General features: G+C 69.0%; 101 protein-coding genes, 4 tRNA genes and 1 other RNA gene (2 of these 106 only partly in view). 61 read left to right on the top strand and 45 right to left on the bottom strand.

Annotated features, from left to right (window positions below; all coding sequences use genetic code 11):
• Nucleotides 1-781, bottom strand: the 5' portion of a protein-coding gene (gene tsf / locus BLU08_RS01620; RefSeq protein WP_090194420.1) for a translation elongation factor Ts. The gene continues 155 nt to the left of window position 1, outside the view; 781 of the gene's 936 nt are visible here — the first part of the coding sequence; it begins with the start codon at nt 779-781; its stop codon lies off the left edge, out of view.
• A 129-nt stretch (nt 782-910) separates the two neighbouring features.
• Nucleotides 911-1,684 carry a 30S ribosomal protein S2 gene (gene rpsB / locus BLU08_RS01615; protein ID WP_090194418.1) on the bottom strand — a complete coding sequence of 258 codons (774 nt, stop codon included), beginning with the start codon at nt 1,682-1,684 and terminating at the stop codon, nt 911-913.
• Between the two features lie 307 nt (nt 1,685-1,991).
• On the opposite strand from rpsB, the gene BLU08_RS01610 reads away from it, so the two are divergent.
• A complete protein-coding gene (locus BLU08_RS01610; protein WP_090194416.1) occupies nt 1,992-2,249 on the top strand; it encodes a hypothetical protein in 258 nt (85 codons plus the stop codon).
• Here BLU08_RS01610 and pssA read toward each other — a convergent pair.
• From pssA to BLU08_RS01595, 3 genes are all read right to left on the bottom strand, one after another.
• On the bottom strand, nt 2,191-3,057 hold the full coding sequence (gene pssA / locus BLU08_RS01605; protein ID WP_233996044.1) for a CDP-diacylglycerol--serine O-phosphatidyltransferase: 867 nt from the start codon (nt 3,055-3,057) through the stop codon (nt 2,191-2,193). The two genes, BLU08_RS01610 and pssA, sit on opposite strands and share 59 nt — an antisense overlap.
• A gap of 46 nt (nt 3,058-3,103) precedes the next feature.
• Entirely contained in the window at nt 3,104-3,859 is a 756-nt protein-coding gene (locus tag BLU08_RS01600; protein ID WP_090194413.1) for a phosphatidylserine decarboxylase, read from the bottom strand.
• A gap of 71 nt (nt 3,860-3,930) precedes the next feature.
• Nucleotides 3,931-5,076, bottom strand: coding sequence for a beta-ketoacyl-ACP synthase III (locus tag BLU08_RS01595; RefSeq protein ID WP_090194411.1), 1,146 nt, complete (start codon nt 5,074-5,076; stop codon nt 3,931-3,933).
• 157 nt (nt 5,077-5,233) lie between these two features.
• Here BLU08_RS01595 and BLU08_RS01590 point away from each other — a divergent pair, with 157 nt between their 5' ends.
• A complete protein-coding gene (locus tag BLU08_RS01590; RefSeq protein ID WP_090194409.1) occupies nt 5,234-6,421 on the top strand; it encodes a hypothetical protein in 1,188 nt (395 codons plus the stop codon).
• Nucleotides 6,422-6,425: 4 nt separating this feature from the next.
• On the opposite strand, the gene BLU08_RS01585 is transcribed toward BLU08_RS01590, so the two are convergent.
• Nucleotides 6,426-7,307, bottom strand: a complete 882-nt coding sequence (locus BLU08_RS01585; RefSeq protein ID WP_090194407.1) for a LysR family transcriptional regulator — start codon at nt 7,305-7,307, stop codon at nt 6,426-6,428.
• A 101-nt stretch (nt 7,308-7,408) separates the two neighbouring features.
• On the opposite strand from BLU08_RS01585, the gene BLU08_RS01580 reads away from it, so the two are divergent.
• The 8 genes from BLU08_RS01580 (at nt 7,409) to BLU08_RS01545 (ending at nt 16,843) form a co-directional block, all read left to right on the top strand.
• Entirely contained in the window at nt 7,409-8,974 is a 1,566-nt protein-coding gene (locus BLU08_RS01580) for a proton-conducting transporter membrane subunit (protein WP_090194405.1), read from the top strand.
• Between the two features lie 35 nt (nt 8,975-9,009).
• On the top strand, nt 9,010-11,394 hold the full coding sequence (locus BLU08_RS01575) for a YbcC family protein (RefSeq protein ID WP_090194403.1): 2,385 nt from the start codon (nt 9,010-9,012) through the stop codon (nt 11,392-11,394).
• Nucleotides 11,395-11,579: 185 nt separating this feature from the next.
• Nucleotides 11,580-12,356 carry a MotA/TolQ/ExbB proton channel family protein gene (locus BLU08_RS01570; protein WP_090194401.1) on the top strand — a complete coding sequence of 259 codons (777 nt, stop codon included), beginning with the start codon at nt 11,580-11,582 and terminating at the stop codon, nt 12,354-12,356.
• Nucleotides 12,353-12,763: a biopolymer transporter ExbD gene (locus tag BLU08_RS01565; protein ID WP_090194399.1), complete on the top strand. Its 411-nt coding sequence runs from the start codon at nt 12,353-12,355 to the stop codon at nt 12,761-12,763. Before BLU08_RS01570 ends, BLU08_RS01565 begins: the two co-directional genes overlap by 4 nt.
• Nucleotides 12,760-13,173, top strand: a complete 414-nt coding sequence (locus BLU08_RS01560; protein ID WP_090194396.1) for a biopolymer transporter ExbD — start codon at nt 12,760-12,762, stop codon at nt 13,171-13,173. Before BLU08_RS01565 ends, BLU08_RS01560 begins: the two co-directional genes overlap by 4 nt.
• Nucleotides 13,170-13,904, top strand: coding sequence for an energy transducer TonB (locus BLU08_RS01555; protein WP_090194394.1), 735 nt, complete (start codon nt 13,170-13,172; stop codon nt 13,902-13,904). The genes BLU08_RS01560 and BLU08_RS01555 overlap by 4 nt, the downstream gene beginning before the upstream one ends.
• 15 nt (nt 13,905-13,919) lie before the next feature.
• Entirely contained in the window at nt 13,920-16,112 is a 2,193-nt protein-coding gene (locus BLU08_RS01550; RefSeq protein WP_090194392.1) for an ABC transporter ATP-binding protein, read from the top strand.
• Entirely contained in the window at nt 16,109-16,843 is a 735-nt protein-coding gene (locus BLU08_RS01545; protein ID WP_090194390.1) for an energy-coupling factor transporter transmembrane protein EcfT, read from the top strand. Before BLU08_RS01550 ends, BLU08_RS01545 begins: the two co-directional genes overlap by 4 nt.
• Before the next feature lie 21 nt (nt 16,844-16,864).
• Here BLU08_RS01545 and BLU08_RS01540 read toward each other — a convergent pair.
• A tRNA-Tyr gene (locus BLU08_RS01540) sits at nt 16,865-16,950 on the bottom strand.
• A gap of 153 nt (nt 16,951-17,103) precedes the next feature.
• Between BLU08_RS01540 and BLU08_RS01535 the strand changes: the two genes are divergently transcribed.
• Together BLU08_RS01535 and BLU08_RS01530 are read left to right on the top strand one after the other, a co-directional pair.
• Complete coding sequence (locus tag BLU08_RS01535; RefSeq protein ID WP_090194389.1) at nt 17,104-17,895, top strand: RNA methyltransferase; 792 nt, start codon at nt 17,104-17,106, stop codon at nt 17,893-17,895.
• A 49-nt stretch (nt 17,896-17,944) separates the two neighbouring features.
• Nucleotides 17,945-18,838, top strand: a complete 894-nt coding sequence (locus BLU08_RS01530) for a hypothetical protein (RefSeq protein ID WP_090194387.1) — start codon at nt 17,945-17,947, stop codon at nt 18,836-18,838.
• 125 nt (nt 18,839-18,963) lie between these two features.
• Here the strand turns inward: BLU08_RS01530 and BLU08_RS01525 are convergent, their stop codons facing one another.
• The 7 genes from BLU08_RS01525 to hrpB all read right to left on the bottom strand — a co-directional run bounded on the left by BLU08_RS01525 (nt 18,964) and on the right by hrpB (nt 27,403).
• On the bottom strand, nt 18,964-19,236 hold the full coding sequence (locus BLU08_RS01525) for an HU family DNA-binding protein (RefSeq protein ID WP_034900822.1): 273 nt from the start codon (nt 19,234-19,236) through the stop codon (nt 18,964-18,966).
• Between the two features lie 248 nt (nt 19,237-19,484).
• Nucleotides 19,485-21,893, bottom strand: coding sequence for an endopeptidase La (lon, locus tag BLU08_RS01520; protein WP_090194384.1), 2,409 nt, complete (start codon nt 21,891-21,893; stop codon nt 19,485-19,487).
• 275 nt (nt 21,894-22,168) lie between these two features.
• Nucleotides 22,169-22,510: a YbaB/EbfC family nucleoid-associated protein gene (locus BLU08_RS01515; RefSeq protein ID WP_090194381.1), complete on the bottom strand. Its 342-nt coding sequence runs from the start codon at nt 22,508-22,510 to the stop codon at nt 22,169-22,171.
• 19 nt (nt 22,511-22,529) lie between these two features.
• Nucleotides 22,530-24,314 carry a DNA polymerase III subunit gamma/tau gene (locus BLU08_RS01510; RefSeq protein WP_233996043.1) on the bottom strand — a complete coding sequence of 595 codons (1,785 nt, stop codon included), beginning with the start codon at nt 24,312-24,314 and terminating at the stop codon, nt 22,530-22,532.
• A gap of 70 nt (nt 24,315-24,384) precedes the next feature.
• An RNA gene (gene ffs / locus BLU08_RS01505) (signal recognition particle sRNA small type) lies at nt 24,385-24,479 on the bottom strand.
• 80 nt (nt 24,480-24,559) lie between these two features.
• On the bottom strand, nt 24,560-24,838 hold the full coding sequence (locus BLU08_RS01500; RefSeq protein WP_090194378.1) for an ETC complex I subunit: 279 nt from the start codon (nt 24,836-24,838) through the stop codon (nt 24,560-24,562).
• 126 nt (nt 24,839-24,964) lie between these two features.
• The gene (gene hrpB / locus BLU08_RS01495; RefSeq protein WP_090194377.1) at nt 24,965-27,403 is read right to left on the bottom strand and encodes an ATP-dependent helicase HrpB; all 2,439 of its coding nucleotides are present in this window, start codon (nt 27,401-27,403) and stop codon (nt 24,965-24,967) included.
• Between the two features lie 64 nt (nt 27,404-27,467).
• On the opposite strand from hrpB, the gene BLU08_RS01490 reads away from it, so the two are divergent.
• Nucleotides 27,468-28,004, top strand: coding sequence for a T4SS efffector SepA family protein (locus BLU08_RS01490; protein ID WP_157674418.1), 537 nt, complete (start codon nt 27,468-27,470; stop codon nt 28,002-28,004).
• A gap of 1 nt (nt 28,005) precedes the next feature.
• Here the strand turns inward: BLU08_RS01490 and BLU08_RS01485 are convergent, their stop codons facing one another.
• Nucleotides 28,006-29,016, bottom strand: coding sequence for a polyprenyl synthetase family protein (locus tag BLU08_RS01485; RefSeq protein ID WP_090200865.1), 1,011 nt, complete (start codon nt 29,014-29,016; stop codon nt 28,006-28,008).
• Nucleotides 29,017-29,083: 67 nt separating this feature from the next.
• Between BLU08_RS01485 and BLU08_RS01480 the strand changes: the two genes are divergently transcribed.
• Nucleotides 29,084-29,428, top strand: a complete 345-nt coding sequence (locus tag BLU08_RS01480) for a chorismate mutase (protein ID WP_233996042.1) — start codon at nt 29,084-29,086, stop codon at nt 29,426-29,428.
• Between the two features lie 240 nt (nt 29,429-29,668).
• Here the strand turns inward: BLU08_RS01480 and BLU08_RS01475 are convergent, their stop codons facing one another.
• The 7 genes from BLU08_RS01475 to BLU08_RS01445 all read right to left on the bottom strand — a co-directional run bounded on the left by BLU08_RS01475 (nt 29,669) and on the right by BLU08_RS01445 (nt 35,492).
• Nucleotides 29,669-30,355 (bottom strand): hypothetical protein, encoded by a 687-nt coding sequence (locus tag BLU08_RS01475; protein ID WP_090194373.1) that lies wholly within the window; start codon nt 30,353-30,355, stop codon nt 29,669-29,671.
• Nucleotides 30,356-30,417: 62 nt separating this feature from the next.
• Entirely contained in the window at nt 30,418-31,347 is a 930-nt protein-coding gene (locus BLU08_RS01470; protein ID WP_090194371.1) for a hypothetical protein, read from the bottom strand.
• Nucleotides 31,344-31,913: a sigma-70 family RNA polymerase sigma factor gene (locus BLU08_RS01465; protein ID WP_172800956.1), complete on the bottom strand. Its 570-nt coding sequence runs from the start codon at nt 31,911-31,913 to the stop codon at nt 31,344-31,346. The genes BLU08_RS01470 and BLU08_RS01465 overlap by 4 nt, the downstream gene beginning before the upstream one ends.
• 137 nt (nt 31,914-32,050) lie before the next feature.
• Nucleotides 32,051-33,562 carry a sensor histidine kinase gene (locus BLU08_RS01460; protein WP_369816810.1) on the bottom strand — a complete coding sequence of 504 codons (1,512 nt, stop codon included), beginning with the start codon at nt 33,560-33,562 and terminating at the stop codon, nt 32,051-32,053.
• Complete coding sequence (locus BLU08_RS01455; protein ID WP_090194368.1) at nt 33,513-34,190, bottom strand: response regulator transcription factor; 678 nt, start codon at nt 34,188-34,190, stop codon at nt 33,513-33,515. Before BLU08_RS01455 ends, BLU08_RS01460 begins: the two co-directional genes overlap by 50 nt.
• 143 nt (nt 34,191-34,333) lie before the next feature.
• The gene (locus BLU08_RS01450) at nt 34,334-34,669 is read right to left on the bottom strand and encodes a hypothetical protein (protein WP_090194366.1); all 336 of its coding nucleotides are present in this window, start codon (nt 34,667-34,669) and stop codon (nt 34,334-34,336) included.
• Nucleotides 34,670-34,760: 91 nt separating this feature from the next.
• Nucleotides 34,761-35,492 carry an SIMPL domain-containing protein gene (locus BLU08_RS01445; protein ID WP_090200859.1) on the bottom strand — a complete coding sequence of 244 codons (732 nt, stop codon included), beginning with the start codon at nt 35,490-35,492 and terminating at the stop codon, nt 34,761-34,763.
• A 113-nt stretch (nt 35,493-35,605) separates the two neighbouring features.
• On the opposite strand from BLU08_RS01445, the gene BLU08_RS01440 reads away from it, so the two are divergent.
• On the top strand, nt 35,606-37,426 hold the full coding sequence (locus BLU08_RS01440; protein ID WP_090194364.1) for an ABC-F family ATP-binding cassette domain-containing protein: 1,821 nt from the start codon (nt 35,606-35,608) through the stop codon (nt 37,424-37,426).
• Nucleotides 37,423-38,004, top strand: coding sequence for a uracil-DNA glycosylase family protein (locus tag BLU08_RS01435; RefSeq protein WP_090194362.1), 582 nt, complete (start codon nt 37,423-37,425; stop codon nt 38,002-38,004). Before BLU08_RS01440 ends, BLU08_RS01435 begins: the two co-directional genes overlap by 4 nt.
• Before the next feature lie 3 nt (nt 38,005-38,007).
• Here BLU08_RS01435 and BLU08_RS01430 read toward each other — a convergent pair whose 3' ends face one another.
• Complete coding sequence (locus tag BLU08_RS01430) at nt 38,008-38,481, bottom strand: DUF6456 domain-containing protein (protein ID WP_090194360.1); 474 nt, start codon at nt 38,479-38,481, stop codon at nt 38,008-38,010.
• A 106-nt stretch (nt 38,482-38,587) separates the two neighbouring features.
• Between BLU08_RS01430 and BLU08_RS01425 the strand changes: the two genes are divergently transcribed.
• Nucleotides 38,588-39,169: a helix-turn-helix domain-containing protein gene (locus BLU08_RS01425; RefSeq protein ID WP_090194357.1), complete on the top strand. Its 582-nt coding sequence runs from the start codon at nt 38,588-38,590 to the stop codon at nt 39,167-39,169.
• Between the two features lie 10 nt (nt 39,170-39,179).
• Nucleotides 39,180-40,361, top strand: a complete 1,182-nt coding sequence (locus BLU08_RS01420) for a glycosyltransferase (RefSeq protein WP_090194354.1) — start codon at nt 39,180-39,182, stop codon at nt 40,359-40,361.
• A 7-nt stretch (nt 40,362-40,368) separates the two neighbouring features.
• Here BLU08_RS01420 and secF read toward each other — a convergent pair whose 3' ends face one another.
• Genes secF through yajC form a run of 3 tightly spaced genes read right to left on the bottom strand, consistent with a single transcriptional unit; the run spans nt 40,369 to nt 43,348 of the window.
• Complete coding sequence (gene secF, locus BLU08_RS01415; protein WP_090194352.1) at nt 40,369-41,349, bottom strand: protein translocase subunit SecF; 981 nt, start codon at nt 41,347-41,349, stop codon at nt 40,369-40,371.
• 16 nt (nt 41,350-41,365) lie between these two features.
• Complete coding sequence (gene secD, locus BLU08_RS01410) at nt 41,366-42,964, bottom strand: protein translocase subunit SecD (protein ID WP_090194349.1); 1,599 nt, start codon at nt 42,962-42,964, stop codon at nt 41,366-41,368.
• 60 nt (nt 42,965-43,024) lie between these two features.
• The gene (yajC, locus tag BLU08_RS01405; RefSeq protein ID WP_090200857.1) at nt 43,025-43,348 is read right to left on the bottom strand and encodes a preprotein translocase subunit YajC; all 324 of its coding nucleotides are present in this window, start codon (nt 43,346-43,348) and stop codon (nt 43,025-43,027) included.
• A gap of 270 nt (nt 43,349-43,618) precedes the next feature.
• Here yajC and BLU08_RS01400 point away from each other — a divergent pair.
• From BLU08_RS01400 to BLU08_RS01385, 4 genes are all read left to right on the top strand, one after another.
• Nucleotides 43,619-43,695, top strand: a tRNA-Pro gene (locus tag BLU08_RS01400).
• Nucleotides 43,696-43,753: 58 nt separating this feature from the next.
• The gene (locus BLU08_RS01395; protein WP_090194347.1) at nt 43,754-45,901 is read left to right on the top strand and encodes a TonB-dependent siderophore receptor; all 2,148 of its coding nucleotides are present in this window, start codon (nt 43,754-43,756) and stop codon (nt 45,899-45,901) included.
• Between the two features lie 118 nt (nt 45,902-46,019).
• The gene (locus BLU08_RS01390; protein ID WP_090194345.1) at nt 46,020-46,892 is read left to right on the top strand and encodes a CoA ester lyase; all 873 of its coding nucleotides are present in this window, start codon (nt 46,020-46,022) and stop codon (nt 46,890-46,892) included.
• Nucleotides 46,893-46,968: 76 nt separating this feature from the next.
• Entirely contained in the window at nt 46,969-47,382 is a 414-nt protein-coding gene (locus tag BLU08_RS01385) for a holin family protein (RefSeq protein ID WP_090194343.1), read from the top strand.
• A 70-nt stretch (nt 47,383-47,452) separates the two neighbouring features.
• Here BLU08_RS01385 and BLU08_RS01380 read toward each other — a convergent pair whose 3' ends face one another.
• A complete protein-coding gene (locus BLU08_RS01380; protein ID WP_090194341.1) occupies nt 47,453-49,030 on the bottom strand; it encodes a phospholipase D-like domain-containing protein in 1,578 nt (525 codons plus the stop codon).
• Nucleotides 49,031-49,154: 124 nt separating this feature from the next.
• On the opposite strand from BLU08_RS01380, the gene BLU08_RS01375 reads away from it, so the two are divergent.
• The 4 genes from BLU08_RS01375 (at nt 49,155) to BLU08_RS01360 (ending at nt 53,114) form a co-directional block, all read left to right on the top strand.
• Complete coding sequence (locus tag BLU08_RS01375; RefSeq protein ID WP_090194339.1) at nt 49,155-49,595, top strand: type II 3-dehydroquinate dehydratase; 441 nt, start codon at nt 49,155-49,157, stop codon at nt 49,593-49,595.
• A 100-nt stretch (nt 49,596-49,695) separates the two neighbouring features.
• Nucleotides 49,696-50,193 (top strand): acetyl-CoA carboxylase biotin carboxyl carrier protein, encoded by a 498-nt coding sequence (gene accB / locus BLU08_RS01370; RefSeq protein ID WP_233996041.1) that lies wholly within the window; start codon nt 49,696-49,698, stop codon nt 50,191-50,193.
• A gap of 6 nt (nt 50,194-50,199) precedes the next feature.
• Nucleotides 50,200-51,549, top strand: coding sequence for an acetyl-CoA carboxylase biotin carboxylase subunit (gene accC, locus BLU08_RS01365; RefSeq protein WP_090194334.1), 1,350 nt, complete (start codon nt 50,200-50,202; stop codon nt 51,547-51,549).
• Nucleotides 51,550-51,680: 131 nt separating this feature from the next.
• Nucleotides 51,681-53,114 (top strand): NAD(P)/FAD-dependent oxidoreductase, encoded by a 1,434-nt coding sequence (locus tag BLU08_RS01360; protein ID WP_233996040.1) that lies wholly within the window; start codon nt 51,681-51,683, stop codon nt 53,112-53,114.
• 56 nt (nt 53,115-53,170) lie between these two features.
• Here the strand turns inward: BLU08_RS01360 and BLU08_RS01355 are convergent, their stop codons facing one another.
• Together BLU08_RS01355 and BLU08_RS01350 are read right to left on the bottom strand one after the other, a co-directional pair.
• Nucleotides 53,171-53,617 (bottom strand): GFA family protein, encoded by a 447-nt coding sequence (locus tag BLU08_RS01355; protein WP_090194332.1) that lies wholly within the window; start codon nt 53,615-53,617, stop codon nt 53,171-53,173.
• 4 nt (nt 53,618-53,621) lie between these two features.
• Nucleotides 53,622-54,083 carry an Lrp/AsnC family transcriptional regulator gene (locus BLU08_RS01350; protein ID WP_090194330.1) on the bottom strand — a complete coding sequence of 154 codons (462 nt, stop codon included), beginning with the start codon at nt 54,081-54,083 and terminating at the stop codon, nt 53,622-53,624.
• 280 nt (nt 54,084-54,363) lie between these two features.
• Here BLU08_RS01350 and BLU08_RS01345 point away from each other — a divergent pair, with 280 nt between their 5' ends.
• From BLU08_RS01345 to BLU08_RS01335, 3 genes are all read left to right on the top strand, one after another.
• The gene (locus BLU08_RS01345) at nt 54,364-56,166 is read left to right on the top strand and encodes a histidine kinase dimerization/phospho-acceptor domain-containing protein (RefSeq protein ID WP_090194327.1); all 1,803 of its coding nucleotides are present in this window, start codon (nt 54,364-54,366) and stop codon (nt 56,164-56,166) included.
• A 26-nt stretch (nt 56,167-56,192) separates the two neighbouring features.
• On the top strand, nt 56,193-57,224 hold the full coding sequence (locus BLU08_RS01340) for a polysaccharide deacetylase family protein (protein ID WP_090194325.1): 1,032 nt from the start codon (nt 56,193-56,195) through the stop codon (nt 57,222-57,224).
• 82 nt (nt 57,225-57,306) lie between these two features.
• Nucleotides 57,307-57,379, top strand: a tRNA-Ile gene (locus BLU08_RS01335).
• 68 nt (nt 57,380-57,447) lie between these two features.
• Here the strand turns inward: BLU08_RS01335 and BLU08_RS01330 are convergent.
• Nucleotides 57,448-59,328, bottom strand: coding sequence for a PAS domain-containing protein (locus tag BLU08_RS01330; RefSeq protein WP_172800955.1), 1,881 nt, complete (start codon nt 59,326-59,328; stop codon nt 57,448-57,450).
• 263 nt (nt 59,329-59,591) lie between these two features.
• Between BLU08_RS01330 and BLU08_RS01325 the strand changes: the two genes are divergently transcribed.
• From BLU08_RS01325 to BLU08_RS01315, 3 genes are all read left to right on the top strand, one after another.
• Nucleotides 59,592-59,668 (top strand) — tRNA-Pro (locus BLU08_RS01325).
• 383 nt (nt 59,669-60,051) lie between these two features.
• The gene (locus BLU08_RS01320) at nt 60,052-61,134 is read left to right on the top strand and encodes a hypothetical protein (RefSeq protein WP_090194320.1); all 1,083 of its coding nucleotides are present in this window, start codon (nt 60,052-60,054) and stop codon (nt 61,132-61,134) included.
• A gap of 21 nt (nt 61,135-61,155) precedes the next feature.
• The gene (locus BLU08_RS01315) at nt 61,156-61,521 is read left to right on the top strand and encodes a helix-turn-helix transcriptional regulator (RefSeq protein WP_090194318.1); all 366 of its coding nucleotides are present in this window, start codon (nt 61,156-61,158) and stop codon (nt 61,519-61,521) included.
• A 10-nt stretch (nt 61,522-61,531) separates the two neighbouring features.
• Here BLU08_RS01315 and BLU08_RS01310 read toward each other — a convergent pair whose 3' ends face one another.
• The 4 genes from BLU08_RS01310 to BLU08_RS15030 form a co-directional block, all read right to left on the bottom strand.
• Nucleotides 61,532-63,100, bottom strand: coding sequence for a SulP family inorganic anion transporter (locus BLU08_RS01310; protein WP_090194316.1), 1,569 nt, complete (start codon nt 63,098-63,100; stop codon nt 61,532-61,534).
• Nucleotides 63,101-63,167: 67 nt separating this feature from the next.
• Nucleotides 63,168-63,833 carry a carbonic anhydrase gene (locus BLU08_RS01305; protein WP_090194315.1) on the bottom strand — a complete coding sequence of 222 codons (666 nt, stop codon included), beginning with the start codon at nt 63,831-63,833 and terminating at the stop codon, nt 63,168-63,170.
• 12 nt (nt 63,834-63,845) lie between these two features.
• Nucleotides 63,846-64,211, bottom strand: a complete 366-nt coding sequence (locus tag BLU08_RS01300) for a helix-turn-helix transcriptional regulator (RefSeq protein WP_090194312.1) — start codon at nt 64,209-64,211, stop codon at nt 63,846-63,848.
• A gap of 500 nt (nt 64,212-64,711) precedes the next feature.
• The gene (locus BLU08_RS15030; protein ID WP_157674416.1) at nt 64,712-65,380 is read right to left on the bottom strand and encodes a hypothetical protein; all 669 of its coding nucleotides are present in this window, start codon (nt 65,378-65,380) and stop codon (nt 64,712-64,714) included.
• A gap of 153 nt (nt 65,381-65,533) precedes the next feature.
• Here BLU08_RS15030 and BLU08_RS01295 point away from each other — a divergent pair, with 153 nt between their 5' ends.
• The 3 genes from BLU08_RS01295 to BLU08_RS01285 are packed head-to-tail and all read left to right on the top strand — an operon-like array spanning nt 65,534 to nt 68,527.
• Nucleotides 65,534-67,069, top strand: a complete 1,536-nt coding sequence (locus BLU08_RS01295; RefSeq protein WP_157674415.1) for an aldehyde dehydrogenase family protein — start codon at nt 65,534-65,536, stop codon at nt 67,067-67,069.
• Between the two features lie 4 nt (nt 67,070-67,073).
• A complete protein-coding gene (locus tag BLU08_RS01290) occupies nt 67,074-68,216 on the top strand; it encodes a class I SAM-dependent methyltransferase (protein ID WP_090194305.1) in 1,143 nt (380 codons plus the stop codon).
• A complete protein-coding gene (locus BLU08_RS01285) occupies nt 68,213-68,527 on the top strand; it encodes a hypothetical protein (RefSeq protein WP_090194303.1) in 315 nt (104 codons plus the stop codon). Before BLU08_RS01290 ends, BLU08_RS01285 begins: the two co-directional genes overlap by 4 nt.
• A gap of 10 nt (nt 68,528-68,537) precedes the next feature.
• Here BLU08_RS01285 and BLU08_RS01280 read toward each other — a convergent pair whose 3' ends face one another.
• A complete protein-coding gene (locus BLU08_RS01280) occupies nt 68,538-69,431 on the bottom strand; it encodes an oxaloacetate decarboxylase (protein ID WP_090194298.1) in 894 nt (297 codons plus the stop codon).
• A 173-nt stretch (nt 69,432-69,604) separates the two neighbouring features.
• Here BLU08_RS01280 and BLU08_RS01275 point away from each other — a divergent pair, with 173 nt between their 5' ends.
• Together BLU08_RS01275 and BLU08_RS01270 are read left to right on the top strand one after the other, a co-directional pair.
• Entirely contained in the window at nt 69,605-70,840 is a 1,236-nt protein-coding gene (locus BLU08_RS01275; protein WP_090194294.1) for a methylaspartate ammonia-lyase, read from the top strand.
• Between the two features lie 122 nt (nt 70,841-70,962).
• Nucleotides 70,963-71,781, top strand: coding sequence for an IclR family transcriptional regulator C-terminal domain-containing protein (locus BLU08_RS01270; protein ID WP_090194292.1), 819 nt, complete (start codon nt 70,963-70,965; stop codon nt 71,779-71,781).
• A gap of 3 nt (nt 71,782-71,784) precedes the next feature.
• Here BLU08_RS01270 and BLU08_RS01265 read toward each other — a convergent pair whose 3' ends face one another.
• From BLU08_RS01265 to BLU08_RS01255, 3 genes are read right to left on the bottom strand one after another with little or no spacing between them, the layout of a single operon-like run.
• Nucleotides 71,785-73,200 carry an FAD-dependent oxidoreductase gene (locus BLU08_RS01265; RefSeq protein ID WP_197676885.1) on the bottom strand — a complete coding sequence of 472 codons (1,416 nt, stop codon included), beginning with the start codon at nt 73,198-73,200 and terminating at the stop codon, nt 71,785-71,787.
• Complete coding sequence (locus BLU08_RS01260) at nt 73,193-74,302, bottom strand: zinc-binding dehydrogenase (RefSeq protein WP_172800954.1); 1,110 nt, start codon at nt 74,300-74,302, stop codon at nt 73,193-73,195. The genes BLU08_RS01265 and BLU08_RS01260 overlap by 8 nt, the downstream gene beginning before the upstream one ends.
• A 16-nt stretch (nt 74,303-74,318) precedes the next feature.
• Entirely contained in the window at nt 74,319-76,199 is a 1,881-nt protein-coding gene (locus tag BLU08_RS01255) for an AMP-binding protein (RefSeq protein WP_090194285.1), read from the bottom strand.
• 145 nt (nt 76,200-76,344) lie between these two features.
• On the opposite strand from BLU08_RS01255, the gene BLU08_RS01250 reads away from it, so the two are divergent.
• Both BLU08_RS01250 and BLU08_RS01245 read left to right on the top strand, forming a co-directional pair.
• Complete coding sequence (locus BLU08_RS01250) at nt 76,345-76,704, top strand: hypothetical protein (protein ID WP_090194283.1); 360 nt, start codon at nt 76,345-76,347, stop codon at nt 76,702-76,704.
• Nucleotides 76,701-77,786: a class I SAM-dependent methyltransferase gene (locus tag BLU08_RS01245; RefSeq protein ID WP_090194280.1), complete on the top strand. Its 1,086-nt coding sequence runs from the start codon at nt 76,701-76,703 to the stop codon at nt 77,784-77,786. Before BLU08_RS01250 ends, BLU08_RS01245 begins: the two co-directional genes overlap by 4 nt.
• Here BLU08_RS01245 and BLU08_RS01240 read toward each other — a convergent pair.
• Entirely contained in the window at nt 77,783-78,928 is a 1,146-nt protein-coding gene (locus tag BLU08_RS01240) for an FAD-dependent monooxygenase (RefSeq protein ID WP_172800953.1), read from the bottom strand. The two genes, BLU08_RS01245 and BLU08_RS01240, sit on opposite strands and share 4 nt — an antisense overlap.
• A 30-nt stretch (nt 78,929-78,958) precedes the next feature.
• Complete coding sequence (locus tag BLU08_RS01235; RefSeq protein WP_090194274.1) at nt 78,959-80,557, bottom strand: FAD-binding oxidoreductase; 1,599 nt, start codon at nt 80,555-80,557, stop codon at nt 78,959-78,961.
• Between the two features lie 180 nt (nt 80,558-80,737).
• Here BLU08_RS01235 and BLU08_RS01230 point away from each other — a divergent pair, with 180 nt between their 5' ends.
• The 9 genes from BLU08_RS01230 to BLU08_RS01190 all read left to right on the top strand — a co-directional run bounded on the left by BLU08_RS01230 (nt 80,738) and on the right by BLU08_RS01190 (nt 90,207).
• Nucleotides 80,738-82,099 (top strand): MFS transporter, encoded by a 1,362-nt coding sequence (locus BLU08_RS01230; protein WP_157674413.1) that lies wholly within the window; start codon nt 80,738-80,740, stop codon nt 82,097-82,099.
• 3 nt (nt 82,100-82,102) lie between these two features.
• Nucleotides 82,103-83,593 (top strand): aldehyde dehydrogenase, encoded by a 1,491-nt coding sequence (locus BLU08_RS01225; RefSeq protein ID WP_090194269.1) that lies wholly within the window; start codon nt 82,103-82,105, stop codon nt 83,591-83,593.
• Complete coding sequence (locus BLU08_RS01220) at nt 83,590-84,396, top strand: alpha/beta fold hydrolase (protein ID WP_157674412.1); 807 nt, start codon at nt 83,590-83,592, stop codon at nt 84,394-84,396. The genes BLU08_RS01225 and BLU08_RS01220 overlap by 4 nt, the downstream gene beginning before the upstream one ends.
• A 14-nt stretch (nt 84,397-84,410) precedes the next feature.
• Nucleotides 84,411-84,938, top strand: a complete 528-nt coding sequence (locus BLU08_RS01215; protein ID WP_090194265.1) for a cupin domain-containing protein — start codon at nt 84,411-84,413, stop codon at nt 84,936-84,938.
• A 3-nt stretch (nt 84,939-84,941) separates the two neighbouring features.
• Nucleotides 84,942-85,940: an ornithine cyclodeaminase family protein gene (locus BLU08_RS01210; RefSeq protein ID WP_090194262.1), complete on the top strand. Its 999-nt coding sequence runs from the start codon at nt 84,942-84,944 to the stop codon at nt 85,938-85,940.
• Nucleotides 85,941-86,097: 157 nt separating this feature from the next.
• Nucleotides 86,098-87,483, top strand: coding sequence for a serine hydrolase (locus BLU08_RS01205; protein WP_090194260.1), 1,386 nt, complete (start codon nt 86,098-86,100; stop codon nt 87,481-87,483).
• Nucleotides 87,483-88,886 (top strand): MFS transporter, encoded by a 1,404-nt coding sequence (locus BLU08_RS01200; protein WP_090194258.1) that lies wholly within the window; start codon nt 87,483-87,485, stop codon nt 88,884-88,886. The genes BLU08_RS01205 and BLU08_RS01200 overlap by 1 nt, the downstream gene beginning before the upstream one ends.
• Entirely contained in the window at nt 88,883-89,929 is a 1,047-nt protein-coding gene (locus tag BLU08_RS01195; protein WP_090194256.1) for a class I SAM-dependent methyltransferase, read from the top strand. The genes BLU08_RS01200 and BLU08_RS01195 overlap by 4 nt, the downstream gene beginning before the upstream one ends.
• A complete protein-coding gene (locus BLU08_RS01190) occupies nt 89,926-90,207 on the top strand; it encodes a hypothetical protein (protein ID WP_090194254.1) in 282 nt (93 codons plus the stop codon). The genes BLU08_RS01195 and BLU08_RS01190 overlap by 4 nt, the downstream gene beginning before the upstream one ends.
• 6 nt (nt 90,208-90,213) lie before the next feature.
• On the opposite strand, the gene BLU08_RS01185 is transcribed toward BLU08_RS01190, so the two are convergent.
• Nucleotides 90,214-91,650, bottom strand: a complete 1,437-nt coding sequence (locus BLU08_RS01185; RefSeq protein ID WP_172800952.1) for an NAD(P)/FAD-dependent oxidoreductase — start codon at nt 91,648-91,650, stop codon at nt 90,214-90,216.
• A 118-nt stretch (nt 91,651-91,768) separates the two neighbouring features.
• Here BLU08_RS01185 and BLU08_RS01180 point away from each other — a divergent pair, with 118 nt between their 5' ends.
• Both BLU08_RS01180 and BLU08_RS01175 read left to right on the top strand, forming a co-directional pair.
• The gene (locus tag BLU08_RS01180) at nt 91,769-92,731 is read left to right on the top strand and encodes a hypothetical protein (RefSeq protein WP_157674411.1); all 963 of its coding nucleotides are present in this window, start codon (nt 91,769-91,771) and stop codon (nt 92,729-92,731) included.
• A complete protein-coding gene (locus tag BLU08_RS01175; RefSeq protein WP_157674410.1) occupies nt 92,728-93,903 on the top strand; it encodes a serine hydrolase in 1,176 nt (391 codons plus the stop codon). Before BLU08_RS01180 ends, BLU08_RS01175 begins: the two co-directional genes overlap by 4 nt.
• On the opposite strand, the gene BLU08_RS01170 is transcribed toward BLU08_RS01175, so the two are convergent.
• Nucleotides 93,900-94,862 carry a phytanoyl-CoA dioxygenase family protein gene (locus tag BLU08_RS01170; RefSeq protein WP_090194249.1) on the bottom strand — a complete coding sequence of 321 codons (963 nt, stop codon included), beginning with the start codon at nt 94,860-94,862 and terminating at the stop codon, nt 93,900-93,902. The genes BLU08_RS01175 and BLU08_RS01170 overlap by 4 nt on opposite strands.
• A 281-nt stretch (nt 94,863-95,143) precedes the next feature.
• Between BLU08_RS01170 and BLU08_RS01165 the strand changes: the two genes are divergently transcribed.
• Genes BLU08_RS01165 through BLU08_RS01150 form a run of 4 tightly spaced genes read left to right on the top strand, consistent with a single transcriptional unit; the run spans nt 95,144 to nt 99,319 of the window.
• Nucleotides 95,144-96,349 carry an NAD(P)/FAD-dependent oxidoreductase gene (locus BLU08_RS01165; protein ID WP_090194247.1) on the top strand — a complete coding sequence of 402 codons (1,206 nt, stop codon included), beginning with the start codon at nt 95,144-95,146 and terminating at the stop codon, nt 96,347-96,349.
• Nucleotides 96,349-97,116, top strand: coding sequence for an arylmalonate decarboxylase (locus BLU08_RS01160; protein ID WP_090194244.1), 768 nt, complete (start codon nt 96,349-96,351; stop codon nt 97,114-97,116). Before BLU08_RS01165 ends, BLU08_RS01160 begins: the two co-directional genes overlap by 1 nt.
• 17 nt (nt 97,117-97,133) lie before the next feature.
• Nucleotides 97,134-98,054 (top strand): polysaccharide deacetylase, encoded by a 921-nt coding sequence (locus tag BLU08_RS01155; protein WP_090194242.1) that lies wholly within the window; start codon nt 97,134-97,136, stop codon nt 98,052-98,054.
• The gene (locus BLU08_RS01150) at nt 98,051-99,319 is read left to right on the top strand and encodes a hypothetical protein (RefSeq protein WP_090194240.1); all 1,269 of its coding nucleotides are present in this window, start codon (nt 98,051-98,053) and stop codon (nt 99,317-99,319) included. The genes BLU08_RS01155 and BLU08_RS01150 overlap by 4 nt, the downstream gene beginning before the upstream one ends.
• A gap of 4 nt (nt 99,320-99,323) precedes the next feature.
• On the opposite strand, the gene BLU08_RS15025 is transcribed toward BLU08_RS01150, so the two are convergent.
• Nucleotides 99,324-99,950 (bottom strand): NAD(P)-dependent oxidoreductase, encoded by a 627-nt coding sequence (locus BLU08_RS15025; protein WP_157674409.1) that lies wholly within the window; start codon nt 99,948-99,950, stop codon nt 99,324-99,326.
• 163 nt (nt 99,951-100,113) lie between these two features.
• Here BLU08_RS15025 and BLU08_RS01140 point away from each other — a divergent pair, with 163 nt between their 5' ends.
• Entirely contained in the window at nt 100,114-101,190 is a 1,077-nt protein-coding gene (locus tag BLU08_RS01140; RefSeq protein ID WP_157674408.1) for a DUF1838 family protein, read from the top strand.
• 195 nt (nt 101,191-101,385) lie between these two features.
• Nucleotides 101,386-103,923: a TonB-dependent receptor gene (locus BLU08_RS01135; protein WP_090194235.1), complete on the top strand. Its 2,538-nt coding sequence runs from the start codon at nt 101,386-101,388 to the stop codon at nt 103,921-103,923.
• 48 nt (nt 103,924-103,971) lie between these two features.
• Here the strand turns inward: BLU08_RS01135 and BLU08_RS01130 are convergent, their stop codons facing one another.
• Nucleotides 103,972-105,480: an aldehyde dehydrogenase gene (locus BLU08_RS01130; protein ID WP_090194233.1), complete on the bottom strand. Its 1,509-nt coding sequence runs from the start codon at nt 105,478-105,480 to the stop codon at nt 103,972-103,974.
• Between the two features lie 176 nt (nt 105,481-105,656).
• Between BLU08_RS01130 and BLU08_RS01125 the strand changes: the two genes are divergently transcribed.
• Together BLU08_RS01125 and BLU08_RS01120 are read left to right on the top strand one after the other, a co-directional pair.
• Nucleotides 105,657-106,391: a hypothetical protein gene (locus BLU08_RS01125; RefSeq protein WP_090200846.1), complete on the top strand. Its 735-nt coding sequence runs from the start codon at nt 105,657-105,659 to the stop codon at nt 106,389-106,391.
• A 105-nt stretch (nt 106,392-106,496) separates the two neighbouring features.
• A complete protein-coding gene (locus BLU08_RS01120) occupies nt 106,497-108,707 on the top strand; it encodes a bifunctional diguanylate cyclase/phosphodiesterase (protein WP_090194231.1) in 2,211 nt (736 codons plus the stop codon).
• Nucleotides 108,708-108,908: 201 nt separating this feature from the next.
• On the opposite strand, the gene BLU08_RS01115 is transcribed toward BLU08_RS01120, so the two are convergent.
• Complete coding sequence (locus tag BLU08_RS01115; protein ID WP_172800951.1) at nt 108,909-109,946, bottom strand: chemotaxis protein CheB; 1,038 nt, start codon at nt 109,944-109,946, stop codon at nt 108,909-108,911.
• A gap of 288 nt (nt 109,947-110,234) precedes the next feature.
• On the opposite strand from BLU08_RS01115, the gene BLU08_RS01110 reads away from it, so the two are divergent.
• From BLU08_RS01110 to BLU08_RS01100, 3 genes are all read left to right on the top strand, one after another.
• Nucleotides 110,235-112,103: a methyl-accepting chemotaxis protein gene (locus tag BLU08_RS01110; protein WP_090194227.1), complete on the top strand. Its 1,869-nt coding sequence runs from the start codon at nt 110,235-110,237 to the stop codon at nt 112,101-112,103.
• Nucleotides 112,104-112,174: 71 nt separating this feature from the next.
• Nucleotides 112,175-112,438: an STAS domain-containing protein gene (locus tag BLU08_RS01105; protein WP_157674407.1), complete on the top strand. Its 264-nt coding sequence runs from the start codon at nt 112,175-112,177 to the stop codon at nt 112,436-112,438.
• Nucleotides 112,435-112,569: the 5' end (the start) of a chemotaxis protein CheA gene (locus tag BLU08_RS01100; protein ID WP_090194225.1), read on the top strand. It continues 2,001 nt past the right edge of the window; the window shows 135 of its 2,136 coding nt (coding positions 1-135); it begins with the start codon at nt 112,435-112,437; its stop codon lies off the right edge, out of view. The genes BLU08_RS01105 and BLU08_RS01100 overlap by 4 nt, the downstream gene beginning before the upstream one ends.

The following is a 112,569-nucleotide window of genomic DNA, read 5'->3' as shown; positions in this document are numbered from 1 at the left end:
CGTCCTTGACGAAGATCTGGCTCAGCAGCGCGTTTTCCTTGGCATATTTCTTGACCGCGCCCTCGACCATCTTTTCCTGGACGTTTTCGGGCTTGCCGCTTTCGGCCGCCTTTTCACGGGCGATCGCGCGCTCGCGCTCGAGCACGTCGGCGTCGAGCCCGTCGGCGTCGAGCGCCTGCGGGAACATCGCGGCGGCGTGCTGGGCGATGTCGCGGCCGAGCCTTTCGAGCACCTCGGCGCTCGCATCGCCTTCAAGCGCCACGAGCACGCCGATCTTGCCGAGATCCTGTGCCTCGGGCGAAACGGCGTTGTGGACATAGGGCACGATCGCGCCCTGCCCGACCGAGATCGTGCGGATGCGGCGAATCTGCTGGTTCTCGCCGATGGTCGCGACATTGTCGGTCAGCTTTTCGCCCACGGTCCCGCCATCGGGATAGGCCGCGGCCTTGAGCGCATCGACATCGTCGGCGCCGAGTTCGAGCGCGACCGCGGTGGTCTTGCGCACGAAGTCCTGGAACCGGTCGTTTTTGGCGACGAAATCGGTTTCCGAGTTGACTTCGACCGCGACACCCTTGGTGCCTTCGACAGACACGCCGACGAGGCCTTCGGCGGCGGTGCGGCTGGACTTCTTCTGGGCGGTGGCAAGACCCTTGGCGCGCAGGGCGTCGACGGCCGCCTCGATGTCGCCGCCCGCTTCGGCGAGCGCCTTCTTGGCGTCCATCATGCCTGCGCCGGTCTTCTCGCGCAGCTTCTTCACATCGGCGACGGTGAAATCGGCCATGTTCGGTATTCCTTTGCTTGGGTTCGGCGCCCGGACATCGAATGGTCGATCGGGCGGATCGTCCGCTGGATGATGCCCGGCGCGCTAGTCGTTGATTGTGACGCGCGATTGACGCGCGGCCGATCCGTTTCAGGCGTTTTCGGTCGGGGCTTCCTCGATCGCGGTTTCGGCCGGCGGTTCGGCCATCGCGCCGAAATCCTCGCCCGAATCGTGGGCCGCGCCGCCCTTGCCCGCGCGCGCCGCGTCGCCGATCGCCTGGCAGTAGAGGCGCACCGCGCGGCTCGCATCGTCATTGCCGGGCACGGGGAAGGCGATGCCGGTCGGATCGACATTGGTATCGAGCACCGCGATCACCGGGATGCCGAGCACGGCCGCTTCCTTGATCGCGAGGTCTTCCTTGTTCGCGTCGATCACGAACATCACGTCCGGGATGCCGCCCATGTCGCGGATGCCGCCGAGCGAAAGCTCGAGCTTGTCGCGTTCGCGGGTGAGCTGGAGGATTTCCTTCTTGGTGAGGCCGTGGGTGTCGCCCGAAAGCTGTTCCTCGAGGCTCTTGAGGCGGCGGATCGACTGGCTGATCGTCTTCCAGTTGGTGAGCATCCCGCCCAGCCAGCGGTGGTTGACGAAGTGCTGGCCCGAGGCGCGCGCGGCTTCGGCGATCGGTTCCTGCGCCTGGCGCTTGGTCCCGACGAACAGCACCTTGCCGCCCGCGCGAACGGTCTGCTCGACGAAATCGAGCGCGCGCGCGAACAGCGGCACGGTCTGCGACAGGTCGATGATGTGAACACCGTTGCGGGCGCCGAAGATGTACGGCTTCATCCGCGGGTTCCAGCGGTGGGTCTGGTGGCCGAAATGTGCGCCGGCCTCGATCAATTGCTGCATGGTGACGGTGGTGGCCGCCATAATCGTTTCCTTTCCGGTTGTTCCTCTGGAAAGCTGGAACCGCCGCGGATCGCCCGCCTGCGGCACCGGTATGTGCGCCTTCCATGTGAATTTCGCCCGCGAAGAACAGCCCCCTGCAGGGCCATAGTCGAGCGAGTGCGGCGGCCCTTACCGGTTCACGCGGGAAAAGGCCACCAAAATGTTCCACGAGAAACATTCAGGGAACAAATCGCTTGACCCGGAGGAACACGTATAGAACAAGAGGGCTGGAACAAACGTCGAACGCCGAATCGCGCCGGCGCCGCCGGCCAACCTTGGGGAACCCGCCATGATCGCACTCGTCATCGCCGCTCTCGTCACCGTCACCACGATCGCGACCGGCCTCACGCTCGTCGACAGCTGGCTGCGGGCACGCCATGCGCTGGCCGGGCTGCGGCGGGAACGCGCCCTGCTCGCGGCGGGATTCGTGCCGGCGGTCGAACACCGCGAGATGCGCCTGCGCCGCGGCGGGACGCCCGCTCCCCGCCCTAGGCTTGCGGCGTCGCGGCGGCCCGGTCCCGGGCTTCGGCTGCGCGGCGCCGCTTGATCCGGCCATAGCGCAAGAGACCATAGGGCATGAGGGCGAGATAGGCCGCGCTCATCGCGGCGAGCGACCACCACGGTTCGAGCAGCAGCGCGGCGAAGAACAGCGCAGCGAGCGCGATCAGGAAGAGGCGGATGCTGCGGCGCGGGCGAACCACCGACCAGCTCAGCGTCGCCATGTTCGAAATCATCAGCACCGCGATCAGCGCGAGCCAGGCCGATAGCACGAGCGGATCGCGGAACGGCGCGAAACCGGTCTCCTCCCAGAGATAGAACGGCGCGAAGGCGAGCCCCGCCGCGACCGGGGCGGGCACGCCGGTGAGGAAGCCGGCCGACTTGTGCGGCTGGTCGTCCGTGTCGATCCGGGCGTTGAACCGCGCAAGGCGCAGCGCGCAGCAGATCGCGAAGGCGAGCGCGGCGAACCAGCCGAAGCGCGCGAAATCCTGCAGCGACCAGAGATAGATGATGATCGCGGGCGCGACGCCGAAGGAGAGCGAATCGGCAAGGCTGTCGAGTTCCGCCCCGAAGCGCGACTGCGCGTTCAGGAGGCGGGCGATGCGCCCGTCGATCCCGTCGAGCACGCCCGCAAGGATCACCGCGAGCACGGCATAGGCCCATTCGCCCTCGATCGCGAAGCGGATCCCGGTCAGCCCCGAACACAGCGCCGCCGCGGTGATCGCATTGGGCAGCATCGCCCGCAGCGTGAGGCCGGTCCCGTCGGGCGCGGCCTTGCCGTCCTCGTCCTCGGCCGCCTTGGGGCCGACGCGGGCGGGGACGATCGGAGCGGCCGTGCGCCGCGGCGGCCGGCTCACCGGCCCCTCGCTGCCAGGCGGTGTCCCGCCGCGGCGTGCGCGGCGATCAATGGGCGATGCCCTCGATCAGGCCCTGCGAGCCGATTTCCGCCAGCACGGTCTCGCCCGCGATGACGCTCTGCCCGATCAGCACCCTGGGGTCCGTGCCGGCCGGGAGATAGACATCGACCCGGCTGCCGAAACGGATCAGACCGACGCGCTGGCCCTTCGCGACCGTGTCGCCCGGCTTGATGAAGGGCACGATCCGCCGCGCCACCAGTCCGGCGATCTGGGTGAAGGCGAGCGCGACCCCGTCGCCGCGCTCGATCAGGATGTGCTGGCGCTCGTTCTCCTCGCTCGCCTTGTCGAGATCGGCGTTCACGAACTTGCCGGGGATGTAGACCACCCGCCGGATCGTGCCGCCGATGGGCGCGCGGTTGATGTGGACGTCGAACACGCTCATGAAGATCGAGATGCGCGTGACCGGCCCCGGCGAAAGCCCGGGATGGCCCGATCCGTCGTCCGCGATCATTTCTTCCGGCGGCTCGACCTGCGTGATCAGCGAGACCAGCCCGTCGGCCGGTGCCACGATCGCGTTCTCGGATTGCGGCACGACCCGTTCGGGATCGCGGAAGAACGCGAACACGCCGAGCGAGAGGAACAGAAGCGGCCAGCCGAGGATCTCGATATCGATCCAGGGGGAAAGGAAGAACAGGCTGACCGCGAGCGCGATCAGCCCGAATTTGCGCCCCTCGGGGTGGATCGGGGGCCAGGACCAGGCGGCATCGCCGCGGCCCTGGTTGTCGTATATTTCGCCTGCCATCTGTGGCATCTAGGGTGTGCCGGCGCGGCCCGCAAGCGATCGCGCTCCCCTCCGCCCGGCGCGCGGGGCTCCTATGCGGCCTTGCGGACGAACACGGCCCCCGCGGAATAGCCCGCACCGAAACTGCAGACTAGCCCGGTGTCGCCCGGCGCCATGTCCTCGCGGTGAAGGTGGAAAGCGATGATCGAGCCCGCGCTCGACGTGTTGCCGTAGGTGTCGAGCACGGTCGGGCTTTCGTCCTCGCTCGCCTCGTGGCCGAGCACCTTGTGCGCGATCAGCCGGTTCATCCCCGCATTGGCCTGATGCAGCCACAAGCGCCTGAGCGAGTGCGGGTCGATGCCGAGCCGTTCCGCCTCCTCGAGGATCATGCTCGCGACCATCGGCACGACCTCCTTGAACACCTTTCGCCCTTCCTGGACGAAAAGCTTGTCGGGCGCCTCGGCGGTGTCGGGATGGGCCCGGTTCAGGAAACCGAAATTGTTGCGGATGTTGTTCGAGAACACTGTCCTGAGCTTCGTGCCGAGGATGTCCCAGTGCCCTGCGGGGGCGAGCGCCGCATCCTCCACCAGCACCGCGGTCGCGACGTCGCCGAAGATGAAATGGCTGTCCCGGTCGCGCCAGTTGAGATGGCCCGAGGTGATTTCGGGGCTCACCACCAGCACGCTCTTCGCATTGCCCGACCGCACGTAATCGGCCGCGGTCTGGATGCCGAAGGTGGCCGATGAACACGCGACGTTCATGTCGAAACCGAAGCCCTCGATCCCCAGCGCCTGCTGGATCTCGATCGCCATCGCCGGATAGGGCCGCTGCATGTTCGAGGCGGCGCACAGCACCGCATCCACGTCCTTCGCCGCGCGCCCCGCCCGCTCGAGCGCCTCGCGCGCGGCGGCGACGCCGATCTCGGCCATGATCGAGAGCTCGTCGTCGGGCCGCTCGGCCCAGCGCGGGGCCATGATATCGGGATCGAGGATCGGCGCCTTCGCCATGACGTGGCGCGCCTTGATCCCGCTCGCCTTCTCGATGAAGGCGACCGAGGAATGGGCGAGCGGCTCGACCTCGCCTGCGGCGATGGCGGCGGCGTGCGCCTCGTTGTGGCGGTCGACGAAGCGGTTGAAGCTCTCGACAAGTTCCTCGTTGGTGATCGATTCGGCCGGGGTGAACAGGCCGGTGGAGGAGATGACGGGGCGCCCGGTGAGCGCGGGGGAAGGGTCGTTCATGAATGCCTCTGAGCTGGAGGCCGCGGGGCTTACTGCCGGCGCGGAAGGGCCGCAAGCCCGGGCGGGGGGAACGCGGCGCGCAAAAAACCCCGCCGCGCCGGCGAAATGACGGGCGGGCGTCACAAACGCTGCATAACGGTCAGGCAAGCGCGCGTTCATGCGCGCGGCCGGTCATACGCTCGAAAGCTCCCCTGTCGGGCCGCCGCCGTGCGATGGCCCGTGCGGCCCGGTGCTGGTCGAGGACCCTGCCGCCCTCGCCGCCGCAGACAGCCCTGCCGCCCGTCATGTCGCCGCCTTCGCCCGCGCGGGCACGCCGGCGATGATCCGCAACGCGGCCTCGCGCGTCATGCTGCTGCGCCACGGCGCGATCGACCTGCCGGTGACGGTGGACGAGGGCAGCCACGGTGGGAGCTATGTCGCGAGCCCGCACAGCGCCTATGTCCTCTACGCCCGCGACGAGATCGACATCATCGGCATGACCCGGGGCCGCCGGGGCGCGATCGGCGTGCTCGGCGTGATGGACGGCCTCCTGCGCGCGATGCGGATCAACCGGGCGGTGCATCTCGACAACTGGCTGCTGTCGACCAATCTCCACGGCGGCTGGGACGGCAGCGGGCTCGGCGCGATGCGCGCGGTCCTGGCGGAGCGCTTCGCCGATCATTTCCTGATCCTGCGCTCGCTCGATCCGTGGTCGTGCCCCGACCTCCTCGAAGCGGCGCGGGCGGACGGGTGGGAACTGCTGCCGGCGCGCCAGATCTGGGTGACCGACGATCTCGCGCGCGACTGGCGCCCGCGCAACAACTGCGCGAACGATCGCCGCGCGCTGCGCCGTTCGGGCCTCTTGGTGGAGGAGCCGGAGACGCTGGGCGAGGCGGACTGCGCGCGGATCGCGGAACTCTACCGGGGACTCTACGTCGAACGCTATTCCTCGATCAATCCGGTCTTCACCCCTTCCTTCATTGCCGAAAGCGCGCACAGCGGCCTGCTTTCCTGGCGCCTCGCGCGCGACGCGGAGGGCACGATCCTGATCGCCGCCGGGATCCGCGCGGTGGGCGGGATCGCGACGGTCCCGCTGCTCGGCTACGACACCGCGCGCCCGCAGTCGGAAGGGCTCTATCGCATCGCAAGCTACCTGTTCAGCGAATGGGCGATGGAGCGCGGGCTCAGGCTCCACGGCTCGGCCGGGGCGGGCACGTTCAAGCGCAATCGCGGGGCGCGCGGGGTGATCGAATACATGGCGGTCGATGCGCGCCACCTCGCCCCCGCGCGCCGCGCCGCGCTCGGCTTCTTCGCGCGCAGCCTGCGCGCGCTGATGGTCCCGCTCCTGCGCCGGCAGGGCTGGTAGGCGATCACCCCGCGAGCTTGCCCCCGCGCCGGTCGATCACCTCCCCCAGCAGCGGGTTGGGAAAGCGCCGCCGGATCGTCACTGCAAAGAACACCTCCGTGATCTCGGGCAGGCGCAAGAGTTCGACCAGCGTGCCGTTCGCGAGTTCGTCCTGCACCACGATCGGCGGGATCACCGCCACCCCCGCGCCGCTGCGCGCCAGCAGGCGGAGCATCGCCATGTCGTCGGCCTCGGCGGCGATCCGCGGGACGACGCCGATCCGGTCGAGCAGCGCGTCGAACCCGGCCCGGAGCGCGGTTTCCGGCGTCGGCAGGATCAGCGCCTCCTGCGCGAGCACCTCCGCCAGATCGCCGCGCGGCGAGGATCCGGCCGGGCCAACGAGGCTCACCTCCTGTTCGGCGAGGCGGGTGACGAGATAGGGGCTCGCCGCGTCGCGCGCGGGCTGGAGATTGGTCAGCACCACGTCGATCGCGAGCGCCTCCAGCGCGCGCAGCAGGCTGCCCTGCGTACCCGAACGCAGCACCACCTCGACATCGTCGCGGCCCAGCAGCGGGGCGAGGAACTGCAGCTGGAAATTGCGGCTGAGCGTCGCCAGCGCGCCGACCCGCAGCACCCGGCGCTGGCCTTCGGCGCGTTTCAGCGTGGCGGTGAGATGATCGGCCGCGCGGAAGATCTCGTCGGCATGGTCGAGCGCAATCCGCCCCGCCTCGGTCAGGGCCAGGTTGCGCCCGCGCCGTTCGAACAGGTCGTGGCCGAGCGAGGCCTCGAGCGCCTTGATCTGGGTCGAAACCGCCGATTGCGAGATGTTGAGCGCCCGGGCCGCGCCGGTCAGCGTGCCCTCGCGCGCGACCGCGCGGAAAAGGCGGAGGTGATGGAGATTGAGCATTGCCCACTTCCATAAAACAGAACGTTTACCGTGAAAATATGAAATTTTATCAATGAAGGAGCCTCGCTATCCCGGCCCGGACGTTTGAACGGAGACCTCCCATGCCGATCGACCTTCCGCTGTCCTTCCTTGCCCCGCTGGTCCTGCTGCTGGCTGCGCTGCCCGCGCTCGTCAATGGCGGGATGCGCCCGGGTGCCGTGCCGCGCCTGTCCGAAACCGCCGCGCTTTTCGCCTTCGTGCTGACGGTCGGAGGACTGGTGCAGGTGATCATCGCCGCGCCCGCCGCGCTGACGCTGGGCGAAGGGGCGTTCGCCTTCGGCCTGCGGGCCGATCCGGTGTCCGCGACGATGGCTTGCCTCGTCGGCTTCATCGGCTGGATCGTGATGCGCTACAGCCGCACCTATCTCGACGGAGAGGCGCGCGAGGGGGCGTTCCACGGCCTGATGCTGGCGACGCTCGCGGCGGTGCTGGTGTTCGCGCAGGCCGCGAGCCTCGCGACGCTTGCGACCGCGACCTTCCTCGTCGGGCTTACCCTTCGCAGGTTGCTGCTGTTCTATCCCGAGCGGCGCGAGGCGCACCGCGCGGCGACCAAGTTCGCGATCGTCTGGCACGTCGGCGACGTCATGCTTGTCGCGGCCGCAGCGATCCTGGGCGCGACCCACGGCACGACCGAATTCGCCGCGCTCGGCGCGCTGGCCGGGGCAGGAGAGATAGACCTTGCCACGACCGCCGCGATCGCCTGCATCGTCATCGCCGCGGCCCTCAAGACCGCCGCCTTCCCGCTGCATGGCTGGCTGACCGAGGTGATGGAAGCGCCGACCCCCGTCTCCGCGCTGCTCCATGCGGGCATCATCAATTCGGGCGGCGTGCTGCTGATCGCCAATGCCGAACTGATGCAGTCGAGCTCGGGCGCGATGGCCGCGCTCGTCATGCTCGGCGGGTTCACCGCCCTGTTCGGGGCAGCGGTCATGCTGACCCAGAGCGCGGTCAAGACCGCGCTTGCCTGGTCGACCGTCTCGCAGATGGGCTTCATGCTGCTTCAGTGCGGGCTCGGCCTGTGGACGCTCGCCCTGCTGCACATCGTCGCGCACTCGCTCTACAAGGCCCATGCCTTCCTCGCATCGGGCGGAGCGGTCGAGGAGGTCGCGAAGATCCGCCGCCCCGGCCCGGTCGCCCCGGCCGATCTCGGCGCGGTGCTGAAGAGCTTCGGCCTTGCCATCCTGCTCTATGTCGGCATCGCCGGGCTCTTCACGGCGACCTTCGGCCCCAAGAGCACGCAGGCCCTCGCGCTCGGCACGATACTGATCTTCGGGGTGGCCTATCTCGTCGCCCAGGGTCTGGCCGACCGTGCCCCGATGGAACTGACCAAGCGCACGGCGATGGCCTCGCTCGCCACCGCGATCGCCTATTTCGCCTTCCACGTCCTTTCGGAAGCGGCATGGGGTTCGCTGCTTCCCGACGCGCCGGTTCCGGGCGATCTCGAATGGGCGCTGATCGTGGTCGCGGTCGTCTCCTTCGGCGTGGTGGCCTTCGCGCAGGCGCTGTTTCCGCAATGGGCGCACCACCCCTCGACCGCCGGCCTGCGCGTCCACCTTGCGAACGGGCTCTACATGAACGCGCTGCTCGACCGGGCGATCGGCGGCTTCCGCATCGCCCGGTCGAACTGACCGCCCGCACACCCTGATTTCACCGGAGACACGCCATGTTCCTGAACCAGTCCCAGATCACCCCGGTCCGGCTTTCCAAGGTGCTCGAAGCCGCCGAAGCCGCGGCGCGGGCGATCCCCCCGGCCTTCCCGCTGGATGCGACGGTCGCGGTCAATCCCTTCCTCGGCCAGACCGGGGAGGATCTCGCCACGGCCGCCGCCCGGCTCGCCCGGGTGGGCGGGTGCCGCGCGACGCAGGCCGCGGGCGAGTACACCGCCGCGATCCGCGCCGGGCGCATTACCGAGGCCGACCTCGAAGCCGCGCTGGCGGCCTCGACCTCGCCCCTCAAGCCCAACAGCACCTCCGCGCTGAAGGTCGCCGCGGGCAATGCCGAGACTTCCCCGGAACCGCGCGCCCTGCCGACTGTCGCCGACCTTGCGGCCGAGGCGACCGGGACGGACTGGCCTTCGGTGATCGACAAGACCTTCGGCCTGTGGGCGGCGGGCCATTTCGACCGCGGTCAGGCGCTGTGGACGCCGACCCCGGGCACCGATGCCTTCGCCGCCTGGCGCGCCTGGGCGATGCATGACCTGATCCCGGAGATCGCGGGGCTCAAGGGCTTCTGCGCCCATGTCGCCGAAGCGCCCGACACCGCCGACCGCGCGATCCTGTTCGCCGCCGAAGCGCTCGGCATCACCGACGCGGCCGCGGAAACCGCCTTCCACCGCCTGTTCATGAGCCTCGGCGGGTGGTCGCAGCACGCCCGCTGGATGCTGTGGCAAGCCGAGCTCAAGGAAGACACCGACCGGACCATGGCCGACCTGCTCGCGATCAGGCTGATCTGGGAGGAGGCGCTGCTCGCCCATGTTCCCGGCATCGCCGAGCGCTGGGCCGAGACAATCGCCGCCCATGCCCAGCCGGTCGAGCCGTCGGCCGAACAGGTCGTGCTCGCCATCCTGCAGGACGCCGCAGACCGCGCGCACCAGCGTCAGCTCGCCGGCGCGCTCGACGGCGCGGCCGAGGCGCCCGGGCGGCCCTTCCTCCAGGCCGCCTTCTGCATCGACGTGCGCTCCGAGGTGTTTCGCCGCGCGCTCGAGAGCGTCGACGGCCGGATCGAAACGATCGGCTTCGCGGGCTTCTTCGGCCTGCCGCTGGCGCACCGCTCCCACGCCTCGGATACGCTCGAGGCGCGGCTTCCGGTGCTGCTCAACCCGGCGATCGAGACGACCAGCCGGGGCGACCCCGAACAGGACCGCGCGGACCGCATCTCGGCCCGCGCGAGCCGCGCCTGGGGCCGGTTCCGGCAGGCGGCGGTGTCCTCCTTCGCCTTCGTCGAGGCGATGGGGCCGCTCTATTCGGTCAAGCTCGTCCGCTCGGCGCTCGGCCTCAAGGCCGGAAACGGCAAGCCCGAACCGACCCCGGAAGTGATCGGCGGGCTCGACGCGCAGACCAAGGGCGATACCGGGGCCGCGGTGCTGCGCGCGATGAGCCTCACGAAAGCGCACGGCAAGATCGTGCTCCTGCTCGGCCACGGCGGCAACGTCACCAACAACCCGCATGAAAGCGCCTATCACTGCGGCGCCTGCGGCGGCTACACGGGCGAGGTTTCGGCCCGCCTGCTCGCGGTCCTGCTGAACGATCCCGAAACCCGCGCCGGGCTGAAGGAGCGCGGGATCGAGGTCCCCGAGGACACGCTGTTCGTCGCCGGGCTGCACGACACGACGACCGACGCGATCACGATCTACGAGGACGGCCAGACCGCCGGACGCGAGAGCGACCTTGCCGAAGTGCGCCGCTGGCTCGCCCAGGCGGGCGAGATCACCCGGGCCGAACGCGCGTTGCGGATGCCGGGCGCCAGGGCCGGCACCGTTCCGCAGCGCGCCGCCAACTGGGCCGAGATCCGCCCGGAATGGGGCCTTGCCGGGTGCGCCGCCTTCATCGCCGCCCCGCGCGAGGCGACCACGGGCCGCGACCTCGGCGGGCGGGCCTTCCTCCACAGCTACGACTGGCAGGCCGACGAAGGCTTCGCGACGCTCGAACTGATCATCACCGCGCCCGTGGTGGTGGCGAGCTGGATCAGCCTCCAGTATTACGGCTCCTCGGTCGCCCCCGACGTGTTCGGCGGCGGGAACAAGCTGATCCACAACGTCGTCGGCGGGATCGGCGTGATCGAGGGCAACAGCGGGCGCCTGCGCCCGGGCCTGCCGTGGCAGGGCGTCCACGACGGCGAAAGGCTCGCCCACGAGCCGCTGCGCCTGTCGGTGCTGATCGAGGCCCCGCGCGAGGCGATCATCGACATCCTCGAACGCCACCCCGACGTCGCCGCCCTGTTCGACAATGGCTGGCTCCACCTCTTCACGCTCAAGGACGGGCGGATCGACGCGCGGTACCTGCCGGGCCTTTCGTGGGAAGAGCAGGCCGCCGAAGCCATCGCGGCCTGACCTGGCCCCTGCCGGCGCGCGCGCGGAACGATCCCCCGCGCCGGCAGGGCCGCGGCATCCCCGACGCAATCGGGCGCGCCTTTGCGGGCGGTTTCCAGACCGGATGCGTCGCAAATCGCGGCGCGGGTGTCACAAATCTATCGCGAAGGCACCCTAGACTGGCCCAAGGGCAAGGAGGGGTGTCGATGATAATCAAGCTGTCCAGGCGTTTCCCGGCGAAGCGAGCCGCCATCGCAGCGGGCGCCATCGCGGCGAGCCCCGCCCATGCGACCCCCGCATCGCCACTGGCCGAATTCTTCGACGCGGGCGGCCCGATCATCATCATCCTCGCCGCGCTCGCCGTGATCGCCCTTGGCGTCGCGATCGTGAAGCTGGTGCAGTTCGCCCGCATCGGCGTCGGGCGCCACGGCTTCGTCGCCGGGGTCGTCCAACAATTGCGGGCCGATCACTGGAAGAAGGCGCTCGACGGGCTCGAGCCGCGCCCGAGCCCCGTCGCCAAGGTCATGGCCGCCGCCGTGCGCGGCAAGGCCGACCCGCTGATGGACGACATCGTCGTGCGCGAGGAGGTCACGCGCGTCGCGCAGGCCCAGCTCGACGCGATGGAGCGCGGCCTTGCCCTTCTCAGCCTGATCGCCACGATCGCCCCGCTGCTCGGCCTGCTCGGCACGGTGCTCGGCATGATCGAGGCGTTCCAGCAGATGGAAACGGTCGGCGACCGGATCGAACCCGCCGTCCTCGCCGGGGGCATCTGGGAAGCGCTGCTGACCACCGCCGCCGGGCTTTCGGTCGCGATCCCGGCGGCCGTCTTCTTCACCTGGCTGCAACGTTCCGTCGATGTCGAGGCGCAGCGGATGGAGGACGCGGCGACGCAGGTCTTCACCATCCCGCTCTACGATGCCGCCGCGCCGGTCGACGCGCCGAGCGAACGGCCGGAAGCGCAGCTCGCGGCCCAGCCGGCATGATCTTCCGCCGCAAGCGCCCCGACATCGCGCTGCTCAACGTCACGCCGCTGATCGACGTGGTGTTCATCCTGCTCGTCTTCTTCATGCTGACCACCAATTTCGCGCGCTTCCGGCTGATCGGGATCGACACGCCGCAGGAACGCGAGGTGCTGCAGGACGCGACTGCCGCGATCGTCATCAAGGTGAACGAGGACGGCACGCTCGCCTATGACGGAAAGCCCGCCAGTGCCGGGGACGTCGCGCGCGAGGTGGAGGCGCTGGTCGCGGTCGATCCGGGGCGCACCTTCCTCGTCCGGCCCGAGGACGGCGTGACCATCCAGGAAGCGGTCGACGCCTTCCAGCTCGCCCGCGATGCCGGGGCCTATGCGGTCTCCTTCGCCACCACCGGGGAAGAGGCAGGCCGGTGAGGCTCCCCCGGGAAAAGGCGAAGCGCGAGCTCATCAACATCACGCCGCTGATCGATGTCGTCTTCATCCTGCTCGTCTTCTTCATGCTGGCAGGCTCGATCGAGCCCAAGGACGCCTTCGCGGTCACGCCTACCGCCTCGACCAGCGACATGCGCGGCGACGTGCAGGATCTCGTCATCCTGGTGGGGGAGGAAGACGAGATCGCGATCAACGACCGCGCTGTCCCGCGCGAGGCGCTCGAAGGCGAGGTGCGCGAGATCCTCACCACCCGGCCCGAGGTCCTGATTCAGCTCAAGCCCGACGGCGGAGCCGAGGCGAAGGACGTGATCGACATCATGGAGGACATCCGGGCGGGCGGCGCGTCCTATATCGTGCTGCTGACGGTCGGCGCGGGGCGGGTCGCCGAATGAGCGCGGCGGCCTGGTCGAGCGCGATCGCGCCCAGCCCGCCGCCGATCCCGCGGCGCTGGCATTGGGCCGCGGGGATCGCCTGCGCCGCGCTCGCCCTTGCACTCTATTCACTGCGCTACGGGGCGAGCGAGGAGATCGTGCTCGCCGCGGCGGAGGAAAGCGTGGTCGTCTCGCTCGGCGGGCCGGCGCGCCGGCTCGAGGCGCCGCCCGAGGAAGTCGAGGTCGCGGACGAGGCACCGGTCGTCGCCGAGCGCGCCGAGGACGCACCCCCGCCCGCCCCGCCGAAGGAAGCGCGCGTCGTGGCCGGCGCGACGAGCGGCGACGGCCGCGCGAGTTCGGGCGCGGGCGGGATCGGCACCGGCCCGCCCCTTCCGCTTCCCCCGCCCCCGCCCGCGCCGCCCCCGCCGCCCCCGCCGCGGGTGACCGAGGTGACCAGCCGCTTCATCGAGATCTCGATCCGCGCCTATACCAGCAAGATCATCTACCCCGGCGCCTCGCTCGACCGCGGCGAGGAAGGGCGCGGCGTGCTGCGGGTGACGATCGCGCGCGACGGCAAGGTCAAAAGCTGGGACATCGTGCGTTCGACCGGCCACGCCCGGCTCGACCGCGAGATCGAACGCGTCGCCAGGCTCGTCCCGCGGCTCGACCCGCTGCCGGCGAATTTCGGCCGCGACGAGGCCAAGGTCGACATCCCCATCACCTTCGCGATCGAATATTTCGATCCCCAATAGGAAGGGAGACAGGGGATGACAGCCAGCGCCGCCGCCCCCGCCCCTCCGGCAGGCGCTCCCCCGGGCCGGGCCGACGCGGAGAGCGAGACGCTCGCGCCCTCGCGCTTCGTCATGATGATCGGGGTGACGACCGTGCTGTTCTTCCTCGGCCTGATCCCGCTCGAGGCGATCCCCGAAATCCCGGTCGACATCGACAGCAAGCCGTTCTTCATCCCGATCGTCCTCGTCGCGCTGCTGCCCGGCGGGCGGGTCGGCATCGCGATCGGACTCGGCGTCGCGCTCGGGGAATTCCTGCGCGACATGATGGAAGGCTACGAACTCGACGACCCGATCGGCTTCGTCGGCTATTTCGTCGGCTTCGCGCTGACCAGCACGCTGTTCGGCAAGGCCCCGCCGACGCGGCTCGCGGTGCTTGTCGCCTCGATCCTGTGCGCGTTCATCCAGGCCGCGATCGAGGCGTCCTCCTTCCTGCTGTTCGGAGGGGAAAGCATGGGCATCTTCATCCAGTCGACGCTCGGCAACACGCTGCTGCACGGCGTCGTCTGGGGCGCGATACCGGCCCATTTCCTCGTGCCGCGCCTGCATGGCCGGTTCGAGCATTACCTCGGCTTCCCGGCCAAGGGCGACCGGCGCGCGGTCGAACCCTTCGCCCGGCACGAAAGCGGCTTCACCCCCTCTCCCGATGCGCGCGCCTGGGCCGCGGATCTCGAATTCCGCTACCCTTCGAGCGCGGCGCCGGTCCTGCGCGGCGTTTCGTTCGACCTGCGCGCGGGCGAGGTGCTTGGCCTGATGGGCGCTTCGCAGGCGGGCAAGTCGACGCTGTGCCGGGTGATGGCGGGCGTCGCCCCGCTCGCGACCGGGGGCGCGATGGCGGGGCGCGTCGGGCTTGGCGGGGAAGCGGTCGATATCGGCTATGTCTCGGACAGCCCGGCGGCGATGATGACGCGCACCCGGGCGATCGGCGAGGTCGAGGCCTCGCTCGAACATCTCGGCCTGCCCCGCGCCGAGGCGACGCGGCGCGCGCTCGATGCGCTCGCGGCGCTCGGCATCGCGCAGGACGAGGCGCAGCGCTACATCTGGGAACTGCCGGACCACAAGCAGATGCTGGTCGCGCTCGCCGCGGCGGTCGCCGAACGGCCCGATGTCCTCATCCTCGACGAGATCGCCGGCGGGCTCGATGCGAGCGGGCTCGCGCGGGTGCGCGAGACGATCGGGCGGGTGACCGAAGCCGGCGGGGCGGTGCTGCTGGTCGACAACCGGGCCGGGCGCCTGCGCGAATGGGCCGACCGGGTGATGGTGCTGGCCGAGGGCCGGATCGCCGCGCTCGGGCCGGCGGCCGACATCGCGGGCGACGGGGCGCTGCTCGCCGCCCACGGCCTCGCCCCGCCGCCGCCCCGGCGCGCGCCGTCTCCGCGCACCGGCGACATCCTGCTGGAGATGCGGGGGATCGAATTCGCGCATGAGGACGGCACGCCGGTCTGGCGCGGGGCCGACCTCGCCTGCGCCGCGGGCGAGGTGCTGGCCATCGCCGGCCACAACGGGGCGGGCAAGACCACGCTGGCGAAACTCGTCGGCGGGCTGATCCAGCCGCAGGCGGGGTCGATCCGCCTCCCCCGCGCCGCGGCCGGGCACAGCGGCGGGGTCGCGGTCGTGCTGCACGCGCCGAGCGCCTTCTTCAGCGAACCGAACCTGCGCGCCGAGATCGAACGCGGCCTCGCGCGGGCGGGCGTTGCGCCGGGCGAGGCACCCCGGCGCATCGCCGAGCTCGCCGGCCAGCTCGGCCTCGAGAACGTGCTCGACACCGATCCCGGCCTGCTGCCCCCCGGCACGGCCCGCATCGCCCAGGCCGCCGCCATGCTCGCGAACGGCGCGCCGGTGCTCGTGCTCGACGAGATCGCTTCCGGGCTCGACCCGCGCGAGCGCACGCGCTTCGCCGGGGTCATCGCGGAGTTCGCCGCGCGCGGCGGCGGGGCGATCGTGCTCGACCACGATCTCGATTTCCTCGCCGCGATCGCGACGCGGGTCCTGTTCATCGAGGAGGGCCGCCTGCACGACGCCGGGCCGCCCGAACAGGCCTTCGCATCCGGACAGGAGGCGCGGCTGCGGGCGCTCGACCTCGATCCCCCGGAACCGGCAGCGGCCCCCGCACCGACGCAGGCAGAGGCACACGCCGCCGCCCGGTCACGCCCGGAAGGCGCGGCGGGATGAAGGTGCCGGTCCTCAACACCGGCCGCCCCAGCTTCTGGCGGGACCGCGATCCGCGGGTCAAGTGGCTGCTCTTCCTGCTGTTCCTCGCGCTGATCTACATCGCGCCCGACTGGCGCTGGATGGCAGGCGCTGTCGTGGTCGGGGGCGCGATCGCCGTGACGGCGCGCGCGCCGGTCGGCTGGCTTGCCCTGATGCTCCTGATCCATTCGCCGACCATCATCGCGCTCGTCGTCATACCGATGCTGGGCAAGGATTTCGCCTTCAACGCCGAATTCGAGTTCGGCCTGCGGCTCTCGCTCGGCTGGATCGCGGCGATCCTGATCGGGGTCGCCCTGTTCTCGACCATGGAGATCGACGAATTGGTCGATGGCCTGCGCGGCCTCGGCCTGCCGCACGGGGCGGCCTTCGTGGTCGGCTATGCCTTCGTGCTGATCTATCTCAGCCTCAGCGACCTGGCGCAGGTGATGGATTCGATGCGGCTGAAGGGCATGACGCTCTCGGCGCGGCGTCCGGTCTCGTTCCTTCGCAACGTGCCGCGCCTGTTCATCCCGGCGCTGTTGACGATCATGCGGCGTGGCGGAGCAATGACCGCCGCGCTCGAAACGCGCGGGTTCGGCAAGGCGATCGCCCCGCCCGACCGCATCGCGCTCGATTTCTGGGACCGGGCGGCGGTCGCCGCCGCCCTGCTCGCCAACGCCGCGGCGCTGGCCGCTCGGCTGGGCTGGCCGTAAGGGGAAACGGGCCGGGGAAGGTGGTGGACAGGGCTGGATTCGAACCAGCGTACGCTTGCGCGGGCAGATTTACAGTCTGCTGCCTTTAACCACTCGGCCACCTGTCCACACCGGCCGGAAATCGCCGCCCCGTGTGGCGGCGCGACGCGGAGCAAGGGCTTCCGCGCTGCCGAGAGGCGCCCCAATGGCGAAGCGAGCCTTGCCTGTCAATGGCCCTGCTGGCAGGGGAGCGCATTGCGCTTTGATCGACGGGACAGCGGATGGCGAAACAGGAAAAGAAGCGCGCGCTGAGGGGCCGCGCGGGTCGCATGAAGGGCGGGCGCGGCTCGGGCCGGGCAAGCGCGGGCCACGTCCGCCTGTGGGGCCGCCACCCGGTCGAGGCGGCGCTCAGGAACCCCGTGCGCGACCACCGCAAGCTGTGGGCAACGCGCGAGGGGATCGAGAGCCTCGACGGCGAACTGCCGCCCGACTTCCCGGTCGAATACGCCGATGCGGCCGATCTTGCGCGGCTGGTCGCCAAGGATGCGCCGCACCAGGGACTGGTGCTCGAATGCCTGCCGCTGGACGACGTCTTTCTCGCCGATGTCGCGAACGGCGATGCGGCGCGCCCGATCGTCGTGCTCGACCAGGTGACGGACCCGCACAATGTCGGCGCGATCCTGCGCTCGGCCGCGGCCTTCGATGCCGCCGCGATCGTCACGCAGGACCGCCACGCCCCGCCCGAAAGCGGAGTGGTCGCGAAATCGGCCTCGGGCGCGCTCGAGACCGTGCCCTGGGTGCGGGTGGTCAACCTCTCCCGCGCGCTCGACGACCTGGCCGAGGCGGGATACTGGCGCATCGGCATGACGGGGCAGGCCGAGGCAACGCTCGCCGAGGCCCTGCCCGCGGGCGCGCTCGCCATCGTGCTTGGGGCGGAGGGCGAGGGTCTGCGCGCGAATGTCGCCGCCCATTGCGACGCGCTCGCCCGGCTGCCGATTTCCTCCGCGATCGAAAGCCTCAACGTCTCGAACGCCGCCGCGATCGCGCTCTATGCGGCGGCGGCACGAAGCTGAAGGACGGGCGGTCTAACCTGGTGCCGCCGCTTTGGGGGAGAATCGGACCATGACACGCCATTCGCCGATCCGTTTCGCCGCCGCGCTCGTCGCGGCGCTTGCGCTGGTCCTGTCGGGCTGTTTCGTCGCGCCCGGCAGGTTCGACAGCACGCTGGTGCTGAACGGCGACGACACGTTTACCTTCACCTATGACGGCGAGATCTTCTTCCTCGGCCTGTCGAGCCTTTCGCAGATGGGTGCCGCGGCCGAGAGCTTCGAGCCGAAATGCACGGTGGAAGGCAGCTTCGAGGAGCGCGAATGCACCCCTGCGGAGGTGGCCGGGCAGCGCGCCGAATGGGATGCCGGTGCCGACCGGCGCGCCGCCGAGGCGAAGGAGAAGGCGCAGCAGATGGCCGCGGTCATGGGCGGGATCGACCCCTCGGACCCGGAGGCCGCGCAGGAGCTCGCCGCCCTGCTCATGCGCCACGAAGGCTGGGAACGGGTCGTGCCGAAAGGCGACGGCGTGTTCGAGGTGGGGTACAGGATCGACGGCTCGCTCGGCCACGATTTCCTGTTCCCGGTGATCGAGGATTTCCCGCCGTCCGGCCCGTTCGTCCAGGTGATCCTGCGCAAGGACGACGTGGTGCGGATCAACGCGCCCGCCTTCGCCGCGCAGAACGACAATCCATTGGGCGGCATGATGGGCGGCATGATGGGCAACATGGGCGCGCTGGCCGGGCTCGCGGCGCTGGGAGACGAGGAGAATGGCGGCGAAGGCCAGCAGATGCCGGACATCCCCCAGGTCGAGGGCACGTTCACGCTCGTGCTGAAAGGCGGGATGCGGATCCTTGCGAACAACACCGACGAAGGCCCGGACGCGACCCCCACCGGCGAGGTGCTGTCATGGGAGATTTCCCCGCGGACCAGGGCGGCGCCGACCGCGCTAATCGATCTTGCGCCCTGACCGCCCCGCGCCGGGCAGCGTTGCGGCCGGCGGCAAGCCATAAAAAAACCCCGCCGGCCGCATGGCCAGCGGGGTCTTTCGGCCCGGACAGCGAGGCGAGGCGCCCTGCCCGGCTTGGCCGGTCGTCAGTTGACCGCGTCCTTGAGGCCCTTGCCGGCCTTGAACTTGGGCTGGTTCGACGCCGGAATCTTCATTTCTTCGCCGGTGCGCGGATTGCGTCCGGTCGAGGCCTTGCGCTTCGCGACCGAGAACGTGCCGAAGCCGACCAGCCGGACTTCGTCCCCGCTCGAAAGCGCCTTGGTGATCGCCTCGAACACGCCTTCGACGGCATTGGAGGCGTCGTTTTTGGAAAGGCCACTCGTTTCGGCGACGGCGCTGATCAGATCGTTCTTGTTCATGTTGGGAACCCCCTCACTTTTGAGATTGTGTGTGGAATCGGTGAATCGCCTCCCTCGAAAGCCTACAGAATGAGACTTTTTGCGAGAGGCTGTCAAAGGCAAATCGCCCGGAAAACCGCGCCTGCGGGATGAAGCCACGGCTTTTGCGACGAACCGAGGTTCGCCTCCCGATCGGATCATCCGGCGTCATTCCCGTGCAGTTTGCGACCCTTACCGCGATTCGCGGCAAGCCGGGCTTCCCTAGCCGCTCAATGCGCGGTTGGCACGTCCGAAGCGACAGGATTTTCGCTCCCTGCGGCGGCGTGCGGCTGAGAGGCGAGATCGTCCTTCTCGGTCCATTCGATCGGATCGGGCAGGTCGATGATCGCGCGATCGAGCACCTCGTCGACGTGGCTGACCGCGACGATCTCGAGGCCTTCCTTCACGCGATCGGGAATCTCGGCGAGGTCCTTGACGTTCTCCTCGGGGATGAGGACGGTCTTGATCCCGCCGCGCAGCGCCGCAAGCAGTTTCTCCTTCAGTCCGCCGATCGCCAGCACCCGCCCGCGCAGGGTGACTTCGCCGGTCATGGCGATGTCGGGCCGGACATGCGCGCCGGTGAGGGTCGAGACGATCGAGGTGACCATGCCGATCCCGGCGCTCGGCCCGTCCTTTGGGACGGCGCCTTCGGGCAGGTGGATGTGGACGTTCTTGCGCTGGAAGATCGAAGGCTTGATCCCGTAGGCCGGAGCGCGCGCCTTGACGAAGCTGAAGGCGGCCGCGACGCTTTCGTTCATCACCTCGCCGAGCTTGCCGGTGGTCTTGATCTCGCCCTTGCCCGGCGTGGTCACGCTTTCGATGGTGAGCAGCTCGCCGCCGACCTGCGTCCAGGCGAGACCCGTCACCGCGCCGACCTGCGCCTCTTCCTCGCTCATGCCGTGCTTGAATTTCCGCACGCCCGCGAAATCGCCGAGGTTTTCGGGCGTCACGGTCACGCTGTCCACCTCGCCTTCGAGGATCTTGCGCAGCGATTTCCGCGCCAGCCGCGCGATCTCGCGCTCCAGCGTGCGGACGCCCGCCTCGCGGGTGTAGTAGCGGATGAGATCGCGCAGACCCTCTTCGGTGAGATGGAACTCGCCCTCCTTGAGGCCGTGCTCGTCGATCTGCTTGGGCAGCAGGTGGCGCTTGGCGATCTCGACCTTTTCGTCCTCGGTGTAGCCTTCCAGCCGGATGATCTCCATCCGGTCGAGCAGCGGCTGCGGCAGGTCGAGGCTGTTCGCGGTGGTCACGAACATGATCCCCGACAGATCGAGGTCGAGTTCGAGATAGTGGTCCTGGAACTTGTTGTTCTGTTCCGGGTCGAGCACCTCGAGCAGGGCCGAGGCGGGATCGCCGCGGAAATCCTGGCCGAGCTTGTCGATCTCGTCGAGCAGGAACAGCGGGTTGATCGTGCCTGCCTTCTTGAGGTTGCTGACGATCTTGCCCGGCATCGATCCGATATAGGTGCGCCGGTGGCCGCGGATTTCCGCCTCGTCGCGCACGCCGCCCAGCGACTGGCGCACGAATTCACGGCCCGTCGCCTTGGCGATCGACTTGCCGAGGCTGGTCTTGCCCACCCCGGGCGGGCCGACAAGGCACAGGATCGGGCCTTTCAGCTTGTTGGTGCGCGCCTGCACCGCGAGGTATTCGATGATCCGGTCCTTGACCTTTTCAAGGCCGTAATGGTCCGCATCGAGCACGTCCTGCGCAGCGGCTATGTCCTTCTTGATCTTCGATTTCTTGCCCCAGGGCAGGCCCAGCAGCACGTCGAGATAATTGCGGATCACGGTCGCCTCCGCGCTCATCGGCTGCATCGCCTTCAGCTTCTTGAGCTCGGCCTGCGCCTTGGCTTTCGCTTCCTTCGACAGCTTGGTCTTCTCGATCTTCTCGGTCAGCTCGGCGATCTCGTCGCCGTCCTCGCCGTCGCCGCCGCCCAGTTCGCTCTGGATCGCCTTCAACTGTTCGTTGAGGTAATATTCGCGCTGCGTCTTCTCCATCTGGCGCTTCACGCGCCCGCGGATCTTGCGCTCGACCTGGAGGACGGACAGCTCGCCTTCCATGAAGGCCATGACGAGTTCGAGCCGCTTGAGGGGATTGCTCTCGGCCAGCAGCGATTGCTTGTCGGATACCTTCGCGCTGATCGCGGCGGCGATCATGTCGGCAAGCTGGCCGGCATCGTCGACCTCGCCCAGCTCGATGTCGGTTTCCTCGCCCAGCTTCTTGTTGAGCTTGGCATATTCGCCGAACTGTTCGGACACCTGACGCATCAGCGCGGTGACTTCGCTGCCCGCGACCGTCTCCGGCTCGAGCAGGTCGACCTTGGCGAGGACGTGGCCATCCGCCGCGGAAAGCTCTGCCAGCCGAGCACGATGGGTCCCCTCTACCAGCACGCGCACGGTCCCGTCGGGCAGTTTCAGCAGCTGGAGCACCTGCGCGACCACGCCGACCTCGTAGAGGTCTTCGGCCTCCGGATCGTCGGTGCCCGGATCGAGCTGGGCGAGGAGGAATATGTCCTTCGAAGCTTCCATCGCCGCCTCTAGCGCGGCAACCGATTTCTCGCGCCCGACGAACAGGGGCACGACCATGCCGGGAAAGACGACGATGTCGCGAAGGGGGAGGAGGGGAAAGGTCTGGGTCATGTCATCGGGTCCGTGAAGAACTTGTCGCTGGCGGCAGAAGTGCCTGCCTTTGCCCGCGAATATGGGTAGCGCGGGCCGCGCTCGCAATGGCGCGCAGGATTACGCTGTGGACGCCGTCGGCAATGCCTCCGCCCCGGCGCGCGCCTGCCGCGACCCTGCGGCAAGCGAAGGCCGTTCATGCTGCGGCCTTGCGACAAGCGAAGGCCGCTCATGCTGCGGCCTTGCGACAAGCGAAGGACCGGCGCCTCGTGTCGCGGGCTCGGAACCGGCCGTCCTCACCCCATGCCCGGCAGGTTGAACCCCGGCGGCAGGCCCATCGAGCCCTGCATTTCCTTCATCTGTTCGGCCGAAACCCGGTCGGCCTTGTCGCGCGCGTCGTTGAAGGCGGCGGTGACGAGGTCCTCGAGCACCTGCTTTTCCTCCGGCTTCATCAGGCTGTCGTCGATCGCGACACCGAGGATGCGACCCTTGGCGGTCGCGCGGACCGTGACAAGGCCCCCGCCCGAACGGCCCTCGACCTCGAGGCTGTCGAGCTTGGCCTGCATTTCGCCCATCTGCTTCTGGATCTGCTCGGCCGCCTGCTGGGCCGCCTGCATCATTTCTTCCATCGATTTCATCGCGTCGTCTCCATGTCGTTCACGTCGCGCGGCTCATGCGCGCGACCTTGCCTTGCTGCCCCTCGTCCTCGAGCCATTCGGCCTCGGGAAAATTCGCAAGCGCGGCCTTGACCAGCGGGTCGGCCGCGATCCGATCGCGCGCGGCCCTTGCCTCGGCCTCGGCGGTTTCCCGCAGGGAAGGCTGCGCGGGGCCGTCACCTTCTTCAAGATGCCAGCGCCGTCCGGTCAGCTTGAGCAGCGCGTCGCGGATTTCGGGCGCGGGATCGTCGGGAAAACTGTCCGCCCGCTGGAACACGAGACGTTCATCGCCCAGTTCGATCACCCGCACCCGGTCGCGCATCATCTGGGCGACGCGCAGGTGCCCTGCCGCCTCGACCCGCTCGACGAGTTCGGCCCAGTCCGCGTGATCCTGCGCCGTTTCCGCGCCGCCGCCAGCACCGCCCTCGCCCGGCGGCGCAGCGGGCGCGGGGGTCGGGCCGTTCTTCGCAATTTCCTCGATCCGCCGCGCCAGCCGGCCCGGATCGGGCATCTCGGCCGCGTGCAGCACCCGCAGCAGCGCCATCTCCAGCGCGACCAGCGGATCAGGCGCGGAGCGGACCTCCTCGTGCCCCTTCAGCAGCAATTGCCACAGGCGGTGGAGTTCCCCCGCCCCCAGCCGCGCGGCGAAATCGGCGAGCGCGCGGCGCTCCTCCTCGCCGGGCGCATCGGGCTCCGCCGCGGCAACCTGCGCCACGGTGATGCGGTGGACGAGGTCCATCAGCGCCCGCATCAGCGCGAGCGGCTCGACCCCCAGCGCGTATTGCTCGCCCACCGCCGCCAACAGCGCCTGCGCGTCGCCATCGAGCACGTGGCCGAGCAGGCGGCGCCGCGCGCTCTTGTCGGCAAGGCCGAGCATGTCGCGCACCCGCTGCGCGGTCACTCTGCCGCCCTCGTCGAGATCCGCATGGGCGATCGCCTGGTCGAGGATCGAAAGCCCGTCGCGCACCGATCCTTCGGCGGCCGCGGCGATGATGGCGAGCGCCTCGTCCTCCGCCTCGACCCCTTCCTCGGCGCAGACCCAGGCGAAATGCCGCGCAAGCAGGTCCGCCGGAATGCGCCTGAGGTCGAAACGCTGCGTCCGGCTGAGCACGGTGACGGGCAGCTTTTCCACTTCGGTCGTGGCGAACAGGAATTTGACGTGCGCCGGGGGTTCCTCCAGCGTCTTGAGCAATGCGTTGAACGCATTGCGCGTGAGCATGTGGACCTCGTCGATGATGTAGATCTTGTAGCGCGCCGAAACGGCCGAATACTGCACCGCGTCGATGATCTCGCGCACGTCGTCGACCCCGGTGTTGGAGGCCGCGTCCATCTCGATCACGTCGATGTGCCGCCCCTCGGCGATGGCGCGACAGGGTTCGCACTGGCCGCAGGGATCGATCGTCGGCCCGCCGGTCCCGTCCGGCCCGACGCAATTGAGCGCCTTTGCAATCAGCCGCGCGGTCGAGGTCTTGCCGACCCCCCTCACCCCGGTCATCAGGAAGGCATGGGCCAGCCGGTCGCGCTCGATCGCATTGGCGAGCGTGCGGACCATGGGCTCCTGCCCGATCAGCTGGCTGAAGGTCTGCGGGCGGTATTTCCGCGCGAGGACGCGGTAGGGCTGCGCCTGGTCGGGCGGAGCGGGAGCGGCAGAGGGTGCCGGCGCGGGTTCGGGCGCAGGTGCGGGCGCCTTCCCGAACATGGAATCCTGGCCCGCAGCCTCGAGCTCGGCCGCGCTTGGGCGGTCGTCTTCCTCGGTCTCGGGCAGGTTGGAATCGGAATCGTTCACGCGCGCAAGCTAGGCGCTCGGCGAGCCTTTGTCATGGCAAGCCGTCGCGAAAAATGTGCGCTGCGAGGGGAATGAAGGAGCCGAGCGACCCGCCGCAATTCACCTGGGCTGCTTCCTTCCGGACCTGACCCGGTGAGCGAACGCAAACGTCCACCCGACTCCCGGACGCGCATATGGCGCGAAACTCGCGCGAATTCAACACCGGGATTCAAGCCCCACGAGCGCAGCTCGCATGAGCGAGGATACTACTTGAAATTATCCGCGTAGGCCTGGAGCTTGAGCCGCTTGGGCGGCGTCGCATGGACCCGCGCGGGAATGCCGTGTTTCTCGGCATAGGCCCTGGCCGCTTCCTTGGTCGGGAAGTTCAGTCGCACCTGCGCCTGCGTGTCGCCGCTCCCGGCCCAACCCATCAGCGGGTCGGGCCGCAGCGCCTGCGACCGCTCGAATTCGAGCACCCAGGTATCGGTCTGGGCCTTGCCGGACTGCATCGCGCTCTTGGGCTGCTGGTAGATCACTGCGGGCATTTTGTCTGCGTTTCCTCGCTCATGCGGCCTGATGGCCGCGTCGCTGCGGGCGGCCGGTCGGCCTTGCGGCGCGTTTCGCGCGCCGACGGACCCGCTCAAACCATGGCGTTTTCCGATAATCCAGAATCAGCCGCGATTGAAGGCATTCTTTGTCTTGAGGCTCGGCTTTTCTTCCCACGGCCGCTCGGGCCAGCGGTGCTTGGGATAGCGGCCCTTCATGTCCTTCGCCACGTCCAACCAGCTGCCGCGCCAGAAGCCGGGCAGGTCGCGCGTCGCCTGCACCGGGCGGCCGGCGGGACTGGTGAGCTTGAGCAGCAGCGGCACCCCGCCGATCATCGGATGCGCGTCGAGCCCGAACAGCGCCTGCACCCGCACCTCTACGCTCGGCGCGTCCTCGCCCGCATAGTCGATCGCGTGCCGCGTGCCCGCGGGCGAGGTGAAATGGATCGGGGCCTCGCGCCCCAATCGCTGGCGCTCGTCCCAACCGGCCAGCCCGAGCGCCGCCTCCGCCACCTTCGCCGGGGCAAGCTCGAGATCGCGCCGACCCTCGAGCAGGGGGGCGAGCCACAGGGCGGCGCTCTCTCGCAGCGCTTCGGGCGAAAGCGCCTCGATCCCGGCGAAGCGGGCGCGGGCAAGGAAACCCGCGGGCAGCAGGCCGTTCCCGGTCCCCAGCTTTTCCAGAGCCTTGTCCACGAGGATATCCACAACCGCCTGCGGGTCGGGCGAAGGCTCCGGCACGCTCGTCAGCGTGATCGCGCCGAGCCGCCGATGCCGCACCGCGCGCACCCGGTTCTTGCCGTCATCCCAATCGGTTGCGAGCGTTTCCTCGATTCGATCCGCAAAGATCGCCGCGACCCGTTCGGGTGCCAGGGCCGCGCCCGCGGTAATCCGCGCGCCCGATGCCTGTCCCTGCGCGTCGCCGATCACGATCCATTCCGCACGCGCCAGCGGCGAGGCCGGATCGAGCCGGAACCCGCGCCCGCCCGCCGCGAGCCAGTGCTCGCCCGCAGCATCGCGCCGTCGGGCGACGAAATCGGGCCGCGCAAGGGCGAGGCATTCGAACGGATCGAGCTCGCGCGCGCCCCGCTCCGCCAGCCCCCGCGCCCGCTTCGCCCATCCCTTCGCGGTCCCGCGCGCGGCCTCGGCCCGCTTGCCGCGCTCCCGCGCCCATGCCGCGAGGCGCTGCGCGAGGTCCTCGCTCCGCCCGCCGAGACCGCGTTCCTGCAACAGCATTACGAGCCGCGCCGCCTCCTCCTCGCACCCGGCCTCGGCGGCGAAAAGCAGCGCGGCGGCATGGTCTGGCGCCATCGGCAGGGCCGCGACCTTTTGACCCCATGCGGTGATCCGGCCCCCGTGTTCCGGCGCATCAAGCGCGCCCATCGCCGCCAGCCGCGCCCGCGCGCTTGCGACGGCGACTTCGGGCGGCGGGTCGAGCCACGGCAGCGCGGCCGGATCGCCCCCGCCCCAGCGCGCCAGCGTCAGCACCAGCGGAGCGAGGTCGGCGGTCGCGATTTCGGGCGCGGCGAATTCGGGCCGGCCGGGATGCCCGGCTTCCTCCCACAACCGGTAGGCGACGCCCGGCCCCTGCCGCGCCGCCCGGCCCGCGCGCTGATCGGCGGCGGCGCGGCTCGCCCGGCGGGTGACGAGATGGGTGGTCCCCGCCGCGGGATCGAATTCGGCCAGGCGCGCAAGGCCGCTGTCGACCACGACCGAAACGCCGTCCAGGGTGAGCGAGGTCTCCGCGATCGCGCTCGCCAGCACGATGCGGCGGCGCCCCGTCGGATCGCGCGCGATGGCGGCACGCTGGGCGGCGGGCTCGACCTGCCCGTGGAGCGGCAGGATCGGGGTATCGGGCAGGCGAGGCCCGAGCCGTTCGCGGACCCGTTCGATTTCGCGCAGGCCCGGCAGGAAGGCGAGCACGTCGCCCGTCTCCTCGCGCCATGCCCGCATCACGGCGCCCGCGACCCGGTCCTCGACCGCTTGCGAGGCATCACCGCCAAGCCATTTTATCTCCAGCGGAAAACTTCGCCCTTCGCTGGTCAGGACCGGCGCTCCCTCGCCCAGCAGCCGGGCGAAACGCGCCCCGTCGATCGTCGCCGACATGACCAGCACGCGCAGATCCTCGCGCAGCACTGCGCGGCTTTCGAGCGCGAGCGCGAGCGCAAGGTCGCTGTCGAGATGCCGTTCGTGCGCCTCGTCGAACAGCAGCGCCGAGACGCCGGGCAGTTCCGGGTCCTCGACCAGCCGGTTGACCAGGATCGCCTCGGTCACGACCAGCACGCGGGTCCGCGCCGAGATCCGGCTTTCGAGCCGCGTCGCATAGCCGATCGTCCCGCCCGCCTCCTCCCCCAGCATGGCCGCCATCCGTTCGGCCGCGGCGCGGGCGGCGACCCGGCGGGGCGAGGTCAGGATGACCTGCCCATCGCACCACGCCTCCCCCAGCAGCGCGGGGGCCACCGCGGTGGTCTTGCCCGCCCCCGGCGGCGCGACCAGCACGCCCGCGCCGCAATCGCGCAGGGCGCCGAGCACTTGCGGCAGCACTTCGTGGATCGGAAGCGAATTCATCTTGACGGACGAGCCTCGATATGAAAATATGAAATTATGAATTGATGGATTTATGGAGGCGTTGATGAAGATTGAGATTGCAGACTCGGACTTCCCGCGCCTTCAGGCGTTGGCTCAACCATTCGTGGACACTCCTGCGTCGGTCATCACCCGCTTACTTGATCTGCACGAGAAGGGAGTGACGGCTTCTACCACGCCAGACAAGTTTCCCGGCATCAAGCGTCACTCGCTTGAGAGACTGCCGCCATTGACACACACGAAGGTTATGGATGGTCACTTCGACGGCGCGAGCCCTGCCAAGTTCAATTGGGATGGCTTCGTGAGGCACGCGCTTATCCAAGCCTTAAGCGCGACAGGCTCCGTTGATGGCCTCCGTCGAGCTTCCGGAGCAAATATTAAAGAAGGGAAATTTGAGGACCAAGGCTACAAGTTTGTGCCGAGCCACAATTTCTCTTTTCAAGGCGTTTCGGCCGAGGATGCCGCAAAAATCATCGGGCGGTGTGCCCGGAGTCTCAAGGCTCCATTCAGAATCGAATTCATCTGGCGCGATAAACCCGACGCGTTTCGCCCGGGCGAACGGGGATTTATTGAGTTTCCGTAGCTCAATATCCCCGCGCGACCGCGAATTGCGCGGCTTCCGTCATCGCCGCGCGCGCCTTGCCGTCGGGGAAGATCGAGATCGCGTCGATCGCCCGGTGGGCGAAATGGCGGGCGCGTTCGCGCGTGTCCTCGAGCGCGTCGTGCTTCTCGATCAGGGCGACGGCGTGGGCGAAATCCTCGTCGCTCGCGCGGTGGCCGAGGATCGCGTCACGCCAGAACTTGCGCTCCTCCCCGCTGCCGCGGGCGTGGGCGAGGATGACGGGGAGCGTCATCTTGCCCTCGCGGAAATCGTCGCCCCGGTCCTTGCCCATCTGCGCCGCGTCGGAATCGTAGTCGATCGCGTCGTCGACGAGCTGGAAGGCGACGCCGAGATTGCGCCCGTATCCTTCGAGCGCGCGTTCCTGCTCGTCGGAGCATTCCGCGACCACGGCGGCGATCTGGCTGGCCGCGGCGAAGAGCGCGGCGGTCTTGGCCCCGATGATGTCGAGATAGCGTTCCTCGCTCGTCTCGATCTGGCGCTGGGCGGTGAGCTGCGAGACCTCGCCCTCGGCGATCACCGCGCTCGCATGGCTGAGGATCTTGAGAACGCGCAGGGACCCGTCCTCGGTCATCAGTTCGAAGGCGCGGGAGAACAGGAAATCGCCGACCAGCACCGTCGCCGGATTGCCGAACACGATGTTCGCCGCCGCCTTGCCGCGCCGCAATTCGCTGCCGTCGACGACATCGTCGTGCAGCAGCGTCGCGGTGTGGATGAATTCGACCGCGGCCGCGAGCTTGTGATGGCGCGTGCCGTTGTAGCCGACCAGTTCCGCCCCGGCGAGCGTCAGCATCGGCCGGAGCCGTTTTCCCCCGCCCGAAATGAGATGCCCGGCGAGCCGCGGGATGAGCGGAATCTCGCTCTGCATCCGTTCCAGAATGACGGTGTTCACCGCATTCATCCCGCTCGCCGTGAGGGAGAGCATCGGATCGAGCGTCGGCCGCTTGCGCGGCAGGGGGACGACGTCGGCTGTCATATGCAGGCGCATTTGGAAGAGGCTTGGACGCTTGGCAAGCCGCAAATTGCTGTTAGCCTTGCAATCCATGTCCGAAGAAACGCACATCGCCCCCGCCGCCGGGGAAGCCGGAAAGGCCGCCGACCCGCCCGCGCCCGACCCGGTCCTGGCGGGCTATCGCCGGAGCATCGACAACATCGACGCGGCGCTGATCCACATGCTTGCCGAACGGTTCCGGATCACCCAGGCAGTGGGCGAATACAAGGCGAAGGCGACCCTGCCCCCCGCCGATCCCGAGCGCGAACGGCGCCAGATCGCGCGGCTGCGGAAATTGTCTGAGGAAGCCGATCTCGATCCCGAATTCTCGGAGAAGTTCCTGCGCTTCATCATCGACGAGGTGATCCGCCACCACGAAAAGGCGCGCTCTCGCTAGGGGGCGGACGGGCTTTCCCTTCGGCGAAGCACCGCGACGCCGCGCAGGCGCGCTTGAACGCGCACTGGATGCCGTCGGGAAGGGAAGGGGCACACGGGGGGGCCCTTGCCTCCCCCGTGTGCCCGTCCGGCCCGCCCCCGTCCACCTTGCAGGGGCTCAGGCCGGCTCGTCGAGCCGCGCCGGGTCATGCTGTGCGCCCGGCCCGGGGCCTGGTCCGGGCGCGCGCGGCTCGAAGCGGTGTCAGCGGCGCGGACGCCCGCCGCGCTGGGGCGGGCGCTGGCGCTGCCCGCCGGCGCCGCGCCGGGGGCGGAATTCGGGATCGCGCGTGCGGCTGACATTGTGTTCGGTCCGGATCCCGCCGCTTTCCGTGCGCGAGCGGGTGGTCGTGCGGTCGCGGCCGTAGAGCGTCTGGCCCTCCGGCCCGGTGATGCGCTGGCTCGCCTGCGAATTGCCCGCCCCGTCGCGGCTGCGCGATGCGGAGACGCCGTATTGCTCCCCGGTGCGGGTGGTGGCGGTGCCGGCGAAGGTCGAACCCATCTCGCCGCGCACCCGTTCGCCTTCGAAGGAGCGGGTTGCGCCTTCCGGCCCGGTCCGGCTGCGGGCGACGGTCGAGCCGGTTTCGGTGCGCTGGCGGTCCAGGCTGGTCGAGACGGTCTTGCCGCTTTCCTTGGCCGTGGCGGTGCGGTCGCGTTCGAGCGTGCCGGCCTCGCGGTCCAGGGTCGTGGTCTGGGTGACGGTCGCATTGGGCCCGTCGAAGGTCTTCGTGCGGCTCTCCTGCGCGAAGGCGGGGGCCGGGACGAGCCCGAGCGCGGCGAGCCCGGCGAGGGCGGGAAGGCAGATCACGGTTCGCATCATGGCGTCCTTTCGGATCAGAAGTCGTTGCGGTTCGATCCCGCCCGTCTCGTCACGTTCGCCGGGCAGGGACATTGCCTGAACGGGAAAGGCGTGCGCGACCCTTCGCATCCGCCGCGGCCTTTTTTCGCCGCCGCTTACGAACCGTCCGGCGGCGGTTCGGGCGCGGCGTCCGCAGGAGGCGGCGCCGGCGGGCCTTCGAACCGGCGTTCGAGGCGCTGCTGGCGGCCTTCGCGCCATTGCCGGATCCGCTCGCGGCGTTCGTCGGGCGGAAGCTGGCGCAGGCGCTCGATCGCGCGGCGGCCGCGTTCGGGAAGTATATCCGCGGGACGCACCGCCTCGCCTGCCTCGACCTTTTCGCGCAGTTCCTCGCGCCGCGTCTCGAGCCGCTGGCCGATGCGTTCCTCGCGCCGCTCGCGGGCGGCCTCGATCCGTTCGCGCAGGCGCGCCTCCGCTGCGGGATCCGGCACCGCCAGGCCCTGTTCGCGGCGCCGCTCCAGCGCGCGTTCGAGCCGCCGCTCGGTCGCCTCGCGGCGCTGCTCGCTGCGGCGGGCGCGCAAGTCGTCGTAGCGGCGGAAGACCTCCTCGAGCTCCTCGGGCGTGTCGATCGGGCCTTCGATGGCGACGGTGGCGCGGGTCGCGGCGGGCCGCGGCGGGGCGGCTTCGGGCGGAGGCGGCGGGGCGGCGACGCGTTCCGGCCCCGCGATGTTCGCCCACAGTTCGCCCGGCGAAGGCACCCGGTCGGGCAGCACGCCGAACAGGCCGGCCGCCGCCGCCGCGCTGGCGAGCGCGCCGAACACCGCCGCCCCCACCGCCAGCCGCCGCCCGCTGCGCCAGCGCGCGGCGCGGTGTCCGGCCCGGCGCAGCGGCGGGAGTTCGGCGGGGCCATCGGCGGCATGATCGGCCGCATGATCGGGGGCCTGATCGGCGGGCCGCCCGGCCGTGCGGGCGAGCACCCGCGCCGCGAAGTCCCCGGGCAGCGGCGGCACGCGCGCGGCGCGCAGGACCGCATCGAGCGGTTCGCCCGGCCGGATCGGTGCGCCGTCCTCGCGCGCGGGATCGTTCATGACGCGCCTCCTTCGCCCGCCACCTGCGCCTCGAACGCCTTCCGCAGCGCCGCGCGGGCGCGGTGCAGGAGGGATTCGAAGGCCTTGATGTTCATCTCCATGATCCCGGCCGCCTCGGCATTGGCGAGATCCTCGTAATAGGTCAGCACGATCGCCGCCCGCTGGCGGTCCGGCAGGCCGGCGATCAGTGCGCGGGCGAGCGCGCCCTCCTCGTCGGCCGCCAGCGCCTCGTCGGCGAGCGGGGCCTCGTCGGCGCGCTCCGGCACGTCATCCTCGCCCGAATGGCGGCGACGCACGCGCAGCCGGTCGATCGCGAGGTTCACCGTCACCCGCTTCAGCCATGGCCCCAGCCGCATCCGCCCCGGCGCGAGGCCCGGCGCCTTGTCCCACAATCTCAGCATGGCTTCCTGCGCGATGTCCTCGGCCTCGTGCGCGTCGCCCAGCATCCGGTAGGCGATCCGGTGGAGCAGCGCGGCGTGCTCCGCGATCGCCTCGGCCAGCGCCTGTTCCTCGCGCGCGGCGATGCGCGCGACGAGCACCGCGTCAGCCGCCTGCGTCGCGGGCATCGGGCCCGCCGGCATCGGGGCAAGGTCCCCCTTCATTCGTTTCGGCGCGTTAGGCCCCGTGTTCCTGCGTCGGTTACCGGTCACGGGCTCTAACGGCGGAACCTCACCGAACCCTTCGCCCGCGAACGAAAAAAGCGTCAGGCGCGCGGCAGGCGCAGTTCGACCAGCAGCCCGCCCAGATCCTCGCTCTGCCCGAGCTGCACCGACCCGCCGTAGATTTCGACCACGTCGCGCACGATCGCAAGGCCAAGGCCCGTCCCCGGCTTGTCGGTGTCGAGCCGCGCGCCGCGGTTGAAGATGCCGGCGCGTTCGGCTTCGGGAATGCCGGGGCCGTCGTCCTCGATCCAGATCAGGCACTGTTCGGCCCCGTTGTCGGCGTCGATCGTCACGAACACGCTGCCCCCGCCGTATTTCGCCGCGTTCTCGATCAGATTGCCGAGGATCTCGTCGAGGTCCTGCCGCTCGACCGCGACCTTGGCCGACGTGCTTCCCGCGATGTCGAGCCGGCCTTCGGGATGGAGCCGCTCGACCGCGCGGCGCACCGCCTCGGCGCTGGTGCGGACATTGGTGCGGGCATGGCCGACCGCGCGCCGCCCGACCGCGCGGGCGCGGGCGAGGTGATGATCGACATGGCGCTGCATCGTGCGGGTCTCGCGCATCACGGCCTCGGCAAGGTCGGGCGCCTGCGCGGTGGCGGCGTTGGTCAGCACGGTGAGCGGGGTCTTGAGAGCATGGGCGAGATTGCCCGCGTGGCGCCGCGCTTCCTCGGCCTGTTTCTCCGAATGGGCGAGGAGTGCGTTCAATTCCTCGACCATCGGCTGGACCTCTTCGGGGAGCGGTTCGGTGATCCGGTTCTCGCCCGTGGTCCGCAGGGTCTGGATCGCGGCGCGCACCCGGCGCAGCGGGGAAAGGCCGTAGCGGATCTGCAGCAGCGCCATCCCGATGAGGCCGAGGCCGAGCACGGCGAAGCTCCAGATCAGGATCAGCCGCACGCTCTGCACCTGCGCGTCGATCTCCTCGGTCGCGCTGGCGACGGCGAAGGTCCAGCGCGTGTCGCTTCCGGGCAGGATGACGGTGCGTTCCGCGATCCGCAGGGGTTCGCCTTCGAACTGGCGCGAGTTGTAGAAGCGCGCCTCGCTGTCGAAACCGTCCCCGTCCGTCTCGACCACGCCTTCGAGTTCGAGCGTGCGGTCCCACAGGCTGCGCGAGGGCCAGGGGTCCTGCCCGTCGCCGTCGATCTGCCAGTAGAGCCCGCTGCCGGGTTCGAGAAAGCGCTGGTCGCCGAGCACGCGGTAGAACGACACCTCGCCGCCGGGCTGGACCTCGGCCGAGGCGATCATGGCGGTGAGGATGTATTCGAGCTGTTCGTCGAAATTCTCCTTCACCTGCCCCGTCAGCGTGCGTTCGAGCGCGAGCCCGCCGCCCAGGAGCAGGACGAGGATCCAGCCCGTCGCGATGAGCCCCATGCGCCGCGCGAGGCTGCCGCGCCGGCGCATGGCGAGCGGGTGGTCGGAGGCGGGCGGCGCCCCCGCCTCGCCAGCCGCCGCCGCAGCGCTTTCGGCCCCGCCCGCAGGCGAGGTCGCGGCGCTGCCCGCGGGCTCAGGCCCGCGGTGCGTCCGCGGGGTCGTCGAGGCTGTAACCGAGGCCACGGATCGTCGTGATCACTTCTGCGCCGAGTTTCTTGCGGATGCGGGTGACGAAGACCTCGATCGTATTGGAATCGCGATCGAAATCCTGGTCGTAGATATGTTCGATAAGCTCGGTGCGGCTGACCACCTTGCCCTTGTGGTGCATGAGGTAGGACAGCAGCTTGTATTCCTGCGCGGTCAGCTTGACCGGCTCGCCCGCCAGCGTCACCCGGCCCGAACGCGTGTCGAGCCGCACGTCCCCGGCGGTCAGTTCGGAGGAGGTGTTGCCGGAAGCGCGGCGGATCAGGGCGCGCAGTCGGGCGATCAGTTCCTCGGTCTGGAAGGGCTTGGCGAGATAATCGTCCGCGCCCGCGTCAAGCCCCGCGACCTTGTCCGACCAGCTGTCGCGCGCGGTCAGCACGAGAACGGGAAAGTCCCGCCCCTCTCGCCGCCACATCCCGAGCACGGTAAGCCCGTCGATCCCCGGCAGGCCGAGGTCGAGGATGACCGCGTCGTAATCCTCCGTGCTGCCGAGGAAGTGCCCGTCCTCCCCGTCGGCGGAAAGGTCCACCGCATAGCCGTTCTGTTCCAGCGTCGACTTCAACTGCTGGCCGAGCGTGGGTTCGTCTTCGACGATCAGGATCCGCATTGTCCACCATCTGCCTGTTGCGCCTTGCCCGTTCCCGGGCGCCCGTTTTGCCGGGCACCCGTTTCGTTGGGCGTTCGGCTTCGCTTCGTCAACTCAGGTGGGGACGCGCGGGTCCGGTGTCCACCGCCCGGGCGCGCTTCGCGTCAGCGCGACCGGTTGATGATCCGGCCCGTGGCGCCATCGACATCGACGTTGATGACGCGCCCTTCCTTGATGAACTTCAGGCGGTAGGCGCGCGCGGTCGCGTCATAGGCGAAGCCGAGATATTCCGCGCCGCGCATCCGCGGGAGGACGAGCCGCTCGATCTCGCCGATGGTCTTGATGTTGCCCGCCTTCATCGCCTTGCGCGCCTCGCCCTGGTCGGAACGGGACTGGTCCTGCGCCGCGGCGGCGCTCGCGCCCGCGCTAGCCGGGACGACGAGCGCGCCGAGCGCGAGAGCGGCTAGGAAGCCGGCGAGAAGGGAACGAAGCCGTTTCATATCGCGTGAGGAAATAGCGCCAAGGCATTGAACGGGCAGTGAATGGAAAGCCCATGCCGGGTCCGGACGGCGTCGGGGATCGCGAACAGGCTCACGGCGCGGCTTCATCGACCAGTTCATAGGTGATCGCGATCATCACGCTCGTCTCGACCAGGCCGGGTTCGACCGGGGTCGCACTGACCCTGGCACTGTCTACCGCCATTTCGCGCATCGCGTTGGCGGGCGACGGGCCGCGACCCTGGATCATCTCGCTGATCCGGAGCACCTTCGCCCCGTCGTAACCCAGCATCGCGGCATAGGCCTCGGCCCGCTCGCCGGCGCGCTCGATCGCCCGATCGCGCGCCGCATCCGTTGCCGCTTCGTCGTCCTCGAGCCCGAAATTCGGCCCGCTGATGTCGGTCGCCCCGGCCTCGACCAGCGCATCGAGCGCCGCGCCCGTGCCATCGATGTCGCGCAGCTTCACGCTCACCCGGTTGGAGACGGTGTAGCCGCGGAAGACCTGTTCGCGGTTCTCGCGATCATAGTCGTAACGCGGCGACAGGTTGACGCCGGTGGTCTGGATATCCTTCTCCGCGACGCCGAGCGCCTTGATCCGCTCGATCACGCGGGTCATCTCGGCCGCGTTCTGCCGCATCGCCTCGACCGCCGTCGGGGCCTCGCTGGTGACGCCCGCGCCGATGGTGACGATGTCGGGCTCGGCCGTGATGCTTTCGCGGACGCTGAGCTGGATGACCGGGCCTTCCGCCTCGATCTCGACATTGGCGGCGCTTGCGGGAAGGGCGAAGAGCGCCCCGGCGAGCGCGGCGGCAGAAGCGGTTTTCATGGCGAAGTCCTCCTTTTCGCCGACCTGTCCCGCAGGCCGGCTTTCCATCCCCTGAACCGCGCGCACTCAACCTCCTTGTGGCCCGCGATGCAAGCGATTACCTGAGCGCGGCAATGGCCCGCCCCCCGATCCTCAGCCTCGAAGACGTCTCGCTCCAGCAGGGCGGGCGCTGGCTGTTCGGTCGCGGCCCCAATTCGGACGGGCCGGAGCCGGTCGATCTCCATGTCCTGCCGGGTGACCGGCTCGCGCTCATCGGGCGCAACGGGGCGGGCAAGACGACGCTGCTGCGGCTGGTCACCGGACGGATCGAGGCGGATCGCGGCACGCGGCGGGTGAAGCCGGGGACGCGGATCGTCTTTCTCGAACAGGATCCCGATTTCAGCGGTTTCGACACGCTGATGGATTTCGCGCTCGGCGGCGAGGATGCGCCCGCGCCGCACGAGGTCGAGGCGATCGCCGGCCAGCTCGGCATCGACATGACCCGCGAGGCGGCGACCGCCAGCGGGGGCGAACGCCGCCGCGCCGCGATCGCCCGCGCACTGGCGCAGGACCCCGATCTCCTGCTGCTCGACGAACCGACCAACCACCTCGATCTCGGTGCGATCGACTGGCTCGAGGACTGGCTTTCGCGGTACAGGGGCGCCTTCATCACGATCAGCCACGACCGCACCTTCCTCAAGCGCCTGACCCGCGCGACCCTGTGGCTCGACCGGGGCACGCTGCGCCGCAAGGAGGTCGGTTTCGGCGGCTACGAGGCGTGGGAAGAAGCGGTCTATGCCGAAGAGGCGCGCGCCGCGGAAAAGCTCGACGCGAAGCTCAAGATCGAGGCGCACTGGCTCGAACGCGGCGTGACCGCGCGGCGCAAGCGCAATCAGGGGCGGCTCGAGAAACTCCACCAGATGCGCGCCGCGCGCGCCGCGATGATCTCGACCGGCGGGGCGGCGAAGCTGAAGCTGGCGAGCGACGAGGATTTCAAGTCGAAATCGGTGATCGTCGCGGAAGGCATCTCGAAAAGCTTCGGGGACCGCACCGTCATCAAGCCCTTCACCCTGCGCATCCAGCGCGGCGACCGGATCGGCATCGTCGGCGCGAACGGGGCGGGCAAGACGACGCTCCTGAAGCTCCTCACCGGCGAGCTGGAACCCGACAGCGGGACGATCACGCACGCACGGACCCTGTCGGGCGTGATGATCGACCAGCAGAGGAAGCTGCTCGAACCCGATGCCACGGTGCGCCAGATCCTCGCCGAGGGCGGCGACTGGATCGACGTGCGCGGAGTGTGCAAGCACGTACAGGCCTATCTCAAGGAATTCCTGTTCGATCCCGCCATCGTCGACACCAGGATCGGAATCCTGTCGGGCGGCGAGCGTTCGCGGCTGCTGCTTGCCCGCGAATTCGCACGCACGGCGAACCTCCTCGTGCTCGACGAGCCGACCAATGATCTCGATCTCGAAACGCTCGACCTGTTGCAGGAGGTGATCGCCGATTTCGACGGCACCGTGCTGATCGTCAGCCACGACCGCGACTTCCTCGACCGCACGGTGACGGTGACGCTGGGGCTCGACGGGTCGGGCAAGGTCGATATCGTCGCGGGCGGCTACGCGGACTGGGAGGCGAAGCGCACCCGGCCGGTCGCGGGCGGGCCGAAGGCGAAACCGGACGGGCCGGCACCCGCTCCGACCCCGTCCCCGCCCCCGCCGAAAGCCGAAAAGCTCTCCTACAAGGACCAGCGCGACTACGAGAGCCTGCCGCAGCGGATCGAGGAGCTGGAGGCGGCGATCGCCAAGGGCGAGGCGATCCTCTCCGATCCCGACCTCTTCACCAAGGATCCGCAGCGCTTCGCCACCATCTCCAAGGGGCTGGAAAACGCCCGCGCCGAAAAGGACGCCGCCGAGGAACGCTGGCTCGAGCTTGCCGAACGGGTCGAGGGGTGAGCGAGCGCGCCGAGCGCCTTCACGCCGAAATCGCCGCCTGCACCCTTTGCGCCGAACACCTGCCATTGGGGCCGCGGCCGGTGGTGCAGTTCTCGCCCGCCTCGCGGGTGCTCATCATCGGGCAGGCGCCGGGAACGAAGGTCCATGCGAGCGGCGTGCCGTGGGACGACGACAGCGGCGAGCGGCTGCGCGGCTGGCTCGGGCTGGAGCGCGCGGCGTTCTACGATCCTGCCAGGGTCGCATTGATGCCGATGGGTTTCTGCTATCCCGGCAGACGCAAGGGCGGCGATGCCCCGCCGCGCCGGGAATGCGCGCCGCACTGGCATGACCGCGTGCTCTCGCTCCTGCCCGCCCGGCGCCTGACCCTGCTTGTCGGCAGCTATGCCCAGGCCGCCTACCTTCCCGAAACGCGCCGCCTTACCATGACCGAAAGGGTCCGGCGGGCGGGCGAGTTCGGACCCCTCTTTCCCCTGCCCCACCCCGCCTGGCGCGCGCGCCTGTGGATGGCGAAGCACTCATGGTTCGAGGCCGAAACCCTGCCCCGCCTGCGCGCGGCGGTCGCCAGGGCACTGGATTGATCGTCAGCGGATGCGGTAGAACTCCGCCACCCGTTCGAGCGCGATCCGCAGCACCAGCTTGCCGCTGCGCGCCGGCCAGCCGAGCGCCTTTTCCGCGGTAGGCAGCGCCTCGCCCGCGCAGACGACGCGCCAGAGGATGTCCTCCAGCCCCTTGCCCGCGTGCCGGATCGCCCCGTCGAAGCGCTGCTTCGCGGCGACCTGCCGCTCGGTCGGGGTGAGCCCTCTTTCGCCCGTGGTCTTCGCCCGCACCGGGTCCCAGCGCATCGTAACGCCGGGCGCGAGCTGCGCGCGCTCGTAATCGTTTCGCAAGGCTTCGCCCGCATCGAACAACCGGTCGTCGAGATGGCCGCGCGCGTGGAGCCAGGCGAGCGGGGATTCGGCGAGGTTGACCGTGACCGTGCGCCGCTTGCCCCGCGCATCGCCGCTGCGGCGCGGGCCTTCATTCGTCAGTTCGCGTTCCACGAGGATGCGCTTCATGGCCGAGATCTCCTGTCCTGCGGGACGACAGGGCTTGCCAAAGAGGAAAGCGTGTAGGAAAGAACAAACCGATCTGGTGAAACGACGGCATCGGGAGCGGGTGTACTTGATCAACCGAATACGCGATATCCGCAAGGCCAAGGGGCTGACGCTGGCGGAGCTGGCCGAGGCCTGCGACCCGCCGACGACGGCGCAGACGATCGGCCGGCTCGAAACGGGGATGCGGAACCTCTCGCTCAGGTGGATGGACCGCATCGCCCGGGCGCTCGAGGTCGATCCGGAAAGCCTGGTGCGCTCCGAGGACAGCGAGGCACCGCGGGTCGTCGCGCAGCTCGGCCCCGGCGGCGCCGAGGCGCTGCGCGCCCCGCGCGAGGCGCTGTTGCCGACCGAACTGGCGAATGGCGGGGCGGCGGGGCCGCTCAGCGTGCTTGAGGTCACCGCGAGCGTCGGGGAATATCGCCCCGGCGACCGGCTCTGGCTGCGCCGGATCGAACCCGGGGACGCGGGCAAGGCACTGAACCGCGACTGCCTCGTGCCGCGACCGGGCGGGCGGCTGGCCTTCGGCCGGCTGATCGACCGGCAAGGAACGAGGATCGGCCTGCTGCCCCCGGGGGCCGGGCAGAAACAGGTGGTGGTCGACAATCCGCCCTGGATCGGGCTCGCCGCCATGCTGGTGCGCGAATTGTGAGCGGGCGGCGATGAGGCACGTCCTTTCGATCAGCACGCTCTGGCCCAACCCGGTCGCGCCGCGTTTCGGGACCTTCGTCGCGCGCTCGCTCGAGGCGCTGGCGAAACGCGGCGACTGGCGCGTCACCGTCATCAACCCGATCGGCCTGCCGCCCATCGCGCTCGGCCGCTACCGCGAACTGTCCGGGATCGAGGAGATCGCAACGGAAGGCGGCATCACCGTCCACCGCCCGCGCTTCACCCTCATTCCCAAAATCGGCGGGCGCCGCAACGGGGCGGCGATCGCCCGCGCGGCGCTGCCGGTAGTGGAGCGGATCCACGCGGAGCATCCGGTCGATCTTGTCGACGCGCAGTTCTTCTTCCCCGACGGCCCCGCTGCCGCCCGCATCGCGCGCAGGCTCGACCGGCCGCTTTCGATCAAGGCGCGCGGGGGGGACATCACCTATTGGGGCGGCATCGACTACGCCCGCGAACAGATGCTCCGCGCCGCGCGGCAGGCGGACGGGCTGCTCGCGGTGAGCGAGGCGCTGAAGCGGGAGATGGCGCTCATCGGGATGGAGCGCGACAAGATCACGGTCCATTACACCGGCCTCGACCGGGACCGGTTCCGCCCCCTCGCGCATACCCGCCTGCGGTGCCAGCTGGGCGCGGAGCTCGGCATTCCCATGCCCGACCACGCGCCGCTGCTCGTCTGCGTCGGCGCGCTGATCGAACGCAAGGGCCAGCACATCGTGCTCGACGCGCTGACCGAGGTGCCGGGCGCGCACCTGGTGCTGGTCGGCCGGGGCGAACAGGAGGCGCAGCTGAAGGGGCAGGCGCACGCGCTGGGGCTGGCCGACCGGGTGCATTTCGTCGGCCTGTTCGACCATGACGTGCTGCCGCTGATGCTGTCGGCCGCGGACGCGATGGTGCTGCCGAGTTCGAACGAGGGCCTCGCCAATGCCTGGGTAGAGGCGCTGGCCTGCGGGACGGCGGTGGTGACCTGCGACGTCGGCGGGGCGCGCGAGGTTATCACCGGCCCGATGGCCGGCCGGCTGGTGGCCCGCGATCCGAAGGCGGTCGCCGCCGGGATCAACGCCGTGCTGAACGATCCCCCGCCGCGCCAGGCGGTGGCGGCGCTGGTCGAGGGTTTCAGCTGGGAGGAGAACGCCGCCCGGCTGGCGGAGCATTACGCGCGGCTGGTCGCGGGGTAGGCCCCGTTCAGGCTTCCCCGCGTGCGATGCGTTCCTGCCGGTCGGCCTCGCTCTCCCGCGGGACAAAGCTGTTCGAATCCACCCCCAGCCAGATCAGGATCGGCGAGGCGAGATAGACGCTCGAAAAGGTCCCGACGAACAGGCCGAAGGTGATCGCCGCGACAAGTCCGAACAGGCTCGCCGGGCCGAACACCAGCAGCGGCAGCAGCGCGACGAGCAGCGTGAGCGAGGTCATGACGGTGCGGGCGAGCGTCTCGTTCATCGACAGGTCGAGCACCTCGACGATCTGCATCTTGCGGAATTTCTTGAGGTTCTCGCGGATGCGGTCGAACACCACGATCGTGTCGTTCAGCGAATAGCCGATGATGGCGAGGATCGCGGCGATGATCTGCAGGCTGAATTCGAGCTGGAACAGCGCGAACAGGCCCAGCGTCAGCGAGACATCGTGGAACAATGCGAACAGCGCACCCGCACCGAACTGCCATTCGAACCGGATCCAGATGTAGAGCGCGACCGCCGCCATCGCTGCGAGCAGCGCGAGGATCGCGTCCTGCCGGAATTCGCCCGAGACCTTGCCCGAAACCGAATTCACCGCGTCGATCTGGATGTCGTCATAACCCGCCTCGAGCGCGGCGGTGATGCGCTTGGCCAGCTCGTCCGCGAAAGCGGGGTCGCCCTCGGCCTCGGGCGGAAGCTTGACCCGGATCGAGACCTGGTTCGCTTCGCCGAAGCGCTGGACGATCGGATCGCCGACTCCCTCTATCGCGGCGAGGCTCGTGCGCAGTTCGGGGACCGGGGCCTCGGCGCTTTCGGTGAAGGTCGCCTGGATTTCCTGCCCGCCGGCGAAATCGACCCCGAGATTGAGCCCGTTGACGAAGACCAGCGCCCAGCTCGCCGCGATCAGCACCAGGCTGGTGACGAAAACCGGCATACGCCATTTGAGGAACTTGATGTTCGTGCCGTCCGGAACGAGTTTCAGGAGTTTCATGCTACGCGTCCCTCGCTCAGATGTTGATGTCGGCCGGGCGGTGCTTCCGCAGCCAGCCCGCGACCCACATGCGGGTCAGCGGCAGGGCGGTGAAGACCGAAGTGAACAGGCCGAGGATCAGCACCACGGCGAACCCGCGGATCGGCCCCGAGCCGAACAGGCCGAGCAGCACGGCCGAGATGAAATTGGTGATGTTCGCGTCGTAGATCGCGCGGCTCGCCTCCTTGTAGCCGGTCTCGATCGCGGTGACGACCTTGCGCCCGCGCTTGCGTTCCTCGCGGATGCGTTCGTTGATGAGCACGTTGGCATCGACCGCCGCGCCGATGGTGAGCACGAAACCGGCGATGCCCGGCAGGGTCAGCGTCGTGTTGAGGATCGCCATGATGCCGAGCAGCATCGCGACGTTGAAGACCAGCGCGATCGTCGCATAGACGCCGAAGCGGCCATAGGTCGCGATCATCAGAGCGATGACGGCAAGACTGCCGATCAGCATCGCGATCATCCCGCGCCGGATCGAATCCGCGCCGAGATCGGGACCGACCGTGCGCTCCTCGATCACCGTCAGCGGCACGGGCAAGGCACCCGAACGCAGCGAAATGGCGAGGTTGTTGGCGCTTTCGGCGGTGAAACTGCCCGAGATCTGCGCCCGCCCGCCGAGGATGCGCTCGCGGAAATAGGGCGCGGAAATGACCTCGCCGTCGAGGATGATCGCGAACCGCTCACCGACGTTCTCGGTCGACAGCTTGGCGAAGCGCGCGCCTCCTTGCGCGTCGAAGGTGATGTCGACGACGTTCTCGTTCGTCTGCGGATCGACGCCGGCCTGCGCGTTGGTGAGGCTGTCGCCGCGGATCCCCCCCAATCGCTCGACCGCCTCGAACTGGCCCTCCAGGCCGCTGCCGGGGGCATAGGGCACGATCTGGCTGCCCGGGGGCGCGATGCCGGCCTGCACGTTGCTGGGCAGGGCGTCCTTGTCGACCAGCTTGAATTCGAGCTGCGCGGTCTGGCCCAGCAGTTCCTTGAGCGCGTCGGGATCCTCGAGCCCGGGGACCTGCACCACGATGCGGGTATCGCCCTGCCGGATGATGGTCGGCTCGCGCGTGCCGAGATCGTCGATGCGGCGGCGCACGACCTCGGTCGCGCTTTCCATCGCCTCGTCGACGCGGGTCGCTATCCCGGTCTCGGTGGGGGTGAGCACCATGCGCTGCGTGTCGACCACTTCGAGGTCCCACTCGCGGGTCAGCCCGTCGCCCATGATGAAGGGTTCGAGCAGGCCCCGCGCCCGGTCGATGTCGGCCGGGTCGGACAGGATGAAGGACAGCTCGCCCCCCGCGGTGGAGATGTCGCCGATGCGGATACGAGGGCTCGCATTCCGCATCTCGCGGCGGACCGTCTCTTCCATGTTCTCGAGTTGCTGCGAACGGATTTCCTCGGCTTCCGCCTCGAGCAGGAGGTGCGAACCCCCCGCGAGATCGAGGCCGAGATTGACCATCGGATCGGGCAGCTGATCGGGCCAGTCGCCCCCGGCCGAATTGACGAGCGACGGCAGGGCCGCGATCACCGCCGCGAGGGTGATCCCCCACAGCATGAGTTTCTTCCAGAGTGGGAAATCGAGCATGGCCGCCTGGTGTTGCCTTGGTGTTCGTGTCGTCGGGCGCGGGCGCGAACCCGGTGCGGATCAGTCGTTCGCGGCGCTGCCGCCGGGCGGGATGATGTCGCCGATCGTGGACTTGACCGCCTTCACCCGCACCCCTTGCGCGAGTTCCAGTTCGGCATAGGTGTCGTCGACCTTGACGACCTTGCCGACGAGCCCGCCGGCGGTGACGACCTGGTCGCCCTTCTTCAGGCTGCCGATCTTTTCCTGGTGTTCCTTCTGCCGCTTCATCTGCGGGCGGATGATGAGGAACCAGAAGATGAGGACCATGCCGACGATCGGCAGGAGGTTGATCCATGCCGGCGGCGCTCCGGCAGCCCCAGCGCCCGCGGCGAGAATGTCAATCATGGTCTTTGAACCCGTCAGAATGTGGTCGTTGATCCCGGCGATCCGAGCCGGCCGCCCGCCCGGTCGGGCATCGGCCACGGCTCGCCGCCGTCATAGGTGGGCGCGGTTAGCAGCAAAGCAAGCGCCCGGCAATCGGCTTGCCCCCGGGGTCCCCGGGGTCGCGCCGGATCGCCCCTCGGATCGTGGCCGGGTCGCCGTTCCGGATGCCTTTCCGCAAACCGGCTTGCCAGCACGGGACGCCCGCCCTATAGCGCGCGCCTCCACTCGGTCCGGGACGTAGCGCAGTCTGGTAGCGCATCACACTGGGGGTGTGGGGGTCGCTGGTTCGAATCCAGTCGTCCCGACCAGTGGATCATTCGTCGATTGTCGGTTCGCGTTTGTTGCAAAGGCCCGCAAGACGATTTCATGTCTGCGTTCAATACCTTGCCTGCTCCGGCGATTGGTCGCCTCCCGCTTTTCGCGCTCGTGCTCGTCCTGGGCGCGGTTCCTGCCGCCGCGCAGGACACGAAGGGCGAGAGCGAGCCGGCCGAGGCGGTCGATCCCGTCGCCGCCGGGGCAGAAACCGCCGCCGCCGCCGATAGCCCGCGCACGCGGCGCAGCTTCACGCCCGAGGATTTCGCCCGCTTCGCCCCGCGCAGCGCGCTCGACATGGCGCGGCAGGTGCCCGGCTTCTCGATCCGCCAGGGCGGCGGCGCACGTGGGCTCGGCGCAGCCGACACCAATGTCCTCGTCAACGGGCGGCGCATTTCGGGCAAGTCGAACGGGCCGGTCGATGCCCTATCGCGCATCCCCACCGACGAGGTCCTCCGGCTCGAGCTGGTCGACGGGGCGAGCCTCGATGTCGGCGGGCTGACCGGCCAGGTCCTCAACGTCGTCACGCGCTCTTCGGGCGGGATATCGGGCCAGTTCCGGTATTCCCCCCAGTTCCGCAGCTTCGGCACGCCCGCGCGTCTCCTCGACGGCTCGATCGCGATCGCGGGCGGCGGGGACAAGGACGAATGGACGCTCTCGCTCGAGAACAATTCGAACCGGCTCGGGGACGAGGGGCCGGAGCTCGTCTTCGACGGAGCGGGTGCGCTGATCGACCGGCGCGAGGAAGTCCGTAACGAGAATCTCGACGCCTTCGGCCTGTCGGGTTCTTGGACCCACATCGCCGAGGGCGGCAACGTGCTCAACCTCACCGGCGAGGTGAACGGCTTCATCCGCCGCGAGAGCGAGATTTCCCAGCGTTCCGGGGCGATTTCCCCGGTCGACCGGACGCGGGTCTTCGAGACGGGCGAGGACGAATTCAATTTCGAACTGGGCGCGGACTACCAGTTCGCGCTCGGCCCCGGGCGGCTCAAGCTGATCGGCTACCACCGCTACGAGGACAGCCCGACCTTCGCGATCCAGCGGACGCAATTCGCCGACGGCGCTCCGGCGGAGGAAAGCGTCTTCACCCGCGACGCCGACGAGGGCGAGACCATCGCGCGCGCCGAATACGCCTTCGGCGCGCTCGGCGGGGACCTGCTGGTGGCGGCCGAGGGCGTGCGGAATTTCCTCGAGATCACCTCCGCCCTCGAACAGCGCGCGGCGGACGGAGACCTCGTCCCCGTTCCCCTGCCCGGCGCCAATGCGCGGGTCGAGGAGGACCGCGCCGACCTCGGCCTGACCTACAGCCGCGCGCTCGCGGCCGGGCTGCAGTTCCAGGCTTCTGGCGGGGCGGAATATTCGCAGCTGCGCCAGAGCGGGGCGCTCGGGCTCACGCGCAGCTTCTACCGGCCCAAGGGCTTCGCCGCGCTCGACTGGAGGGCCCTGCCGCGGCTCAACCTGTCGGGCCGGATCGAACGGTCGGTCGGGCAGCTCAGCTTCTTCGACTTCATCGCCACGGTCGATCTCGATCAGGACCGCGAAAACGCGAGCAACGCCCGGCTCGTGCCGCCGCAGAGCTGGGTCTTCGAACTGGAGGCGAATCTCGCTCTCGGCACGCTGGGCTCGCTCAACCTGCGCCCGTTCTACGAGGACATCTCGGACATCGTCGATCTCGTCCCCCTGCCGGGCGGCGGGCAGGGTCCGGGCAACCTGCCTTCTGCCGAGCTCTACGGCATCGACGGCGATCTCACGCTGCTGTCCGACCCGATCGGCTGGCAGGGCACGCGGCTCGATGTCGGCTTTTCCCTGCTCGGATCCTCGCTGGTCGACCCGCTGCTGGGCACTCCGCGCGAACTCAGCGGCAACGACATCGTCGATCTCAGCGCCGACATCCGCCACGATTTCGCCGGCGGCGAATGGGCGGTCGGCGGCTCGGCCAACTGGGAGGACAACGCGCCCCTGGTGCGGCTCGACGAGGTGGCGCTCGCCACGCAGAGCTTCGGCTTCGTCTCCGCTTTCCTGGAAAACAAGGACGTGCGCGGCCTGACGCTGCGCGCCAATTTCGCGAACCTGATCGACCGGAAGAACCGCTTTGCGCGTACCGTCTTCACCGATCGCGCCGCGGGGCTGGTCGCCTTCTCCGAAACGCGCGAGCGGCGCTTCGGGACGATCTTCACCTTCGAGGTCGAAGGCTCTTTCTGACGCCTGCACGGGCCGGGGGCGCTTGCACGGGGACGGGCCGCGGCCTAACCGGGCGGGCGAGGAGAAACCGATGACCGCAGCGCCCCCGTCCCCGCCCCCGCTTCCGCCAACACTGCGAATGCGAAGCTGGCTGTTCGCGCCGGGCGACAGCACGAAGAAGATGGCCAAGGCGATCGCATCGGCAGCCGACATCGCGCTCCTCGATCTCGAGGATTCGGTCACGCCCGAAAACAAGCCCGCCGCGCGCAGCGCCGTGGCCGAAACGCTCTACGAAGCCGGGAACCGCGAGCGCGTCTGGGTGCGGATAAACCCGCTTGCCGGTCCCGAGGCGGTGCGCGACCTCGCCGCGATCCTTCCCGCGCGGCCCGGCGGCGTGTTCCTGCCCAAGGCGGAAGGGCGGCATCACGTGACGCAGCTGCACCACTATCTCACCGCGCTGGAAACCGCGAACGACATCGCGCCGGGCTCGACCCTGATCGCCGCGCTCGTCACCGAAACCGCGGCGGCGATGTTCCGCACCGGCGATTACGCCGGCGACTATCCCGGTCGCGAACGGCTGGTCGCGCTGAGCTGGGGGGCGGAGGACCTGTCGAGCGAGCTCGGCGCGCGCCAGCAGCGCCGGCCCGACGGCGAATACGCGCACACCTATGAAATGGCACGCAGCCTGTGCCTGCTGGGTGCAGTCGCTGCCGGAGTGGCCCCGATCGAGACGGTGCAGCCCGAGTTCCGCGACACCGCCGCGCTCGAAGCGCGCGCGCGGGCCGTACGCGCGCAGGGTTTCCGCGGAATGCTCGCGATCCACCCGGCACAGGTCGATCCCGTCAACGCCGCCTTCACCCCCTCGCCCGAGGAAATCGACCATGCCCGCGCGGTGGTGCAGGCGTTCGCCGACAATCCCGGAGCGGGGACCGTGGCGCTCGACGGCGCGATGCTGGACCGCCCGCACCTCGCGCTCGCGCAGCGCCTGCTGGCGGAGGCGGAAGGGGACTGATAGGCTGGTTTTATTTTCCTACGCTTACCAATTAGGTTAGCTCCGGCGCGATTCGGCAACCGGCGGAGCGCGTCACATGGGCATTCTCGAAAGCCTCATCGGTCCCATCAGTTCGATCATCGACAAGGTCATCCCCGACAAGGAAGCGCGCGCCCGCGCCAAGCTCGAGCTGCTCAGGCTCGAGGGAACGCAGGAAATGAAGCTGATCGAGGCGCGGCTGCAGGCGATCGTGGCCGAAGCGAATTCGGCCGATCCCTGGACGAGCCGCGCGCGGCCGAGCTTTCTTTACGTGATGTATGTCCTGCTGCTCACCGCGATCCCGATGGGCGTGCTTTCCGCCTTCGATCCCGCCGCCGCGCGCGACATCGCCGCGGGCATGAACGCCTATCTCGCGGGGCTTCCCGAACCGCTCTACGCGCTTTTCGGCACCGGCTACCTCGGCTACACGGCCGCGCGGCAGTGGGGCAAGGTCAAGGGGGTCGACCGCTAGGGCGATTTTCCGGTCCGATTGCGCGCGGCGATTTTCGCAGCGCCGGAAATAGTTTCCGGGCCGGGCGCGCTCAGCGCCGCTTCAGCAGGAGCGCAAGACCGGCCGCTGCAAGGCTCCCGACGGTCACGGCGAAACGCTTGCGCTTGACGAGCCGCCCCGCGAACCCGGCGAGCCGCGCACCCGGGAGCATCGCTTCCTCGGGATCGAACAGCTGGCTTTTGGCGAGCGCGACCTCGGCATCGTCGAGGCGGCGGGTCTCGAGCACCCTGAGCGTATGGCCCTCCGTCGCGCGCACCTGTTCGATCGCCGGGAGGATCCGGCCCTCGTTGCCCTCCACGCCGGCCGCGAACCGGTCGCGTTCGATCCCGAGATGTTCGGCGAGAAGGCGGGTCCGGAGGTCCGCCAGAAAGCTCCGCAGGTCCGGCTGGTCGGCCGCCTCGAAGGCAAGATCGCATTCGCTGTCGCTGACGAAGGAGCGGCTCGCCATGTTGGACGAGCCGACCCGCACGAATTCGTCGTCGACGATGAGCAGCTTGGCATGGACGTAAATGGGGCGGCCCTGCCGGTTGACCGGATAGTAGACGCCCAGCCGGCCCTCGCGATCCCCCCGGCGCAGCTCCTCGACGATCAGGGTGCGGCGGGTATCCATCGCCTCGCTTTCGAGCCAGGTTTCCGCCTGGCACGGCAGGATGATGACGATCTCCGGCCCGTCCGGCTCCTCCAGCTTCGCCTTGAGGGCATCGGCGATTGCGCCAGAAGAGAGGAACTGGTTCTCGATGTAGATCGCCCGCCGCGCCGCCGCGATCGCGCGGCACCACAGCTTGCCGACATGGTCGATCGCGGGTTCGCCGCCATATTCCGGAGCGCTCAGCGCTATGCCGGCGAGCGCATCGGTGAGGTCGGCTTCGAGCCTTTCGGGCCAGACGTCGCCGCTGCTTTCAGGCACGGGAAGGTCCTTGCCGGTCGCGACCTTCCAGCGCCAGCGCGCCAGCTCGCCGAGGGCTCGCGCCGCCTCGCCGTCAACGGCGAGCGTCATGTCGTGCCAGGGTATCGGGGTCTTGCCATTATCCGTGCGGCGGCAGTCGTGCCCGAGATGTTCGGGCGTGTCCCAGCGGCCCGAGGTCATGTCGATCCCCCCGCAAAAGGCGAGCCGGTCGTCGATCACGACGATCTTCTGGTGGTGGCAGGCCCCCGTCGGATGCTCGTTGTCGAGCCGGAAATGGACCCGCGAATCCGCGGTCGCCTTGAGCGAGAGCCATGAGCCGAACTGGCGCGCGATATCGAACAGCATCGCCCCGCCCCATTGCAGGATGAATATCTCGAGGTCGGGCCGCTCCTTCACCGCGAATTCGAGAAAGCGTCGCAGGCGGTCGGGAATGCGGGGATCGTCGAGGTCGGGCCGCAGGCGGATGTCGAGGTCGAATTCCCAGCCGATCAGGTAGACGCAGCGCTCGGCCTTCAGGATCGCGTCCTTGGCGGCGGCGAAATAGCCCGCGGCATCGACGATGAAGGCGACGCGGTCCGCATGGACCTTGCGCCAGCAGGTCTCGCCCTCCTCGAGGATGCGCGCACCCGCCGGCCCGATCCCCGGCAGCGCGGGCGAGCGTCCCTCGCCGGGAGGTTCGAGTTTCGTTTCCTCGTTCATCATTCCTGGTTTCGCAATCGCCCGGGAGAGCGCCGGTTCCGGCGGTGCAGGCCGCTCGGACGACCCGCCCCGGGAATGCGGCGACCCGCCCCTTCCCCGACCGCGCGGCGCGCGCTAACAGCGGCGCATGAGCAACCTCGTCCTCGTCCTCAACGGTCCCAACCTCAACCTGCTCGGCCTGCGCGAGCCCGAGATCTACGGTTCGACGACGCTCGACGAGATCGCCGGGATGCTGGAGGACCGGGCGCGCGAACTCGGGCTGGAGATCGACATGCGCCAGACCAACCACGAAGGAATGCTGGTCGACTGGCTGCACGAAGCGCAGGCCGGGGGCGCGCGCGCGGTGCTGCTCAACGCCGGAGCCTACACCCACACCTCGATCGCGCTGCTCGACGCGATCAAGGCGATCGCAACGCCGGTGGTGGAGGTGCACCTGTCCGACCCCCGCACGCGCGAGCCCTTCCGCCACGTCTCCTATGTCGGCATGGCCGCGGCGCTGACGGTCGAAGGGCACGGGGCTGACAGCTACCGGATCGCCCTCGAAGCGGTGGCCAAGGGCGAAATCTGACGCTCGGCACCCCCGGCTGGCTTGCAACACGCGCACCTTTGCCACTTGCCAGCCGCAATTCGCGGCAATAGTCACACCGCAAAACACACAAGGGGCAAGCATGGCTAACGACAAGCCGCGGTCCGGATCGACGTCCGGGATGAACATCGACACCGCGCTGGTGCGCGAACTCGCCGAATTGCTGAGCGAGACGGGCCTGACCGAAATCGAGGTCGAGGACGACGACCGCAAGATCCGGGTCGCGCGCAGCGCCGCGCCGGTCGCCGCGCCCATGCCCGCGGCGATGCCCGCCCCGGCCCCGGCCCCGGCACCCGCCCCGGCGGCTCCGGCGCCCGGCGGCAGCGGCGGCGCGCCCGCCGACACCGCCGATGCCGTGACCTGCCCGATGGTCGGCACCGTCTATCTCGCGCCCGAACCGAGGGCGGCGAATTTCGTCAAGGTCGGGGACAAGGTCTCCGAAGGCGACACGCTCCTCATCATCGAGGCGATGAAGGTCATGAACCCGATTCCCGCCGATCGTTCGGGCACGGTGAAGGCGGTGCTGGTCGACAACGCCCAGCCGGTCGAATTCGGCCAGCCGCTCGTCGTGATCGCGTAACGCGGCATGGGCATTTCCCGCATCCTGATCGCCAATCGCGGCGAAATCGCGCTTCGCATCCACCGCGCCGCGCACGAAATGGGGATCGAGACGGTCGCGGTGCATTCGACCGCCGATGCCGACGCCATGCACGTGCGGCTGGCCGACCATGCCGTGTGCATCGGCCCGCCGCCCGCGGCCGAAAGCTATCTCAACCACGCCAACATCATCTCCGCCGCCGAAGTCGCCGGCTGCGACGCGATCCATCCGGGTTACGGCTTCCTCTCCGAAAACGCCAAGTTCGCCGAGATCGTAGAGGCGCACGACATCGCCTGGATCGGGCCGAAACCCGAACACATCCGCACCATGGGCGACAAGGTGCAGGCCAAGAAGACCGCGGGCGAATTGGGCCTGCCGCTGGTGCCCGGCTCCGATGGCGCGGTGAGCGAGACGGCCGAAGCCAAGGCGATCGCGGCCGAGATCGGCTATCCCGTCATCATCAAGGCTGCAAGCGGCGGCGGCGGGCGCGGCATGAAGGTGTGCGAGAGCGAGGACAAGCTCGAAAGCCTGATGCAGCAGGCCGGGAACGAGGCGAAGGCCGCCTTCGGCGACGCGACCGTCTATATCGAGAAATATCTCGGCAATCCGCGCCACATCGAATTCCAGGTGTTCGGCGACGGCAACGGCAACGCGATCCATCTGGGCGAGCGCGACTGTTCCCTGCAACGCCGCCACCAGAAGGTGCTCGAGGAAGCGCCTTCCCCCGTGATCTCGCAGGAGGAGCGGATGCGGATGGGCGAGATCTGCGCCGAGGCGATGCGCGGCATGGGCTATCGCGGCGCGGGGACGATCGAATTCCTGTGGGAAGACGGTGAGTTCTACTTCATCGAGATGAACACCCGCCTGCAGGTCGAACATCCCGTGACCGAGGCGATCACCGGGGTTGATCTCGTGCGCGAACAGATCCGCATCGCCGCCGGAAAGCCGCTTTCGGTCACGCAGGACGAGCTCGAATTCAAGGGCCATGCGATCGAATGCCGGATCAACGCGGAGGACCCCTTCACCTTCGCCCCCTCGCCCGGACTCGTGACCTATTACCACGCCGCGGGCGGGATGCACGTGCGCGTCGATTCGGGGCTGTATGCGGGATACCGGATCCCGCCCTATTACGATTCCATGATCGCCAAGCTGATCGTCTACGGCCGCACGCGCGAGGGTTGCATCATGCGCCTGCGCCGCGCGCTCGAGGAAATGGTCGTCGAGGGCGTGAAGACCAACATCCCGCTCCATCAGGAACTCCTGCGCCAGGACGACGTGCTCAACGGCGACTATTCGATCAAGTGGCTCGAGCAATGGCTGGAGCGGCGCGAGGGCTGAGGGCGGCCCGATAGCTCCGATCCGGCGCCGGTCCCCCGGCCCGCCGTTTCGCCGCGCCCGGTTTTGCTGTATTGCGCCCGTGTGCTCCTATCATTTTCGGGCACATTGCGATGCGCGGAGCCTTGGGGCGAATGATGACACACGAGATTCTGGACGACGCCGCGAGGCAGCCTTCGCCGGGCGATGCGGCGGAAGGCGAGGATATCGTCCTGCCTGCGCGCGCCTCCGTCCACCGCACCGGGGCTGTCAACGCGGCGAGCAAGAAGACCCAGATCGTCGTCGTCGGCGGCGGCGCGGGCGGGCTCGAACTGGTCCGCCGGCTGGGCGCGAAATTCGGGCGCAAGCATCACGACATCATCCTCGTCGACAAGAACCTCACGCATATCTGGAAGCCCCTGCTGCACGAGGTCGCGGCCGGTTCGCTCGACGCCAATCTCGACGAAGTCGGCTATCGCGGCCACTGCTATCGTTGGGGCTACCGCTTCTTCCAGGGCAGCCTCGAGGGGATCGACCGGGAGAGGAAACGCGTGCATCTTGCCCCCGTTTACGACGAGGACGGGAGCGAGTTGATCGCGGGCCATTCGATCCGTTACGACATCCTCGCCATCGCGGTCGGCTCGATCTCGAACGATTTCGGCGTGCCGGGGGTGAAGGACCATTGCATCTATCTCGATTCGCGCGAACAAGCCGACCGTTTCCGCACCAAGCTGCTCAACCACTGCCTGCGGGTGAGCCGCGCGATGATGGGAGACCCGGATGCGAACGAGCAGGTGAAGATCGCCATCGTCGGCGCGGGCGCGACCGGGGTCGAACTCGCGGCCGAACTCTACAACGCCGCCGCCGCACTGCGCCATTACGGGCTCGAGGTGTTCGACGAGAGCCGGCTCGACGTGACCCTGCTCGAAGCGGGGCCGCGCATCCTGCCCGCCCTGCCCGAACGCCTGTCCAAGGCGGCGAAGCATGAACTCGGGCGGCTCGGCGTCGAAGTGCGCGAGAACACGCAGGTGGTCGAGGCGCGCCCGCGCGTGCTGGAAACCGCGGACGGAAGCACGGTCGAAGCCGACCTCATCGTCTGGGCCGCCGGGGTGAAGGGCGCGCCCTTCCTCTCGCAACTGGGACTGGAGACCACCCCGCGCCACCAGATCCTCGTGAAGGACACGCTCCAGACGGTCAGCGACGACAGCATCTTCGCGCTGGGCGACTGCGCTTCCTTCACGCCGGAAGGGACGACCATCCCGATCCCGCCGCGCGCGCAGGCCGCGCACCAGATGGCGAACGTGGTGTTCGACAACATCGTGCGGATGCAGAAGGGCAGGCCGCTGAAGAAATTCGTCTACCAGGACAAGGGCTCGCTCATCTCGCTTTCGCGCTTTTCGACCGTGGGCAGCCTGATGGGCAATCTCGTCGGCGGGAGCCTCGCGGTCGAGGGGCGACTGGCGCGGCTGATCTACACCTCGCTCTACCGCCTGCACCTGCTCGGCATCCACGGCTGGATGAAGGGCACCTTCCTGATGCTGATCGGGCGGGTGAACCGGATCGTGCGGCCGAAATTGAAGCTGCACTAGCCAAACGTCAGCTCCGCGCGCCTGTTTCAAGGCACCTTCCGCAACGGATCGCGGCGTCAATCGAAATGGAAACCCGCGGCCTCGGCTTCGGCGATGATCTGCGCTCCGGTCTTCTTCGGGCTGTCCTGCGCGATGTCGAACCAGTCGGGCTTTTCGTCGATGAAGATCTGCTGCTTGATCGCAAGACCCGGTGGCAGGTCGAACAGGCCGGCGAGGAAGGTGCGATTCCCGGTCGGCAGGAACCTGTACCACAGGCACGAACCGCATCTGGAGCAGAAGGCGCGCTCGGCCCAGTTGCTCGATCGGTAGGCGGTGACGTGTTCGCCCCCGGTCACGGTGAAGTCCTCGCCCTCGATCCCGGCATAGATCGAGCCGGTCCATTGCCGGCACATCGTGCAATGGCAAACCTCGATCCCGCGCTGCGGTCTCTCGAGCGTGATCCCCACCGCGCCGCACAGGCAGCGGCCCTCGATCGGTTCGGCGGGATGCACGGCCTCGCCCATCGCGTCAGAGCGGGACGCCGGGCTCGTGCTTCGACGTGCGGATGGTGAGCGAGGTCTTCACGCTTTCGACATTGGGCGCCGGCGTGAGCTTTCCGGTGAGGAATTCCTGGAAGCTCTGGAGGTCCTGGGAGACGATCTTGAGGATGAAGTCGATCTCGCCGTTGAGCATGTGACACTCGCGCACCTCGGGCAGGGCGCGCATGTGCTCCTCGAATTCGCGCAGCGCGGTTTCGGCCTGGCTCTTGAGGCTGACCATGGCGAAGACGGTGATGGAAAAGCCCAGTTTCGACGGGTCGAGATCGGCGTGGTAGCCGCGAATCACGCCTTCTTCCTCAAGTCCGCGCACGCGGCGCAGGCAGGGCGGCGCAGTCAGGCCCACGCGCTGCGCGAGTTCGACGTTCGTCACCCGCCCCTCGGCCTGCAGTTCGGCGAGCAGGCGTTTGTCGATTTCGTCCAGATTGGCCATTTGGCTCATGCTCCCGGTGCGTAGCGGGTCCGCCCCCCATCGACCGCAAACGCCCTAACAAAGGTGTGTAACAACATATGGTGCGGCACCGCGCACGACTAATATTATTATCCTTGCCAGCAATTGTCCCGCTTTGCAACGCGTCGTTCAGGTTCCCCTGTGACAAGCGTGCAATGCTGGTAGAACCTGGCTGTCACCGGCCGGGCCGGGTCGGCAGCAGGCCGCGCACCCGCGCGCGCAGGACCCGCGCCGAACTGGCCTTGCGCCGCCCTGGAGTAACATGTTCTTCGACGACCGCCTTGCCACCGTGCTGCGCCAGCGCGTCTCGAGCGAGGCGGGTCGGCGCACGCAGTTCAGGCAGTTGCTCGACCTGCTCGGCAATCGCCGCCAGTCCGGGCCGGACCGGCGCGATCACAGCCTGCTCGCGGCGGCGTGGCTCAGGATGGACGCGCTGGCCGAGGTCCTGCCCGCGAGCGAGCGCGCGCGGATCGTGCGCGAACCCGGCTGGCGGCTTCGCAGCGCGGAGCTGACTTCGCATCTCGCCGATTTCGAACCCGAGGTCGCCGCCGCCGCGCTGACCAAGGCGGAGCTCCCGGCGGAGGAGTGGCAGGCGCTCATCCCCCGCCTGCCGATCCGCGCGCGCGGGTTCCTGCGCCTGAGGCGCGATCTGCCGGTCGATGTCGAGGCGCTGCTCGAACGGCTGGGGATCCATGATCGCGGTCTGCCCCGGCCCGGTGCGGAGGGCGGTATCGACGCGCAAGAGGCCGCGGCCGCTACGCCCGGCGAGGGCGAGGTCCCTCCGCCGCCGCCCCCCCGCCCGGGCGAGGAGGTGGAAGGCGATGGCCCCCGCAGCGAGATTTCGGCGCTGGTCGAACGCATCGCCCGCTTCCGGCGCGAGCGCGAAGCAGCGCCGATCGAGCAGGACCCCTCGCCCGGCTTGCCGCTCGACCTGCCGCTCGAACAGCGCCCGGGCGAGCGGATCGTCATCGCCTTCGGCTTCGCCGCCGACAGCGCCGGGCGGATCGAATGGGCCGAGCCCGAAATCGCGCCCATGGTGATCGGCGCGCGGCTGGTCCGGCGCAAGGCGCTGCTCGGTGCGGGCGAGGAAAGCGCGCTCGAACGCGCCTTCGCCCGCCGCCAGCCGATTTCCCATGCCCCCGCCGATCTTGCCGGCGCGCCCGCCATCAGCGGCGCCTGGGTGGTCGATGCGCGCCCGCGCTTCACCGACGACGGCGTCTTCACCGGCTATGTCGGGCGTTTCCGCCGCCCTGCCGAGGCGCCGCACCGCCCCACCACCGCGGCGCGCGAAGCCGACCGGATCCGCCAGCTGCTGCACGAATTGCGGACCCCCGTCACCGCGGTCCAGGGCTATGCCGAGGTCATCCAGCAGCAGCTTTTCGGCCCCGCCCCGCACGAATACCGCGCCCTTGCCGCCGGGATCGCCGCCGATGCCGCGCGCATCCTCGCCGGCTTCGCCGAGCTCGACCGGCTCGCCCGGCTCGAAAGCGGCACCGGCGAGATGACGCGCGGCGAAAGCGACCTTGCTGCCGCCGCGACCCGCACGGTCGACCAGCTTGCCCACGTGCTCGCCCCGCGCCTGTCGGGCATCGCGTTCGATCCCCCGGCCGACCGCGAAGTGCTCGTCACGCTCGACCCGGACGAGACCGAGGCGCTGCTCTGGCGGCTGCTCGCGACGCTAGGGGGCGGCTGCGCGGCGGGCGAGATGCTGCGCGCGACGCTCGTGCCGGTGCTTGGTCATGAGGGCGGGGCCGACGCGGGCGGACCGATCGGCGCCGCGCGCCTGACCTGCGAGATCCCGGCCCAGTTGCTGGCCGAAGAAGACATCTTCGCCGCCGAGGCCCGCCCGCTCGGCACCGCGATCAATGCCGGCCTGTTCGGCGCCGGGTTCGCGCTGCGGCTGGCGCGGGCCGAAGCGCGCGCGGCGGGAGGCGACCTGGTGCGGCGGGACGAGGAAGTCGTGCTGACCCTGCCGCTCATCACCGAACGCGCCGCGCCCGGGTCCGGTGATGCCGCCACCGACTTCGCCGAAGAGCAGGGGGAAGCGGGCGGAAAGCTTTCTTAGGACTAGGCGGCTATGTCGGCCCTGCCATGCACCATGCACCGCCTTCCGTCACCGGCACTGCCGCCGCCGAAGCCCTTCCCCCCGTCGCGCCGGGCGAGCGCGCGCGGTTCGCCCCCGGCTTCGGACGACGCGTGCTGCTGACGATCGACACCGAGGAAGAGTTCGATTGGTCCGCGCCCTTCTCGCGGCAAGCCACGGCAACCACCCACACCCGCGCCTTCGCCGGGTTCCAGGCATTCTGCGAGGAAATCGGCGCGCATCCCGTCTGGCTGGTCGATTGGCCGATCGCGCACGACCCGGTCGCGGTCGAGGTGCTGGGCGCGGCGGCGCGGGCGGGCCGCGCGGATATCGGCATCCACCTCCACCCCTGGGTCAACCCCCCGTTCGAGGAAGCGGTCACCGCGCGCAATTCCTATGCCGGCAACCTGCCGCGCGCGCTCGAAGCGGAGAAATTCGCGCGGCTGAAGGCCCGGATCGAGCAGGCCTTCGGGGTCAGCCCGGCGATCTACCGGGCGGGCCGCTACGGCTTCGGGCCGCATACGGCGGAGCTTCTCGGGGAACACGGGATCGCGATCGATTCCTCGATGCGCCCGCTGTTCGATTACCGCGCCGACGGAGGGCCGGATCATCGCCGTCACCCGGCCCATCCCTGGTGGATGGACGAGGCGCGCAACCTGCTCGAACTGCCGGTCTCCAGCGTTCATGCCGGGCCGCTCGCGCCGCTCGGGCCGCGGCTCCAGCGGGCCGGGGAACGGATACCGAAGCTTGCGGGCCTGTTCGCGCGGACCGGCCTGTGCGAGCGGATCGCGCTCACGCCCGAAGGCGTCGGCATCGCCGCGGCGCTGCGCGGGGTCGAGGCGGCGGTGCAGGCGGACCTGCCGCTGATCGTCCTGTCCTTCCACAGTCCCAGCCTCGTGCCCGGTCACACGCCCTATGTCCGCAGCAGCGCCGATCTCGCCGCGCTGCACGACTGGCTGCGCGCGGTCCACGCGCGGCTTGCCGAGCTGGGCGTGCGCCCGGCAAGCATCGCCGACATCCTGGCCGCCGCCCGCACCTGACCGCGGCGGGGCGCCTTGCAATCCGCTTGTTTCGCGCCGGGTGCCAAGCTAGTGCGACAGGGTCCGGCCGCCGCCACCCCAGGGGCCTGTAGCTCAGCGGTTAGAGCTGGCCGCTCATAACGGCTAGGTCGCGGGTTCGAATCCTGCCGGGCCCACCGGGTGCGGCGGCGGGCGCGGGCGAAGGATCGGGCGCGACCGGGGGTGCGGCGCGCGGCCCTTCGCCCTAGCCCGCGGCGTCCGACACGGGCAGCGAGATCGTGCAATAGGCGCCGTCCTTGCCCAGTTCGAAATGCGTGCGCGCGCCGAGCTGGTAGGGCAGCGCCTGCTCGATCAACTCGCGCCCCTCGCCCGAGCCGTGCGGCCCGTTATCGCCCGCGGGCATCCTCACCCCGCTTTCGCGCCATTCGATGTGGAGCCAGGGCCGCCCGCCGTCGCCCTGCTTCTCGAAGCTCCAGGTGATCGCAAGCCGCGCACCGGCCTGCCCCAGCGCCCCGTACTTGACCGCGTTGGTGGCGAGTTCGTGCAGCGCCAGCGCCAGCGTCTGCACGGTCGAGGAGCGCAGCCGGATGCCGCGCGGGCCGTCGAGCCGGACCGTCGTGTCCGTCTTCTCGCCATTCATCGCCGCCAGTTCGGTCTCGATCAGCTCGTCGAAGGAGATCCGGTCCTCCGTCCCCAGCCGCGAAAGCAGGCCCTGCACACGCGCCAGCGCCTCGAGCCGGTCGCGGAACTTCCGGCTGAATTGCTCGATCGTCTCGCTGCTGCGCTGGGTCCGCAGCGCCATCGCCTGCACCACCCCGATGAGATTGCGCGTGCGGTGCTGCAGTTCGGCCACCAGAAGGCCGAGCCGGTCGTTCATTTCGTGCTGTTCGGTCACGTCGACGAGCGCGCCGACCATGCGGACCGCGGTGCCCTCGTCGTCGTAGAAGAAGCGCCCCGTCGCATCCAGCCAGCGGACCGTGCCATCGTTCCTGACGACGCGGTACTGCGTGGCGTAATCCTCGCCCGATTCCCGCGCGGCCCTGATTTCGGCGACGACGCGTTCGCGGTCTTCGTCGACTATTTGTTCATACCAGGTGATATGGGACGGCTCGATCTCGCCGGGCTGGTAGCCGTACATGAGGTAATGCTCTTCCGACCACACGATCCGGTTGTCCGGGATGTCCCAGGCCCACAGCCCGACCTTGCCGACCATGATCGCGCTGCGGAGCCATTCCTCGCTCTTGCTGAGGCGCAGGCGCGCTTCGCGGCGGGCGGTCACGTCGCGCCACAGCAATGCGAGCGAGCCGTCCGCTATCGGGAAAGCGCGCGCCTCCAGCCAGCGCTCCGAGCCCATCGGCCGGTGTTCGAGCGTCAGCGGAATGCGCTCCTCCATCGCCCGCACCAGCATCCGGCCGATATCGGTATCCCGCGAACCCGGATAGCGCTCCCAGAAGCTCTTCCCCACGGTTTCGCCGGACTGATCGCCTTGGGCAAAATCGAGCTTGCGATTGTGTTCGAGGATGGTGAAATCGGGCGCGAGCAGCCCGAATCCCTCCTCCATCCCCTCGATCACCCGGCGCAGGCGGTCGTTGCGAAGGGTGAGCTGGCGCGTCTCCTCGTGCTTCTCGCGCATGACGAGCAGCCGGTCGATCACCGGCCCGAGCACCATGGAATAGTTCTTGAGGAAATCGATGTCTTCGCGGTCGAACTTGCGCGGCACGCGCGAATCGACCTGCAGGACGCCCCACGGCCGCCGGCCCGGCAGGAAGATCGGCACGTTGATGAGCGCGACCACGCCGTGATCTTGCAGGAAGGCGGGGAAATGGAACCGCGTCTCTTTCTTGATGTCGTTCGTGATGACCGGTTCGGCCCTGGCGATGGCAAAGGCCTCCGAAGAGCGTTCGCGCAGGCTGACCCGCTCGCGGCCCACGATGCCGTCATTCCAGCCGATCCCGGCGCGGATGAAGCCGGTCGCGCGGTGGCGCTCGATCTCGACCACCTTGGCGAGATCGGTTCGCAGCGCCTCGGCGATCAGGCGGCACCCCTCGAGGAGAATCTCGTCGAGGTCGTCGTGGTCGAGCACGAAGTCGCCGAATTCGGCAAGCGCGCGCTGGCGCCTCATCATGTCGGCGCGATCGGCCAAAGTCCTCTCATCCATCCTTGCGGGCGCAGCGACGACCCGGCCCGGTTGCGCGAGCCCCACAGTGCAGAAACCGCGGCGATGACGCAAGCGGGGAGCACACCGGATGGTCACCGCTGCCCTCACCTGCCCCACCGCCCGGCGAAGGCGGTACCAGCCCGGCCGCACCGTGTGCGCCCGCGCAAAGCCGCGAGAGGCGATTGCAGCTTGCGCCGGAAGGGCCCCAAACCTAAGGCTCCGCAAAGGTTCGGGGAGTGGCGCAGCCCGGTAGCGCATCTGCTTTGGGAGCAGAGGGTCGCAGGTTCGAATCCTGTCTCCCCGACCAGATTTCCTGCAAGGCGTTGAAAGACAACCGTTTTGCCATCCGGTGAAACGGGGTGTCACCTCGCGTGTCATGCCGGTTCACCGATCGGGCTGCCGCTCGTCGGAAGGACCGGGGCAAGCACCGGTCGGCAGGCTCGAATGACCGGGAATGGATGGAGAGCGGTTTCCGGGACCCTTCTATAAATTGGAACGAATTGGCACATTTAATGAATTTTTCAGATCGGTAGGCCCTCGCTAGAACTCTTCCTCCCCCATCGCTTCCGAGGAACTGGCCCCATGGATCGCACCGAACATTCGTCGAGAACGTCTGAGGCACAGGAGCTGTGTTCGTGGGCCGGGGAAACCGGGCAGGCGGATCGATCGCCGGGCTGCGCTGGAGACCGGGTGCGCGATTTTCCGCGCCTCTCGCTGGTAAGCACGAAGCTCGCGCTCGCCGAACCGTCCGAGGCTCCGGGCGAGGACTGGGCGGGCGCGCTGGCCCGGCTGGTCGAGGGAATGGGCATCGCGATCGAGCGGGCCGCTGGCGAGCGGCAGCTCAGCCTCATGGACAGGGCGCGGCAGGTCATCGGCTCGACCGGGGAGGCCGGGCCGCCGATCTTCGCGCCGTGGCTGTGCTGGTCGCCGACCGCCTTTCAAGGCCCTGTAGCGGCTCACCAATGGCCCCGGGCCCGCTGGATCGCGAGCTATCTTTTCGACAGCGGAACCGGGCGCCCGGGCGCCGGGACGCCGACCGATCTGACGCTGATGTCGCCGCTTCCCGCCGGCTCCGAGGGGGATGGCGCAGGGGTCCATGCCATGCCGCGCATGGCCGTGCTCAAGGCGATGATCGACGCCGCGAAGTCCGAAGGTCGGCGAAAGCTGGCGATCATACTCCCCGAAGCGAACCGCAACGCGATGGCGGCTCACCTCGTCGCGGCGTGCGACGCGGACACGCGCGCGGATATCGAGGTGGAGATTCTCCCGATCGAGCAGGCTGTCGTGCGGATCCAGTCGAACGAGGTGGACTGGGAAGCGGTCATCGCCATGCCCGAGCTTCGCGGCATCGTCCTCGCGATGCTATCGGCATGGAGCGGCGTCTGCGCGCCCTGGCCCATGCTGTGGCATGATCGCGGACTCTCCATGGTCGCGAGCGAGGGGATCGGCACATCCGCCCGGCTTCCGCTCGATGCGACCCTGCTGATGCAGGGGCTTGCCCTTGCCGCGCGGCAGGGCGGGTGCGGCCTTGTCGCCGATCGCCTCCACGAAAGCTGGGCGGCGCTGCGCGACCGCGGGCTGGTCACCCCCGCGCGCGGTTCGCCGGCTCCCTACGTCAAGGAGGTCACGGAGGCCGAGTTCGTCGATCTTGCCGTTTCCGCCGATCCGCCGGACGGCAGGGCTCTGCCCGCCTGGCGCGGAATCGCCTGCGGCCGCTCCACCGAAGCGCGACGCGCGGGGGCCGCCCGGCTCGCGCTCGTGACATCCTGCTGAGCCGACACGGGGACCGGGAAAATGCCAAGCCGAAAGATCGTCGCGAGCGAGCTCGCCAATGTCATGCGGCAGATTTCGCACCCCGATCGCATCCGTCTCCTGCTCAGGCTGCAGTCGGGCGAACAGTCGGTCAACGAGCTCGCCGCCGCGCTCGAAATTCCTGCGACCCGCGTCTCGCAGCACCTCGCCGTGCTAAGGGCCATCGCATTGGTCGATACCGAATCCGTGGGTCAGAACCGCGTCTACCGGCTTGCGCAGCCCGAATTGGCGCTGTGGCTGATCGACGGCATCGACTTCATCGCCCATCGGCTCGGCCGGGCGAGCGCGACGGACATCAAGCAGGCCAAGGAATTGTGGCAGCGCGAAGCTTCGCAGACGGTGATCTGACACCCGGCGCCTAGGCCGCGTCCCTCGTCGTGGGGCTGTTGATCGAGGCCTTGGCCGGATCGTTCGAGCGCCGTGCATAGCGCCGGACGAGATCGCTCCATTCGACGACGAGGCTTCCGCCGGTGCTCTGGTGAAGCTTTTCCCACGATGACAGCATCTCGAGGCAGGCGTGGTCGATATGGTCCAGCTTCTCGACGTGGATGTGGACCTCCGACCCGTGCGGCGAGTTTTCCAGCGCATTGCTGAGCTGCGGGATCGAGAAGAACGTGGCCGAGCCCGTCATCCACACATCGATCCGGTTGGAGCTTTCGTCGCGCGTCACGTCGATCTCGAGATGCGAGAAGGTGTAGACGAGCTTGAGCGTGGCGAGAACGAAGCCGAGCACGACGCCGGTGAGAAGGTCGATTGCGACCACCCCGACGAGGGTGACGACGTAGATCGCCAGTTCCTGCTTGCCGAATTCCGCGATCTTGCGGATCTGCGCGACGTTGACGAGCTTGTAGCCGGTATAGACGAGGATCGCGGCCAGCACCGAGGTCGGGATTGCGTTCAGCACGAAGGGAAAGGCGGCGACCGCGAGCAGGAGCCAGGCGCCATGCAGGATCGCCGAGGCACGGGTTTTCGCCCCGGCTTCGACATTCGCTGCCGAGCGGACGATGACCCCCGTCATGGGCAGCGCGCCCAGCGCCCCGCAGATCATGTTGCCGACGCCCTGCGCGCGCAGTTCCTTGTCGTAATTCGTGCGCGCCCCGATGTGCATCTTGTCGACCGCGGTCGCGCACAGCAGCGTTTCGGCGCTCGCGACGAAGGCGAAGATCAGGCCGAGACCGATGATGGTGGGGTCCAGAAACCCTGCAAGAGCATCGCCGGTCGGGATGTTGAGCGCATCCGTGAGGTTCGAGGGCAGGTCGACCAGCGTGATCGGCAGCGCGAAGACCAGCGCGAACAGCGTGCCCGCGATCACCCCCACCAGAGGACCGGGAAGCAGGGCGAGCTTCTCCGGCTTGAACTTGTTCCACGCGACGATCGTGCCGATCGTCAGGAGCCCTGCCATCGCCGCGAGGTGGTGGACCGATTCGTCGATCGGGAAGATCTTCATGATCGCTTCGGGGATGGCGGCAATGTTCGCAAGGCCGCTCGATCGGGGATCGTCGTCGAGCATGACGTGGAACTGCGAGACGGCGATGAGGACCCCGATACCGGCCAGCATGCCGTGGATCACCGAAGGCGAGATCGCCCGGAACCATTGTCCCAGTTTCAATGCGCCCGCGATAAGCTGGGCGGCTCCGGCGATGAGCCCGACCACGCCCAGCATCACCAGGCCGTGTTCGTTGACGAGCTGGAACACGAGCACCGCCATGCCGGCAGCCGGTCCGCTCACCTGGAGCGGCGATCCGGCGATGCTGCCGACCACCAGCCCGCCGACGATCCCGGTGACAAGGCCGAGCGCAGGCGGTGCGCCGGAGGCGATGGCGATGCCCATGCACAGGGGCAAGGCGACGAGGAACACGACGATGGACGCGAGAAAATCCCGGCCCAGCACGGCCAAAGAGGGCAAGGCGGCGGTCTGGCTTGTCATTTCTTACAATCCTTCGGCTGAAACGAGGTGACGGGGCTGGGGCAGGACGGGCGGGTCCGGGCGACGATCAGCAGGCGTGTCCCGCCAGCGCCTCGGAGGCGATTTCGGAAGCGTAGCGCTCCTCGATCGGCTGCCAGGTCTCGCTCTCTGCATCGTAGGCGCTGACCTCGCCGGTCTTGATGTCGTAGACCCAGCCGTGCAGCGTGACGGCCTTGCTGGCGAGCGCGACCGCGACGGTCGGGTGGGTCCTGAGGTGCTGGAGCTGGAGGATGACGTTCTGCTCGAGCAGCATCCGCATCTTCTCTTCCGGGCTCATCCCCGCACCGAGCGCATCGACGATGTCGACTGCACCCTGCGCGAAACCGAGCCATTCGCGGACATGCGGCAGGTGATCGAGGCCTGCGCGGTTCATCGCCCCCTTCATCGCGCCGCATTCGGTGTGCCCGCACACGACGATGTTGGGCACGCGCAGCGCGCCGACCGCGAATTCGATCGAGGCGGTCATCCCGCCGGTCTGGTTCGTGTGGGGCGGGACGATGTTGCCCGCATTGCGACAGATGAACAGGTCGCCCGGATCGGTCTGGGTGATGAGAGCGGTTTCGATCCGGCTGTCGGAGCAGGTGATGAACAGCGCTTCGGGGCTCTGGCCGGTGCTCAGCCGTTCGAAAAGTTCCTGCTTCTGGGGGAATACTTCACGCTGGAACTTGATCGCGCCAAGGGCAAATCTCGACATTGGTCTAACCTTTCATGATGACGGCTTGGAACTTTCCGCGGCCCACAATTCGCGGACGCGGTCGATGTGGGAGCCTTCTTCGAGCGGGCTGCGGATCTCCAGGAACTCGAGCGCTTCGAGGATCCATGCGGCGATGGCCGGCTGGGTAAGGTGATAGTGATGGTTCCGCCCCTCGCGGCGCGTCTCGACGAGACGGTGCGCGCGCAGGGACGCGAGATGCTGGGACACCCGCGTCGCCGGAAGGTCGAGCGCGGCGGCGATCCCGCTCACGTCCTTCTCGCCGAGACGCAGCTCCTCGATCAGGCGGAGCCTGTCGGGATGGGCGAGAAGCTTGAGAAGATCGGCAAGCTCCTTGGAGACGATCAGCCGGCTCGGCATATGGATTCTCCGTATCTGCATAGATTCGCAGATATGAAGATGCGAAGGTATGGTAGTTTGCAGGTCGGGTCAAACGATCCCGGCGTTTCGGCGCAGGCAATTGCAAACACACGGGTTCGTGATCCTGGGGCTGCTCATGCCCGATGGCGGGCGGGAAGCCGCCTTTCCCCCTTGCGCGGCCCCGTTACTCCGAACTCGCGCCGGGGTCGGATTGCAGCGGACCCGACCGCAAGATGGGCGTGCGGGCAAGCCGATGGCGCTAGAGCTCGCGCGTGAGCCGCAGGAGTGTTTCCGGCGCCCTGTGGCAAAGGGCGATCAGTTCGCTACCGATCCACGTGCCCTCGATCCCAGGTGGAGCATCCAGCGGGTCCACCCGATCCTGCTCAGCGCGGAAACGATCAGGCTGGCGTCGTGCGCCCCCGGGCGTAGCGCCGCATCCCTTCTCCCCGACCAGATTTCCGGCGGCCTTCGGTCCTTCGGGGCTCAGACAGCCGCCTCGCTCAGGCGAAAGCGACCGACTTGCCCGGACCGGGCTTGCGATTCATCACGTAGACCCCGCCCATGCTGCCGAAATTGATCCGCATGTCCTCATCGCAATAGACCACGTCGGAATGGAGCCTGGGCGGCTTGAGCTCGCGGCGCAGCGCGGCATCGGCGGCGAGCCCGAACCGCGCGCGCAGGTCGTCGGCGCTCACCCCTTCGGGCGGGACGATCTCGACCGCGTAGAATTCGACCGAATAGCGCTGCGGCCGGTCTTCGGGTATGTCGTAGCGGCCCCAGACGATCAGCTGCGCGCGATGCGCCTCGTCCGGCGTCGCGATCTCGGTCACGTTGTTGTAGTGGCGCCCCTCGACGCGGATTTCCTGGTCGATCTCGTGGACCCTGATCGGAATGTCGCCGAACACGCCGAAGCTCTGCAGCTTCAGCGAGGAAACGTGGCGGATCGGTTTGCCCGCCGTGTGGCGCGGGCCGAACTGGGCGAAGTGCGAGCCCCACGGCGAGGCGACGAATTCCTGCCGGTCGATCGGGCGGGGAACGGGGGTATGGGGGACGAGCTCGCCGATCAGGGAATGAATCCGCTCGAAGGTGGCGTCGTCATAGGTCCCGTCCGGCTGGCAGGCGTCGATCGCCGCGCGCAGCTCCCGCTTGATCCCCTCGACATCGCTCATGGCGCATCGCCTCCCTTCGCCTCGTGTCACACGGCTCCTATCACACCTGCCGCGCGGCTTTTCCCAAATCGCCGTGACCGTGCTATCCGCTCAGCGAACAGGAGGCGCGCACGGGGCTGCCCGCGCCTCGGCCAGAGGTCAGGAAATGCGCCCATGAACGAGATGACCACGCCGGAACCCGCGCAGGCCTTCGCCCGGCCGCCGGCCGCCTTCGACCTTGCCCTGCCCGCCCCCGCGCTGGACGCGCCCGGAGCGGGTGAGGGGCAGACCCTCTTCTACGCCGCCAGCGAGGAACCCTTCGCCTTCGTGCCCCATACCCCGCCGGGGCACGCCGATGCGCTGGTCGAGACCGCCCGCACCGCCTTCGAAGGGGGAGCATGGCGCGCGATGCCCGTGGCCGAGCGCGCGGCGACATTGCGCCGGGTGAGCGCGCTGGTGCTCGAACACGCCGACGAACTCGCCCGGCTGCAGACGCTCGAAACCTCGATCGTGATCTCGCAATCGCGCGGGATGCACGTCGCGCGCACCGCGGAGAACTTCACCTTCTTCGCCGACCTTCTCGCGGGCCATTCGGGCGAAAGCTACGAGCAGTCGGGGCGGTACCTGTCGATCGTCACGCGCGAGCCGGTCGGCGTCGCGGTGCTGATCGCGCCATGGAACGCGCCGCTGGTGCTCGCCTCGATGAAGCTTGCCGCGGCGATATCGCTCGGCAATTCGGTGATCGTGAAGCCTTCCGAATACGCCCCGCTCGCCGTGCTGCGGCTCGCCGAACTGGTGCGCGAGGCGGGCGTGCCCGAAGGCGTGGTGCAGGTCGCCTGCGGGACGGGGCCGGGCATCGGCAACGCGCTGGTCAGCCATCCGGGGGTCGACGTCGTCGGCTTCATCGGGGGGACGCAGACCGGCCGGCGGATCATGGCGGCGGCAGCGGGAAGCCTCAAGAAGGTGGGGCTCGAACTGGGGGGCAAATCGGCCAATATCGTGCTCGCCTCCGCCGACCTCCATCGGGCCGTCGACGGTTCGCTGATGGGCATTTTCGCCGGGAATGGCGAACAATGCCTCGCCGGATCGCGCATCCTCGTCGAGGACAGCGTCGCGGACGACTTCATCGCCCGCTTCACCGCGCGGGCGCAGGCGCTGAAGGTCGGCGATCCCTTCGATCCGGCCTGCGAGATCGGCCCGATGGCCTTCGCCGCCCATTTCGACAAGTTGCTCGCCTTCGGCGAGGCCGCCCATTCGGACCCGGCCTACACCGTGCTGGCCGGAGGCGGGCGCGCCGCGGGATTCGACAAGGGCTATTTCTTCGCCCCGACCGTGGTGGAGGCATCGGACAACGCGTCGATGCTCTGCCAGACCGAATTGTTCGGGCCGTTCGTCACGATCCAGCGCGTGCAGGGGCTCGACGAGGCTCTGGCCATCGCCAACGACAGCGAATACGGCCTCGCCGCCTACATCTGGTCGGACGACCTGCCCTCGGTCATGCGCGCGCGGCGGATGCTGCGCGCGGGCACGGTCTGGGTCAACACGCCGATGGCGCGCGACCTGCGCTCGCCCTTCGGCGGGTACAAGCAATCGGGCATCGGGCGCGACGGCCTGCCCGGCTCGATCGAACTCTTCACCGAGGAAAAGACGACGCTGATCCCGCAGGAACCGCTCGACCTGCCGAAGATGGGCAGCGCCGGGGAAGGATGAAGCGATGGGCAGGCACGACGTCATGACGCGCGAGGCGCGCGAGGCCGCGTTCGGCTTCGCCCCGAACCACGACGAGGCCGCGCGGCTCGGCTTTGTCGGGGCGCTCAAGAAATTCGTCAATCTCGACCTCGAAAACCGGCTCTGCGCCCTGTTCGACGAAGCGATCGTGCCCGCCGCCGACGCGCCGCCGCAAACCCGCGAAGACGCCGAAGCGCTCGTCGAAGGCCACCCGCTCTACCGCCTCTGGGGCACCCTCACCTTCCACAGCCAGAACCTGTTGTGGGACGCGGTGCAGGTGACGACCGATCGCACGATCGACGCCGCCGTGGAGCAGTACCGGGCGATCCGGGACAGCGGCGAAAGCCTCGGCTCGATCGCGCTGTCGGACGAATTGCTGGTAAAGCCCCCCGTCGCCACGACCGAGATCCACCGCCAGCCCGGCGGTTACTGGCGCGAACGGCGCGCGGACGACCTCGAACCTGCGCTGAACTATTCGGGCACGGTCGAACTCTACCGCATCGCAAAGGGCATGGCCGCGGGCGAGCGCCCCGCCCCCGACAGCTTCGGCCGCTTCGTCAGCGCGGTCGCGCGCCGGTATGCGCCCGATCTCGAACCGGAGGCGGTGCTCGACATGGGCTGCGGCACGGGCGAGCAGACGCTCGCCTACAAGCGCGAATGGCCTGAGGCCGAGGTGCACGGGATCGACGTTGCCCGGCCCTTCGTCCGCTTCGCCCATGCCCATGCCGAAAGCGCGGGAGTTCCGGTCCACTTCGCCGAAATGGACGCGGGCGCAACGCACTATCCGGACGAAAGCTTCGACCTCATCGTCTCGATCATCATGTTCCATGAAACGAGCAAGGCACAGGTCAGGGACATCATGCGCGAAAGCTGGCGGCTGCTGCGCCCGGGCGGGCTCGTCTGCCATCTCGACGTGCCCTACCAGCCGCATCGTGTGCCGCTCATCAAGCAGGTCACCAACCATTGGCAGGTGCGCCACAATGGCGAGCCGTTCTGGAGCGGATTCGCCGGGCTCGACATGAAGGCCGAGGCGATTGCGGCTGGCTTCGATCCGGACCACGCCTTCGCCACCTACGAATCCGTCGGGCCTGCCGCGTACCACTTCTTCGGCGGGCGCAAGCCGGCATGAGCGCCGGGGAAAACGGGACGGCGCTGCCCGAAGGTCCGCGCGCGGGCGACCGGAACACGACCTTCACCGAGGATCCGGTGAAGGAGCATCTCCTGCGCGGGCTCGTGACGGTCGCGATGGAGCTGTCGGTCACGCGCGAGCGGGTCGCGACGCTCGAGGCGCTGCTGGTCGAGCACGGCGTGGTGGCGAAGGGCGCGGCGGATACCTACGAACCGGCGGGCGAGGACGCCGCGGCGCGGGCGGCGGCGCGCGAGAAACTGGTGCAGGCGATCCTCGCGCCGATCATGGAAAGCCTCGCCAAGGCGCCCTGATCGCCCCCCATCACCCCGCAAGGCCCTCCCATTTCCGGTCGAGTTCGTAGACCTCGTCGAACCCGATCAGGCTGCACATTTCGGCGAAGGAAAACAGCTCGACGTCCTCGTGGATGCTCGTCCCCGTTTCCTTCAGCCGTCTTAGCGCATGAATGCTCGCCGCCGCCGAGGCGAGCGCGGTGGTCGCAGGGAACAGCGCGCCTGCAAAACCCATTTCGGCGAGCGTGGCGGCAGGCAGGATGCGCGTGTTACCGCCATCCGCCATGTTGACGATGGCAGGCGCCGGCAGGCGCTCGGCGACGAAGCGCATTTCCTCTTCGTCCCCCAGCGCCTCGGGAAACAGCAGGTCGGCCCCCGCCCTTGCATAGGCTTCCAGCCGGTGCAGCATCGCATCGAGCCCTTCGGGCGCCTTCGCGTCCGAACGCGCGATGACGAGCGGCGGCGTCTCTCCCCTCAGCGCCTCGCGGGCGACGGTGATGCGGGCGACCATCTCCCCGGCCGGGACCACCTTCTTGCCCCGGGAATGCCCGCAGCGTTTGGGAAATTCCTGGTCTTCCAGCTGAATCGCGGCCACCCCCGCCTCCTCGTAGCCGCGCACGGTGTGGCGTACGTTGAGCAGGCCGCCATAGCCCGTGTCGGCATCGGCGATGATCGCCATGCCCTCGCTCGCCCGCACCAGCGTCGTCACCCTTTCGAGCATCTGGGTATAGGTCGCGAGCCCCACGTCGGGCAGGCCATGGGCCGAGGCGGTGAGCCAGTAGCCGCTGGCAAAGCCGATCTCGAAGCCCGCCTTTCGCGCCAGTTTCGCCGCGATCATGTCGTGCATCCCCGGGGCGATGAAGAACTCGCCGCGCGCCAGCGCATCGCGCAGGGCCGGGGGCGGGCTGGCAGGGGCGGTGGTCATGCTGTCGTTCTCCCTGTCGGGTCAAAGCCGGCCGATTGCCCCGCCCGCGGCGAGGGGGCGAGGACCGCGCGGCCATGCTATCGCCAGTCGGATAGGCGCCCGCAGCGCGCTGGCCTTCGCGGGCAGGCAGGCGAAGCGGGCGCAGCGCCAGGGAAAGGGGGAACCACCGGGCCATGCACATCGAAAAGGTCATCTTCGCGCCCGCTCGCGGGGGCTTCTTCTACGACGACCAGGCCGCGATCCGGGCGGGCCGCGAAATGGACGGCGTCGCCTATCTCGGAGAGCCGCTGACGCCCGGCTTCACCAGCGTGCGCGAACCGGCGCGCGCGCTCGGCATCGGGCTGGTGCTGGAAGACGGCGCGGTGGTCTGGGGCGACATGGTCAGCGTCCAGTATTCGGGCGCAGCGGGGCGCGATCCGGTGTTCGATCCGCGGGCGATCGAGGCGGTCTGCCGCGCGCGCGTCGTCCCCCAGCTGATCGGGATGGAGGCGGCCGCCGGGCCGGACAACTGCGCCCGCGCCTTCGCGCATGGGGACGAGCCGCGCCTCCCGCTCGCCATCGAATACGGGGTGAGCCAGGCGCTTTTGCGCGCCGCCGCCCATGCCCGGCGCGTGACCGTGGCCGAGGTGGTGGCCGAAGCGCTCGGCCTGCCCGCACCGGGCGAGCCCGTCCCGATCTTCGCGCAGAGCGGGGACGACCGCAGGAACGCGGTCGATACGATGATCCTCAAGCAGGTCGACATCCTCCCCCACGGCCTCATCAATTCGGCCGGGAAATTCGGCGCCGACGGGGCGGCCTTCATCGACTATGTCCGCTGGGTCGCCGGGCGGATCGAGGCGCTGGGCGCGCCGGGCTACCGGCCCGTGCTTCATTTCGACGTCTATGGCTGGATCGGGCTCGGCCATTCCGACGATCCGCGCGCGGTGGCCGAATTCATCGCCCGGCTCGCCGCACGGGTGCCGGATCACACGCTGCAGATCGAATGCCCGGTCGATTACGGGTCGCGCGCGGCGACGATCGAAAACTACGCGGCCATCGTCGAAGCGCTCGATGGGCTGACCGACAAGGCCCGCATCGTCGCGGACGAGCATTGCAACACGCTCGCCGACATCGAGGCCTTCATCGCCGCGCGCGCCGCCCACGTGATCCAGGTCAAGACGCCCGATGTCGGGGACCTGATGGACACCGCCCGCGCGATCCGCGCCGCGCGCGAGGCCGGGATCGGCGCCTATTGCGGCGGTACCAGCGCCGAGACGGACCACTCCGCGCGCGCCTGCGTCCACGTCGCCCTCGCCGCGCGGGCCAGCATGATGCTGGCGAAACCCGGCATGGGCGTGAACGAGGGGCTGACCATCGTGGGCAACGAACAGGCCCGCGCGCTCGCGCAGATCGCCGCGCGGCGAAGCTGAGGCGGCGGGCGACCCCGGGCGGGCCTTTTCCGCGCGGCGCAATTGCTTTACACCTGCGGGCCACTGGGATCGCAGGTCAGATGCGGGGCCGGGACGGCCGCCCGCAGGGGAACAGGCGAGACATGGAAAGAGGCGTACCCATCAGGGCGATCAGCCGCGGGCTTGCGGTGCTGGCCGCGATCAACCGCGACGGACCGATTTCGATGATGGGCATCGCGCGCGCGGCCGAGGTCCCCTATCCGACCGCCTGCCGGATCGTGCAGACGCTCCAGCACGAAGGCCTGATCGAGAAGGAACCCGCGAGGAAACGCTACCGCGTCACCTCGCTGGTCAAGACGCTGTCGACCGGGTTCCAGAACGAGGACCAGCTGGTCGCCGCGGGCCGCGGCCATATCGAGGCGCTGTGCCGCGATGTCGGCTGGCCGATCTCGCTCGTCACGCGGGTCGGCACGCGCATGATGGTGCGCGATTCCACCCACAAGATGACCTCGCTCACCTTCTCGCACTACTACCCCGGCTACACCCTGCCGATCGCCGAATGCGCCACCGGCAAGGTCTATCTCGCCTTCTGCGACGAGGAGGAGCGCAACGCCATCGTCGAGGGCTGGAAGGCGATCGAGACCGAGGCCTCGAACATGGGGCTCTTGCTGCTGAGCGACGATTACATGCTCCGCAAGATCCGGCACGATGGCTATGCCCTGCAGGTCCGCAACGTCTACAACGCCGATCCGGGCAAGACCTCGAGCATCGCGGTCCCGCTGTTCGACGGCGACGACCGGCTGATCGGCGCGCTCGGCCTCATCTATTTCGTGAGCGCGATGAGTTCGGCCGAGGCGGCGGAGAGGTATCTCGGGGCATTGCAGGCCACCGCGCGGGCGATCCGGGGAAGCCTGATCGACCTTGCCGGAGGCGCGCTGGGCGATGCCGAGGCGGCGGAATAGCGTCTAGGCGGCCTCGCGCGCGAGCGCGGCGGCGGCGTGTTCGCCGGCGAGGCGCCCCAGCGTGGTCGCGGTGAGCAGGCCGTTGCCCGCAAGGTAACCGTCCGCGCCCGGACCCGAAATCCCGCGCGCCGCCCCGCCGCCTGCATAGAGATTGGGAAAGGGCTCGCCCGAGGCGCGCAGCACGCGGGCATGGCCGTCGACCTCGAGCCCGCCCTGGGTGTGGAACAGCGCCCCCGTCACCCTGACGGCGTAGAAGGGTGGCTCCAGCGGGGCCTTGCCGGCAAAGCTGCGGCCGAAACGGTCGCGCTCCCCGCTCTCGACCAGCCGGTGCGTCTCGGCGACGCTGGCCTCGAGCCCGGCGGCGTCGATCCCGGCCTTCTGGGCGAGCTCGGCGAGGCTTTCGGCGCGGATCAGGCACCCGGCCGATCGCGCCTGGCGGTAATCGTCGAACTGGCACATGATCTCGTGCCGCCGCTCGTCGTATATGCTCCAGGCGACGTGGCCCTCCTGCCGCAGCACCTCGACCGCCTGTTCGGAATAGCCCGAGGCCTCGTTGGCGAAGCGTTCCCCGGCGCGGTTCACCTGGATTCCGCCCTCGGCGATCAGCGGCCAGAGGATCGGGATGCCGTAACCCGCCGCGAGCCCCGCGTGGCCCTGGTAGGCGGAAAGGTCGGTCATCCGCGCGCCGATTTCCCGGCCCCAGCGGATGGCATCGCCCTTGTTGCCGGGGTGCCCGTGGAAGGTCGCGTGTTCGAGTTCCGGAATGAGCTGCGAAACCATCGCCCGGTTCCCGGCAAAGCCGCAGCAGGCGAGGATCACCGCATCGCAGCCGATCACGTCGCGCGATCCGTCGGGGCGGGTGGCGGCGATGGCGATCACGCGGTCGGCGCGATCGACATAGAGCGTGTCGACGAGGCTGTCGGTGAGAATGTCGACCCCCGCGTCCGCGCAGGCGCCGGCAAGCGCGCCCATCAGTTCGGACCCCGACCGGCCCGGCATTCCGTGCATCCTCAAGGCGGAATGGCCGGGATAGGTAAACCCCTCGACAAGGCTGAGGCCGATCCCGTGGCTTTCGACCAGCCAGTCGACCGTGCGCGCGGATTCGCGGGCGAGGTGTTCGACCAGCGCGGTGTCGACCGCGCCCTTCGTCTTGGCGATGATGTCGGCGGCGAAGCGTTCGGGCGAATCCTCGATGCCCTTCTCGCGCTGGATGCGGCTGCCGGCGGCGGGGATGAGGCCGGTCGACATCGCGGTCGTGCCCATCGGCTGGCCGTCGCGTTCGACCACCAGCACCTCGGCCCCGGCGTCGCGCACGGCGAGCGCGGCGGTGAGCCCGGTCCCCCCGCCTCCGATGACGATGACGGGGACGTGGGCGATCGTCTCGACGCTTTCGACCCGGATCACGCAGGCGTCAGTCATCATGCTCCTCCTCGAAGGTCAGCACCGGCTTGATCACCGCGCCGTCGTGAGCATCGGCGAAGGCGCTGGCGATGGCGGCGAAGGGATAGGTCCGGATCAGGCGATCGATCGGCAGGTCGCCCGCGGCGTGATGGGCGAAGAGGCGCGGCAGGAAGGTTTCCGGAACCGAATCCCCCTCGATCACGCCGACGATCCGCTTGGTCAGGAAATCGATCCCGCCCGGGTGCGGAACCGGCTCCTCGAAGGCGCCGGGCAGGGTCAGGACACCCAGCGTCCCGCCCGAATGGAGCGATCGCAGCGCGGCCTCGAAGGTCGCCTGCTTTCCGGCGGTGTCGAGCGCGGCGGTTGCCCCGCCTCCCGTCAGGTCGACGATCTGCTCCGCCCAGTCCGCGTCCGAGCCGTCGAAGGCATGGCTCGCCCCCAGCGACAGCGCCAGTTCGCGCCGCGCGGCGACGGGTTCGACCACGATGACGGGATCGCAGCCCGTGATCCGCCCCGCCATGATCGCGGCAGCGCCGACCGCCCCCGCCCCGATCACCAGCAGCGGACGACCGGGCAGCGCGCCCAGCTGGTGGAACACGGCCCCCGCCCCGGTCTGGATGCCGCAGCCGAAAGGCGCGGCCACGGCCGCGTCGAGCCAGTCCGGCAGCTTGACGCAATTGCGCTCCGTCGCGAGCGCGTGGGTGGCAAAGCAGCTCTGCTGGAAGAAGGCGCCCCGCACGGCCTCGCCGTCGGGCCGGGTCAGCGGGGGCCGGCTGCGCGCGCCTTCGAGGTTGAGCGCAATCCCGTCGAAACAATAGGCCGGGCGGCCGCGGGTGCAGTTGGGGCAGGTCCCGCACCAGCCGAAGGTCGCGAGCACCCGGTCGCCCGGTCTCAGCCGCTTCACCGCCGCGCCCGTCGCGACCACCACTCCCGCCCCTTCGTGGCCGAGCACGCGCGGCTCCCGGCTCCATGCGCCGACGCCCAGATCGGTGTGGCAGACCCCGGCGGCCTCGACGCGCAGCACCACCTCGTCCGGCAGGGGATCGTCGAGCAGCAGCTCCTCGATTCCCGGGGGCGCACCGCCGCCCGGGCTGACTGCCGCCCTGACCCGGCGCGGCATCAGGCGGCACCCCCCGTCACGCGAAGATCGCCTCGATCTCGGCGAGCACGCCCGCGTCCTCGATCGTCGGAGGGACATTGGGCTCCTCGCCGTCGGCGATCTCGCGGATCGTCTTGCGCAGGATCTTGCCCGAACGGGTCTTGGGCAGGCGCGAGAGGACATGGACCCGCTTGAACGCCGCGACCGGCCCGATGGCGGAGCGCATCGCGGCGATCAGCTCGGCGGCGAGGTCCTCCGGCGCGATGGCGGAACCGGCCTTCAGCACGACGAAGCCGACCGGGACCTGGCCCTTCAATTCGTCCGCCATCCCGATCACCGCGCCTTCCGCCACCGCCGGGTGGGCGACCAGGACCTCCTCCATCGCGGAAGAGGACAGGCGGTGCCCCGCGACATTGATCACGTCGTCGATCCGGGCCATGACGTGGAGGTATCCGTCCTCGTCGAAGAAGCCGCTGTCGCCGGTCAGATAGCAGCCCTCGAAACGCTCGAAATAGGCCTCGCGGAAACGTTCGGGCGCGTTCCACAGGCCGGGGGTGAAACCGGGCGGGAGCGGCAGGCGCGCGACGATCGCGCCGGCGGTCCCCGCGGGGACGGGCTCGCCATCCTCGTCGAGACAGGCGAGATCCCAGCCCGGCATGGGAAGCGTGGAGGAACCGGGCTTCACCGGCATCAGTTCGATCCCGGCCGGGTTCGCGGTGATCGCGCTGCCGGTTTCGGTCTGCCACCAGTGGTCGATCACCGGCACGCCCAGCAGATCGCCCGTCCATGCGAGCGTGGCGGGATCGGTCCTCTCCCCCGCGAGGAAGACCGTCCTCAGGTTCGAAAGGTCCTCGGCCGATGCGAAATCGCCTTGCGGATCGACCTGCCTGATCGCGCGCAGCGCCGTGGGCGCGGTGAAGAAGCTGCGGACCCGGTGCTTCGCGATGAGCCGCCAGAACACGCCCGCATCGGGCGTGCCGACGGGCTTGCCCTCGAACACGACGCTCGGGTTCCGACCCAGCAGCGGTGCGTAGCAGATGTAGCTGTGGCCGACGACCCAGCCGACATCGCTCGCCGCCCAGAACGCCTCGCCCGGCGGGCAGGCATAGATGCCGGTCATGCTCCACAGCAGCGTGACGAGATGCCCGCCGGTATCGCGCACGATGCCCTTGGGGCTCCCGGTCGTGCCCGAGGTGTAGAGGATGTAGAGCGGATCGGTCGCGGCCACGGGCACGCATTCGGCCGGTTCGGCAGCGGCGGTCACGGCGTCCCAGTCATGCTCCCCTTCGCCCAGCACGGCCCGGTGCTGTTCGCGCTGCCGGAAGATGCAGGCATCCGGGCGGTGCTGCGCGATCTCCAGCGCCTCGCGCAGGATCGGCTGGTAGGGCAGCACCTTCGCCCCCTCGATCCCGCAGCTCGCCGCGATGACGATGGCGGGCGCGGCATCGTCGATCCGGCTCGCCAGTTCGCGCGCGGCAAATCCGCCGAACACCACCGAATGCACCGCGCCGATCCGCGCGCAGGCGAGCATCGCGATCACGGCTTCGGGCGAGTTGGGCATGTAGACGAGCACGCGGTCGCCTTTTTCCACCCCCATCGCCCGCATCGCGCCGCCGAGCCGCGCGGTCGCTTCCTTGAGTTCGGCGAAGGTCACGGTCCGCGACACGCCGGTCACCGGGCTTTCGTAAAGCAGCGCCGCCTCGTGGCCGTGGCCCGCCGACACGTGGCGGTCGACGCAATTGTGGCAGGCGTTGATTTCGCCCCCGACGAACCAGCGCGGGATCGGATCGCCCCGGCGGTCCAGCACCTTGTCCCAGCGCCGATGCCAGTCGAGCCGCTCCGCCTGTTCGGCCCAAAAGGCCTCCGGTTCGGCCAGCGAGCGGGCGTGGATGTCGGAATAGGCCGCCGTTTCGGTCATTGCTCTCTCCTTAGGATGCACTCCTTTTGCACAAGGCCGCCCTGCCTGCCATTATCCGTTGGGCGAATAGTCCGGGGCCTGCCGTGCCGCGATGGCGGGGCCTGCTGGTAGTTTTCGCCAACTGGCAGAGGAGACACCGGCGCGCATGGACGAAAAGCCCGCAATCGAGGTGCCCGAGACGCTCGGCGAGGAAATCGGCGGGCCGGGCAAGGCCTATTTCGACGATGTCGTGATCGACAACATCCTCGATGCGCTGCTCGAACTCTCGGCCGCCGTGTGGACCTATCACGACCGGGTGACGGTGCTCGAGACGGTGCTCGCCGAAAAGGGCATCGAGGTCACCGACGCGATCGAGGCCCATGCTCCCGGACCCGAGGAAATCGCCCGCCGCGAAAGGGAACGCATGGCGCTGGTCGACAGGGTCTTCGGTGCCTTCCTGCGCCGCCCCACCCCGCGCGGGCCGGATCCGCTCGCCACCCCCGCCGAAACAGGAGACGACACATGATCCGCGGTTCGATCGGGGTCACCCCCCGCCCCACCACGCTGGCCGATGAAAGCTATCTCGAATTCATCACCTCCTTCCGCCGGCTCGCGATCCAGCAGATGTTCCCGAAGGTCGCCGAACACGGCGAGATCCGGCTCGCGCGGGCGCTGGAAAGCGGCGCCGTGGAGGCCGAGAACGGCAGCGTCCCGCTCACCGAAATCCAGCGCATCTTCGGCGAGAACCCGGTCACGCCGACCTTCCAGCGTTTCGTGCGGACCCAGCAGGAAATGATGTGGCGCCGCACGCGCGAAAGCTTCGTGCGCGATGCGGACGGGCTGATGGCATGGATGGACCGGGCCGCGGCCGAGCATCCCGAACGGCTCCACGTCGATCCCTCCTTCGAGCCGCCGGAATACACCCGCCGCGAAATCCACTGCCAGCCGGGCGGCTATACCGACGATCCGCTGGGCGGGATCGTCTATCACTACGGCACCAAGGTGTTCTACGAAGGCTTCAACGACCAGGACGAGCTCCACGCCGAACTGGTCGAAAGGGCGACCGCGCCGGCCGATGGCAAGGTCTCCCGCGTGCTCGACATCGGGTGCTCGATCGGGCAGGCGACGACCCTGCTCAAGGACCGCTTTCCCGCAGCCGAGGTGTGGGGCCTCGATGTCGGCGGACCGATGGTCCGTTACGCCCACGCCCGCGCGGTCGATCACGGCAAGGAAGTGCATTTCAAGCAGGCGCTGGCCGAGGACAACGGCTTTGCCGACGCCTCCTTCGACATGGTGCTGAGCTACATCCTCTTCCACGAGGTGCCCGTCGACAGGATGCGCGCCATCATCGCGGAGACGTGGCGCGTGCTGCGCCCGGGCGGGACCTTCACGATCTACGAATTCCCGAGCAACGACAAGGGCCAGGTGTCGGCCTCGACCCGGTTCCTCGTCGACTACGACAGCCGCAACAATTGCGAGCCCTATTCGCCCGATTTCGTCGCGGCCGATTTCCGCGGCATCATCGCGGAAGCGGGCTTCGATGTGGCGGACGGCCCCGCGCTCAGCAACGACTTCCTGCAGTCGATCGTGGCGACGAGACCCGCCTAGGTGATCCCGACGCGCGCGGGATCGTAGCGGAAGATCCCGAGCGCGTCCTCGTTCTGCGGCGGATTGTCGCGCAGGGCGTAGGGATCGAGCGCCTGCAGCCGGTCCCCGCCGCAATTGCTTTCGGCCTGAAGGAAGGAGGCGCGCTCGATCCGGGCGCTTTCGTAAAGGCGCAGGGCCTCCTGTGCGTGCGCGGCCGCCTCGAAACAGCGCCCAAGCACGACCGCATCCTCGATCGTCGAACTTGCGCCCTGTCCCATGAAGGGCAGCATCGGGTGCGCCGCATCGCCGAGCAGGGCGACGCGGCCCCGGACCCAGGTGGGCAGCGGCTCGCGCACGAACAGGCCCCAGCGGTAGAGCGCGTCCTGCGGAATGGCCGCGATGACCGCGCCGACATAACCGGCCCAGCCTTCGAACAGGGCGGCCAGTTCGCCCGGCATCGCGCGCGCGTTCCAGCTTTCCTCCACCCAATCGTCCGAGCGTGTCAGCGCGACCATGTTGACGAGGCCGCATCCGCGCACCGGATAGGTGACGAGGTTGCGCCCCGGTCCGACGTGGTTGATGCTGGCGGGCAGGCGCGCCCGTTCGGGCAGCGTCTCCGCCGGGATCAGCGCGCGCCACGCGACGTGGCCGGAAAAGCGCGGCTCCGACGGATCGAACAGCATCTCGCGCACCGTGGATCGCAGCCCGTCGGCCGCAATCGCGACATCGGCGCGCTCCTCGCTCCCGTCGGCGAAGCCGAGCCGCACACCAGCCCCGTCCTGTTCGATGCGGGCGAGCGCCGCGCCCATGACGCAGCGCCCGGCTCCGAACGCTTCGACCAGCCCGGCGAGCAGATCGGCGCGGTGAAGCTGGTAATAGGCCGCGCCGTAGGTTTCGCGCGTGGTCCGCCGATCGTAGCGCAGCAGTTCCTCGCCGGTTTCCCCGTGGAACAGGAACTGGTCGAGCGGCTCGTTCGCGGTGCGCGCGAGGAAATCGGCAAGCCCCAGCGCCTCCAGCCCCTTCACCGCATTGGGGCTGAGCGAAATGCCCGCCCCGACCTCGCCGAAGGCCGCGGCGCGTTCGTGGATCACCGGCTCGAACCCGGCGCGGCGCAGCGCGATCCCAGCGGTCAGCCCGCCGATCCCGCCCCCGATGATCGCCACCCTCACAGGCCGCCGCTCACAGGCCGGCACTCACAGGCCAAGCGTCCCCGGATTGAGGATGCCGTGCGGGTCGAGCCGCTGCTTGAGATCGCGCAGCAGCCGCCCCGCCTCGCCCTCGCGCGTTTCGGCATAGGGGTAGAGCCGCCCGATCTGGAAATGGGTCGCGCCGTGCGCGCGCATCAGGGCGATGATCGCGCCCACCATTTCGCGCACCAGCGCGCGTGCCGCAGGGTTATCGGGGTGGTCCTTCGCAACGCCGTCCAGATAGGCCGGCGTGCGGCGCCGGTGATAGAGCATCGCGCTGTCGGGCCAGTAGAACACGGGTTCATAGAGCGTCCCCACCCCCGCGACGCCGGCGAAGAATTCGGCCAGCGTCACCCCGGCCTGCGCCATCCGCGCTGCGTGCTCCGCCTTCAGCGCGAGGTAATCGGTGTGGAAGGCGGCGATCCGGCTGTCGGCGAAAACCCCGTGGATCGGCAGCAGCCGCCGCCCGTCGGGGTGCGTCACCGGGAGTTCGGGAAAGGGTGCCGCGCGGACCGCGAGGGGAACGGTGTTGACGATTTCGCGCGCGCCCTTCGCAAGGCCCCGGATCGCGGCGAGGCGGCTGCGAAGCTCGCGCCGGTCACGCCCCTCGACCACGAAATGCACGGTGTAGCGCGCGCCATCCAGAAACCGCCGCCCCGCCGCCGCGATCCGCGCCATCCGCGCGAGCCCGGCGGGAGCGCTCCCTGCCGAGCGCGCGATGCGGATAAGCGCCTTTGCGTCTTCGGAAAGGCTGGACGGCCCGGCGTTCTGGCGCGCGACCTCGGCATCCATCGCGATGATTTCGCTCGCCAGGCGCCGCAGCCGCACGTCGCGCAGGAGGTCCGCCATCACCCGGAAGGAATCGACCGCGAAGGATATCCCGTCGACCCGTTCCGGGCGCGGCTCGATCTCGATCGTGGCGGCGGTCTTGATCCCCAGCGCGCCCGCGTCATTGGCGAACAGGCCGGTGAAGTCGGGGCCGAAATTGCGGTTGAACGGGCCGGTCCCCGCGCTTCCGTCCGATCCGGTGTGCAGCACCTCGCCCGTTCCGGTGACGATCTCGAAGCTCTTGACCGCATTGGCCGAAGCGCCCGCCACGCCCGATCCGAACGTGACGGAACCCTGGCTCAGCGAACCGCCGATGGTCGCCGCGGCGCCCGACATCGGGCCCCAGAACCGCGCGCGCATCCCGACCTTCGCCAGCGCCGCATCGAGCGCAGCCCAGGTGCAGCCGGCCTCCACCGTCACGTTGCCGTCCGCGGGATCGATGCTGCGGATGGCGGCAAGGCGGGAAAAGCCGAGCACCACCGAGCGATGCACGCGCGGCTGGAAGGCGTCGGTGTAGGACATCCCGCCGCCGCGCGGGGCGATGGCGACCGCCTGCTTCGCGCACCAGCGCACCAGTTCGCTCACCTCGCGGGTCGAGCCGGGCGAAACCACCGCGAGCGGCAAGGCGCCCTTGAAGAACAGGTCCTGCACCGCGAAGCGGCGTTCCTCCTCGTCCGTCTCGACCGCCTCCGCGCCGAGCAGTGCCTCGAGCCCGGCGACAAGCGCCGGCGCGGCTTCGGCGGTTCCATCGGGAGAGGGCGTAGCCGGAACGTTCATCGCCCAAAGGGTTAGCCGCGAGGGGGGATCGGGCGACAGGCCGCGCCGCGTTGTCCACCCATCGGATAAGTCGCGGCATCTTTGTGTGCGCGCGGCGCGCTGCGCTAGGCCCGGGGAATGTCCGACATGGCCGCACGCCCCTCCGCCCTCCCTGCGAGCGCTGCTGCGCCCGGAGATCGGATGGCCGCGAGCGCCACCGCACCTGCCGCCGCGCCCGCCGCGCCGCCCCTGCCCTCGCTCCTGCGGGCATGGAGCGTCGTCGTCATCCTCTCGCTCGCCGCGATCGTCAGCTATGTCGACCGGCAGGTGCTCAACCTGCTGGTCGAGCCGATCAAGGCCGATCTGGGCCTCACCGATGTCGAGATCGGCGTGCTGCAGGGCTTCTCCTTCGCGCTGCTCTATGCGGTGCTGGCGATCCCGCTCGCCTGGCTCGCCGACCGCTCGAACCGCAAGTGGGTGATCCTGGGCGGCCTCGCGTGCTGGTCGGGCGCGACCTTCATGAGCGGGTTCGCCGCCGGCTTCGCGGTGCTTTTCCTTGCACGGATGCTCGTCGGCATCGGCGAGGCGACGCTGAGCCCGGCGGGCTTTTCGATGATCGCCGACCATTTCCGCAAGGCGCGCCTGCCGGCCGCGCTCAGCGTGTTCACCGGGTCCGGCTTCGTCGGCTCGGGGCTGGCGCTCGTCATCGGGGGCGCGCTCTATGCGAGCCTCGAGGCGGCGGGGCCGGTCGCCCTCCCCTTCGGCACGTTCCGGCCGTGGCAGACGACCTTCTTCGCGGTCGCCCTGCTCAGCGTGCCGCTGTTCGCGCTCCTGCTGGTGTTCGTGCGCGAGCCCGCGCGCCAGCCCGACACGGTCGCACCCGCGCCCGCGGAAGAACCGTCGGCGTTCGAGATCCTCGGCTTTCTCGGGCACAACGCGCGGGTCTTCCTGCCGCTGTTCTTCGGATTCTCCTGCTTTGCCGCCGCGCAGTTCGGGGTCGGGGCCTGGGCGCCCAGTTTCTTCATCCGCGCGCATGGCTGGACCCAGTTCGAGGTCGGGCAGGCGCTCGGCCCCGTGGTCATGGTGACGGGGCCGCTCGGCGTCGTCGCGGGCGGGTTCCTGGCCGAGCGGCTGCTGCTGCGCGGGGTGCGCGATGCGACCCTGAGGCTGTCGATCGGCGCGATCGCCTGCGCTTTGCCCTTCGCCATCGCGTTTCCGCTGGTGACGGAGGGAACGCTGTCGCTCGCCCTGCTCGCCGCCGTGCTCGCCTTCGGGACCGTGCCGTTCGGTGCGGGCGTCGCGACCTTCCCGCTCATCACCCCCAACCGGATGCGCGCGCAGGTGATCGCGGTCTATCTGCTGGTGGCGAACCTGCTCGGCTATTCGGCGGGGCCGATCCTCGTCGCCTGGCTGACCGACGCGGTGTTCGCGGACCCGGCTGCGATCGACCGCAGCCTCGCCATCGCCGCGCCCGCCGTCATGGCGGCGGGCCTCGCGCTCGTCGCCGCGGCGCTCGCCCCCTATCGCTCCATGCTCGCCGCCGCCGAAACCCCGGAGACCTGACCAATGGCCCTGATCGACCTCGCCCCCGAAACCCGTTCCTTCATCGGCAGCGACAAGAAGATGCTGATCGGCGGGGAATGGACCGAACCCTCAAAGGACGCGGCGATCCCGGTCATCAACCCGGCCGATGGCGAAACCCTCGCGCGGATCGGCGACGCGGCCGGGTCCGATGTCGACCGCGCGGTGAAGGCCGCCCGCCGCGCCTTCGACGAGGGGCCGTGGCGCACGATGAAGCCGGGCGAACGCGCGCTGCTGCTGCACCGCATCGCCGATGCCATGGCCGCCCATGCCGAACAGCTCGCCCAGCTCGAGACGCTCGACAACGGCAAGCCGATCGCCTTTGCGCGGATGGACGTGCAGGCCGCCATCGGCGCGATGCGCTACTATGCCGGCTGGGCGGACAAGATCCACGGATCGACCCATTCGATCGCGATGCCGGGGGAACATCATGTCTACACGCTCAAGGAACCGGTCGGCGTCGCCGCGCTGATCGTGCCTTGGAACTACCCGCTCGTCATGGCCGCGATGAAACTGGGGCCATGCCTTGCCGCGGGTTGCACCGCGGTCCTGAAACCGGCCGAGGACACTTCGCTTTCCGCGCTCCGGCTGGGCGAGATCATGCTGGAGGCGGGACTGCCCGAAGGCGTGCTCAACATCGTCACCGGCCACGGCCACACGGCGGGCGACGCGCTGGTCCATCACCCCGGCATCGACAAGATCGCCTTCACCGGATCGACCGCGACCGGGAAAGCCATCGCCCATGCCGCGGCCGAGGGGCTGAAGAAGGTCAGCCTCGAACTCGGCGGGAAATCGCCCAACATCATCATGCCCGACGCCGACCTCGACGCCGCCATCCCGGCGAGCGCGTTCGGCATCTTCTACAACAGCGGGCAGACCTGCACCGCGCCCTCGCGGCTTTATGTCCATGAAGACGTGGCCGACACCGTCATCGAAGGCATCGCCGCGTTCGGCAAGTCGATGACGATCGCCCCCGGCCTCGACGAGGACAGCCAGATCGGCCCGCTCGTCAGCCAGAAGCAGTTCGACCGGGTGACGGGCTATGTCCGGCAGGGCGAGGCCGAGGGCGCCGAGATCGTCAGCGGCGGCCGCCGGCACGGCAACACCGGCTATTTTATCGAACCCACCGTGATCGCGAAGACCACCAACGACATGACCGTGGTGCGCGAGGAAATCTTCGGGCCGGTGCTGGTGACGCAGACCTTCGCCAGCGAGGAGGAGGCGATCGCGCTCGCCAACGACAACCCCTATGGCCTTGCGGGCTGCGTCTGGACCAGGGACATGGCCACGGCCCACACCATGGCGAAGAAGATCAGGGCGGGGATCATCGGGCTCAACACCGCCATGGGGGCCGACTGGGACGTGCCGCTGGGCGGGTACAAGCAATCGGGGATAGGGCGCGAGAACGGCCGGGACGGGCTCGAACTCTACCTCGCCACGAAATCGGTCTTCGCCCAGCTCAAGCCCGCATGGTGAGCGCCGCGACTGAGACCCGCCGCGTCGATATCGGGGACGCGCAGATCCACACCGAGATCGCCGGGAGCGGCCCGCCGGTGCTGCTGGTCGCCGGGCTCGGCGGGCGCGCAGCATTCTGGAACGAACAGGTCGCGGCCTTCGCGGAGCATTTCACCGTCATCGCCTTCGACCACCGCGGCTGCGGGGAATCGACGCCCGACAAGGTCGTCTACGGCGCCGAGCACATGGCGCGGGACGTGCTCGCGCTGATGGACGCGCTCGGGCTCGACAAGGCCATGCTGGTCGGCCATTCGACCGGCGGGGCGATCGGCCAGCACATCGCGCTTTCGCAGCCCGAACGGCTCGAAAAACTGGTGTTGTCGTGCAGTTGGGCCGGGCCGGACACATACCTGACCGAATTGTTCCGCACCCGGCGCGAGATCCTCATCAGCTGCGGCCCGCTCGCCTATCTCACCACCGGCACCTATCTCGCCATGCCGTCGCGCTATCTCCAGCCGCAGATGAAAAGGGCGCGGGCCTTCATGCAGGAACGCCTCGCGGCCTTTCCGGGCCTGGAGATCGAATTGTCGCGCATCAACGCGGTCTATACCCACGACCTCAGGAGCCGCGTGCACGACATCGCCGTGCCGTGCCTGTGCATCGGCGCGATGGACGACCAGATCACCCCGCCCGGCTTCACCAGCGAACTCGCCCGGCTGATCCCGGATGCGAAGGAGCACCTGCTCGACCACGGCGGCCATTTCGCCCCGCGCGTCGTGCCGGAGGTGTATAACCAAACCGTGCTCGCGTTCCTGAAAGGCTGACAGGAGGAAGGCCCATGGCCACCGAACCCGATCCGCACCCGCCCGCCGGACACATCACGAAAGGCCGCTCTGTCATCATCGGCCCGGACGAGGGCCGCTCGCTCTGGCAGCCCCTGCCGAGCAGGGGCTATGTCACCGTCAATCTCACCCCCGACAACATGCCCTACGACACGTTCTCGTCCGGCATCCAGGTCATGCCGCCGGGCGGCATGGTGCGCGAACACGGGCACCGGCAGAACCACGAGCTCGTCTTCGTCTACGAAGGCACGGGCGAGGTCGATATCGACGGGGAAGTGACGCGGTTCGGCCCCGGCACGACGATCCTCTTCGCGCGCAACTGCACCCACTGGATCAGGAACACCGGGGACACGGACATGAAGATGTTCTGGGTGTTCTTCCCGCCCGGGCTCGAGGACTGGTTCGATGCCATCGGCCGCGCGCGGACGCCGGGCGAGGCCAGCCCCGAACCCTTCGACCGGCCGGACGATGTCGCGGAGGTCATGGCGAAGATGCGCTTCCTCCCGCCGCGCCCGAAGGACTGAACCATGCGCATCATCCAGCGGTCCGAGGTCGAGCGGCTGCTCCCGGTCGAAGCCTGCGTCGATGTCATGCGCGCGGCGATGATCGCGGTTTCGCGCGGGGACGTGTCGCTGCCGATCCGCCGGTTCATGCCCGTCCCCGGCGCCGCCGGGAAGCTCGCGCTGATGCCCGGCTCCCTCGGCACCGCGGGGGAGGCGGAGGACGCGAGTTTCGGAATCAAGCTGGTGTGCAAGTACGAACGGCCTCACGATGACCCGCTCGGCACCCATGTCGGCATGGTCATGCTGTTCGACAGCGCGAAAGGCGTGCCGCTCGCCATGGTCGAAGGCTCCTCGCTCACCGCGATCCGCACCTCGGCGGCGAGCGCGCTGGCGACAGATCTCCTCGCGCGCAGGGATGCGAAGGCGCTCGCGATCATCGGCAACGGCGAACAGGCGATGCGCCACGTCGCCGCGATGCAGGCGGTGCGCGCCATCGAGCGCGTGCGCGTCTGGGGCCGCGATGCGGGGCGCGCGCGGACCTTTGCCGAAACCGCGAGCGCGCGCTTCGGCCTGGCCGTGGAAATCGCGCCGAGCGCCGCCGAGGCGGTGATGGGTGCCGACATCGTCTGCACCACGACCTCGGCGAAGGAACCGGTGCTGGCGGGCGCCGATCTCGAACCCGGAAGCCACGTCAATCTGGTCGGCTCGGCGATCCCGACCACCGCCGAAATCGACGGCGCGGCGGTCGCCCGGATGCGCTTCTACGTCGATTACCGCCCGGCGGCGATGGCGGCCGCGGGTGAACTGCTCGACGCGATCGAAGCGGGGCTCGTCAGCGAAAGCCACATCCTCGCCGAGATCGGCGATGTCGCGCAGGACCCCGCGCTGGGCCGGACCTCGGCCGACGAAATCACCTGCTACAAGTCGCTCGGCGTCGCCGCGCAGGACCTTGCCGCCGCCCATGCCGTGTGGCGCCTCGCCGAGGCCGAAGGGGCCGGAACCGTCATCGACCTGCGCGCGTGAACGAAAGGGGCATCGTCTTGGCGATGCGACAATTCTCTCCGTCTGGCGGTCAAATCCGGGTCACGGACCCGAAGCGGGCACCGGACGGGCTAGGTCCTTGCCCAGGGGACGTTCCGGAATTCGCGTCCGATCTTTTCGAGGGCATTGACAAGGGCAGATGAACAAGCCGCCGCTTTCCAGGACCGCGGGCCTGCGGCTCGCCCGGCTGATGGTCGCAGCCGCCGCCGCGCTTGCCGCCGGTGCGGGCGCGCAGGGCGGCGGTGCGCAGGAGCGCGGCGCGCAAGCCGTCGCGGCGCCCGCTCCCGCCCCCAGCGCGACAGCCGATCCGGCCAACCGCACGGCCTATTCGCCCGCGGACGAGGCGCTCTATCGCCAGCGTTTCGACCAATTGCTCGAAGCCGCGCGCAGCGGCGCGGGGCTCGGCTCCTACGACCCGCTCGAACCGGTCGCCGGCGCCGCCACGGCCGCGCCCCTGCCGGTGGCCGACACTCCCGCGCTCTCGCCGCAGGCGCTGGCCGAGGCGGAAAGCTACGCCGCCGCGCGCAATTCCAACGCCTTCATCGTGGTCAAGGATGGCAAGGTCCAGCACGCGCGCTATTTCGGCGAGACCACGCGCGATACCCCGATCGTCTCGCGCTCGCTGGCCAAGCCGGTCACCGCGCTGCTGGTGGGCCGTGCGATAATACAGGGGCACATCGCCTCGCTCGACCAGCCGGTCGCGGATTTCATCACGGAATGGCAGGGCGATCCCGCGCGTTCGAAGATCCTCGTGCGGCACCTGCTCGACATGAGGACCGGCCTCCTCCCGCAGGGCTTTTCGCGCGATCCGGAGGACATCCTCAACCGCGCCTATCTCCACCCGCGCCACGACGAAGTCATCATCAACGATTACCCCGTCACCCACGAGCCGGGGACACGCTACGAATATTCCAACGCCAATGCCGAACTGGTCGCGCCCGTGATCGAGCGCGCGACGGGGATGCGCTACGGTGACTACCTGACCCGTGCGCTGCTTGAACCGATCGGAGCGATGGGCGGCGAAATCTGGGTCAACCGCGCAGGCGGGACCGCGCATTCGGGCTGCTGCCTGCTGCTCCCGGCGGAAAGCTGGGTGCGCATGGCGATGCTGGTGATGGCGGACGGCGAGTGGGAGGGCGAGCGCCTGCTCCCCCCGGGCTATGCCGAGGCGATGCGTACCGCCACGCCCGAAAACCCCCATTACGGCATGGGCGTGTGGGTCGCCGGGCCCTACGTGCCCGAACGCGGCTTTGCCCATCCGAGCGTGCCCTACGGCAAGGTCCCGCACGCGGAGCCCTATCTCGACCGGGACCTCGTCCTGTTCGACGGGAACGCCAACCAGGTCGTCTACATGATCCCCTCGCAGGACATGATCGTGCTGAGAACCGGGCGCGCGCCGCCCAAGGATGCAGCGTGGGACAACACCGTCCTTCCCAACCTCCTGATCCGCGATGCCGCCGCCAGGTCGGGCGAGCCGCTGCCCGAACCGCAGGCGGGCGGTGCAGGCGCCGGGGAAGCACCCTGATGGCTACCAACGTGGCGGGCCGCGCCGATGCTGGCGCCGGGGTCGGCCGCCTGCCCGTCTCGCTGAAACTGGGCTGGGGCATCGGCGCCTTCGGCGTCGCGATGCTGATGAACGGGATCGCGGTCCTGATCTTCTTCTACCTCGTCGGCATCCTCAAGATCGAACCCGCGCTGGCCGGGACGATCGTGTTCGTCTCCAAGCTGTTCGATGTCGCGACCGATCCGATCGTCGGCCTGTGGAGCGACCGGCACGCCTCCCCGCGCGGGCGCAGGCGGCCCTTTTTGCTGTGGGGCGGGGTCGTCTCCGCGGCGAGCTTTGCGCTCATCTTCTCCTCGCCGGTGTTCGACAGCCAGTGGCTGACGGCGGGCTATGTCTTCCTCGCGCTGTGCGTCTACACCTTCGGTTACACGGTGTTCAACGTGCCTTACATGGCGATGCCGGCCGAAATGACCGACGATTACCATGAACGCTCGTCGATCCATGCCTACCGCATCGTGTTCGTTTCCGCCGGGTCCTTCCTCGCCGCGGCCATCGCGCCCGCGATCATCGAACGGCTCGGGCGGACCGAATGGACCAGCTATGCCTATGTCTCCTCGGCCTGCGCCGTGGTGATCCTGGCGACGATGATGACCGCCTATGCCAGCACGTCGCGCGCCCGCTTCACCGAACGCACGAGCGCGATGACCAGGCTGGTCGAGGAATTCGACGCAGTCCGGCGCAACCGCCATTTCCTGCGCCTGATCGGGGTCAAGTTCGCCCAGCTCTCCGGTGTCCAGCTGACCCAGGCGGCGTTCCTGTTCTTCCTCGTGCAGACGCTTGGCCTCAGCTTCGACATCCTCGTCGTCTATGGCGGGGTGCTCACGCTAACGACCATCGTCGCCGCCCCGCTGCTGGTCGCCTTCTCGAAACGTTTCGGCAAGCGGGAGGCCTATTATGTCGCGGCGGGTTTCTACATCGTCGGCGTCTTGAGCTGGGCCTTCGCTGTCGAGGGCGAGCCGATCTGGGCGATCGGGTTACGCGGCGTGCTGATCGGGGTGGCGGCAACGGGCAATGTCGTGCTCGCCATGTCGATGCTGACCGACATCATCGAATATGATTCGCGCCGGACCGGCGTGCGTCGCGAAGGGGCCTACACCGCGCTCTACAGCTTCGTCGAGAAGTTCACCGCCGCGCTCGGGCCGCTGGTGGTCGGCTTCGCGCTGCAACTCGCCGATTTCGACACCAGCCTGCCGCCCGACGTGCCGCAGGGAGGGAATGTCGACACCGCGCTGGTCATAACGGTCGCGATCCTGCCCGCGATCATGGGAGCGATAGCGATCTGGCTGCTGACCGGCTACAAGCTCACCGAAAGCGAACTGGCGGCGGCCGGGCCGCCCGCGAACACGGCGAAGGAGGAAACATGACCCCTTTCCAGAACCCGAAACTGCGCCAGCGCGGGCGCGCCTCGGTCGATTTCCTCGCCGGGATGGCCGCGGCCTCCGGGCCGGTGCGCGCGAATGTCGATGCCGCGATCGCCCGGAAGGTCGGCGATCCCGACGCCTTGCCCGAAGACCTCGACGAACGGCTCGCCCACATGGACGCGGTCCTCGCCGATTGTCCCGCCTGGCCCGTCCAGCAATTGCTCGGCGACTGGCACGGGCGGATGCACGGGCGCATTTCGGCCGAGGCCTTCGAGGAAGTGGAGGACGATCTCGCCCCGCTGTTCGAAGCGGCCGAGCAGGGCCGCGCGACCCTGCGGCTCGATCCCGTCCTGAAGGCGCCCGATTACTGGGACGGCGTCCATTTCCACCGCACCACCGGCGGCTGGGAGGGGCACGCGCAGATGGGCTACATCCACGGCGAAATCATCCACAAGAAACTGGTCGGGCGGTTCTTTCCCGGCGGCATCTTCCAGCAGCGCCGCGACGTCGCCGCGATGGCCCCGCGCGAGAGCTACAGCCGCATCCTCGACATGGGCTGTTCCTCGGGGCACTTCACCACCGCGCTCGCCGAAACCTACCCCGACGCGCAGATTTTCGGCGTCGACCTGTCCGCGCGGATGCTCGAACACGCCTGGCGCACGGCGAACGCGAACGGTTGGAACTGGCAATTGTCGCAGCAGGCCGCCGAGGCGACCGATTTCGAGGACGAAAGCTTCGACCTCGTGGCGAGCTACATCATCCTTCACGAAATGCCGGCGCACGCGATCCGCGCGGTCTTCGCCGAGGCGTTCCGCCTGCTCGAACCGGGCGGCGACCTGTTGATGAGCGACGTGACCCGCTATTCCGACATGGACCGGCTCGCCGTGTGGAAGGCCGATCATGGCGCGATGTTCGGGGGCGAGCCGCATTGGCGCGAAAGCGCGAGCCTCGATCTCGAGGCGGTCGCGCGCGAGGCGGGCTTCGTCGATGTCACGACGAGCGCCCCCTATCCCTACGTCGTCCAGGGGCGGAAACCCGCGGCATGAAGGACCCGCGCGACTTCAACACGCCCGAGGGGCAGATCCTCGGGCCGGAACACGTCGACAACCTCGCGCGCGCGGTGCTTGCGCTGACGCGCGAGGTCGCGGTGCTGACCGACCGGGTGATGGTGATCGAGACCCTGCTGGAGCGCGAAGGCGTGGTGAGCGTCGAGGCGATCGACACCTTCGCACCCGACGCCGCCTTCCAGCAGCGGACCGACGCGGCGATGACGAAGATCACCGCCGGGGTGGTCGCCGCGCTCCAGGGCACGGACCGGGACTAGCCGCGCCTATCCCCGCAGCGCCAGGGCCGCCGCCGCTCCCGCCGCGAGCGAGCCGATCCCCGCCATCCTCAGCCGCCCGTCGGTGCGTTCGATCGCGGCGCGCATCTCGCCATAGGTGAGGTCCGGGTCCTGCGTCAGGAAGAAGCCCGGCCGTTCGAACACCTGCGGGGCCACCGCGTTGAGCCCGCGCCGCAGCAGGAAGCCCGCGATCCAGCGTCGCATGGCCCAGGGGCGATGGTTGTACTGTTCGGGAAAGACGTGGGTGACGAGCCAGCACAGGTCGCGCGCTTCGGGCAGGCGCTCGGCGGCATAGGCGGTGAGCGCGCGCTCGAGATCGCCTGCCGCCTCCAGGTGATCCGCCAGTTTGTCGACGTCCTCCAGCGCGGAATTGACGCCGAGCCCGAGGTCGGGCGGGAAGGCGTGTGCCGCATCGCCCACCAGCAGGACGTGGCTGCGCGCGCCGGCCGGGCCGAAGGACGCCAGCAGTTCGCGCGCATGTTGCGGCGCGGGGAAGGCGCCCGCTTCGAGGCCGACGAAATCTTCCGCCTCCTCGCGCCCGACGAGATCGCGCACGGCAAGCTGCGGAAAGGAATCCTCTAGGAAGGCGAAGAGTTCGTCCGCTGTCCCGAGCGTCCAGAGTTCGTGGTCCGCCTCGCGGATCAGGTTGACGCTGCGCGGATGGCTCGCATCGGCCACCGGGAAGGCGAACAGGGCGCAGGCCTTCGTCCGGTCCTTGTGGCGCGAGGGGAGGATGTAGCTCATCGCCGGGTCGTCCACCGCCGCGCCTCCCCGAGTGGCGAAGCGCGAGGGCAGGTTCAGCACCTTGTAGCGCAGGCCGGTCGACAGCGAAGGGGTCGCGACCATCTCGAAACGCGCCGGATCCACCTCGGCCAGGTTCTGAAGGCCCTGCCGGATCGCGGAGTTGAGCCCGTCGCAGGCGAGGACCAGCGTCGGCTCGAAGCTTTCGCGGCGCCCTTCGTCGTCCTCGACCTCGACCGCGATCCCGCCGGCCGCGCTGCGGGTGAGGCCGGCGACCTTGTGCCCGTAGAGCAGCCGCACCCGCTCCCCGGCGAGGTCCCGGACCGCATCGCACAGCATCGTCAGCAGCGCGCGGCGCGTCGTCCAGTAACAGACCGGCCGGTTCGGATCGATGATCGGCACGCCCCTCGTCCGGGCCTTGCCGTCCGGGGTGATCGTCGTCGCCGTGAACTCGCGCGTGGCGACGCCGACCGGCGGCAGCCGTTCGAGAATGCCGAGACGGTCGAACAGGCGCTGCGAACGCTTGTCGACGAGATAGTTGAAGCTCTTGTTCTTCTCGAAATCGGACGGGCCTGGGCGCCGCTCGGCGAGCACGATCTCGTCCCAGCCGAGCCGGTCGAACAGCAGCGCCGCCGCGAGGCCCGCCGGGCCGCCGCCGCTGATGAAGACCGAGCGTTTCGTCATGGCCGAAAGGGCTACCAGATCGCGCCCGCGCGCCCGCGCGGCGCTGCGCGATGTTCGACTGGCGGACAAGCGACCAGCCGGGCATACCGCGCCCCTGCCCCGGTGCCAGTCTGCCGCCATGACCAGACGCGCCCTCACGCCCGCCGCCGCGCTGCTCCTCTTCGCCTGCGCCCCGCTTGCCCGGGGCGCCGCTCCTGCCGAGGCCCCGGCCTGCGCCGACCTCCTCGCCCGCGAGGCGCAGAGCTTCGCGATCGAGCGCACCGCCGAGGACGGACGCCCTGTCCCCCTCACCGTCTTCGCCCCGGCCGAGCCGGGGGAATATCCGCTCGTCGCCTTCTCGCACGGGGCCTTCGCCGCGCCCGGGCGCTATGCCGCGATGCTCGAACCGCTCGCGGCGGCGGGTTTCGTGGTGCTCGCGCCGATGCACGTCGATTCCGAAGAATACCCCCGCGCCGAAGGCGAGCCGGAGCGGCCCTCGCATCCGGTGACATGGGCGGGGCGGACCGCCGACATGGAACTCGCGCTCGCGCCCGATGAGGTGCTGCGCGCGGCGCTGGCCGAAAAGGGCCTGACGCTCGCCGCGGGCAAGGTCGCCGCGCTCGGCCATTCCTACGGCGCGCTGATCGCGCAGCTTTACGGCGGCGCGCGGGCAGTCGAACCCGAGGGCGGCAGCGTCGACCGGCGCCGGGGCGAGGTCGGCGCGGTCGTCGCCTTCTCCCCGCCGGGACCGATGCCCGGACTGATCGCGCGCGAAGGCTGGGCGAGCCTTGCTGCACCCGCGCTCACGATCACCGGCACCGCAGACGTGCTGCCCGGCTTCATCGACGACTGGCGCGCGCACCTCGCCGCCCACGAAGCCGCCCCGCCAGGCGCCCGCGCGCTCTGGGTCGGCGAGGATATCGATCACTATTTCGGCGGCTCTTTCGGGCGGCCGGGCGAGGTGAGCGAGGACGAGGCCCGCCTCTTCGCCCGCGCGCTCGAACGGGCGCTCGCTTTCATGCAGGCGCGCGTACAGGATGGGGCGGCATGCCGGGTGGGCGAGCCGATCCCCGGCGAAAGCTACGAGGAGGACGCGGCGTGAAGGCCATCCGATTGACGCGCCGGCTCGCCCTTCCCGCGCTCGCGCTCTGGCTTGCGGGCGGGGTCGCGGCGCAGGCCCCGGACGAACGCTACGCCGATCTCGACGACCCGATGACGCCTGCCGAGCTGCAGGGCGCGAGCGTCCTCGATGTCGAGCGGTACCGCCCGACCTATGCCCTCGCAGGCTGCGCCACGGACTTCCCCGAAGCGGACGAGCCGGGCGAAGCCCTCGCCGCGGCCATCGCCGAGGCGCAGGCGTTCTCCGACGCGCACAAGGGCCTCGGCCTGCTCGTCCTGCACGAAGGCGTGCCGGTCCACGAAAGCTATGGCGAAGGCGCCGACGTCACCGCCACCAGCGCGTCCGCCTCGATGATGAAATCGCTCATCGGATTGCTCTATGGCATCGCGATCGAGGACGGGGTGATCGGATCGGTCGACGACCCGATCGGCGACTATCTCGAGGAATGGGCGGACGATCCGCGCGGGGCCATCACCCTGCGCCAGATGCTGACCATGTCCTCCGGCCTTGCCCCGTCCGATTTCATGAAGATCCTCTTCGCCCCCGATATCGGTGCGGAAGCGCTCAAGCTCGAACTCGCGGGCGAGCCGGGGGGCGAATTCGCCTACAACAACGCCGTCACCAAGCTGCTGACGCTCGCCCTCGACCGGCGGCTCGCGACGGAAAACAGGGGCGGGGTGCTGTCCTATCTCGAAAGCGAGCTGTGGTGCCCGCTCGGCAATGGCCCGGCGCGGGTGTGGGTCGATCCGGCGGGCAAGGCGCGCGGCTATGCCGGGATGCAGGCGACCTTGCGCGACTGGGCGCGGGTGGGCGAGCTGATCCGCAACCGCGGCCGCGCTAACGGCGAACAGGTCGTGCCCGAAAGCTGGATCGAGGCCATGGCGAGCCCGTCCGAAGCGAATGCGCAATACGGCCTCCACGTCTGGCTTGGCCGGGAACATACCCCGCAGCGCGCCTACAGCGCGGGCAACCCCGTGAAGGTGCCCCATTCCGAACCCTTCTTGGCCGAGGACATCGTCTATTTCGACGGGTTCGGCGGGCAGCGAGTCTATGTCATGCCCAGCCGCGGACTAACGGTGGTTCGGATCGGGGAGGTCGATCTCGCCTATGACGATTCGCGCATCCCGAACCTGCTGGCGCGCGCCGTCGACTAGTTCGCAGGCGCCGTGCGGCGGTCGGACAGCGCTTTCGCGTCCTCCTTCGCCTTCATCCGCTTGAACGTCTCGTATTCGTTGACATCGCCCATCGCCCGCCCGCTCCAGCGGGTCGCGAAGCCGCGCGGGTATTCGCCGTCGCCTTCGCGCCGCCCGTCCTGCGACCACAGCAGCGGAAAGAGCGGACCCTGCGGCTTCTCCCCGTCGAGCATCTCGTCGAAGCTGCACCCGGCAATGTTGAGGCAGTCGGGCCGCGGAGCCCAGCGGATGTCGTCGCCGAACACCCTGATCGAGACCGCCACGCGCCAGTCGTCGGTCGGGTTGCCGGCGGAATAATGCAGCGCCCAGGGGTGGACCACCAGCATGTCGCCGGGGTCCATTTCCCACTTGAGGAAGCGCAGCCCCTCCTCGCCCCGGCGGCTCTCGATGTCGGGGTGCGGCACGCGGTCGTCGGGCTTGATCATCTTGCGCGCGTTCGGACTGAACAGCCAGTAGGGCACGTCGTCATGCTGCGTGCCCGCCAGCACCTCGAGGCTGTTCTCCTCGACGATCGGGGTGAGCGGGATCCACAGCGAAGGCACCATGAACCCTTCGACCGGAAAGGCCATGCGGTCGCAGTGCCACAGGGTCGCGGCGTCGGACCGCGGGGGCTTGGCGAAGAATTCGTCGAAGAAGAAACGGATTTCCTTCGACTGCATGACCCGGCCCGCGGCCTCGGCCACCGGGCCGTCGAACACCAGGCGGCGATATTCGGGGATGCAGCGCGCCATGTAGCGGCCCGGAATGGTCGGCAGCAGGCCCACGTCCTTCTTCCCGACGATGACCTCGCGCGCGATCGGTTCCAATGCCTCCACCCAGTCGTTCGAGAGCACCCGGCGCAGGCATACCGCGCCGTCGCGGCGGTAGGTTTCGATGTCCTCTTGCGTGATGTCGCGCAGCGGGCGGGTGTTGAAGGCCATGGTCCGTGTCCTGTCTGGTGTCCTCGCCGGGTCTGTCCCGATCTTGCCGCCCCGACCCTACCAGCCCCGCCCCCTTTCCCCCGGGTCCGCCCCCCTGCCTATCCGCGCATCGGATAGCTCGCCCGAGGAGAGGTGATCGACTCCGCGACTTGTCCGCAGGGCGAGAAACGGGGGAGCCGAGGTTTCACAGCCCGCGCCCCAGCGCCGACAAACCGGCAAAAGCGCGCGGCGAACCGTGCCGACCGACATCGGAACGCAGGAAAAGGACGGAGCCCCGAGGGATGAAGGAAATTCGCACGCAGGTCGCAATCGCCGGTGCCGGACCCGTCGGCACGGTCGCGGCCTATTGCCTCGCGAGCCAGGGCGTCGATGTCGTGCTGCTGGAGGAAGGGGCGGACTGCGCGCTCGACCTGCGCGCCTCGACCTTCCATCCGCCGACGCTCGAAATGCTCGAAGCCTTCGGCATCACCGAACGCCTGATCGACAAGGGGCTGAAAGCGCCGGTCTATCACTTCCGCGAACGGCGCACCGGCGAGGTGATCGATTTCGACATGACCGAAATCGCCGATGCGACCCGCCACCCCTACCGCGTGCAATGCGAGCAGTATCACCTTTCGCGGATGCTCTCGCAGCTGGTGCGCGAACAGGCGGGCGCCGAGGTCCTGTTCGGCCACCGGCTCGCCGCGATCGAGCAGAACGCGGAGGAGGTCACGATCCACGCCGAAACCCCGCTTTCGATCATGACGATCAAGTGCGATTACCTGATCGGCGCGGACGGGGCGAACAGCACGGTGCGGAAGTGGCTCGGCACGGAATTCCACGGCTTCACCTATCCCGAAAAATTCCTCTGCTTCACCACGACCGAGCCGCTGGAAGAGCATATCAAGGGCCTGTGCCACGTGAACTACGTCTCGGACCCGGAGGAATGGATGGTGCTGCTGCGCGTCCCCTCGCTGTGGCGGGTGCTGGTCCCGGCCGACATGGACACCAGCGACGACGTGCTCCTTGCCGATGCGAAGAAGAACGACGTGTTCGAACGGCTGATCGGGCGCGGGCAGGAGGTGGAGACGCACCATCGCACGATCTACCGGGTGCACCAGCGGGTCGCGAAGAGCTTTCTCGAAAAGCGCGTCGCCCTCATCGGGGACGCGGCGCATCTCAACAACCCGATCGGCGGCTTCGGCATGAACAGCGGAATCCACGACGCCTTCAACCTCGCTACGCGCTTGCTGCGCGTCTACAAGCACGGGGCCGATGCGACGGACGAACTCGATGCGTTCGAGCGCCAGCGGCGCACGACGACGCATGAATTCATCCAGGCCCAGACGATCCGCAACATGGAATACCTGAAGGAAGGCGAAGGCCGGCTCCACGCCCGGCGCAAGGCGGAAATGGAGGCGATCCGGGCCGATCCCGAACGCCGCCGCGCCTTCCTGCTGCGCCAGTCGATGATCGAATGCGTCGAGCGCGAGAGGATGGCCGCCTGATGCCGGTCCGGCCGCGTCCCAATCCCGACACGCTCGGCCACCGGCGGCTGTTCGGCGTGCTCGGGCCGTCGACCAACACCGTGGTCCAGCCCGATTTCGACGACCTGCGCGTGCCCGGCGTCACCAATCATTACAGCCGCATCGTGGTCGACGACGCGCAGGCGATCTCGGACGAGACGTTCATGGCGGGCACGCTCGAAATCAGCCGCAACACGATCGACGCGGTGCGCGGCGTCCTGACCTGCAATCCCGATTACCTCGTCATGGGGATGAGCGCGGTGACCTTCTACGGCGGCGCCGAGGGCGCGGCCAGATGGCGCGAAAACATCGAGCAGGAGGCCGGATTGCAATTGTGCACCGGCTCGCAGTCGCTGATCGAGGCGTTCAAGGCCTATGGCGGGGTCAAACGCATCGCGGTGATCTCGCCCTATTATCCCAGCGCCAACGAACAGGTCGCGCGTTTCATGGCCGATCACGGGATCGAGGTCGTGCGCGACACCTGCCTCCGGTGCCCGAGCTGGACCGCGATCGCGCAGGTGCCGGTGGCGAACTTGCGCGAGGAGCTGAAACAGCTCGACGGCGACGATGTCGATGCGCTGGTGCAGGTCGGCACGAACCTTTCGATGGTCAAGTTCGCCGCGGCGGCCGAATTGTGGCTCGGCAAGCCGGTGATCGCGATCAACACCGCGACCTATTGGAACGCGCTGCGCCAGAACGGCATCATGGACAGGAAACAGGGCTTCGGCCGGTTGATGGAAGAGTTCTGAAGAGGGACCGCGAGGCGATGTTCGAATATGATTACGTGCCCTTGCCGCAGCGCAGCCCCCTCAGATGGCCGAACGGGGCGAAGGTCGCGCTGATCTTCACCTTTAACCTTGAAACCTGGGACCTCGTCAAGGACACCGACCGGCCCTATTACGCGGGCGGCCCGGCGCTGCTGCCCAATGCGCTCGCCGGGCGCATTCCCGACTATCCCAACTATTCCTGGCGCGAATACGGCCAGCGCGTCGGCGTGTGGCGGATGTTCGACCTGTTCGACGAAATGGACGCGAAGGCGGGCTGCACGGTCAACGCCGTCACCTTCGAACGCCGCCGCGCGATGGCCGATGCCTGCCTCGAGCGGGGGTGGGAACTGATCGCGCACAATTTCGAACAGGGCGAACTTCTCACCGATTATCACGACGACATCGCGGCCGAACGCGACATCATCCGCCGCTCGGTCGCAATGTATGAACGCCACGCCGGACGCAGGCCCAAGGTCTGGCTGTCGAGCTCGCTGCGCGGCACGCTCAACACGCCCACCATCCTCGTCGAGGAAGGGTTCAAGGCCTATTGCGACATCATGAACGACGACCAGCCCTACATGATCCGCACCGAGGCCGGGCCGATCGTCGCGACGCCCTATTCCAACGTCATCAACGATTTCACCATCCTCACCCGCAACGCGCGCACGACCGACGAATACCGCGACATCCTGATCGAGGAGCTGAAGGTGCTGCACCGGGAAGGCGCCAGGACCGGCCGGATCATGAATGTCGGCCTCCACCCGCACGTTTCGGGCCGGGCCTACACGATCCGGGCGCTGCGCGAATTCATCGAATACGCGCAGAGCCTCGACGGCATCTGGTGGGCCACGCGCGAGGAAATCGCCGACTGGTATGCCGAGAACCACGAAGCGCATTTCCCCGGACAGCTGAAGGAATGAAGACGCGCGCGGGCCATGACGGGGAAAGCGCGCGGGCTCGCCTTGCCGGTTGGCTGTTCTGCCTCACGCTGATCGCGCATTCCTTCCTCATCGTCGTCCTGCCGCGGCTCGACAAGGAATCCGCCATCCGCGACCTCGCGCGAAGCTGGCACTACGCCATCGGCATCGCGCTGCTCGTCTTCGGCGCCTGGCGGCTGTGGCTGTGGTGGCGCGAGCGCGGGGCTCTGGCCGAAGGCACGCTGCCCCCGGCGGCGCGGTTCTGGCACCATGCGCTCGCGCTCGCGATCCTGCTGCTGGTCGTGCTCGGCGGGCCGCTCGGTTTCCTTTACGGCTGGACCGAGGGGCGCGCGATCGACCCGGCGGGCCTCTTCACCATCCCCGCACCGATCGGCAAGGACCACGGCGTGTGGAAATTCAGCGGCTATTTCCATTCGGCCATGGCCAATGCGACCGTGCTGCTCGCGCTCGTCGCCGTGGTGAGCGCGGGCTACACCTATGCGCGCTATGGCAAGGGGCTGATCGCCGCCTTCCCGGCGGGCTTCGGCCTGCTGTTCCTCGTGCGTTCGGCCCTGTTCCTATACGCGATCAACTCCTTTTCCCGGCGCGAGCCGGGATATGTCGCCGCGGCTCTCTTCCTCGCCCTTTGCGCGGCGTTCTGGCTGATCCTGCGCGCGGTCCGGAAAGGCCGCTTCGCCAGCGCCGAGGGCAAGCGCGGCGGCGCGATCTGGAACGCCGGGGCGCTCGCGGGTGTCGTTGCCGTCGTCGGCTTCGGGCTCACCATGCCCTATCTCCTGTTCCGCGTGACGCCGTTTTCGAGCGGGGTGGTGGTTGCGGCCGATCCTTCGATCACCTGGCACCGGGAGCGGCTGGCGCGGATCGAGTGGACGCCGCCGACCGATTTCCAGCTCACCACGGGGCGCGAAACCTACAAGTGGTGCAAGTTCTGCCACACGATGGAGCCGGGCGAGGCGCATCTGGTCGGCCCAAACCTCGCCAACATCTTCGGCCAGCGCGCCGGGACCGTGCCCAATTTCCCCTATTCGCCCGCGCTCGCCGAAGCGGGGAGGAACGGGCTCGTCTGGAACGAGGACACGATCCGGGAATACATCTCCGGCCCCGATGCGATGGTACCGGGCACCAGCATGATGATCTCGAGCGGGCCGGTGGTCGATCCCGCACTGCAGGACGCGGTGATCGCGTCGCTCAAGCGCGACACCATGTTCCATGGAGAACGCAGGCTCACCCGCGCCGGCCGGACCGAATAGGGCCTCAGACGAGCATCACCGTGTCATTGCCGAAAGGCAGGTTCTCGCAGCGGGCGAGGATGTAGTCCGCGACATCGGCCCGCGCGATCATCTGCTTTCCCTTCGAACGCTGCCCGGCGCGCAGTTCGGTCCAGCTGCCGCTCGCCGCTCCATCGGTGAGGCCGCCGGGCCGCACGATCAGGTAATCGATCCCGGAACGCCTTATCGCTTCCTCCTGCCGGTCCTTGTCGGCCCAAATCTCCTTCGCCACCGTGCGGATGACGAATTTCATCAGGAGGCTGTTCACCTGCGCAAGGGAATCCCCGCAGCCGAGCGAGGTGACCGCGGCGAAATGGCCCACCCCTGCCCGCTCCATCGCGGAAAGGATCGCCTTCGTCCCGTCGGAAAGCACGTTGTTCGCCTTGCGATCGAAGGTGCCGAGCGCGCTCACCGCGACGTCGCAGCCATAGAGCGCGCGGGCAATGCTCGCCTCCTCGCCGAGTTTGCCCGCGACGAGTTCGACCCTCCCGGCGAGGTCCGCGAGCTTGCCCGGGTCCCTGAGATGCGCCGTCACCAAGTGCCCGCGCGCGAGCGCCCCTTCGCACAGCAGGCGCCCGGTGCGTCCGGAGCTTCCAAAGATCGCGATTCTCATGCCCTGTCCCCCCTGGCCGTCGGCGCGCGGGCCAAGCCTGCCCCCTTGGCGGGCGATTCCCCCTCCCCGCAGCCCGGGTTGTCCGACTGGCGAGCATTGGGCGGGACGAGCCCCGGCGGACGGGGGCGCTTCGATAGCTTGTGCGGCGGAAAGGAGATCACTTATGCACCGCAGAGACTTTCTCGCAGGCAGCACCGTCGCGGCCGCGGCCGGGCTCGCCCTTACTCCCGGCATGGCGCAGGCGATGGAACGGGTGGGCGGCGAGGCCGGATCGACGGACCGCTCGCTCACCGGCGACTTCCTCGACCTGACCAAGCCCGAAGGCAACCGCGAGGCCTGGGCGCGCCTGCTCGGCAACACCGACACGAAATCGACCAAGTACGGCTTTGCCGAAGGGATCATCCAGGGCGTGCGCCCGAACGAGGCGCTGCGCGATCTCGTCGGCTTCACCATGGTTTCCGCCGCCCGCCTGCTCCCGCACGAAGACGGGGTCGGCTACCGCAAGGTGCTGCGCGAGATCGGCTTCTACACCGACCTCAAGACCGGCGAGATCCTGACCGAATGGGAAAACCCCTACTTGGGCGAGACGGTCAAGGTCGTGCCGATCGCCAATGACCCGTTCAATCACACGATCACCAACTTCTATCCCGAACCGCCGAATTATGGCGGGCTCAACCGGGAGAAGCCGCCTCAGATTCCGCTGATGCTCGATTTCCGGCGGCGCGGCGGGATGCTGAACCTCTTCAGCCACATCAACCTGTTCTACCCCAACGCGCTCCAGCCGGGCGAATGGCCGCGCGAATCGAGCGGGGAGTTCAACCGGGTGACCGAAACCTTCCTCTATTTCATCGACTGGGACGCGATGCAGGACCCCTCGATCACCAGCGTCGAATACGACGGCACCTGGTCGCGGGTGACGCCGTGGCTGCCGTGGATGCTGATGGGACCGAGCGAGGGGCACTGCGTCTACCAGACCTTCATGGGCGCGGTCGATTCGATCGACCGGCTGCCGAACCCGGACACGGTCGACTACATCCGCGTGAACCATCCCAAATATCTCGACGCACCCGAGACGTGGGAGGAACCCTCGCTCTCCTCGCTCGAATGGTATGCCCGCGAACAGACCCCCGCCCCGCTCCCGCCTTCGGGCGAGATCCCGACCGCGCCGCGCGCCGAGCTTCCGCAATGGTGGCAGCGCATGAAGGCGGCCCGGCAAGGGGCGGGTGACGGCGGCGGATGACGGCGGCGGGCGAAGGTTCGGGTGAGCGACCCGGCCGCGTCGGCGGCAAGCCGGACCCCCGCCGACCCGCCTATACGCGGCCTTGCGCGGACCGACTTATCGCAGAGTGATTAAAGCAAGACAGGGTGCAGGAAATTCAAGGAGGCCGGTCACAAAACTGAAATCGGGGAACACATCCAACATGGGGACTTGGCGATGACGATTTCGAACGGCTTCTGGACGGCTGGCATCCGCGCATTCGGGATGGCGTCCGTTTCCATGCTCGCCCTGGCGGGCGTTGCGGCGCAGGCCCAGACGCAAGCGCAAATGCAGGACAGCGAGACGGCGCCGGACGAACGGCAAGCCGCCGACACCCCCCGCGGCAACCAGATCATCGTCACCGCCCGCACCTTCGAGGAAGACCTGCAGGACGTGCCGATCGCGGTCAGCGCCCTGACCGACGAAGCGCTCACCAACCGCGCCGCCGACGATCTCGGCGACATCGCGGACAACATCGTCGGCTTCGCCTTCGAGGAATTCACCGGCCTGCTCGCCCAGCCCGCCATCCGCGGCCAGACCAACCTGCGCCTCGGCTCGCCGGTGCAGAACGTCGCGACCTATCTCGACGGGATCTACATCCAGCGCAACTACCTGATCGACCAGGGCCTGCTCGACCTCGAACGGGTCGAGATCATCAAGGGTCCGCAATCCGCGCTCTACGGACGCAACGCCTTTGCAGGCGTCATCAACCTCGTCAGCCGCACGCCCGACCTCGACGAGATCACCGGCCATATCCGCGGCGGCATCGGGACCGACGAATTCTACGAGGCGAGCGGCACGATCAACATCCCGATCATCCCTGGCAAGGTCGCCCTGCTCGCCCATGCCGCCTACCAGACCTTCGACGGCACGATCCCGAACAGCCACCCGCTCGCCGATGCGGAAGGATGCGTGACCTGCGGCAATCTCGGCGGGTTCGAACGCGAAACCTACCAGGTCACCCTGCGCGCCGAGCCGAGCGAGGCGCTGAGCTTCCAGGCGAGCTATTTCCATACCGAGCGGTTCCAGGAGCACGTGGCGAATTTCAGCTTCGGCACGGCGAACTTCCTCGACCCCTACAACTACAACAATTGCAGTGACATCGATGGTCAGAACCGGCTCTATTGCGGCGAGCTGCCGGGAAGCCCGGATTTCGTCACCGGCGCCCAGGCTAGTCCGCTGTTCGGCCCCGTGCCCGACAGCCGCCCCGACGGTTTCCTGATCGACCCGCGCGCCTTCGGCCTGCGCGGCCCGACCGACGTGATCAGCGCGCGGGTGGACTTTTCCCCGGCCGATCCGCTCACGCTGACCTACCAGTTCGGCTACACCTTCGGCGACGTCGACGGACGCGGCGCGACGCCGCGCAACCCGCTGGAACCGCTGCCGATCCCGCTCGGCCCGCCGTTCGACGAACCACAGACCTTTTTCGACAGCTCGGGTTCGGGCAGCGAATTCGAAAGCTACAGCCACGATCTGCGCCTCACCTACGAAAGCGACACGATCTACGGCTTCGTCGGGGCGAACTATTCGACGACCAACGACATCGAATCCAATTCGACCGACGTCTTCCCGATCGGCACGCTCGACACCCCGCAGGAGATCGTCGACCGACTGTTCTACCCGATCGGTCCGGGCGAGCCGATCTTCCCGGCGTTTCCGGGCCGCCGGACCTTCCTCGAACGCGACGAGGACATCCTCAGCCTCTACGGCTTTCTCGAAGTCAACCTGACCGAAGCCTTCACCCTGACCGCCGAAGGGCGCTACACGATCGAGGATCGCGCGACGATCGACCGGCTCACGCCCGATCCGAACGACCCGACAATCCAGGCGCTCGAACCGCCACGCGACGACATCACGGAAAAGTTCTTCACGCCCCGCTTCACCGCCACCTACGCGGTGACCCCCGACAATCTCCTCTACGCCTCGGTCGCGCGCGGCGTGAAGGCGGGCGGATCGAACGGGCTCGGCGTGCCTTTCCTGCCGCAGCAGCAATTCCAGCGCGAAACCAACTGGACCTATGAAATCGGGTCCAAGAACTACTTTCCCGAAATCGGCCTGACGCTCAACGCGGCGCTGTTCTACACCGACTGGAACGATCTCCAGACGACCGAGGTGCGCCGCCTCGCCGACGGCAGCCTGCCGCCTCCGGGGACCAGTTCGACGATCACCGGGAATGTCGGCAGCGTCACCATCAAGGGGGGGGAATTCGAAGGCGTGTGGGAAGTCACCGATGCGATCACCTTCGATTTCGGCGCGGCCTACAACGACGCGACCTATGACGACGACGTCACCGCGCAGCGCTTCGAATTCAGCCTGGTATGCGACGGGGCCGTCTGCCCGACCGGCCCCGTGCCGATCGGCGGCAACCAGCTCGAACGCGTGCCGGTGTTCGATGCCTATGCCGGCCTCGGCTACAACGGCGAATTCGGCGACGACGGCAGCTTCTACCTGCGCGTCGACGGGTCCTACCAGACCAAGCAGTATGTCGACGAGGTCAACCTCGCCTGGGTGCCGGACCGCTTTCTGATGAACATGCAGGCCGGCGTCACCTTCGGCAACATCAGCGTGCGCGCGGTGGTGCAGAACCTGCTCGACGAACGCTATGTCACGAACGCGCTGTTCCTGCTCGGCACGGGTGGCCCGCAGAGCTCGAGCTACGTGCCGATCTTCGGGCTCGACCGCACCGCGCGGATCTCGATCGGCTACGAGTTCTGATCGCCTGCCCTTCCCCGGCGTTGCGCCGGGGAAGGGGCGGGCTTCGGCTCAGACCACGGCGCACACGGTCTGCAGGTTGAGGTAGTTCTCGATCGCCACCTGCCCGCTGTCGCGGCCCCAGCCCGACTGCTTGATCCCGCCGATGGGGAGAGAGGGGTCGTACATGGCGTGGGAATTGATCCACACCGTGCCCGCCTGCAGCCGCCGCGTGATGCGGGTGGCGGTGGACAGGCTTTCGGTCCACACGCCCGCGGCGAGGCCGTAGTCGCTGTCATTGGCGGCTGCCACCACCTCATCGAAATCGTCGAAGGGGGTTGCGACCACGACCGGTCCGAACACTTCCTCGCGCATGATCGCCATGTCGGGCGAAACGCCGGTGAGGATCGTGGGCGTCACGAAACTGTCGTTCGGCCCCGCCGTCTCCCCGCCGACCAGCACGCTCGCCCCCGCGCGGCGCCCCTCGGCGACATATTCGGCGACCTTGGCGGCGTGCTTCTTCGACACCAGCGGCCCCATCTGCGTCGCGGGATCGAGCCCATGGCCGAGCGCGATGTTCGCCGCCGCCTCGCTCACGCCCTCGACTACGCGGTCGAACACCTTGCGATGCGCGTAGAGCCGCGAGCCCGCGATGCAGACCTGCCCGCCGTTGAAATAGATCGCGTTCGCAGCGCCGGGTATCGCGGCGGAAAGATCGGCATCGTCCATCACGATCACCGGCGATTTGCCGCCCAGTTCCAGCGTGACGCGCTTGAGGTTGTCCTTCGCCGCATCGAGGATCGCGCGGCCCGTCGCGGTCGATCCGGTGAAGGCGATCTTGTCCACCCCCCGGTGCGCGGCCAGCGCCGCGCCCGCTTCCGCCCCGTACCCGGTGACGAGGTTGACGACGCCGCCGGGCAGGCCCGCCTGCGCCATCAGCTCGACCAGTCGCACCGCGGTGAGCGAGGTGTCCTCCGCCGGTTTCAGCACCACCGTGCAACCGGCCGCGAGCGCCGGGGCGAGCTTCATCGCGGTCAGCACCAGGGGCGAGTTCCAAGGCACGATCGCGCCCACCACGCCGACCGGCAGGTGCTGGGTGAAGGCGAAGACCTCCTTGCCTTCGGGCTGGTAGGCGATCGAAGTCGGGATCGTGCGCCCCTCGATTTTCGTCGCAAGGCCGCTGAAATAGCGGAACTGGTTGACCGCCCCCGGGATTTCCGCCCAGCGCCCGACATAGAGCGCCTTGCCCTGGTCCAGCGTTTCCAGCTCGGCGAGTTCATCGATATGCGCCTCGATCGCATCGGCGATGGCCCACAGCACCTTCGCCCGCTCCATCGGGACGAGGCCCGACCAGCGCCCATCCTCGAACGCCGCGCGCGCCGCCGCCACGGCCGCGTCGACATCCTCCGCCGTCCCGCAGGCCAGGGTCCCGAGCATCCGGCCCGTGGCGGGATCGAGCGTTTCAAACTGCCCGCCGCCGCGGCTTTCGACCCATTCGCCGCCGATGAAATGGCAATGCCTGCCGCGATCGAGAAAGGCCTGCGCGGCGGGTCCGGGGGCGGCGGCGTTCGACAAGTCCATGATGGCTCGATCCCTTTCCTGAGCGGGCGATCCCGACCCGCGATCCTAGAAGCCGCCGCGGCGGCGACGGGACCTGTCCGCCGGTCCTGTCCGCCCAGCGGATAATGCGCCGCGCCGGCAGGACTAACGAAATTTTCTTTCCAAGCTTGCTGATCCATGTTTATTTCGCAACGTCCATGCACATGTTCGAAACGCTCGTCCTCCTCCACATCGTCACCGGCACCCTGGGCCTCGCGGCCTTCTGGGTGCCGATCGCGACGAAGAAGGGCGCGCAGGCCCATCGTCGCTGGGGGCGGATCGCGTGCTACGGCTTCCTCGGCGCGGGAAGCCTCGCCGTCGTGATGGCGCTGCTTTCGCTCTACGGGCCGGAGGAGCGCATTCCCTCGGTCACCGACCGCACCCTGTTCGCCGGGCTGTTCGGCTGGATGATGCTCTATCTCGGCCTGCTCACCATCGGTTTCGTCGATTACGGCCTCGCCGTGGTTCGCCATGCCCGCGACCGCGCGCAATTGCGCCGCGCGCGCTACCAGGCGGTGATGGCGGCGGTGGTGCTGTCGGGACTGTGGTGCGGCGGCTTCGGCCTTGCCATCGGCCAGCCGCTGATGGTGCTGGTGAGCGTCGTCGGCGTCGTCGCCATGGTGCTGCAGCAGCGCTTCGTCTGGCGCCGCGAAGCTCCGCCCGGCGCCCATGTGGGCGAACATTTCCGCGCGCTCATCGGGATGGGCATTTCCGCCTACACCGCGTTCCTTTCGGTCGGGCTGGTGCGGCGGTTTCCCGAACAGGTCTTCAACCCGCTGTTCTGGGCCGGGCCGAGCCTCGTCGGGGTCGGGCTCATTCTCTGGTTCACCGCGCAGGCCAACCGTCGCAAGCGCGCCCGCAGCAGCGCCCCGGGGGTGCCGCGATCGGGGTGAACGCGCGCCCCGCCCGCGGCGTTTAACGGGCCCTTCGCGCGGGCCCCCGTGCTACCCTGCGAGCCCCGCCAGAAAACCTTAACCCCATCCCGCCATCAGGGCGGCGTGAACGAACAGGCCCGCCTCCGGCATCTCGACCGACTCGCGCTTTCCAGCGTCAGCGATGCGGCGATCTTCGGCAAGATCGCCCGGCTCGCGGCGACCATGCTCGATTGCCCGATCAGCCTCGTCTCGATCGTCGAGGCGGAGCGGCAATGGTTCATCGGCCGCACCGGGATCGGGGTCGAGGAAACCCCGCGCGACTGGTCGTTCTGTTCGGTCTGCATCGCGCGCGAAAAGCCGCTGCTGGTCGAGGACGCGCGCACCCACGACCTGTTCCGCGACAACCCGCTCGTCACCGGGGAGCCGCACATCCGCTCCTATCTCGGCATTCCCATCGCGAGCGAGGAGGGCGTCCTGCTGGGCACGCTGTGCGTGATCGACCGCGTGCCGCGCCGTTTCTCGATCGATCACCTGCCGGCGCTGCGCGTGCTCGCCCAGCTGGCCGAGCAATGCATCACGACCCATGTCCGCACGCTCGACCTCAGCCGCGCGAACGCTGCCCTGCGCGAACTCAACCACCTGTTCAGACAGGCCGAGACCGCCGCCAATATCGGCTCCTGGCGGGTCGACCTCGCCCGCGACACGCTGCACTGGTCGGACCAGGTCTATGCCATCCACGGGGTCGATCCGCGCGGGCCGGTCACGCTCGAACAGGCGATCGGCTTCTACGTGCCCGAAGACCGCGCGAGCGTGGAGCACGCGCTGCTCGCCGCGATCGACCGGGGCCAGGCCTTCAGCGTCGAGGGCGCGATCCGCCGCAGCGACGGGGAGCTGCGGCGCGTGCGGTGCGTGGGCGAACGGATCGACGCCGGGGACCGGCCGGAAAGCATCGCCGGCATCTTCCTCGACGTGACCGAGGAGCATCTCAGGAACGCCGCGCTCAAACGCGCGGCCGAGCGCGACCAGCTCACCGGGCTCTACAACCGCTCGGTCTTCGACCGCAAGCTGGCCGAGGCGATCCGCCACGCCGCAGGGGAGCCGGTGACGGTCATGCTGCTCGATCTCGACGGGTTCAAGGACATAAACGACACGCTCGGCCACCTTGTCGGCGACACCGTGCTCGCCGCGCTCGGCGAACGCCTGCTGGCCGAGGCGCAGGGCGACATCTTCGTCGCACGCTGGGGCGGGGACGAATTCGCCTTCCTCTTCCCGCCCGGCACCCCGCTCGACGCGGCGGTGGCCTTTGCCGAGCGGCTGGCGGGGAGCATCGCGGAACATCTCGAACTCGGCGACGAGGTCTTCGCGGTCGGCGCGACCTGCGGCATCGCGCAGATGGGGCGCAAGGCGCGAACGGGCGGCGGCACCAGGGCCGAGGAACTGGTGCGCCGCGCCGACCTCGCGCTCTATCACGGCAAGCGCACCGAACGCGGTTCGGTCCATTGCTGGAGCGAGACGATCGAGGGCGTGCAGGGCGCACGCGCGAGCGCCATCGCCAGCCTGACTTCGGCGCTGAAATCGGACCGCGCCCATGCCGCCTACCAGCCGATCATCGACCTTGCGACGGGCCGCCCCTTCTCCTTCGAGGCGCTGCTGCGGATGCGCGACGAGGAGGGGCGCGTGCTCACCGCGGGCCAGGTCTCGCCCGCCCTGCTCGATGCCAAGCTGTCGCGCCGGGTCTCCGCCTTCATGCTCGAACGGCTGATGGAGGAAGGGCCGCGGCTCGTCGCGCTCCACGGGCCGGACACGCGGATCGGCCTCAACGTGACGGAGGCCGATCTCGGCCGGCGGCAAAGCGACGGCAGCTTCGTCGATCGGCTGATGACGATGCTCGGCAACAGCCCTCTCGCCCCCGGCAACATCACGATCGAGGTGACCGAGACGATGCTGCTGGTCGATGACGCGGGCCTCGTGCGCGAGGTGCTGCACCGGCTCGACGCGGCAGGGTTCACGGTCGCGCTCGACGATTTCGGGACGGGCTTTTCCTCGCTCACCCACCTGCGCGACTTTCCGATCCGCATGGTCAAGATCGACAAGGATTTCATCGCCAGCATCGCCAATGACCACCAGTCGCGCCTGATCATCCAGGCGATCGTACAGATGGGGCGCAGCCTCGATCTCGGGGTGGTCGCGGAAGGGGTGGAGACCGAGGAACAGGCGCAATTCCTGCGCGCGATCGGCTGCGGCCACGCGCAGGGCTATCTCTTCGGCAGGCCCCAAAACATCGCGGCGCACGTGGCGGCACAGGGTATCCCGCGGCTGCGCGCGGTCGGCTGAGGCGCGGTTTCGCGCCTGCGCGCCGGTCTCGCTTGCGCGCGGTGCACCAACGCCGGGCCGCGGGGAGGTTTCGCAGGGACGCCCGGCGCGCCCGGCGATGCGCGCCCTGTCGGACTTGCGCCCGCGCTTTCCGACCCCGCGCCGCGGCGCGGGACCCGAGCCGTGAACTGACTGAACTTGCACGGCCCGCAACGGGCGCGCTCAGGCCGCGACGGGTTTCGCTGCCGTCGCCTCGAGCAGCCAGCTCGCCAGCGCGTCCTGCCTGAGCTGCGCGACCTCGATCCCCAGCGCGCACACCGCATCGTAGCGTTCGCGCGGGGCGTAGTCGGCGGGCACCTGGACGAAGGCGCGGCCCTTCGCTGCGCCGAGGATCTGCAGGCCCTTCGCCCCGTCCGCCCCGGTCCCGGGCAGCAGCCCGCCGACCGCCGGGATGCCCGAACGCGCGAGCGAGCCGAGCAGCAGGTCGGCCGATGGGCGGAAGCCCGCCACCGGGTCACGCTCGACCAGCCGCAGCACCGGCCGCTCGCCCTGTTCGACGATCACGTGGCGCGACCGGTCGTAGGCGAGATAGGCGGTCCCCGGCTTCAACGGGATGCCATCCGCCGCGTTCTCGATCTCGCAGGCGAGCGAGGAGCGCATCGCGCTGACCGCGTTCTCGACCGTCGCGGCGTCGGCGTCGATCACCAGCACGGTCGGCGGACAATTGGCGGGGAAGGCGGCGAGCAGGCGCTTGGCCGGGTCGATCCCCGCCGTCCCGCAGCCGATCGCGACCACGCTGCCGTCGCTTTCATAGGTGCCGCCCGCGCCCGCCGCCCCTTCGCCGGCGCCGCTGGCGAGCTCGCCGCTGTGCGCCTTGAGCACGATTTCGCCCAGCTTCTCGACCGTGGCGTTGAATTCCTCGCGCGAGGTGTGGAGCGGCTTGGGAAAGCAGTGCACCGCGCCGAGTTCGAGCGCGCGCTGCGCGGTCCCGGTCCCGGCCTGGGTGATGCTGGACAGCATGATCACCGGCATCGGGCGGGTCGCCATGATCTCCTCGAGGAATTCCATCCCGCTCATGCCGGGCATTTCCACGTCGAGCGTGAGCACGTCGGGCCTGGCCTCGTCCAGCTTAGCGCGGGCTTCCTCCGCGCTCTTGGCGACCGCGCAGACATCGACGCCCTTCGCATTGTCGAGGATATCGCAGAACAGGGCGCGCATCGCCGCTGAATCGTCAACCACCATCACTCTTGTATTCGGCATCGGTCTTTCCATCGGGGCCTGCCGTCCGCATCGGGCGGCGGGCGGTCGCAAGTGGCGGCGGATCGGAAGCGGACGTGACCGGCCGGGGCGACAACCGGCCGACGGAAGGACGCGGGGCCCGTTCGTCCGACCCGCCTTGCCGGGGCTTACGCCTGCGCGCGCTTAGAAAGCCTCACATCGGCTCTAGGGGCCTTCGCATAGCCGCGCTCTCACCCCGCTTTCAGTCGCCGCGACTACCGCGGAAATCCGCCATTCCATGCTCGCCACCGTCAAGAGAAAGGGCCAGCCGTGACGATCAAGCAGATTTCCAGGTATGTCGGAACGGGTCTCGTCGCCCTCGTCCTCCTCACCGGGGCGATCGCCGCCTTCGGCGTCGACACCATCCGTTTCGGCGGGGAAATCCAGCGCGCGAACCAGGAATTGTCCGATTTCCGCGCCGATGTCAGCCCGCCGTCCGGCTACCTCGTCGAAGCCTTCGCGCTCGCCAACGTCATGGCGGTCCACCCCGAAAGCTATGATATCAACGACAACCGGCTCGCCATCCTCGAACGCGAATGGCGCGAAACGTCAGCGAGGTGGGAGGAATCGAACCTCGACCCGGGCCTGCGCGCGGATTTCCGCCGGATCGTCGAAAGCGATGCGGCGGCGTTCTGGGACGAGGTCAACACCAGGCTCAAACCCGCGGTCAGGAACAACCGCGCCGACGCGGTCGCAGCCTCGCTCGACCGACTGCTGGAGATCTACCGCGCGCATCGCGGCAAGATCGACGCGCTGATCGAGAACATGGACGAGGTCCAGGCCGGACTCGCCGCCTCCAGCGCGACGACGGTCGGCGTGACCTCGGCGATCCTTCTCGCCTGCGGGCTCGCGCTGGTGCTCGCGATCATCGGCAGCCTCGCCGCCCTGTCGCGGCTGGTGCTGCGGCCGCTCGACGAGACCGCCGGGGCGATGGAGGAACTCGCCCGCGGCAATTTCGACGTCGCGCGGCGCGAAACCGATCGCCGCGACGAGATCGGCACGATGGCCCGGGCGATCGAGACTTTCCGTGCCGCGCTCGAACGGGACAGGGACCGGGCCGCGGCGCAGGCCAAGGTGGTCGAGGTGCTCTCGGCCGGGCTCGAACGGCTCGCCGCCGGCGATCTCGCCCACCGCATCGACGACAGCCTGACAGGCGAGTACGCCGGCCTGCGCGACAGCTACAACGGCGCGGTCGAGCGGCTCGGGCGGATAATCGGCCACGTCCGCCTCGCCGCGACCGGCGTCCGGACCGGATCGGACGAGATCCGCCTCGCTTCGGAAGACCTTTCGAACCGCAACGAGGAACAGGCCGCCAGCCTCGAGGAGACCGCCGCCTCGATGAGCCAGGTCACGAGCCTTGTCCGCAAGACCGCCGAAAGCGCGAAGGGGGTCCAGGCCTCGATCTCGAGCACGCACCGGCAGGCGACCGAGGGCGGCGCGGTGGTGCAGCGCGCGGTCGAGGCGGTGGCCGCGATCGAGAGTTCCTCGCGCGAGATCACCCAGATCATCGAGCTGATCGACGGGATCGCCTTCCAGACCAACCTCCTCGCGCTCAACGCCGGGGTCGAGGCGGCGCGCGCGGGCGAGGCGGGCAAGGGCTTCGCCGTGGTGGCGAACGAGGTCCGCGGCCTCGCCCAGCGAAGCGCCGACGCCGCGCGCGACATCAAGGCGCTGATCGACAAGTCGACGAGCCATGTCGGCGACGGGGTCAACCTTGTCGGCGAGGCCGGCACGCTGCTGGGCGAGATCGTCGGCCAGATCGGCAAGGTCACCGCCCAGGTCGACGACATCGCGGAAATGGCCGCATCGCAGGCGGTCAACCTCGAACAGGTGAACAGCGCGGTCGGAACGATGGACCAGATGACCCAGCAGAACGCCGCCATGGTCGAGCAGACGACCGCTTCCGCCCGCAGCCTCGCGGACGAGGCGAAGCGGCTCGGCGATCTCGTCGCACAGTTCCGCACCGGCGAGCAGGCCCACGCCGGCCTCGCGCCTCCGCCTGCGGCTCCCGCCGCGCCGCGGCCTGCGGTGCGGCCCGCCCCCCGCCGTGCGCGCCCCGTTCCCGCCACGAGCGGCAATCTCGCAATGAAATCCGACCCCGTCCCCGAACCCGACGACCAGGACTGGAGCGAGTTCTGAGGCACCGGCGCACCTGCGCGCCCCGTGCCCCGCGCCATCGCTCGCCGACCGACAGCCTTGCGGAGAAACCCGTGCAGACCATCACCCTGCCGAGCAAATGCGACCGCGCCGCAGCGAGCGCGCTGATCCCCGAATTCTGCGATGCGCTGGGGGTCAGCCCGCTCGCCGTCGATGCCGCGAAGGTGGAACGGATCGGCCAGGCCATGCTCCAGCTGCTCGTCTCGGCCGCCCGGACCGAGGGCGGCATCGCGCTCGCCAATCCGAGCGAGGCCTTCACCGCCGCGGTCCGGCTCGCCGGGCTCGAGGCGGTCCTGCTCGAGGAGGCGGGGCGATGAACGAGGACGACATCCAGCAGATCTTCTTCGTCGAATGCGAGGAATCGCTCGAGGCCGCCGAAGCCGGGCTCGACGCCTGCCGCAACGGCACGCATGACGACGAGACGATCAACGCGATCTTCCGCGCGGTC

This window comes from Erythrobacter sp. HL-111, assembly GCF_900105095.1.
GTDB lineage: Bacteria > Pseudomonadota > Alphaproteobacteria > Sphingomonadales > Sphingomonadaceae > Erythrobacter.
Note: the sequence above shows the minus strand (reverse complement) of the source record. Positions and strands in the feature narration are given on the sequence as shown.

Coding starts and splice junctions, on each gene's coding strand:
- rpsB (WP_090194418.1), bottom strand. CDS start 1,684: ATGGCGGCCACCACCGTCACCATGCAGCAATTGATCGAGGCCGGCGCA.
- BLU08_RS01610 (WP_090194416.1), top strand. CDS start 1,992: ATGATCGCACTCGTCATCGCCGCTCTCGTCACCGTCACCACGATCGCG.
- BLU08_RS01600 (WP_090194413.1), bottom strand. CDS start 3,859: ATGGCAGGCGAAATATACGACAACCAGGGCCGCGGCGATGCCGCCTGG.
- BLU08_RS01595 (WP_090194411.1), bottom strand. CDS start 5,076: ATGAACGACCCTTCCCCCGCGCTCACCGGGCGCCCCGTCATCTCCTCC.
- BLU08_RS01590 (WP_090194409.1), top strand. CDS start 5,234: ATGCGCGCGGCCGGTCATACGCTCGAAAGCTCCCCTGTCGGGCCGCCG.
- BLU08_RS01585 (WP_090194407.1), bottom strand. CDS start 7,307: ATGCTCAATCTCCATCACCTCCGCCTTTTCCGCGCGGTCGCGCGCGAG.
- BLU08_RS01580 (WP_090194405.1), top strand. CDS start 7,409: ATGCCGATCGACCTTCCGCTGTCCTTCCTTGCCCCGCTGGTCCTGCTG.
- BLU08_RS01575 (WP_090194403.1), top strand. CDS start 9,010: ATGTTCCTGAACCAGTCCCAGATCACCCCGGTCCGGCTTTCCAAGGTG.
- BLU08_RS01570 (WP_090194401.1), top strand. CDS start 11,580: ATGATAATCAAGCTGTCCAGGCGTTTCCCGGCGAAGCGAGCCGCCATC.
- BLU08_RS01565 (WP_090194399.1), top strand. CDS start 12,353: ATGATCTTCCGCCGCAAGCGCCCCGACATCGCGCTGCTCAACGTCACG.
- BLU08_RS01555 (WP_090194394.1), top strand. CDS start 13,170: ATGAGCGCGGCGGCCTGGTCGAGCGCGATCGCGCCCAGCCCGCCGCCG.
- BLU08_RS01550 (WP_090194392.1), top strand. CDS start 13,920: ATGACAGCCAGCGCCGCCGCCCCCGCCCCTCCGGCAGGCGCTCCCCCG.
- BLU08_RS01545 (WP_090194390.1), top strand. CDS start 16,109: ATGAAGGTGCCGGTCCTCAACACCGGCCGCCCCAGCTTCTGGCGGGAC.
- BLU08_RS01535 (WP_090194389.1), top strand. CDS start 17,104: ATGGCGAAACAGGAAAAGAAGCGCGCGCTGAGGGGCCGCGCGGGTCGC.
- BLU08_RS01530 (WP_090194387.1), top strand. CDS start 17,945: ATGACACGCCATTCGCCGATCCGTTTCGCCGCCGCGCTCGTCGCGGCG.
- BLU08_RS01525 (WP_034900822.1), bottom strand. CDS start 19,236: ATGAACAAGAACGATCTGATCAGCGCCGTCGCCGAAACGAGTGGCCTT.
- lon (WP_090194384.1), bottom strand. CDS start 21,893: ATGACCCAGACCTTTCCCCTCCTCCCCCTTCGCGACATCGTCGTCTTT.
- BLU08_RS01515 (WP_090194381.1), bottom strand. CDS start 22,510: ATGAAATCGATGGAAGAAATGATGCAGGCGGCCCAGCAGGCGGCCGAG.
- BLU08_RS01500 (WP_090194378.1), bottom strand. CDS start 24,838: ATGCCCGCAGTGATCTACCAGCAGCCCAAGAGCGCGATGCAGTCCGGC.
- hrpB (WP_090194377.1), bottom strand. CDS start 27,403: ATGAATTCGCTTCCGATCCACGAAGTGCTGCCGCAAGTGCTCGGCGCC.
- BLU08_RS01490 (WP_157674418.1), top strand. CDS start 27,468: ATGAAGATTGAGATTGCAGACTCGGACTTCCCGCGCCTTCAGGCGTTG.
- BLU08_RS01485 (WP_090200865.1), bottom strand. CDS start 29,016: ATGACAGCCGACGTCGTCCCCCTGCCGCGCAAGCGGCCGACGCTCGAT.
- BLU08_RS01480 (WP_233996042.1), top strand. CDS start 29,084: ATGTCCGAAGAAACGCACATCGCCCCCGCCGCCGGGGAAGCCGGAAAG.
- BLU08_RS01475 (WP_090194373.1), bottom strand. CDS start 30,355: ATGTCCCTGCCCGGCGAACGTGACGAGACGGGCGGGATCGAACCGCAA.
- BLU08_RS01470 (WP_090194371.1), bottom strand. CDS start 31,347: ATGAACGATCCCGCGCGCGAGGACGGCGCACCGATCCGGCCGGGCGAA.
- BLU08_RS01465 (WP_172800956.1), bottom strand. CDS start 31,913: ATGCCCGCGACGCAGGCGGCTGACGCGGTGCTCGTCGCGCGCATCGCC.
- BLU08_RS01455 (WP_090194368.1), bottom strand. CDS start 34,190: ATGCGGATCCTGATCGTCGAAGACGAACCCACGCTCGGCCAGCAGTTG.
- BLU08_RS01450 (WP_090194366.1), bottom strand. CDS start 34,669: ATGAAACGGCTTCGTTCCCTTCTCGCCGGCTTCCTAGCCGCTCTCGCG.
- BLU08_RS01445 (WP_090200859.1), bottom strand. CDS start 35,492: ATGAAAACCGCTTCTGCCGCCGCGCTCGCCGGGGCGCTCTTCGCCCTT.
- BLU08_RS01440 (WP_090194364.1), top strand. CDS start 35,606: ATGGCCCGCCCCCCGATCCTCAGCCTCGAAGACGTCTCGCTCCAGCAG.
- BLU08_RS01430 (WP_090194360.1), bottom strand. CDS start 38,481: ATGAAGCGCATCCTCGTGGAACGCGAACTGACGAATGAAGGCCCGCGC.
- BLU08_RS01420 (WP_090194354.1), top strand. CDS start 39,180: ATGAGGCACGTCCTTTCGATCAGCACGCTCTGGCCCAACCCGGTCGCG.
- secF (WP_090194352.1), bottom strand. CDS start 41,349: ATGAAACTCCTGAAACTCGTTCCGGACGGCACGAACATCAAGTTCCTC.
- secD (WP_090194349.1), bottom strand. CDS start 42,964: ATGCTCGATTTCCCACTCTGGAAGAAACTCATGCTGTGGGGGATCACC.
- yajC (WP_090200857.1), bottom strand. CDS start 43,348: ATGATTGACATTCTCGCCGCGGGCGCTGGGGCTGCCGGAGCGCCGCCG.
- BLU08_RS01395 (WP_090194347.1), top strand. CDS start 43,754: ATGTCTGCGTTCAATACCTTGCCTGCTCCGGCGATTGGTCGCCTCCCG.
- BLU08_RS01390 (WP_090194345.1), top strand. CDS start 46,020: ATGCGAAGCTGGCTGTTCGCGCCGGGCGACAGCACGAAGAAGATGGCC.
- BLU08_RS01385 (WP_090194343.1), top strand. CDS start 46,969: ATGGGCATTCTCGAAAGCCTCATCGGTCCCATCAGTTCGATCATCGAC.
- BLU08_RS01380 (WP_090194341.1), bottom strand. CDS start 49,030: ATGATGAACGAGGAAACGAAACTCGAACCTCCCGGCGAGGGACGCTCG.
- BLU08_RS01375 (WP_090194339.1), top strand. CDS start 49,155: ATGAGCAACCTCGTCCTCGTCCTCAACGGTCCCAACCTCAACCTGCTC.
- accB (WP_233996041.1), top strand. CDS start 49,696: ATGGCTAACGACAAGCCGCGGTCCGGATCGACGTCCGGGATGAACATC.
- accC (WP_090194334.1), top strand. CDS start 50,200: ATGGGCATTTCCCGCATCCTGATCGCCAATCGCGGCGAAATCGCGCTT.
- BLU08_RS01360 (WP_233996040.1), top strand. CDS start 51,681: ATGATGACACACGAGATTCTGGACGACGCCGCGAGGCAGCCTTCGCCG.
- BLU08_RS01355 (WP_090194332.1), bottom strand. CDS start 53,617: ATGGGCGAGGCCGTGCATCCCGCCGAACCGATCGAGGGCCGCTGCCTG.
- BLU08_RS01350 (WP_090194330.1), bottom strand. CDS start 54,083: ATGGCCAATCTGGACGAAATCGACAAACGCCTGCTCGCCGAACTGCAG.
- BLU08_RS01345 (WP_090194327.1), top strand. CDS start 54,364: ATGTTCTTCGACGACCGCCTTGCCACCGTGCTGCGCCAGCGCGTCTCG.
- BLU08_RS01340 (WP_090194325.1), top strand. CDS start 56,193: ATGCACCATGCACCGCCTTCCGTCACCGGCACTGCCGCCGCCGAAGCC.
- BLU08_RS01330 (WP_172800955.1), bottom strand. CDS start 59,328: ATGATGAGGCGCCAGCGCGCGCTTGCCGAATTCGGCGACTTCGTGCTC.
- BLU08_RS01315 (WP_090194318.1), top strand. CDS start 61,156: ATGCCAAGCCGAAAGATCGTCGCGAGCGAGCTCGCCAATGTCATGCGG.
- BLU08_RS01310 (WP_090194316.1), bottom strand. CDS start 63,100: ATGACAAGCCAGACCGCCGCCTTGCCCTCTTTGGCCGTGCTGGGCCGG.
- BLU08_RS01305 (WP_090194315.1), bottom strand. CDS start 63,833: ATGTCGAGATTTGCCCTTGGCGCGATCAAGTTCCAGCGTGAAGTATTC.
- BLU08_RS01300 (WP_090194312.1), bottom strand. CDS start 64,211: ATGCCGAGCCGGCTGATCGTCTCCAAGGAGCTTGCCGATCTTCTCAAG.
- BLU08_RS15030 (WP_157674416.1), bottom strand. CDS start 65,380: ATGAGCGATGTCGAGGGGATCAAGCGGGAGCTGCGCGCGGCGATCGAC.
- BLU08_RS01295 (WP_157674415.1), top strand. CDS start 65,534: ATGAACGAGATGACCACGCCGGAACCCGCGCAGGCCTTCGCCCGGCCG.
- BLU08_RS01290 (WP_090194305.1), top strand. CDS start 67,074: ATGGGCAGGCACGACGTCATGACGCGCGAGGCGCGCGAGGCCGCGTTC.
- BLU08_RS01285 (WP_090194303.1), top strand. CDS start 68,213: ATGAGCGCCGGGGAAAACGGGACGGCGCTGCCCGAAGGTCCGCGCGCG.
- BLU08_RS01280 (WP_090194298.1), bottom strand. CDS start 69,431: ATGACCACCGCCCCTGCCAGCCCGCCCCCGGCCCTGCGCGATGCGCTG.
- BLU08_RS01275 (WP_090194294.1), top strand. CDS start 69,605: ATGCACATCGAAAAGGTCATCTTCGCGCCCGCTCGCGGGGGCTTCTTC.
- BLU08_RS01270 (WP_090194292.1), top strand. CDS start 70,963: ATGGAAAGAGGCGTACCCATCAGGGCGATCAGCCGCGGGCTTGCGGTG.
- BLU08_RS01265 (WP_197676885.1), bottom strand. CDS start 73,200: ATGACTGACGCCTGCGTGATCCGGGTCGAAAGCGTCGAGACGATCGCC.
- BLU08_RS01260 (WP_172800954.1), bottom strand. CDS start 74,302: ATGCCGCGCCGGGTCAGGGCGGCAGTCAGCCCGGGCGGCGGTGCGCCC.
- BLU08_RS01255 (WP_090194285.1), bottom strand. CDS start 76,199: ATGACCGAAACGGCGGCCTATTCCGACATCCACGCCCGCTCGCTGGCC.
- BLU08_RS01250 (WP_090194283.1), top strand. CDS start 76,345: ATGGACGAAAAGCCCGCAATCGAGGTGCCCGAGACGCTCGGCGAGGAA.
- BLU08_RS01245 (WP_090194280.1), top strand. CDS start 76,701: ATGATCCGCGGTTCGATCGGGGTCACCCCCCGCCCCACCACGCTGGCC.
- BLU08_RS01235 (WP_090194274.1), bottom strand. CDS start 80,557: ATGAACGTTCCGGCTACGCCCTCTCCCGATGGAACCGCCGAAGCCGCG.
- BLU08_RS01230 (WP_157674413.1), top strand. CDS start 80,738: ATGGCCGCGAGCGCCACCGCACCTGCCGCCGCGCCCGCCGCGCCGCCC.
- BLU08_RS01225 (WP_090194269.1), top strand. CDS start 82,103: ATGGCCCTGATCGACCTCGCCCCCGAAACCCGTTCCTTCATCGGCAGC.
- BLU08_RS01215 (WP_090194265.1), top strand. CDS start 84,411: ATGGCCACCGAACCCGATCCGCACCCGCCCGCCGGACACATCACGAAA.
- BLU08_RS01210 (WP_090194262.1), top strand. CDS start 84,942: ATGCGCATCATCCAGCGGTCCGAGGTCGAGCGGCTGCTCCCGGTCGAA.
- BLU08_RS01205 (WP_090194260.1), top strand. CDS start 86,098: ATGAACAAGCCGCCGCTTTCCAGGACCGCGGGCCTGCGGCTCGCCCGG.
- BLU08_RS01200 (WP_090194258.1), top strand. CDS start 87,483: ATGGCTACCAACGTGGCGGGCCGCGCCGATGCTGGCGCCGGGGTCGGC.
- BLU08_RS01195 (WP_090194256.1), top strand. CDS start 88,883: ATGACCCCTTTCCAGAACCCGAAACTGCGCCAGCGCGGGCGCGCCTCG.
- BLU08_RS01190 (WP_090194254.1), top strand. CDS start 89,926: ATGAAGGACCCGCGCGACTTCAACACGCCCGAGGGGCAGATCCTCGGG.
- BLU08_RS01185 (WP_172800952.1), bottom strand. CDS start 91,650: ATGACGAAACGCTCGGTCTTCATCAGCGGCGGCGGCCCGGCGGGCCTC.
- BLU08_RS01180 (WP_157674411.1), top strand. CDS start 91,769: ATGACCAGACGCGCCCTCACGCCCGCCGCCGCGCTGCTCCTCTTCGCC.
- BLU08_RS01170 (WP_090194249.1), bottom strand. CDS start 94,862: ATGGCCTTCAACACCCGCCCGCTGCGCGACATCACGCAAGAGGACATC.
- BLU08_RS01165 (WP_090194247.1), top strand. CDS start 95,144: ATGAAGGAAATTCGCACGCAGGTCGCAATCGCCGGTGCCGGACCCGTC.
- BLU08_RS01160 (WP_090194244.1), top strand. CDS start 96,349: ATGCCGGTCCGGCCGCGTCCCAATCCCGACACGCTCGGCCACCGGCGG.
- BLU08_RS01155 (WP_090194242.1), top strand. CDS start 97,134: ATGTTCGAATATGATTACGTGCCCTTGCCGCAGCGCAGCCCCCTCAGA.
- BLU08_RS01150 (WP_090194240.1), top strand. CDS start 98,051: ATGAAGACGCGCGCGGGCCATGACGGGGAAAGCGCGCGGGCTCGCCTT.
- BLU08_RS15025 (WP_157674409.1), bottom strand. CDS start 99,950: ATGAGAATCGCGATCTTTGGAAGCTCCGGACGCACCGGGCGCCTGCTG.
- BLU08_RS01140 (WP_157674408.1), top strand. CDS start 100,114: ATGCACCGCAGAGACTTTCTCGCAGGCAGCACCGTCGCGGCCGCGGCC.
- BLU08_RS01135 (WP_090194235.1), top strand. CDS start 101,386: ATGACGATTTCGAACGGCTTCTGGACGGCTGGCATCCGCGCATTCGGG.
- BLU08_RS01130 (WP_090194233.1), bottom strand. CDS start 105,480: ATGGACTTGTCGAACGCCGCCGCCCCCGGACCCGCCGCGCAGGCCTTT.
- BLU08_RS01125 (WP_090200846.1), top strand. CDS start 105,657: ATGCACATGTTCGAAACGCTCGTCCTCCTCCACATCGTCACCGGCACC.
- BLU08_RS01115 (WP_172800951.1), bottom strand. CDS start 109,946: ATGCCGAATACAAGAGTGATGGTGGTTGACGATTCAGCGGCGATGCGC.